We start from the raw sequence: 113,024 nt of genomic DNA on the forward strand, positions 1-113,024 counted from the left end.
CATTCCTGTCTGATGAGCGTCTTGAGGCAAGGCATGCGTGCGCAAGAGCTGCGGAGGATGGAGCCGCCTGCGCGCGTCACGGCCGCGGCGGAAGAGCCAGCGCGGTCGCGTCCGGTCACGGCTTCGCCTCGATCAGACCCGCCCAGGCCTCGGCCAGAATCCGCCCGCGGCGCTCGGCGCGGTCGGGCGTCGCGTCGCAGACCCGGCGCAGCACCGCCTCCAGAACCTCGCTTCCGCCTGCGGCGACCGCTTCCTCGCCCTTCCGACGGATCGCGGCCCGGTATGCCTTGGTGGCCGGGCCCGCGGGCTGCGTCTCGACGGCCGCGACGAGCGAGAGGAGCGCCGTCACGGCCGCATCGACCGCCGCGCCCTGTTCAGGCTGCAGGGGAGGGGCGGTACGCGCAGGCGAGGGGGCGGCGGGTGGGGCGGCAAGATGGCCGGTGGTGCGGGGACGCTTCATGGCGAGTTCTCCGGCCGGCACCCTGACGTCAAAGTCCGTGCCTCGCTCGACGACAAAGGTTGGTATCGAGGCGAACAGCGAGACTGGCCGAGACACCGGCAGATGCACGGCCCGCACGGGGCCGCCCCCCCGTCACGGAGCGCCGTCCGTGGGCGGTGCCGACCGATGACGATGAAGGCTGCCGAGGCTGCGCCGATCCCGGTTCGTGATCGAGCCCGGCCTCACCCTGGCGCGGCTCCGCCGCCCCCGCTTCGAGCGCGAGCGGACGCCTATGCGTCCTCGCTTGCGCCGTCCGGCTTGGCCGCGAGCGGCGGCTTGCCCGGCCGCGGTGCGTTGCGTCGCTTCGTGGGCGGCTTCTCGATCGTCGGCATGTTGGCCGCCGCGCGCTTCGCACGCTCGTTGAAGTCGGCCATCGACATGGTCGCCGAGCGACCGGTCGGATTCGATCCTGCCATGGTGGGCCTCTGTTCCGCTGCCCAAGGCACAGGATGATGCAGTGGGATCGTCCGTCGTGTGCGGGTCCCGGCGGCTTCGTCAGCCGCCGGAACGAGCGCTCTCCCGGAGACGCCGACCTGATCGCATCAGGTCGGCGGCTCTCGATCCTGGCTGCGACGCGCCTGTTTCGACGAAGCGGTTTCCCGTTCGTCGGAATGCGCTTTCGTGTCTCTCACAAAACTCCCGCCGCGCTTCCGTCGCCGGAGCGAGAGGCGTCGGTGACCGGGCGTTTCGTGAGGCACTCTCAGCTGGCCTTCAGGTTCTCTGCGGAGGCTTTGCCGCGGCGCTGGTCGACCACCACCTCGTAGGAGATTTTCTGCCCTTCCGCGAGGTCGCGAAGGCCGGCCTTCTCGACCGCCGAGATGTGCACGAACACGTCCTGACCGCCGTCGTCGGGCTGGATGAAGCCGAAGCCCTTGGTTCCGTTGAACCACTTCACCGTACCTGTTGCCATGGATGTACCTCCGTTGATGGTGATGCGCTTTAACCGATCCGGGGGCTCGCCGTCTCCTGAACAATTCGCCCAATCGTGCTCGTAGCCGAGCCTGCGCCGCCAAGCTGCAATTTCCTGCTCGTGGGACGGGTCTCGCAGCGCCTGCGTTGCCACGCCCGTGATGGCGCTCCGGAGAGGGTCCGCATGTACCTCCTGCGGGTAGACCAGGCAGGCCGTCGGGCCGATGGCGGTCCACACCGGCAGCGAGCCTTCGCGGGTGAACATGGCGACGGCCTCGACGGCCTCCCACCGATCGAGATCGTCAGGGCCGTACACCGCCCGGCACACGATGCGGGCGCGAAGAAAGGGATCGTCGGCGGCCGGGTCGGTCTCGAGGGAGAGCATCACGCCCGATCGGTCGGGCCTCAGTTCGTCCGGAAGCGCCCCGATCTTGCGCCACAGGCAGTACCATTGGGCGCAGGCCCGCGGGCGATCGCGGTAGATGCCGCAGGACGCGCCGGTGCTGTGCGCGCACAGGACGCCGGCCGGCTTGGCGAGGGCCTGCACCTCCAGAGCCTGGCAGCAGACGGTGCAGGAGCCGCAGGTGCGATCCGGGACGAGGGTCTGCGACATCCCGAACGCTTCAGGCCGCCGCCTCGGTGTCGGTCTCGTTCCTCGCCTCGCTCCGCGTCTCGGTCTCGGACTGCCGAGGCGTGTGGACCGGCAGAAACAGCGCGGCCAAACCATCCGCGACGCCCTGCAAGACGGGGTCGTGGGCCGAGCCGAACGCGCGGGGATGCAGAGCGGCGGAGGTGTCGAAGCGGACGGGCATGATGCTGGGGCTGGCCTGTCGGGATGCGAGGGGCAGCCGGTCAGGACCGCGGATCGATGTCAATGCGGCAGGGCGCGTCCGGTTCGGGCCGATCGTCGCCTGCCACACGCCGTGGCCCGTCAGGATGCCCGACCGGCCGGGTTTCAGCCCGGGGATCGCGCCGACCGCTGCAGCAACTCGATGATGGCGCCGTCCGGCCCCTTGATGAAAATCGTGCGCAGGCTGGGATTCACCTCGTTGATGCCGGAGATGATCTCGACCCCGTGTCGCTGGACGTGGGCATAGGCCTGCTCGATATCCTCGACGGCCAGACCGATATGCTCGATGCCCAGATGGGGCTGAGCCGAGGCGGGCGTCGTGCCCTCGGGCGCCTGCTCGATGAAGACGGTGAGGCCGCCGAGCTCGATCGTCACGCGGCTGACGCTGGGATCGCCGTCACGGCGGATCTCGCGGGCCTCGAAGAGAGCGACGTAGAACCGTGCCGCGGCGACGGCGTCGCGGCTGCGCAGGTGGACGTGATCGCAGCGGACCTTCATGGGCGAGGGTGTCCTTTCGTGCCGTTGGCTCGGCCCTCTTCAGCGCAGGGTCGAGCCCGCGCCGCAACCCCCGTGTTCCGCCCGGCCGCGATCGCTTCACGCGGCCGGTTCACTCGGCCAGTTCGCGCATGACCTCGATCAGGTCCGACTTGCCCTCGAAGCCGATGCCGGGCAGTTCGGGCATGACGATGTGGCCGTCCTCGACCCGCACCCCGTCCGGGAAGCCGCCATAGGGCTGGAACAGGTCCGGGTAGCTCTCGTTGCCGCCCAGACCGAGGCCGGCCGCGATGTTGAGCGACATCTGGTGGCCACCGTGCGGGATGCAGCGCTTGGGCGACCAGCCGAACTGGTGCAGCACGTCGAGGGTGCGCAGGTACTCGACCAGGCCGTAGGAGAGGGCGCAGTCGAATTGCAGCCAGTCCCGGTCCGGGCGCATGCCGCCGTAGCGCAGGAGGTTGCGTGCGTCCTGGTGCGAGAACAGGTTCTCGCCGGTCGCCATCGGGCCGGGATAGAACTCGGACAGGGCCGCCTGCAGCGCGTAGTCGAGCGGGTCGCCGACCTCCTCGTACCAGAACAGCGGGTATTGCCGCAGCATCTTGGCGTAGGCGATGCCCTGTTCCAGGCTGAAGCGGCCGTTCGCGTCCACCGCGAGCTGCGCCCGGGCGCCGATCTCCGTCAGCACCGCCTCGATGCGGCGCTGGTCCTCCGCGATCGGCGCGCCGCCGATCTTCATCTTCACGACGTTGTAGCCGCGATCGAGATAGCCGCGCATCTCGGCGCGCAGCTGGGTGTCGTCCTTGCCCGGATAGTAGTAGCCGCCGGCCGCGTAGACGAAGACGCGCGGGTCGGCCTCGCGTCCGCTGCGCTCGGCGAGCATCCGGAACAGCGGCTTGCCGGCGATCTTGGCGGTCGCGTCCCAGATCGCCATGTCGAGGGTGCCGACGGCCACCGAGCGCTCGCCGTGGCCGCCGGGCTTCTCGTTGGCCATCATCACGTCCCACAGCTTGTGCGGGTCGAGGTTGTCGCCGGTCGCGTCGAGGACGCGCCGGGGATCGGCCTCCAGGATGCGGTTCGCGAAGCGCTCGCGGATCAGGCCGCCCTGGCCGTAGCGGCCGTTCGAGTTGAAGCCGTAGCCGACCACGCGGCGGCCGTCGCGCTCCACGTCGGTGACGACGGCGACGAGGCTCGCGGTCATCTTCGAGAAGTCGATATAGGCGTTGCGGATGGGGGACGCGATCGGCTTGGTGACCTCGCGGACGTCGACGATGCGCATCGTGGCTCTCCTCGGGCGTGTCGGGTGGGTTCGAGCGGATGGGACGGGACCGGGCCGCCCCGAACGACGGCGCCGAAGGCTCGGACACCGCGCCGGCGCGGCCCTCACGGCTTCGTCCCTCTTCGGCGATCGGGCCCGACCGCCGAGGCGCAGGGCCCCTCTCGCGGGATCTTGCCGACACCCTAGGTCTGGACCGGCGGGTCCGGCCAATGCCATGTTCGGCTCACGCTATGCGCAAACGGCATCGGCATGGATCTCGACTGGCTCAAGGACTTCCTCGCCCTGGCGGAGCTGAAGACGTTCTCCCGGTCGGCCGAGGCCCGGAACGTGTCCCAGCCGGCATTCAGCCGCCGCATCCGCGCCCTGGAGGACTGGGTCGGCACGCCCCTGTTCCGGCGCGGGGCGCAGGGCGCCGCCCTGACGGCGGCCGGCGCGCATTTCCGGCCGGCCGCCGACGCGTTGGCGCGCGGCCTGGAGCGCGCCCGCCGCGGGGCCCGGGCGGTCGGCGACCGGGAGACGGTGACCTTGTCGCTGGCGGCGACGCACGCCCTCTCCTTCACTTTCTTCCCGCACTGGATCCGCGGCCTGATGCAGCTTCAGGCGCTCGGCGCGCTCAACCTCGTCTCGGACAGCATGGAGGCCTGCGAGGCCATCCTGCTCGCCGACGAGGTGCATTTCCTGCTCTGCCACGTCCATCCGGAGGCGCCGACGCGCTTCGAGGCGGACCGCTTCCCGAGTCTGCGCGTGGGGGACGACGTGCTCGTGCCGCTCTGCGCGCCCGACGCGGCCGGCCGGCCGATGTGGTCGCTGCCGGGAACGCCGGCGGCGCCGGTCCCCCACCTCGCCTACAGCCAGGCCTCCGGGCTCGGGCGCATCCTCGCCGCCTGCGGGGAGGGAGCGCGCACCCACATGGCGACGGGCCTGACCTCGCACCTGGCGGCGACGCTGATGACGATGGCGCGCGACGGGCACGGCATCGCCTGGCTGCCGCAGACCGTGGCGGCCGAGGACCGGGCCCGCGGCAGCCTCGTGCGCGCGGGTCCGGACGCGTTCGACATCCCGATCGAGATCAGGCTGTTCCGCTCCCTCGCATGCCGCAACCAGGCCGCCGACGCGCTCTGGGATCGGCTGGCCCGGTAGACCGGCCGGGACGCTCGGACCCCGAGCGTAGGACGCCGCCCTCAGGCAAAAGGGCCGCCCCGGCGGCGGCCCTCGTCGTCGCCCGCCTTGCTCAGGCGGCGCGCACGCCCGCCAGGAAGCGCTGCACCTCGGTGCCGAGATGCTCGGACTGGCGCGACAGCTCGGAGGCGGAGGCCAGCACCTGGGAGGCCGCCGCGCCGGTCTCCTCGGAGGCCCGCGCCACGCCCGCGATGTTGCCCGTCACCTCGGAGGTGCCCGTCGAGGCCTGGGCCACGTTGCGCACGATCTCCTGGGTCGCCGCACCCTGCTCCTCCACGGCCGCCGCGATCGTGGCCGCCACCCCGTTGATCTCGCGGACCCGGGCCATGATCGAGCCGATCGCGCCCACCGCCTCGCCGGTCGCGCCCTGGATCTGGGCGATCTGGTCGGAGATCTCGCCGGTGGCCCGCGCCGTCTGGCTCGCCAGTTCCTTCACCTCGCTGGCGACGACGGCAAAGCCCCGTCCGGCCTCGCCCGCGCGGGCCGCCTCGATCGTGGCGTTGAGCGCCAGCAGGTTGGTCTGGCTCGCGATGTTCGAGATCAGGCCGACCACGTCGCCGATCCGGCTCACCGCCCCGTTGAGGTCCTGGACCAGGCGGGCGGTCTGATCCGCCTCGCCGACGGCCCGCTGCGCGAGGTCCGACGAGCCCAGGACCTGCCGTCCGATCTCCTGCACGGAGACGCCGAGTTCCTCGGCGGCCGCCGCCACGGTGTTGACGTTGGTGGCCGCCTCCTCGGCCGCGGCGGCCACGGCGGTCGATTGCGAGGCCGTCTGCGAGGCCGTCGCCGTCATGGTCTGCGCGGTCGCCTGCAATTCGGCGGCGGAGGCCGACACCGTGCCGACGATGCCGCCGACCGCCTGCTCGAAGGCGTCGGCCATCTGGCGCATGCCGGCCTTGCGCTGCGCCTCGGCCGAGGCCCGTGCCTGCACGGTCTCCTCCTCCAGCCGCCGGGCCTGGATCATGTTCTCCTTGAAGACCTGGACCGCCTCCGCCATCGCGCCGACCTCGTCGCGCCGGCCGATGGCGGGAACCGCGATCCCGGTGTCGCCGGCCGCGAGCCGGCGCATGGCCGCCGTCATGCGCTCGAGCGGGCGGCTGATCGTCAGGACCAGCATCGCCACCGCGGCGGCGGCCAGGATCGCGGCGAAGGCGAGGAAGCCCACCATCTGCTGGCGGGCCCGCTCGTGGGCGGCCTGCGCCTCGGCGCCACTCGCGGCCGCGGCGGCGACCTCGATCTCCGCCAGCCGGTTCAGCGTCGCCGTGATGCCCCGGATCGCGTCCGACATCACCGTGTTGAAGTGCTCCTGCGCGGCGGCGGCCGCGCCGCGCTCGGCCTGGGCGAAGCCCTCGGCCTGCTGCTCGAGATAGGCGGCCCACTGGCGCTCGAAGGTCTGGAACAGATCGCGTGCGGCGGGCGACTCGACGAGGCCGACATAGCGCGCCTGCGCGGCCCGCAGCTCGGTCTGCCGCTGCTGGAGGGAGCTGAGGGCATCGGCCTTCTGCTGGGGCGTCTTGGCCGACAGGAACCGGCCGCCGTTGATCCGGATGCGCAGCGTCGCGGTCTGGACGTTTCCCAGCGCCTGCGTCGCGGGGAACCGCTGCGTGCGCAGTTCGGTGGCCGCCCGGTTGATCGTCTCCATCTGGACATAGGCCAGCGCGGCAAGACCACAGACGAGCGCGAGCATGATGGAGAAGCAAGCAATGAGCTTTGCTTTGAGAGAGAACGAACCCAGCATTATAGTGATACCCTCAGAGCACGACTGAAAACGCACGCGCTGACTATGCAATATAACTGTAATTGCAGAATCTGAGGTTAATCTTTTCGTAGTTCGATCGTCGGACCGGTGCATCGTCCGTCGCGCGAGGTGCCACGACGTCGATCGCCGACGAGATTCCCCGGGCGATCGCGCTCGGCCGCGGCCATCAGGCGGGCCCGCCCGCCTGCGCCCCGAGGCGGGCGTCCCACCCCAGCATCGCGAGGGCGGCCACCGCCTCCAGCTCGGCGCGCCCGACGCCGTCGCGGGCCAGGATCGACATGCCGCTCTGAACGGCCTGGGCGAAGCGGGCCAGCGCCCGCAGATCGGTCGAGGCCGGAATCTCCCCCTCCGCCACGGCGCGGGCGAGGCGCGCTTCGAGGCGCTCCAGGGTGACGCCGCGCGCCGCGCGCATCCGCTCGCCGAGATCCGCGTGGCCCGCGCCGCCGACGGAGAAGAGCGTCACCATGCAGCCGAGGGGCTGGTCGCCGAGCGAGCCCGTGAGGGCGGCGGCCGAGTCGCGGAGATAGGTCGAGACCGCCTCGCGCGCGGTCCCCGCGGCCCCGAATCCCCCCCAGACCGAGGCCTCGTAGCGCTCGGTGTAGTGGCGCAGGGCCTCCAGATAGAGCGCCTCCTTCGAGCCGAAGGCCGCGTAGAGGCTCGGCGAGCCGATCCCCATCGCCTGCGTGAGGTCGGCGATCGAGGTCGCCTCGTAGCCCTTCAGCCAGAACAGCCGCGTCGCCTGCGCCAGGGCCGCCTCGCGGTCGAAGGCCCGCGGCCGCCCGCGGCTGCGCGCCGTTTCCCCGGGGTCTCTCTCGGCCTCCGGTCCGCGTCCCGATTTCTGCATCGATCGATAGATCATCTTCTTGACCGCTCCCACCAACACGCCTAGCCATTTCTGTGTCGATCGCTACAAAAAAGGACGGACCATGCAGGATCTGGCTGGCAAGCGCGCCCTGGTCACGGGCGCCTCGCGCGGCATCGGCGCCGCCATCGCGCTGGCGCTGGCGGAGCGGGGGGCGGATGTGGCGATCACCTACGAACGGTCGGCCGACCGGGCGGCGGAGGTCGTGCGCAGCATCGAGGGGAGGGGCCGGCGCGGGCGCGCGATCCAGGCCGACAGCGCCGACGCGGCGGCGGTGACGCGCTCCGTGGCCGAGACGGTCGAGGGGCTCGGCGGCCTCGACATCCTCGTCAACAATGCCGGCATCGCCCGGGGCGGCACCGTCGAGAGCATGAGCCTGTCCGACATCGACGCGCTGCTGAACGTCAACGTGCGCTCGGTCGTGCTGGCCTCGCAGGCGGCCATCCCGCATCTCGGGGCGGGCGGGCGCATCGTCTCGATCGGCTCGTGCCTCGCCGAGCGCGTGCCCTTTCCGGGCGTGACGGTCTATTCGATGACGAAATCCGCGCTGCTGGCCTTCACCCGGGGGCTTGCCCGCGAACTCGGCCCCCGCGACATCACCGTGAACCTCGTCCAGCCGGGCGGGACCGACACCGACATGAACCCGGCCGAGGGCGCGCAGGCCGACGGCATCCGCAGCCTGACGGCGCTCGGCCGCTACGGCACGCCCGACGACGTGGCCGCGGCGGTCGCCTTCCTCGTCAGCCCCGCGGCGCGGCAGATCTCCGGCTCCGTCGTCACGGTCGATGGCGGCCTGAACGCCTGAGCGAAGCGGCGCCCCTCGCGGGAGCGCCGCCGCGCCTCATGCCGCGCGCACGGTGTCGAGGAAGCGCTGCACCTCGGCGGAGAGGTGCTCGGACTGGCGCGACAGCTCGGAGGCGGAGGCCAGCACCTGCGTGGCCGCCGCGCCGGTATCCTCCGAGGCCTGGGCCAGCCCGGTCATGTTCTGGGTGACCTCGCCCGTGCCGGTGGCGGCCTGGGAGACGTTGCGCACGATCTCCTGGGTGGCCGCGCCCTGCTCCTCCACCGCCGCGGCGATGGAGGCGGCCACGGCGTTGATCTCGCGGATGCGCAGGGTGATCGAGCCGATGGCGCTCACCGCCTGCCCCGTCACCCCCTGGATGCGGCCGATATGCCGGCCGATCTCCTCGGTGGCCCGGGCGGTCTGCGAGGCCAGTTCCTTGACCTCCGAGGCGACCACCGCGAAGCCGCGCCCCGCCTCGCCCGCGCGGGCCGCCTCGATGGTGGCGTTGAGCGCCAGCAGGTTGGTCTGGCCCGCGATGGTCGAGATCAGGCCGACCACGTCGCCGATCGTCACCACCGCCTGCGACAGCTCCTCGACCAGATGCGCCGTCTGGTCCGCCTCGCCCACGGCCGCCTGGGCCAGGCCGGCCGAGCCGGCGACCTGACGGCTGATCTCCGAGACGGAGACGCCGAGTTCCTCGGCCGCCGCGGCCACGGTGTTGACGTTGGAGGCGGCCTCCTCGGCGGCGGCGGCCACGGCGGTGGATTGCGAGGCCGTCTCGCCCGCCGTGGAGGTCATCTGCTGGGCCGTCGCCTGCAATTGCGTGGCCGAGGCGGAGACGCTGCCGACGATGCCGCCCACGGCCGCCTCGAAGCGGTCGGCCATCTGGCGCATGCCGGCCTTGCGCTGCTGCTCGGCCGAGGCGCGGGCCTGCGCGGTCTCCTCCTCCAGGGCGCGGGTGCGGATCAGGTTGTCCTTGAAGACCTGCACGGCCGCCGCCATCGCGCCGAGCTCGTCGCGCCGCCCGGTGCCGGGGACGACGAGTCCGGTCTGGCCGGTCGCGAGCAGGTTCATCGCCGCCGTCATCGCCTGCAGCGGGCGCGCGATCCGGAAGAAGCCGAAAGCCATGGCGCCGAGGGCGGCCAGACCCACGAGCACGAGGTCGAGCCAGGTGACGCCGCGCGCCCAGGCACTGGCCGCCTCGGCCGCGGCGGCGGCCTCGAGCGCGCCCTTGCGGTTCAGCTCGGCATCCTGGTTCAGGATGGCGCCGGCGCTCGTGAAGTTGTCGCGCACCTCCGTCTGGAACAGGTGGCGGGCCTCCGGGGCGCGGCCCTGCTCGACGAGGTTCGCCACCCGGTCGAACAGGCCGGTATTCGCCGTCCACTTCTCCCGGAAGGCGGCGAGGAGCGCGCGCTCCTCGGCGGAGCTGACCAGGGGCTCGTAGCGCCGCATCTGATCCTGCATCCGGGCGACCGCGGCATCGGTCTGCCGGCGCGCCGCGACCCGCTCCGCGTCGCTCTCGCTCAGGAGGAAGCCGAGGCGGGCGGTCCGCACGTCCGAGAAGGTGGCCTGCATCTGCCGGACGAGATCGAGCGAGGGCATCCAGTTCGTCGTGATGTCGGTGACCTTCGCCTCGACGGCCGCGGTACTCGTGAGGCCGGAGACGCCCTGCCCGACCGACAGGATGGCCATCACGCCGAACAGGCCGGTGAGGACGACTTTGATGGACGCGCGCATGGAACAACCCCGAGCCGCCTCGAGACGACGGATTGTCGGATGGATTAACAGATGATCGTTTTTCGAAACTTAATGCGCCCGCGAAACGTGCCGGAAAAGCGTAATCGCGCGGCCAGATGCTGCGTATTCGCGAAAAAACTTGCGCGATGACGCGCGGCAGACCCTGGGATTTCCGGCTTGTCTTGCATCCACCGGCGATGATCCTGACACGTCACCGATCGACGGTAGAAATTCGCGGTCTCATCCCGTCCGACCCGGACGATCTCAAGGCCTCCCGGCGCGAGGCGCCGTTCGGGCCGACGCCCGGCGCCCGCCTTCCGCAGGGCCGACGAAGAGCGGGGGAAAACCGGCCATGCCCCCACCGGGTTGGTCTTTGCGCGCGCTTTCGTGCTAAAGCCTTCGGAAATCCCTGACGGTCCTGCTCGGGGTTTTCTGCCGTTCCGCACTCGCTTGACTGCCGCGTCGGGACGCCGCGCGCCGCCGCGGGACCTCGTGCGGCGCGATCCTCATCGAAAGATTTTTCCATGAGCGACGACATCGACGCCAAGACCCGGGCCGCGGAGCGCGCGGAGCGGGCCGAACGCATGGCTCGTGAGGGTCAGCAGGCGATGGCCGAGCATCTGGCCGCCGTCAAAGCCGTGGACGAGCGCACCGTGCGCCTGCGGGCCCTGCGCCTGGCCAAGGAGGCCGAGGAGGCCGCCGAGAAGGCCGCCAACCCGCCCGCGCCCAAGCGCAGCCGCAAGAAGGCGACGGTCTGACCGCGATGGCCATCGACCGCACCCGCCGTCCGAGCGACCCGCGTCAGGCGGCCGAGGCCGCCTTCCGGGCGGTGACCACGAAGAAGGCCCCCGAGGCCGCGCCGGCCGCGCCGCGAGCCCCCCTCGTTCCGGGCGCCCGCGAGACCGTCTCCCTGCGCATCGACCGGGCCGTGCTGGAGCATTTCCAGAAGGACGGCCCCGGCTGGCAGGACCGGATCAACGCCGCGCTCAAGGCCGCGGCGGGGCTCTGAGCCGCCGATCGAAGACGCCGACCCGGGCCGGACCCGAGATGCGCGCGATGAGAGGGCCCTGGCCTCCGCCATGTCTCGTCCGTGCTCGGCGGGAAGGGGTGCCGTGAGCGGCGCCGCCGACCTGCTCGCGGGCGCCCTCGGCCTCAGCTCCGACGAGACCACGGCCCTTCTCCTCTCCCTGCGGATCGCCGCCGTGGCGACGCTGGCGAGCCTGCCGCCCGGCCTCCTCGTGGCCTGGCTGCTGGCACGGCGGCGCTTTCCCGGACACGCCCTGCTCGACGGGCTCGTGCACCTGCCGCTGATCCTGCCGCCGGTGGTGACGGGCTACCTGCTGCTCCTCGCCTTCGGCCGGCGCGGCCTGTTCGGGGCGTGGCTCGCCGAGATCGGCATCGTGTTCTCGTTCCGCTGGACCGGCGCGGCGCTCGCCTGCGCGGTGATGGGCTTCCCGCTGATGGTGCGGGCGATGCGCCTGTCGATCGAGGCGGTCGACCGCCGATTGGAACAGGCGGCGGAAACCCTGGGCGCGCCCCCGCCGCTGGTCTTTCTCGCCGTCACCCTGCCGCTGAGCCTGCCCGGAATCCTCGCGGGCGCGGTGCTCGCCTTCGCCAAGGCGATGGGCGAGTTCGGCGCGACGATCACCTTCGTCTCCAACATCCCCGGCGAGACCCAGACCCTGCCCTCGGCGATCTACACGCTGACCCAGGTGCCGGGCGGGGAGGCGGGGGCGCTGCGCCTCACCCTCATCTCGGTCGCGGTCTCGATGCTGGCGCTCCTCGCCTCCGAAGCGCTCGCCCGGCGCATGAGCCGACGGATCGGGGCGGAGAGGTGAGGGAGCCGGGGCGCCCCGTCCCCCCGGTCTCGGGGGCAGGCCTTCTCACGCGTAGGCGTAAGGCCCGCCCCGCTCGAGCGCCCGCCCATAGGCGGGCCGGGCGTGGATGCGGGCGAGCCAGTCCTTGAGGCGGGGGCCGGCGCCGGTGCCGCGGGCGGAAAAGGCTTCGAGCGGAAAGCTCATCATGATGTCGGCGGCGCTGAAGTCCGCTCCGCAGAAATACGGGCGCCTGGCCAGTTCCGCCTCCCAATACGCGGCGTGGCGGCGCAATTCCGGATCGACGAAGCCGGCCGTGACCCGGGCGGCGACGGCGCGCACCAGGGGGCGCAGCAGGGCGGGGCTGCCGGGCGCGAGCCGCGAGAACACCAGCTTCAGCAGCAGCGGCGGCATGGCCGAGCCCTCGGCGTAGTGCAGGAAGTAGGTGTAGCGCAGGGCCTCCGGCGTGTCCGGCGGCGGCACCAGGGCGCCGCCCGCCCGCGTCGTCAGGAATTCCACGATGGCGCCGGTCTCGGCGATCACCTGCCCGTCCGCCTCGACGACCGGCGACTTGCCCAGCGGATGCACGGCCCTGAGTTCGCGCGGCGCCAGCATCGTGTCGGGGTCGCGGGCGTAGCGCTTCACCGTGTAGGCGAGCCCCAGCTCTTCGAGGAGCCACAGCACCCGCTGCGAGCGGCTGTTCTCCAGATGGTGGACGGTGATCATCGGGACTCCCTTGCGGCCTCGCGCCGACAACGCGGCGGGCGGCGCATCGGGCCCGCGACTTGTGTCCGCCTCTGCTTTTCTGCCAAGCCGCCCCCCGCAAGCCGCCTCGCCCCCTCGAGCGGGACGAACCTCCCGGACCGACGCGCCATGACGATCGAGATCGACGTTTCGCTCCGCCGGGGCGCCTTCGCCCTGGAGGTCGCTTTCTGCGCCGGGGCCGGGCTCACGGCCCTGTTCGGGCGCTCCGGCTCGGGCAAGACCACGGTGATCGACCTGATCGCCGGGCTCGCGCGGCCCGAACGCGGGCGCATCGCGATCGAGGGCACGGTGCTGCTCGACACGCAGCGCGGCATCCGCGTGCCGGTGCATCGGCGCCGGATCGGCTGCGTCTTCCAGGAGGCGCGGCTGATGCCCCATCTCAGCGTGCGCCAGAACCTGCGCTTCGGCCGCTTCTTCACGCGCGGAACGGGTGGGCCGGACCTCGACGCGGTGGCCGATCTTCTCGGCATCGCCCCGCTCATGGAGCGGCGCCCGGCCGGCCTCTCGGGGGGCGAGCGGCAGCGGGTGGCGATCGGCCGGGCGCTGCTGGCGCGTCCGCGCCTGCTCCTCATGGACGAGCCGCTCTCGGCGCTGGACGAGGCCCGCAAGCGCGAGATTCTGCCCTATATCGAGCGGCTGCGCGACGAGGCGGGGCTGCCCATCGTCTATGTCAGCCATTCCGTGGCGGAGGTGGCCCGTCTCGCCTCCACCGTGGTGGTGCTGGAGGGCGGGCGCGTCGCGGCGAGCGGCCCGGTCGACGCCGTGCTGCGCCGGCCCGAGCTGATCCCCGACGGGGCGGAAGCCGGAAGCGTGCTGGCACTCCGCGTGGAGGGCCACGATCCGGCGGCCGGCCTGACCCGGCTCGCCGGCGGCGAAGGGGACGCGCTGCGGCTCGACGTGCCGCTCCTGGCCCTGCCGCCGGGCCGCCGGCTGAACCTGCGCATCCCCGCCCGCGACGTGCTGCTGGCCACCGAGCCGCCGCGGGCCCTGAGCGCGCGCAACGTGCTGGCCGGCCGGATCGCGCGCCTCGCGGAGGAGGGGCCGGCCTGCCTCGTCGAGGTGGCCTGCGGCGAGGCGATCCTCGCCGCCCGCCTCACCCGCGCCTCCGCCCGCGATCTCGGGCTCGCGGTCGGCCGGCCTGTCTACGCCATCGTGAAGAGCGTCGCGCTGGATGCGGGCACCGCGGCCGGGGAGGGGCGGATCGAGATCTGAGGAGGCCGGCCGGCGGCGTCCGGTGCAGCCGCGCCACGCCCGCGCCCGAAACGACGCGGCCGGGTCCGGCCCGCTCCGCTCCTCGCTTGACCTTTGTCCCGCGCGGCCCCGACGGTGGCGCCGAAACCGGACGGAACCCGGACACATGGCTCTTCTGCAGCGTCTTCTCTCCTACGCCTCCTCGGCCTTCGGCCTGCCGGCCCCGGCCGAGCCCATGCCCGACGGCAGCGAGGAGCATCTCGCGGCGACCGCGCTCCTCGTCCACGTCGCCCGCGCCGACGGCCTGCTCGACGCGGCCGAGACCGCGCGGCTGGTGCGCCTCGTGCGCGGCCGCTACGCCGCCAGCGACGCGGAGGCGGAAGGATTGATCGAGCGGGCCGCCGCCTTCGACGCGCAGACCCGCGACATGACGAGCCTCGTCGAGCAGATCGGCGGCGACGGCGCGCCCGGCGAGCGGGAGCGGCTGCTGGCCATGGCCTGGGCCGTGGCGGGGGCGGACGGCGCGGTGCACGAATTCGAGGAGGCGCTGGTCTGGCGCCTGGGCAAGCTGCTCGGCTTCGACGAGGCGGCGATCGACGCCGCCCGGGTCCGGGGCGCCCGCGAGGCGGCGAGCCCCGCCGGCGCATGACGTTCCGCTGCGCGGAAAGGCCGGGGCTTCGAGAGGGCGCGCCCTGTCGCGGGTCCGGGGCGCAGCCCTGGAGGAAGACCGGGGTTGCGCCCCGGCGCCCCGCCGAAGGGACGATCCCTTCGGCATCCCGCGTGCTCTCATGATCGTCAGCCTCACCGTGATCCTGCTCGCGCAGCTCGCGGGCGAAGTCGCCGCGCGGGCCGCCGGCCTGCCCGTCCCGGGCCCGGTGATCGGCATGGCGCTGCTGCTCGTCTTCCTCGTGGTGCGCGACCGCGCCCGGCCGGTCTCGAACCGCTGGCTGCCGCCGCCGCTGGTCGATGGCGGCTTGGAGGACGCCTCCAAGGGGCTGCTCGCGCATCTCTCGATCATGTTCGTGCCGGCGGGCGTCGGCATCATCGGCCGGCTCGACGTGCTGGCGAGCCGCGGGCTGGCGCTCGCGCTCGTGCTCGTGCTCTCGGTCACCCTGACGCTGGCGGCGACCGTGCTGACCTTCGTCGCGGTCTCGCGGATCATGGACCGGCGGTGAGCGGCGACTTCGCGCTCTGGGTCTACCTGACCCACACGCCGCTGCTGTGGCTGACGGTGACGCTGCTCGCCTACGCGGTGGCCGACCGGCTGTTCCAGGCGGCGGGCCGCCACCCGGCCGCCAACCCGGTAATCCATTCGATCTGGATGATCGGCCTGCTGCTGACGCTGACGGGCACGCCCTATCCGGCTTACTTTCAGGGCGCGCAGTTCGTGCACTTCCTGCTCGGGCCGGCCACGGTGGCGCTGGCGGTGCCCCTCTACGAGCGGCGCGCGACGGTGATGCGCGCGCTCCTGCCCATGCTCGCCGCCCTCCTCGTCGGCTGCGTCACCGCGATGGCCTCGGCGCTGGCCTTCGCCACGCTCGCCGGCATCCCCTACGAGGTGATGCTGGCCATGGCCCCGAAATCGGTGACCACGGGCGTGGCCATGGGCATCGTCGAGGCGCTCGGCGGCGATCCCACGCTGGCCGCCGTGCTGGTGATGCTCACCGGCATGGCCGGCGCGGTCATCGTCACGCCGCTGATGCGCCTGCTGCGCGTCGAGGACATGCGCGCCCGCGGCTTCGCGGCGGGGCTGGCCGCCCACGGGCTCGGCACCGCCCGCGCCTTCCAAGTCAGCGAGGTCGCCGGCACCTTCGCCGGCATCGCCATGGGGCTGAATGCGTTCCTGACCGCGATTCTGGTGCCGGTGGCGGTGAGTTTTCTGCGGTAGGGCAGGGCCGGCTTCGCCCGAAGGTTCTGTCGGAAGGGCCGTCACGCATCCGCTTTGCCGGGCGGATCCGTTCGATCGTCCGGCACGGCCGGCTCCGCACCGAACGGACGATTGACGATGGACAGTACCTCGCCGGCCACGAAGACGCGGTTTCGCTGGTAGCCGGTTCGCTCGCGCAGGATGTTGACCGCGACGAGTTGGTCGACCGCTCGGCCCGCCTGCGCGAAGGTGACATCGAGCAAGTGCCCGAGGCGCTTCACCGACAGCACCGGATGGTTCACCAAGAGGTCGAGCGCTCGTGTCGAGGCCGCATTGCTGCGAAACCTTCGCCGGCCGAGCCATTCCCGCCGGAGTCGGTCGAGCGCATCGCGGGTGCGCATGAGTTCATCGACGGTTCCGACGATGGCGTCGGAGAGAAAGCCGACCATCTCGGCCCATTCGAGCCGTTGCTGCGCGCGTTTCAGGGCGGCGTAATAGTGCTCCCTGTGTGCATCGATATAGGGCGAGAGGTAGAGCGGAACGGCGCCGTCCGCCGCCATCATGAGGGGCAGAAGCAGGCGCCCCACGCGCCCGTTGCCGTCGCGGAACGGGTGAACGGCCTCGAAATGGGCGTGCGCCACGGCCATCCGCGTGATCAGGTTCTGGTGAACCGCCTGCAGACCCTCGTTGCGCAGGTAGTCCACCGTGTCGAGCAGGCAGGCGCGAACGCGATCGGGCGGGGGTGGATTCCATGTTGAGTAGGCGATGTCGCCGCGCCCGCCGATCCAGATCACCGCCTGCCGCAGCTCGCCGGGAACGTCCTCGTACGCATGATCCGATTCCATCACAGCGGCGTGGAGGCGCTGGATCATGGCGAGGTCGAAGAGGGCGGGGCCGCGGGCCCGTGCCTCGGGAACGAGCCGGTCGAGAAGGACGGCGTAGTCCCGCACCTGCTTCGCCTGCGCGCGCGCATTCGCATCCTCGGTCTCTTCCACCGCGAGGATCTCATCGAGGGTGCTGCTGGTGCCCTCAATGGCGGCCGAGCTGACCGCCTCCTGCCGCTTCAGGATACGGCTGATCTGAAAGTGGTCCTCCATCCCCTCGGCCAGTGCCTGCACCCGCCCGAGTGCTTCGCTCGCCCGGCTGAGCCGGGGCAGCACCTCCATCAGGGGGATGCCGTTCTCCGGCGGCGGCGCCTGGACGACGCCGTAATGGCTGCCGTATGGCGGCGGGAGGCGGACCAGGCGTTCCCTCACCGCATGTACGAGATGATCGCGTTTCACGCGAGAAAACCCAAAGTCGGAGCGGCAGCGAGCCAGCCATACTTTGGTTTTCTCACGAAAAACATAACGAGCTTGCGAGTGCCGTGCCTTGTGATGGCTTTTGCAGGCGTGGCCTCCCGGTAGTCCCAAGTCCGGCAGCCAGGACCTCGGGTCTGTCCGCATCGGCGATGAACCCGACGCATCGCCGGTCGGCCCCTCGAACGGCGGGGTCGCCGAGCATCCGACCCGGGCGGTGTTGCACCGCCGCAGCCCGCGCTGTACGAGCAGGGGCAATCGCTCGGACCCGGTGAAAGCCCGGGTGGCTCTTCCGGCCGCCGATCCGCCGGACCACGCATTCGTGACGCCTTCCTTCCTCCGCGCATCCATCGCGGGGACGCGTCCCTCTGCGGAATCTGTCTCCATGTCATCGATATCGACGACCGCCCGCGGGCGGTTCGCAGCCACTTGGTTCGGCTCGCCCCGAGCCGACATCCTCTCCGGCATCGTCGTGGCGCTCGCCCTGATCCCGGAGGCCATCGGCTTCTCGGTGATCGCCGGGGTCGATCCGAAGGTCGGCCTCTACGCCTCCGTGGTCATCGCCTGCACCATCGCCTTCGCGGGCGGGCGCCCGGCCATGATCTCGGCCGCCACCGCCGCCACGGCGGTCGTGATGGTCGATCTCGTGCGCGACCACGGCGTCCCGTATCTCTTCGCCGCCACCATCCTGATGGGCGTTCTGCAGATCCTGGCCGGGCTCGCCCGGCTCGGGCGGCTGATGCGCTTCGTCTCGCGCTCGGTGATGACGGGCTTCGTCAATGCGCTGGCGATCCTGATCTTCCTGGCGCAGTGGCCCGAACTCAGCGGCGTGACCCCGGCCACCTACGCCCTGATCGCGCTCGGGCTCGCCATCATCTACGGCTTCCCAAGAATCACCCGCGCCGTGCCGTCCCCGCTGGTGGCCATCGCGGTGCTGACCGCGCTCACCGCCGTCCTCGGTCTCGACGTGCGCACGGTCGCGCATCTGGGCGCCCTGCCCAGCGCCCTGCCGAGCTTCGCCCTGCCCGACGTGCCGCTGACCTTCGAAACCCTGCGCATCATCCTGCCCTATTCGGTGACCCTCGCCGCGGTCGGCCTCCTGGAGAGCCTGCTCACTGCGCAGATCGTCGACGACATGACGGATACCGGCAGCTCCAAGAACCGCGAATGCGTGGGCCAGGGGCTCGCCAACATGAGCTCGGCCGTGTTCGGCGGCATGGGCGGCTGCGCCATGATCGGCCAGTCGGTCATCAACGTCTCGTCCGGCGCCCGCGGCCGGCTCTCGACCCTGGTGGCGGGCGTCTTCCTGCTGGTGCTGCTGGTCCTGCTGCAGGATCTCCTCAGCCTCGTGCCCGTGGCGGCGCTGACGGCGGTGATGATCATGGTCTCGCTCAACACCTTCTCCTGGCGCTCGCTGCGGGAGTTGCGCAGCAACCCGCTGCCCTCCTCGGTGGTGATGCTCGCCACCGTGGCGGTCGTCGTCGCCACCCGCGACCTCGCCATCGGCGTGCTGACCGGCGTGCTGCTCTCGGGCGTGTTCTTCGCCGGCAAGGTCTCGCGGATGAGCCGGGTCGTCTCGGAGCTGTCGGCGGACGGGCGCACCCGCACCTACCGGGTCTCGGGCCAGGTGTTCTTCGCCTCCGCCGGCACCTTCGCCGAGAGCTTCGATGCGCGCGAGCCCATCGAGCGCCTCGTGATCGACGTGCACGCGGCCCATTTCTGGGACATCTCGGCGGTGGACGCCCTCGACCGCGTGGTGATGAAGGCCCGCGCCGCCGGCCGGACCGTGGAGGTGATCGGCCTCAACGAGGCCAGCGCCACCCTGGTCGAGCGCTTCGGCCGGCACGACAAGGCGGAGGCCTCGCTGCCCGTGCATTGACGGGCACGGTGACGGAGAGGACCGGCCGGCACCTTCCGCGCCCGGACTGGTTGTGCAGTGCAGCGGAAACTCGGTAGTGTCGGCCGGGGACAGGCCGGCGCATCGCGGCGGGACCCCGACGATGGCCCGTTGCTCCGCGAGGCGCCGTGTTTCCCTTCGACCCCTCCCGTCAGGCCCGGCGCCTCGTGCGCAAGAGCCTCGCCCGCACCACGCGGCAGGTCACGCGCTCCGTCGACGCCGCCGGCAAGGCCGTGACCCGCTCGACCGAGAAGGCGATCCGGGAGACGAAGAAGGCGACGGTCCGGACCGTGAAGCGGACGGTCCGCCACACCGAGCGGGTGGTCGCGGCCGCCTTCGCCCCGCAGGGGTCCGAGGTCGTGCGCAAGCCGCCCGGCCAGTTCGTGACGGTCGATTCCCTGCCCGTGCACGTCATCGTGCGCGGCCGGGGGCGGCCGGTGGTGCTCGTTCACGGCAACGGCACCATGGCCGAGGATTTCGCGATCTGCGGCCTGATCGACCGGCTGGCGACGCGCTACCGGGTCGTCGCGATCGACCGGCCCGGCTTCGGCTACACGGCCCGCCCCCGCCACCGGGTCTGGACGGCCCAGGCCCAGGCCGCGCTCCTGCACCGGGTGCTGGACCAGCTCTCCGTCGAGCGCCCCCTCGTGGTCGGGCATTCCTGGGGCACGATCGTCGCCCTGGCGCTCGCGGCCGAGGGGCGGCGGCCCTTGCGCGGGCTTGTGCTGCTGTCGGGCTCCTACTTCCCGGGACGCCGCAGCGACGCGGCCATGCTCGCACCGCTGGCGATGCCGGGGATCGGCGACGCGGCGCGGGCGATGGTGCCGGCGAAGCTGAGCGCGTCGCTCACCGAACAGTCGTTCCGACAGGTGTTCTGGCCCCAACCCGTGCCGGCCCGCTTCAAGGCGCGCTTCCCGATCGAGATCGCCGCGGCCGCGACGCAAGCCCGCGCCGTCGCGGAAGACGCCGCCTCGATGAACGCCGCCGTCACCGCGCTCGAGCGTCGTTACGCGGGCCTGACGCTGCCGGTCTCCATCCTGGCCGGCGATGCGGACGCCATCGTCAAGTCGAGCGACCACTCGGTGCGGCTGCACACGACGATCCCCGGAAGCACCCTCCGGCTCCTGCCCGGCATTGGCCACATGACGCACTACGCCGCGCGGCTGAAGGTCGAGCGCGCGATCGACGATCTGATGAAGCTGCGCTGAGCCAGGGCTTCCCCTCCGGCTCCGCACCCGCCCGGATCGATCGCAATCGGTCGGGACGGGCGCCCGCCTATCCCCCCGCCGCCAAAGCCTGCGCCAGCGCCACGAAGCCGGCGACCGGAATCTCCTCCGCCCGCGCCGTCTCCAGTAGCCCGGCGGCGGCGAGCAGGCGGGCGGGGTCGGGGGTGGCGGCCTTCAGGCTCTGGCGCAGCATCTTGCGGCGCTGGCCGAAGGCGGCGCGGGTCACCCGCTCCAGATCCGCGATCCGGCAGGGCAGGGGCTCGGGGCGCGGGCGCAGGTGGACGATGCTGGAGGTGACCTTCGGCGGCGGCACGAAGGCGGAGGGTGCCACGTCGAACAGGATGGTCGCCTGCGTGCGCCAGCCGCACAGGACGCCGAGCCGGCCGTAATTGGCCCGGTCCGACTCGTCGGCGACGATGCGCTCGGCGACCTCGCGCTGGAACATCAGGGTCGCCGAGTCCCACCAGGGCGGCCAGCGGTCGTCGCGGGTCTCGGCGCCGAGCCAGCCGGTGAGCAGCACGGTGGCGACGTTGTAGGGGAGGTTGGCCACGATCCGCACCGGCCCGTCGCCGACAAGGGGCCGCGGATCGAAGCCGACCGCGTCGGCGTCGATCACGTCGAGCCGGCCGGGGTAGTGGGCGGCGATCTCGGCCAGAGCGGGCAGGGCGCGCGGATCGCGCTCGATGGCCACCACGCGCCGGGCGCCCGCGGCCAGCAGCGCCCGGGTCAGCCCGCCGGGGCCGGGGCCGACCTCCACCACGGTGACGCCGTCGAGCGCGCCGGCCGCGCGGGCGATGCGGCCGGTGAGGTTGAGGTCGAACAGGAAATTTTGGCCGAGCGCCTTCTTCGGCTCCAGCCCGTGGCGCCGCACCACCTCGCGCAAGGGCGGCAGGCCGTCGGCGCTCAACGCTTCGGTGTTCATCGGCGAAGAGGCTCAGGCGCGGACGGGGAAGGGCGTGACGGTGGCGGCCGGGCGCTGTGCAAGGCGGTGCGCCAGCCGCAGGGCCGCGATCAGGCTGTCGGGCTTGGCGACCCCCTTGCCGGCGATGTCGAAGGCGGTGCCGTGATCGGGCGAGGTGCGCACGAAGGGCAGCCCCAGGGTGACGTTCACGCCCTCGTCGAAGGCGAGCGTCTTGATCGGGATCAGCGCCTGATCGTGGGTGGGGGTCAGCGCCACGTCGTAGGTCGCCCGCGCCCGCTCGTGGAACAGGGTGTCGGCGGGCAGCGGCCCGCGGATGTCGATGCCCTCGCTGCGCAGGGCCGCGACGGCAGGGGCCAGCACGTCGCGATCCTCGGTGCCCATGGTGCCGGACTCGCCCGCATGGGGGTTGAGGCCCGACAGGACGAGGCGGGGGTCGTCGAGGCCGAACCGGGCGCGCAGGTCGGCGTGGACGATGCGGGCGGTGCGCTCGACCAATCCTTGCGTCAGCAGATCCGGCACGCGGCGCAGGGCGACGTGGATCGTCACCGGCACCACGGCGAGCGTGTCGCTCCACAGCAGCATCACCGGCAGCGGCGGCTCCCGGCCCTCCTTGGCCGCGAGCGCGGCCAGGAACTCGGTATGGCCGGGATGGGCGAAACCGACCCGGGTCAGCACGAACTTGGCGATGGGATTGGTCACCACGGCCGAGGCCGCGCCGGAGCGCACCAGATCGACGGCGGCGGTGATCGATTCCACGATCGCGCCCGCATTCGCCGAATCCGGCGCGCCGGGCGTCGCGCTCACCCTGGCCCCGCTCGGCAGCGGCAGGACGGGCAGCGCCCGGGGAAACACCGCGCAGGCATCCTCGGTCTCGACCTCGGCCACGGGCACCGACAGGCCGAGCCGGTGGGCGGTCCGCTCCAGGAAATCGGGATCGCCGACGAGCTGGAAGGGCGGCACGCCCCGCTCGGCGCGCAGGCGCCAGGCGGCGAGCGCGATCTCCGGCCCGATCCCGGAAGGGTCGCCGAGGGTGAGCGCGAGGGGTCTGTCGTCACAAGCCATGGCCGGACTTATACAGCCTTTGCGGCGATGTCCGAGGCCGCGCGCGCGGGCGCGGGCCGCCGGCCCGGCCGCCTACCGCGTCGGCTCCGGATAGCGCGTGCCGTCCACGACGGCGTCGAGGGGAACCCGGCTCCAGTCGAAGCCGGCCGGCGGCTCCGCGCGCTTGCGGCACAGGATCTCGCTGTGCCCGTACATCTCGGTGATGGGCGAGAAGCGCAGGCCGGGCCGGGCGGCGGCGGTGAAGTAGCCGGCGATCGGGCTGCTCATGCCCTTCTCGATCAGCTCGAAGCCGAGCGCGTCGTTGAACAGGGCGCGCAGGCCCATGTCCGAGAACTGGAAGAAATTCCACGGCCGCTCGTGGGAGCGGAAGGAGAAGTGCGTCTCGACGAAGACGTGGCCGCCGACCTTCAGAAGCCGGCCGATCTCGACCGCCGCCAGCCAGGGCATGGCGAGGTGCTCGAACACCGCCGAGGAGAAGATCAGGTCGAAGCGCTCGTCCTGCCCGAAATAGCTGGAGAGCCGGTGGGCGTCGCCGACCACGTCGACGTTCTCGCCGGCGTAGAAGTCGAAGCCGACATATTCCGCCCGGGAAAAGCGGTGGCGGAAATTGGCGCCGGTGACGTTGCGCGAGCCGACCTCCAGCACGCGCAGGCCCGGCCGGTCGAAGCGCTCGGACAGGGTGTCGATCCAGGCGCCGTGGGCCAGATCCCGCGGCGGAGCGATCCGATCCCGGCGGAGGGAGAAGGGGAGCGTCGCCAGGGCGCCGTAGGCGCGGGCGAGCGTGCCGGCCGCGCGCCTCAGCATCTCAGCGCACCGTGGCGATGCCGTCGGCGGTGGTCGAGGTGCTGACGTTCTGGCGCAGGTCCGCCTCGCCCAGCGTCTTCAGCTCCAGCCGCAGCAGGACGGTCTGGTTGCGCTCGCGCACGCCGATCGCGGTGGCGATGGGCGAGACGATGTAGTTGAGCGAGACCGTGGTGCACTCGTCCTGATACCCGCCGCCGAGGCTCATGCCCGAGAGATAGGCCCGGCCCGGATTGCTGTAGACCGGCGCGAGGCCGACCGGGTTGGCGAGGTAGGCGGTGTAGTAGTCCGCGAAGGTGTCGCGGGTGTCGAGGTAGTGGGTGAGATCGACGAGCGCCGAGCCGGTGACGAACCAGTTCGGGGTGATGCGGTAGGTGGCCGAGGCCGTCACGCCCTCGCGGCGGTGGGCGAAGCCCAGCGCCGGCTGCGCCTCGTAGAAGGAGTAGAACAGCGAGGTCTCGAGCGGCAGGAACGGCGCGAAGCGCGCGGTCACGCCGGCCTCGAACCGGTTCACGGCCAGATCGCGCTGGTCGAAGCGGGCGCGGGCGATGAAGCTGATGTTCTGGTTGGGCGAGAGCTGGAAGCGGCTCACGAAGTCCGAGCGGCGGTTCTCCAGGCCGGAATCGAGGCCGACATTGGCCAGATCCCCGCGGCGGAACGAGTTCACGCCCGCGACTTGGATCGACTCGCCGAACATCACGTTCGCGTACCAGCCGGTCGGGGTCACGACGGAGTATTGCGCACCGAGATTGGCCCGCACGCCGCCCTCGACCCGGTCGTAGCCCGAGAACTTGTCCCACTCGAAGAGCGAGGTGTCGTCGAAGACGAGGCTCTGCGCGTCCTCGTTGGGCAGGCGGCCGATCCGGGTCTCGGAGGGCCGGGCGATCACCTGGGCGATGGGCTCCAGGGTATGGACGCCGAGCGCGCCGAAATCGGCGACGAAGGGGTAGCGGTAATCGATGCCGACCGCCGGCATGACGCGGCCGGAGAAGCCGTCATCGACCGTGGTGATGTTGTTCACCAGCGCGTTCTGGAAGCCGGACAGGCTCGGGTTCACGAAGAAGGCGTCGGTGCGCAGGTAGGTGAAGGGCGTGAAGACCTGGCCGAGATCATCGATGAAGCTGCGCCGCCAGGAGACCTGGGCCGAGAGGCGGGTGTTGGTGCCCCCGAGGCCCCGCACGATGCAGCGTTCCCGCACGAAGGTGGTGCAGGTCTCGTAGAGCGGGTAGCTGATCCCGTTCACGCTCGGGGCGAACAGGTAGCTGCCCGTGCGCGGGATGCCCTGGAAGTCGGTGGCCTCGCGGGTGAGGCTGGTGACGTTGGCCTCGAAGCGCACCTCGCCGCCGAGCGGCTTGGGCCCGTCGATGCGCTTGTCGTAGTCGATCACCGGCAGGACGACGGGCTGCTCCTTCTGCCAGTCGAAGCTCGACAGGGCCTTGAAGTAGTAGCCGCGCATCTCGAACCAGGAGCGGTCGCCCTGGCCGACGAGGTAGGCGCTCGACACCGCCTCGCGGAAGTAATCCGTGGTGATGTTCTGGTTGCGGATGCGGTAATTGTCGAGGAACCACTTGTCGGTGACGCCGACGAGGTCCCAGCCGGTGCGCCAGTTCTCGTTGATGTAGAAGCGCCCGCGCGATTCGATCGAGCCGCGGAAGTCGCGGTCGGCCGCACCCAGCGGCCCCGGCAGGAAGGCCGAGGGCGTCGACTGGAAGATGCCCGACAGGCGCAGGTTGTACGACCCGTTGTCGATCCGCTGGCGGAACTCGGCCTGTCCCAGCACGCCCTGGCGCGAGACGAAGGCGGGCGAGATCGTCAGGTCGTAGCTCGGGTCGAGGTTGATGAAGTACGGCGTCGCCACGCCGGTGCCGATCGCCGTCGAGGTGATGAAGCGCGGCGTCAGGAAGCCGGTCTTGCGCTTCACCGTCGGGTCGGCGGACTCGAAATAGGGGAGGTAGGCGACCGGGATGCCGCCGAGTTCGAGGGTCGAATCCTCGTAGGTGATGGTGTGGGTCTGGTTGTTGTGGACGATCTTGGACGCCTTGATCTGCCAGAGCGGCGGCGTCGTCGGGTTGTCCTTGCAGGGCTCGCAGGCGGTGTAGGTGGCGTAGTCGAAGCTCGACTGCTCGCCCGCGATCCGCTCCGCCCGCGGGGCGGAGATGCGGGTGCGCACGGTCTCGCCCTTCATCTGGACGGTCTGCTGGATGCGCAGCGCGTCGACGAAGCCGTTCTTGAAGTCGTCGGTCAGCTCCATCCGCTCGCCGGTGACCAGCGCCCCGGTCTCGTCGGTCAGGCGCACGTTGCCCTCGGCGAAGACGCGGCTGGTGCCCCGGTCGTAGCGCACCCGGTCGGCCTGGAGCGTGCGGGCGCCGTAATGCAGCTCGGCATTGCCGCGCGCGGTCACGGTGTTGCGGTCGTTGTCGTAGATCAGCTCGTCGGCTTCCACGAGCAGGCGCTGGCCGGGCTTCTCGCCCTTGCCGCCTCCGGCGAGCTTCTCGAGTCCGGCCTGGGCATGGGCACGCTGCGCGGTCAGCCCGAAGGCTGCCGTGAGCAGAGCGGCCATCGAGACCGTGATCGCGATGTCGGCGACCTTACGCAACGCGTCCCTCGAACCCTGTGCAGCCCCCTGCACGACGACACGGCCCGGCACCGCGCTTCCCCGGAAGACCCTGCATCAGCCGTCCTCCTGGTAGAGAAGCGTGAGCGTACCGAGCAAGCTCCCTACCACGGCGGGGAACCACGCCGCCACTGTCGGCGCGACCATGCCGGACGCGCCCAGGCCCTCCATGACCTGCCGCGCGACGTAGAGCACGAAGCCTGCCGCCACCCCGCCGAGCACCAGCTTGCCGACCCCACCAAAGCGGAAGAATCTTAAGGAAACCGTTGCCGCCACGAGGACCATCGCGAGGTAGAGCAGGGGCGTTGCCAGCAATACATCGTACTGGAGCCGGTAGCGCGTGGCATCCAGCCCAGCCCGCTCGTGGCGCGCGATCGTCTGTGGAAGTTGCCAGAAGGGCACAGATTCCGGGGGCGTGAAGCGCTGGCGGATCTGGCTCGGGTCGAGGGTGGAGGCCACGAGGTAGATCTCGTGGCTCTCGGGCGGCTGATCGCGTGTGAGAACGCGCACATCCTGGAATTCCCACCAGCCGTCGTGCAGGATTCCGCGCGCCGCCTCGACCTGGGCGGAGAAGACGCCCGCCTCGTCGAACAGGAAGGCGGTGACGCCGGCCAGCGTGGTGGTGCCCTCGATCGCCGTCTCGGCGCGGATGATCGCCTGCCCGTCGACGGAGCGCTGGCGCAGCCAGAGGTCCTTGCCGGTGCCGGCCTTGGTGGCCTTGGCGAAGATCTTCGCCTCGATCTCGCTGGAGCGCTGCTTGAGCGCGGCCGAGAGGGGATTGTAGGCGCCGATGGTCAGCGCGCCGATGGCCAGCGCGACGAAGGCGCCGGGCTGGAGGAACTGCCAGGCCGAGATGCCGGCGGCGCGCGCCACCACGAGTTCGAGCTTGCGCGAGAGCTGGAGCAGGGCGGCCATGGAGCCGAACAGCACCGCGAACGGCAGCACGCTCTCGGCCACCGCGGGCGTGCGGTAGAGGGCGAGCCGGGCCATCAGCCCCGTCGAGGCCCCCTCCGATTCGCCCGCGCGGCGCAGGAGCTCGACGAAGTCGAGGGTGTAGACCAGCGCGAAGACCGTGAGGAACACGCCGAGGATCGTGCGCACGAAGCGCCACGCGAAGTAGCGGCCGAGGGTGGCGCCGATGAGCATGATCGCTCCCTCAGGCCCGCCCGGCCTGCGGCCGGCGCCGCAGGGCGGCGGCCAGCGCCCGCCCCGGCCGGCCGAGCCGCTCGCCGAGCGCCCGGGTGCGGGCGCCGCCGAAGATCATGAGGCAGGAGAGCGCGATCGCGCCCAGCGGCGCGCCGTAGATCGCCGCCACGGCCCCGGGGCTGCGCACGGCGGCGCTGCTGGCGGCAAAGCCGGCGATGCGCAGGGCGATGACGCCGACCACGGCACCGGCCACGGCGAAACCCCGGCCCTGGCGGGTGGTGCGCGGATCGCCCAGCGCGGCAAACGCGATGAAGGCGAGCGCCAGCGGGTAGAGCCAGGCCGAGAGCCGGTCGTGGAGTTCGGCCCGGAAGCGGCCCTTCTGCAGGCGGTAATAGCCCTCGCTCGTGTCGGGGAAGAGCAGGGCCGCCGTCGAGCGCTCGCGCGGCTTGTAGATCGTCTCGGAATCCGGGGGCGTGAAGGCGGCCAGATCGACGGCGTAGCGCTCGTAGCTCACGATCGAGGAATCGCGGCTGTCCTTCTGCTGGCGGTGGATGCTGCCCTTCTCCAGAACGAGGTAGGTCTGCCCCTCGACCTCGCTGACGCGGCCGCGCTCGGCCAGGTAGACCACGGCCTTGCCCGGCTCGCGCTTGTCCTGGATGAACAGCCCCTGGAGCGAGCCGTCGGGCCCGCGCTCGCGGAAATGGAAGGTGATGCCGCTGTCGAGCGCCGTGAACTGCCCCTCCTTGACGACGTTGGCGACGAAGTCGCCGCGCACGCGGGTCAGCACGTCGCGCAGCTCCTGGAAGGAGGAGGGCATGACCTGGATCGTCAGGAAGGCGACCACGACGCTGATGGCGAAGGCCAGCGTCACGAAGGGCCGCAGCAGCTGGCGCGGCGGCATGCCCGCGGCCGACATCACGATGAGTTCGGAATCGCCGTTCAGCTTGTTCAGCGCGTAGACGCAGGCGATGAACAGCGCGACCGGGGCGATCACCGTGATCAGGGTCGGCAGCGACAGGCCGGTGATGAACAGGAAGACGAGGAGCGTCTGCCCCTTGGCCGTGACGAGGTCGAGTTCGCGCAGGGCCTGCGTCACCCAGATCGTGCCCGTGAGCCCGATCAGGCAGGTGAGGAAGGCCCCGAGCGCGATCCTGAATATGTAGCGCTCGATCTGCGTCATCCGCGCCTTCCGAATCCCCGAACCCCTTCCTCGCCATCCGTGCCGGCGCCGCGCATTCTCGCCGGTCGCGGCGTTCAGGCCAAGCTGTCCCGAATGCCGAGGGTTCTGGCTCAGAGCGTCTCGGGGCGCCCGGATTGAGGCCGTTTCGCGGCGCGGCCGGCGCGGCCGGCGGACCGCGCGCGGGGGGACGCTTCCGGCCCGGCCCGCCGGGGGATGCGGCATCGACAGATCAGGCCGAAGGCGTACGACGCCGGATGACCAGCAACAAAAACCCTTTGTCCGTCACCGCGGCCGATCATCATTTCGTTTGACTGTTGCGAAAATCAAAACCGCACGGATCGACTGCATTTCCGGGTTTTATTGATTGGAAAAACGCGAACTCTATATCATAAGTTTCTAGAGAGCCGATCGGGCCAAGATACGGGGGGAGAGATGCGGAAGAGAGGGGCCACTCTGCGCGCCTTCACGGCGTGTTTGAGCATCGCGGCGAGCGCGACCGCGGCCTATGCCGCCCCGGCGACGCGCCCCGGCGAGCAGGTCGGCCTCACCGCCGGTTATCCCCTGCCGACCGGCGTGGTCATCGCGGTCGACACCTTCACCGTCGGTCGCGCCGACCGGCCGAACGCGCCGGACGCGATGGGCAACATCCCGTTCCTGATCTGGGCCTCGCCCTACAAGCTCTTCGGCGCACAGATCCAGCCGGTCGTCTCGTTCCCGACCGTGTTCGTCAACACCCGCAACCCGACGCCGCTGCCCAACCGCGACGTCAGCGTGATGTACAACCCGCTGATCGCCAGCATCCTGGCCTGGAATCTCGGGAACGGCTTCGGCGTCTCCTACCTGCTCGGCGCCTACCTTCCGTTCGGCGACCGCGGCTCGCTCGGGCTCGGCCTCGCGGGCACGCCGATCCAGCCGCAACTGGCCTCGACGACCATCCGCCAGACCTTCTCGGCCACCTATGTCGGCTACGGCAGCTACAACATCAGCGCCTCGCTCTCCCACGGGCTCACCGTGGACCCGCGCGCCCGCTTCGGCGGCCCGGTCGGGCAGGCACTCGGGCCGATCGGCCAGGCGGACGGACTCAACCTCGACCTGACGCTGGTCAAGAAGTTCGGCAAGTTCGAGATCGGCCCGATCGCCTACGGCTCCCTCGACCTCGCGGTGGACCGCAGCGATCCGCTCTACCGGAACTACCAGAAGACCGGGCAACTCGCGGTCGGCGGCCTCGTCGGCTACAACTTCGACCGCTTCATCGTGCAGGCCTACGTCGCCCGCGACGTGGTCGCCCGCCAGACGCGCACCCGCACCGGGCAGTTGCAGGACAACGAGGAGACCCGCGGCTGGTTTCGCCTCGTCCTGCCGCTCTACGCGCCGAACATGGGCCCGACGGCGCAGGCCGCGCCCCGCCCGCTCGTGGCGAAGGACTGAGCGCAAGGCGCGAACGCGCCGCGGCTCCGGGGCCACCGCGCGAAGCCGCAGGAGCGGCTTGCCGGCGCGCGGAGCGTGAGCCCCGGAACGCATCGAGCGAAGCGGACAGCCCAAGGAACCGGGCAAGGAACCGGGACCGTCCGCGCAGACGGGCGCCGGCGAGCGAGGCCCGCCGGAAGCCAGGATCATCGCCTTCGAGCGCCGGCCCCGGCTGCGGCCCGTCCCCGCGTTGCGTTCTGCGCCTCAGCGGCTACACAGGTTCGCCGGTTTTCGCGCGGCGCGCGGAGGGTCGGCGGCAGACGGGTTGAGAGCGAAGAACAGCATGGCCGGTGGGATCGAAATCGCCTTTGAACCGCTGTCGTCGCGCGGTGGCGGGGGCGACCTCGTGGTGTTCGCGGGCGACGATCTCGCGCTCTCGGGCGCGGCGTCCGAAGCCCTGGGACGGGCCGGCGCCGAGCTGGTGGCCCGGGCCGCGGCGAGCGAGCGCTTCAAGGGCAAGGCGCAGTCGGCGCTGAGCCTGCCGGCCCCGGAGGGCGTCGAGGCCGAGCGGCTGGTGGTGATCGGGCTCGGCTCCGAGAAGGACCGGGCCAAGCTCGACTGGACGCTGCTCGGCGGCTTCACCGCGGGCAAGGTCGGCGGGCGCACCGCCCGGGTCCTGCTCGACTGGCCGGGATTGTCCGGCAGCGCCCGGGACGTGGCCGACTTCACGCTGGGCGCGCGCCTGCGCAGCTACCGCTTCGACCGCTACAAGACCAAGAAGAAGGACGAGGACGAGGCCGGCGCCGCCCTGACCCTGCGGGTCGCCGACCCTGCCGCGGCGCAGGCCGCCGCGCGGGACGCCGCCGCGGTGGCCGAGGGCGTGACCCTCGCCCGCACCCTCGTCAACGAGCCGCCGAACGTGCTCTACCCGGAGGAATATGCCCGCCGGGTCTCCGAACTCGCGAGCCTCGGCGTCGAGGTCGAGATCCTCGACGTGGCGCGCATGCGCGAGATCGGCATGGGCGCCCTGCTCGCGGTGGCCCAAGGGTCGGCCCGCGAGCCGCGGGTGGCGATCATGCGCTGGAACGGGGCGGACGACGCCGCCGAGCCGCCGCTCGCGCTGATCGGCAAGGGCGTGGTGTTCGATTCCGGCGGCGTCTCGATCAAGTCGGCCGGCGGCATGGAGGACATGAAGGGCGACATGGGCGGCTCGGCCGCCGTGGTCGGCGCCCTGCACGCGCTCGCCTCCCGCAAGGCCAAGGCGAACGTCGTCGGCGCCATCGGCATCGTCGAGAACATGCCCGACGGCAACGCCTACCGCCCCTCCGACATCGTCACCTCGCTCTCGGGGCAAACCATCGAGGTCATCAACACCGACGCGGAAGGCCGCCTCGTGCTGGCCGACGTGCTCTGGCACGTGCAGGCGACCTACAAGCCCAAGGCCATGATCGATCTGGCCACGCTCACCGGCGCGATCATCGTGGCGCTGGGCCAGGACATCGCCGGCCTGTTCTCCAACGACGACGACCTGTCCGCCAAGATCACCGCGGCGGGCGAGGCGGCGGGCGAGCGGGTGTGGCGGATGCCGCTGATCCCGGCCTTCGACAAGGCGATCGAGTCGAAGTTCGCCGACATGAAGAACACCGGCGGGCGCCACGGCGGCGCGGCGACGGCGGCGGCCTTCCTCAAGCGCTACGTCAACGACGTGCCCTGGGCCCATCTCGACATCGCCGGCGTGGCCATGGCCTCCACCCCCTCCGAGATCAACCGGAGCTGGGGCGCGGGCTGGGGCGTGCGCCTGCTCGACCGGCTCGTGCGCGACCATTACGAGCGGTGAGCCGCGCCGGAGCGCTCTCCGCGGGGGCGGAAGAGCGGGCGACGGCGCGGGGCGGCTGGTCCGTCGCCGCGGCGCCGCTCCTCGCGGCGCTGACCGCCCTGTTCGCCGTCTTCCTCACCGGCTTCGATCAACGCAGCGCGATGCCGCCGGAGGTGGCGGCGCGGTTCTACGGCTTCTTCCTCGACCGCTACCCGCTCTTCGCCTTCGCCCTCGTCTACGGGCTCGCCCGCATCCTCGCCGCGGCGCTGGCACCGAGCCCCGCCTCGGTGCCGCGGCGGCTGATCGGGGCCGTGATCGGCCTCGCGCTGCTACTGGGGGTGAGCCTGCACCCGACCTTCGGCGGGATGGTGCTGCGCGCCGGCTTCGGCACGGGCAGCGGCGCCTTCCTCAACGGCACGCCGATGACGCTGGCCTACGCAATGGGCGCCGCCGCCGCCGCGGGCGTGTTCGGGCTCGCCCTCGGGCTCGGCGTCCTTCTGACCGGCCGGGCGCCCGCGCCGCCGGCACGCAGCCGGCTGCGCGGCGCGGGGCGCGCGCTCCTGAACGGTCTCGCCGCCTTCCTCGCCCTGTGGTTCGCCGCGGCGGTGATCGGGCTGGCCCGCGATGCCGGGTTCGGCCCCTGGCCGCGGAGGTTGCTCGATGCCCGCGACCTCGTCGTCGCCGCGGCCCTGCTGACGGTCGCCGCCCTGCCGCACATGCTCCTCGTGGCCGCGCGCCGGCCGGCGCTGACGCTGCGCGGCCAACGTCACGCCCGCCCGGGACCGGCCGGGGGCGCGGCTTGATCGAACCGGTCGTAACCGCTTAAGCCTCGGCGGAGCCGGCCCGAAGCCGGTCGCCAAGCGCCCGCCGCGACGGGCAGGGAGGATCCAGGATGGTGCAGGACCGGAGCGCGGAGCGCCCTTGGCTGGCTGCCTATCCGCCCGGAATACCGCCCGCGATCGACGCGAACGCGCTCGGCACCGTGATCGACCTGTTCGACCGCAGCGTGCTGCGCTTCGCCGAGCGCCCGGCGATCACCTGCTTCGGCGCCACCCTGCGCTACCGGGAGGTCGGCGCCGCGGCCCAGGCGGTGGCGGCCTGGCTCGCCGCCAACGGCTTCGGCAAGAGGACGGAACCGGGCGCCGACGGCCTCGGCGACCGGGTGGCGGTGATGATGCCCAACGTCCCGGCCTGCCCCGTCGCGCTGCTGGGCGTGCTGGTGGCCGGCTGCACGGTCGTCAACGTCAACCCGCTCTACACCCCGCGGGAACTGGCCGCGCAGATCAACGATTCCGGCGCCCGCGTCCTGTTCGTGCTCGAGAACTTCGCCCACACGGTCGAGCGGGCCCTGCCGGACATGCCGAGCCTGGAGCGCATCGTCGTGGCCGGGCCCGGCGACTTGCTCGGGCTGAAGGGACGGGTCGTGGATCTCGTCTCGCGCCGGGTGAAGCGGGCGGTGCCGCCCTACGCCCTGCCGGCGACGAGCACCTTGCGCTTCGAGGCGGTGCTGCGGGCCGGGCGCGGCCTGAAGCGCCCGGCCGTCGCGGTCGAGCCCGGCGACATCGCCTTCCTGCAATATACCGGCGGCACCACGGGCATCGCCAAGGCGGCGATGCTGACCCACCGCAACATCATGGCCAATGTCGAGCAGAGTCGGCTCTGGTTCCGCGGCGATGACGACGGGGGCGGCCAGCAGGTGGCGGTGACGGCGCTGCCGCTCTACCACATCTTCGCGCTGACGGCCTGCTTCCTGTTCTTCTTCCGGATGGGCGGCTGCTGCCTGCTGATCCCGAACCCGCGCGACATCGACGGCTTCGTGAAGACGCTCGCCCGCACCCGCTTCACGAACTTCGCCGGCGTGAACACGCTGTTCAACGCGCTCAACAACCACCCGAAGATCGGCACGGTCGATTTCTCGAAGGTCGAGTACGTGGTGGGCGGCGGCATGGCGGTGCAGTCGGCGGTGGCCGCCCGCTGGAAGGCGATCACCGGCCAGACCATCCTCGAAGGCTACGGCCTCTCGGAAACCTCGCCCGTGGTGAGCGTGAACCCGCTCGGCCTCAAGGACTGGACCGGGACGATCGGCTTTCCCCTGCCGTCGACCGAGGTGACGATCCGGGCCGAGGACGGCACGGTGCTGCCCTTCGGCGTGCCGGGCGAACTCTGCGTGCGCGGCCCCCAGGTCATGGCCGGCTACTGGAACCGCCCCGAGGAGACGCGGGCGGCCACGACCGCCGACGGCTTCTTCCGCACCGGCGACGTGGCCGTGATGACGCCGGACGGGCAGATCCGCATCGTCGACCGGATGAAGGACATGATCCTCGTCTCCGGCTTCAACGTCTACCCGAACGAGGTCGAGGACGTGCTCGCCGCCCATCCGGCGGTGCTCGAATGCGCCGTGGTCGGCGCGCCCTGCGGCGAGAGCGGCGAGATGGTGGTCGCCCACGTGGTGCTGCGCGACGCCTCGGTCGAGCCGGACGCGCTGCGGGCGCATGCCCGCGCGAGCCTGACCGGCTACAAGGTGCCCCGCCGGATCGTGATCCAGGACAGCCTGCCCAAGACCAATGTCGGCAAGGTGCTGCGCCGGGCGCTGCGGGAGACCGGGGCCAGCGCCGGCTGAGCGCTCAGCCCCGGCCGCATGCGCCGACGACCCGGTCGACCCGCAGCATCGGGCGGTCGTCCTCGCCGGGGATCAGGCGTCCCAGGACGGCGAGGCAGCGCCGCTCGTCCCAGGCCTTCGCGATCGCGGCGCGGGCGTCCGGGTCGCCGATCATCGGCGGCGGCGGGCTGCGGCCGTCGCGGTCGGCGTAGAGCAGGGTCTGCCGCTCGGCCTGCCCCCGCGCGCCGGGCACGAACAGGCCCCGGCCGGGGCAGGGCAGGCGGAGGCAGCGGATGCCGGTCTCGCCGACATGCAGCAGCCCGGCCTCGGCGCGGGGTCCGTTGGCGACGAGCGGCGGCGGGGCCTCCTGCGCACGGGCGTGGCCGGCCATCAGGCCGACCGTGAGGAGCCCCGCCGCGGGAAGGCCTTCAACGATTCGCCAAGCCATTGCGCCGCCGGGTCTCCCGGATCTCGTCCTTGCTCGCGAGCATCTTGTCGCGCAGCGATGTGAGCCCCTGACGGACCTCCTCCCATTCCTTCGGGAAGGCCGTCTTGGAGGTGAGAGGGTTGTCGTGCGCCGCGTCCCAGGCGAGCGCCGCATCGATCCGGGCCACCGCCGCATCGACATCGCCGAAAGCGTAGGTGTTGACCGGGCGTCCGACGCTCTCCGAGAGCGCGGTGAACAGCACCCGGTCGTTGGCGCCCGCCGGCGGCTTGGTCGCGGCGAGATGGAAGCGGTAGCGCAGCTGGCCGACATAGAACCACATCACCGCCTCGTCCGCCCGGTCCGGCCGGCCGAGCAGCTGCGCCGCGACGCGGTAGAGTTCGGCCGGGTGAAGCGTCTCGGCGCGCGCGAGGCTCTCGTCGGGCGGCGGCGCGGCCGTCCCGGACGGGGAGGCGAACGCCGTCGCGCCGAGCACCAGCAGCGCCGTGGCGGCCAGCGACGCTCCGACGCCCCGCCGGGGCAGATGGACCGGCATCCGCACTCCCTTCCCGAATCTCCGTGGCCTCCAGCCTAACCGCGCGCCGCCCGGATGGACAATCCGGGCGCGGGCGGCGCCGGCGCGGCCTCGCGCAGGATATCGGAAGTGTCGCTTAACCCTCTGTGGAAGCTTGCGAACCTGCGCACGATCGACCTCGCTGCGAGGACGCTTGCAGGCCTCGCAGGGGCTGCGTCAGGCAGAAAACTGCGCCCGGCCGAAGCGGATTTCCGGGCTATTGTGCAGTGCGGAACCGTGCCCGCCAGCGATCATTGCCCCCGATGTGGTCCTTCCGGCGAAGGGATCTCGGGCGACGCGGGGGCCTCGTCCGGCTCGCGTCCTTTGCCGGCAGGATCGGCCGCGAAAGGGTATCGATGGCGCAAGCCCACGCATTCTTCGACGAGCTGATCGGCTGGATCGTGCAGTGGCCCTGGTGGGTTGCGAGCCCGATCCTGATCGCCGGCTGCTGCGCGCTGGTGCTGCCCCTGCACGGGGTGGCCTACCGCTTCGCGCAGAGGGCGGTGAGCGGGAAGAGCCTGTTCTGGCGCTCGCTGGTCGCCCGCACCCGGGGGCCGAGCCGGCTCGCGCTGCTGGTCGTGACCCTGGCGCTCGCGGTCTCGACCGCGCCCCTCACCTGGCAGATCCGGCTCGTCCTCAATCAGGTCCTGCTCGTCGCCTTCGTGACGCTGGCGGGCTGGACCTGCGCCACGGCGATCCACATCGCCACGGTGATCTACCTGCGCCGGTTCAAGCTCGACGCGGAAGACAACCTGCTCGCCCGCAAGCACTTCACGCAGATGCGCATCCTGGAGCGGGCGGCGCTGACGCTGGTGGCGCTCGTCACCACGGCCATCGCGCTGATGACCTTCGAGCCCGTGCGGCAATACGGGGTGAGCCTGCTCGCCTCGGCGGGCGCCGCCGGCCTGATCCTGGGCCTGGCGATGCAGCCGGTGCTCTCCAACCTCGTGGCGGGCATCCAGATCGCCATCACCCAGCCGATCCGGATCGAGGACGCGGTCATCGTCGAGAACGAGTGGGGCTGGGTCGAGGAGATCACCGCGACCTACGTGGTCGTGCGCCTGTGGGACTGGCGCCGCCTCGTGCTGCCCCTGACCTACTTCATCCAGAAGCCGTTCCAGAACTGGACCCGGGAGGGCGCCTCGCTGATCGGCTCGGTCTTCCTCTACGTCGATCACAGGGCCCCGATCGAGGCGATGCGGCAGGAGTTGCAGCGGATCGCGGGAGCGTCCCGGCTCTGGGACGGCAACGTGGTCAACCTACAGGTCTCGGATGCGCGGGAGGGCGTGATCGAATTGCGGATGCTGGTGAGCGCCCGCAACGCGCCCCAGACCTGGGACCTGCGCTGCGAGGTGCGCGAGAAGATGATCGGCTTCCTGCAGACGGAGCACCCCTCCGCCCTGCCGCGGCAGCGGGCTGAATGGGTCGATCCCGACCCGTCCTATCCCGACCGCCAGATCACGCCCAGGGCCGGCAACGAGGCGGGCCCGCGCGGCGAGCGCCCGGCCCGGGGCGATCCCCGCGCCGCGGCGGCCTGAACGAACGAGGGGCCCGGTGCGGTCGATACCGCACCGGGCCCCCTTTCTTTCGCCTTGCGGGGAAGTCCCGCTCAGCAGCTCGCGTGGCCGCACTGGCGGATGTCGGAGATGGTCTTGCGCATCGGCTCGACGCCGACGGCACCGGGCAGGATCTCGTCGCCGATCACGAAGGCGGGCGTGCCCGACAGGCTGAGCTTGTCGCCCAGCCCCACGTTCTCGCTGAGCGCGGCCTTCACCTCCGGCCCCTGGGCGTCCTTCTTCAGGCGCTCGACATCGGCGCCGAATTCCTTGGCCACGGCGATCGCCCGCTCGCCGTTGATGCGGCCCTTCGTCTCCAGAAGCTTGGCGTGGTAGTCGAACATCTTCTCGGGCTTGAGCTGCAGCTTGGCCGCCAGCGCGATCCGGCTCGCCTCCAGCGACTCGGCGCCGAGCACGGGGAAGTCCTTGAGCACCACGCGCAGCTTCGGATCGGACTTGATCAGGGTCTGCACGTCCGTGAAGGCCTTGCGGCAGTAGCCGCAATTGTAATCGAAGAACTCGACCACGGTGACGTCGCCGTTCGGGTTGCCGGCGACGATGCCGTGCGGCGAGTTCACCAGCGCCTCGCGGGAATCCTTGAGGGCGGCGGCCTGGGCCAGCTTCTGCGTCTCCTGGGCCCGGCGCTCGCCCTCGGCGATCGCCTCCTGGAGCACGTCCGGATTCTTCACGAGGTAGTCCTTGACGATCCCCTCAATGGCCTTGCGCTGGGCGTCGGTGAAGGGGGCGGCCTCTTCCGCACGGGCGCCCGCGGCCGCGCCGAGTGCGAGAGAGCCGGCGAGGGCGAGGGCGGAAACGGAGCGGAGGAGCTGCATCGATACCTCGAACGTGAAGGACGGGAACGGATCCTGAGGCCGGCCCCGGGACCGGGAGTATGGCACGGGGCGCCCGGCGCGCCGATGCGACTCATGCCGACGGCGCGCCGCGGGTTCGACCGGCCTTGTGCCGGGGGGCTGCGACGTTTTCGCGGCGTGCTGGGGCCGATGCAACCGATCATCATCAAACGCGGCCGTTGGCGGCGCGGAATTATAGATTTGCTAAATGCTTGGCCCCAAATTCTGCATACACGCGAAAGGGCCGGGATCGCGCGTGATCCCGGCTCCAGCGGAAGGCCGGCCGCGACGACGGCCGCCATCGCCCGTGCACCGGGGGAACGCGGGAGGATCGCTTTCGGGCGATCGTCCGGAAGAAGGGGCGCAACGTGATCGTCGTGGTGAGCGATCGTCCGGACCGGAGCAAGGCCCTCGTCGATGCCGTGCTCTCGGTCGCCGAGTGCCGCGTCGTGGGCACCGGCGAGACCTGGGACCGGATCGGCGATTTCCGCGGCGTGATCGCCGACGTCACCCTGGGCCGGCCCGAGGCGAAGCGATGCCTGCGCCTGCTCGCGACCCGGCCGGCGCGCGCCCGCACGCCGCTGATCTGCCTGACCCGCGGCAGCGGACACACCGCCTTCACCGAGGCCCGCAATCTCGGCGCCACCCTGTGCCTGTCGGCCCTGGCCGAGCCGCGCATGGTGGTGGGCTCGCTCGTGCGCGAGGTCTGGCCCGACAAGTCGGTGGCCGACCTCGTGGTGACCCGCGAGGCCGAGCGGGCGGGCACCCTGATGACGCGCCTGTTCGAATCGGCCCAGACCGGCACGGTCGACATGCCGAGCGTGGAGCAGGGCATCGCCCCGGTGCTCGACGCGATCCACGAGGGCGGCCTCACCCGCTGGCTCGACGAGGTCTGGACGCATGACGACGTGACCTTCCAGCACTGCCTGCTGGTCTCCGGCACGGCCGCCGCCTTCGCCCAGGGCCTCGGTCTCTCCACCGCCGACAAGCAACTCCTGACCCGCGCCGCCCTGGTGCACGACGTGGGCAAGTCGCGCATCCCCCACGCCATCCTGAACAAGCCCGGCCGGCTCGACGACGACGAGCGGGCGGTGATGCAGACCCACGCGCCGCTGGGTCACGAGATCCTGAGCGCGTCGGGCGGCTGCGATCCCATCACCCTGGCCGTGGCGCGGCACCACCACGAGATGCTCGACGGCTCGGGCTATCCGGACAAGCTCTGCGCCGACGCGATCGGCGATCCCGTGCGGCTGCTGACGATCTGCGACATCTACGCCGCCCTGATCGAGCGGCGGCCCTACAAGGCGCCGATGACGACCCGCGACGCGCTCTCGATCCTGTCGGGCATGGACGGCAAGCTCGAGGGCGGTCTCGTCCAGGCCTTCGGCCGGGTGGTTCAGGGCACGCCCTGAGGCGCACGCCGCGCGGACGGGTATCCTCGGGAGGGCGCGGGCGGGACGCGGCGATTGAGCGGAAGGCCGGCAGGGTCTACCAGCAGCCGGATTCCGCCTCTGCCGCAGGAGTCCCGCTTGAGCACCGACCCCGCCCTCTCGCGCCGCGCGCAAGGCGTGGCGCCCTTCCTGGCGATGGACGTGATGGCCGCGGCCGGCGCCCGCGAGCGGCGCGGGGAGGGCGTCGTCCACATGGAGGTCGGGCAGCCCTCGGCGCCCGCGCCCCGGGCGGTGATCGCGGCGGCGCAGGCCGCGCTCGCCGACGGGCGCATTCCCTACACGGAGGCGCTCGGGCTCCCCGCCCTGCGCGAGCGCATCGCCCGGCACTACGCCGAGACCTACCGCGTGCGCCTCTCTCCCGAGCGGGTGGTGGTGACGACGGGCTCCTCGGCGGGCTTCGTGCTGGCCTTCCTCGCCCTGTTCGATGCGGGCGCGCGGGTCGGCGTGCCGCGCCCGGGCTATCCGGCCTATGACGGCATCCTGCGCGCCCTCGACCTGATCCCGCAGCCGCTGACCCTGCGGGCCGAGGACCGCTACGCCCCGACCCCCGCGTTGGTGCGCGCGGTCCACGCCGCGGAACAGCTCTCGGGGCTGCTGGTGATGAGCCCGGCCAACCCCTCGGGCACGGTGATCGAGCCCGCCCGCCTCGCCGAACTCTGCGACACGGCCCGGGCGCTCTCCCTGCCCTTCGTCTCCGACGAGATCTATCACGGCCTCAGCTACGGCGTGCCGACGGCGACCGCCCTGCAATTCGATGCGCAGGCCGTCGTCATCAACTCCTTCTCGAAGTTCTACTGCATGACGGGCTGGCGGGTCGGCTGGATGGTGGTGCCGGACGGGCTCGTGCGCGGAATCGAGCGGCTGGCGCAGAACCTCTACATCTCGGCGCCCTACCTCTCGCAGGTGGCCGCGCTGGCCGCCTTCGACACGCTCGACGAGATCGCCGCGATCCGCGACGGCTACGCGCAAAACCGCGCCCTGCTCCTCGACGCGCTGCCCGGGCTGGGTTTCACCGACATCCACCCGGTGGACGGCGCCTTCTATCTCTACGCCGACATCGCCCGGCACACGGACGACGCCGGCGCCTTCTGCCGGCGCATGCTCGACGAGGCGGGCGTGGCGGCCACCCCCGGCCTCGACTTCGACCCGGTGGAGGGCGGCCACCACATCCGCTTCTCCTTCGCCGGCTCGAACGCGGATTGCGCCGAGGCGGTGGCGCGGCTGAAGGGCTGGCTGCGCTGAGGGCGGGCCCGATCGCGGTGTCCATCGCGGTTCGCGGAAGTGCGCCGTGGGCTGATGCGGCATCCGTTTGACCGCCTCGGCTTTGACCTCGAATCGTCATCGCGAGCGCAAGCGAAGCGATCCAGTCGTGCGGCCTCTCCGGATCGTGCGGAGCGCTGGATGGCGTCGGCTTCGCCTTGCCATGACGATCCGAGGCGATCGCGTGGAAGCAGTCTGACGCGTCCCGCTCGGAGACCGATGACGGATCTCTGCGAGCAGAGCCCCCTCATCCCGAGGCGCCGGAGCCTCGAAGGAGCGCCGCCAGCCGGGCGCGATCCCTAGCGCTCTCCTGCAAGGCCGCCAGCGCATCAGCTCAGGACGCGGGCTGATACGGTTCTTCGTTTGATCGCTTCGGCCTCTTCGTTCGTCCTTGCGAGGCTCAGCGAAAGCAATCCAGGGCTCCGCACTGTCCGGAGGGGTCGCGCTCTGGGTCGCTTCGGCTCCGCCTCGCGATGACGGAGCGGGGCAAGGACCGAGGCGATCAAACGGAGACGATATGAGAGCCGGGAGACCATGCAAAGCGGGGCCCGGCCGAGCCGGACCCCGCTTCGATGTCATGGGGTAGGTGCCGATGCGGCACCCGGGTTCAACGCGCGGGGCCGCGAGGCCCGCGGCCGCCTCAATCTCCCGCCAGGGCCGCCTTGGTGCGCGACCACCAGCCGGCCCGCTTCGGGCGGTTCGGATCGGGGGGCGTCAGGACCACGGCGACGGGTTCCGGCGCCGGCTCGGCGGTCGCCTCTAAGGCCGTCTCGGCCTGGATCGGCTCGGCCTCCGGCGCGGGCACGACCGGCGGCGGCTCGGCGGCGGCGCCGTTGTCGGCCGCCACGGAGACCGTGGTCACGTCGTCGTTGCTCACCGGCTCCTCGGGCCCGACCGGGAGGGTGTCGGAGGCGGTCTCCTCCGGATGCGCCTCCGCACCGGCCTCATCCGCCTCGTTCCCCTCGCCGTCGGCCTCGTGGCGGCCGTTGCGCTCGGGCCGGCCGCGACCGCGCCCACCCCGGCGCCCGCGGCGGCGGCGGCGGTTGCCCTCCGCATCGTCCCCGTTGGCATCCCCGTTCGCGTCGGCACTCGCGTCCTGAGCCTCGCCCGCCTCGGAGGCGGTCTCGTCGCGCGGGGCGCTCGCCTCGACGGCCTCTTCGGCGGTCTCGGTCTCGCCGGCTTCGTCCCCGTCCTCGGCATCGGAGCCGTCCTCGGCCCCGTCCTCGCCGCCCGCGCGGGCCTCGCCCTCACCGGAGGAACGCCCGCCGCGGCGGCGGCGACGGCGGCGACGGCGGCCACCGGATTCGTCGTTGCCCTCGGAGGCCGGACGCTCCTCGGCCGCGCTCTCGACCTCGGGCCCGGTCTCGACCTCGCTCTCGGCCTCCTCGGCCTCGATGACGTCGTCCTCGAACTCCTCGGCCTCGTAGACCGGCGAGATCGCCACCGCGCGCACGCCCGTCACCGGGCCCTCGTGCTTCACCGCCGGCTCGCCGCGTTCGAGCTGGAAGGCGGAGGTCGCCACGAGCCGGTCGTCGGCGGAGACCGTGATCGTGACCGAGAAGCGCTGCTCGAGATCGAAGAGATGCGCCCGCTTCTGGTTGAGGATGTAGAGCGCCGTCTCGGTGCGGGTGCGCAGCACGACGTTGTGGCTCGCCGACTTGAGCAACCCCTCCTCGATCGAGCGCAGGATGTGCAGCGCCACCGAGGAGGTCGCCCGCACGAAGCCCGAGCCGCCGCAATGGGCGCAGGGGATCGAGGAGGATTCGAGCACGCCGGTGCGGATGCGCTGGCGGCTCATCTCCAGGAGGCCGAAGGGCGAGATCCGCCCGACCTGGATGCGCGCCCGGTCGTTCTTGAGCGCCTCGTTGAGGCGCTTCTCCACCGCCCGGTTGTTGCGCTTCTCCTCCATGTCGATGAAGTCGATCACGACGAGGCCGGCCAGATCGCGCAGGCGCACCTGGCGGGCGACCTCTTCGGCCGCTTCGAGGTTCGTCTTGAGCGCGGTGTCCTCGATGTCGTGCTCGCGAGTGGCGCGGCCGGAGTTCACGTCGATCGAGACCAGAGCCTCGGTCGGGTTGATGACGAGGTAGCCGCCCGAGCGCAGGGCCACGTGGGTCGAGAACATCGCGTCGAGCTGCTGCTCGACGCCGTAGCGGGCGAAGATCGGCGTCGGATCGCGGTAGGGCTTCACGACCTTGGACTGGCCGGGCATCAGCATCCGCATGAAGTCCTTGGCCTCGCGGTAGGCGTCCTCGCCGGAGACCAGAACCTCGTCGAGATCCTTGTTGTAGAGGTCGCGGATCGCCCGCTTGATCAGCGAGCCCTCCTCGTAGACGAGCGCCGGGGCGGTCGAGGACAGCGTCAGCTCGCGCACGCTCTCCCACAGGCGCATCAGGTACTCGAAGTCGCGCTTGATCTCGGGCTTGGTGCGCGAGGCGCCGGCCGTGCGCAGGATGATGCCCATCCCGTCCGGCACGTCGAGGTCGGCCACCACTTCCTTGAGGCGCTTGCGGTCGGCCGCGCTCGTGATCTTGCGCGAGATGCCGCCGCCCCGGCCGGTATTGGGCATCAGCACCGAGTAGCGGCCGGCCAGCGACAGGTAGGTGGTGAGCGCCGCACCCTTGGTGCCGCGCTCTTCCTTGACGACCTGAACGAGAATGATCTGGCGGCGCTTGATCACCTCCTGGATCTTGTAGTGGCGACGATAGGCGCGCGGGCGCTCGGGAATCTCGGCGAGCGCGTCGCCCGAGCCGCCGACCTGGGCCACCCGCGGTTCGCCGTCCTCGGATTCCTCGTCCTCTTCCTCGTCGTCATCCTCGGACTCGTCGTCGTCGGAATCCTCGTCCTCATCCTCCGAATCGTCGTCGTCGGACTCGTCATCCTCCGCATCGTCGTCCTCGTCGGAATCCTCGTCCGTCGCCTCGGCCTCGGAGAGCGGGGCGCTGGCGGCGACGGGCTGCGGCTCGACCGTCTCCGCCTCTGCGGGCGAAGACTCGGCGGGCGAAGACTCGGCGGAAGCGGGCTCGGCAGGCTCGGGCGCCTCCGCGGCCGCGACGGGCGGATTGGGAGCCTCGGAGATCGCGGCGATGTCGGAGGGCTCGACCGTGGCGGCGTCCGGCGCGGGAGCCTCGGCGGATGCGCCGGGCTCCAGGGCCGTCTCGGGCAGGCTCGCGGAGGCGTCGCCGCCGGTCTCGACGGTCGCGCCCTCGGTGTCGCCGGCCTCACCCTCGCTCCGGCCCTCGATCAGCGCGGCGCGCACGGCCTCGATGGCCTCCGGCGCGGGCGCGTCCGCAGCTTGACCCTCACCCGGGATGGCGTTCTCGGCGGAGACCGATCCCTCGACGGCCTCCTCGGCCGGGTCCTGCGACTTGACGGTGTCGTCGCTCCGGGCGCCGCGGGCCTCGGCCCGGCGCCCGCGCGAGCGGCGGCCCCGCGGCGGACGGCGCTCCTCGCGCTCGCGGTGCTCCTCCTCCTCGCGCGCCTCGGCCTCGATCAGCGCGAGGCGGTCGGCCATCGGGATCTGGTAGTAGTCCGGGTGGATCTCGTTGAAGGCGAGGAAGCCGTGGCGGTTGCCGCCATACTCGACGAAGGCCGCCTGGAGCGAGGGCTCCACGCGGGTGACCTTGGCGAGATAGATGTTGCCCCTCAGAGGCCGGCGGTTGGCCGCCTCGAAATCGAATTCCTCGACCCGGGAACCCTGGACCGTGACGACCCGGGTCTCCTCCGGGTGCATCGCGTCGATGAGCATCTTGTTGTTGGCCATGACGAACTTTCGTTCATGGCGGCCGACGTCGTTCTCCTCACGCATGCGCCGCGTCGTCCCGGCGGGGCCTCACCCGGCCCCGAGGCCGGAGGAAAGAGGACGCGCGCGGGCCTCGTCGCCGAGGATGCGGATGGTGCGGGGAGGGGATTGCCGTCAACCGCCTTGACGCGCCGGGATTCGGCGCTTTGGGGGTTGAACAGGGCCGGGGCGACGAGAGGGGCGGGGCGACGCGAAAACCGCGCGCCTTCGGCACGAGCAGCGGCAACCGATGCTGTGCGTCCTCCCATCCTGATCCGGCCTCGCGAAGATGGTGGGCCGGTGAAAGCGGCCCGTGCAGATTTCATAGGCGCGGCGCCCCCGTACGATCGGAAGGCCGCGAATGCCGTGACACCCGCCCGGATGCCGGGAGGCGCCGACTGACGCTGCCAATTCGAGCGAGGTGGGCGCCGACATGCCCCGGGCGCGCCCGAGGGCCGCCGAAGCGCCAACTCGGGAATGGGGTCGATATCATTACAGAGTGTCGCGGGAGAATTGCAAGGGTTCCCTGTGAACGCCCTCGACGCTTCGTCACGCGCGCCGGGCCGGCGCGCTTCGCATCGGGCGGCTGAACCGGAGGGCGCGCCGCGCGCTTGAAGGAGAAGAAGACCGCCGGAACGGCCCGGCCGGCAGGGGAGGGCTTCGCGATGTCGTTTCCCGAAACATCGCTCGCATCGGTCGCGACGGAAGGGCGCCAAGCCCGCTACCGCGGCGATCCGGCGACCGCCAACCCTTACCCCGAGGGCTCCGAGGACCACGCCGTCTGGAAGCGGGCCTGGGAGACCCCCGACGGGGAGGCGGCCGAACGCGAGGCGCCCGACGGCCGCGCCTGACGCGCCGGCCGAGCGGACATCCCATCCGCGGCCGCGGGCGGTGTCACCCCCGCACCACAGCGGGACCAGGACCGGCGGTCGCGCGGTGAGGAACGGTTAACCATCCCGCTCGTATCCCGTATCGGAGGCTCCCGGAAACTTGGCCGACCGATGCAGCCACGCGCCCGCCTGCTCCGTACCGGATACGTCGCCCTCGTTCTCGCGGGCGGCGCGATGCTGCCCGCGGCCCCCGCGCCGGCCCAGGACGGGGCCGCGGTGGCGATCGCCGCCGAGGTCGCGGCGCGGGACGGCACGACCCGGCTCACCCTCACCCTGTCCAAGGCGGTCGAAGCCCGCGCCGTCCTGATGGAGCGGCCCGACCGGGCGGTGATCGACCTGCCCGAGGTCAATTTCCAGATCCCTCAGGAGATGGGCCGCGAGTCCGGGCGCAAGCGCGAGACGGCGCGGGGGGATCTGATCGCCTCGTTCCGCTACGGGCTGTTCGCGCCGGGCCGCTCGCGCATCGTGGTCGATCTCGCCGGCCCCGCCGTGGTCGGCGCCATCGAGACGACGACGACCCGCGAGGGCGCGGTGCTGCTCTCCATTCCCTTCCGCAAGGTCGATCGCGACAGCTTCCGCAAGGCGGCGGTGGCGGGTGATCCGAGCCCGGCCGCCTCCGCCAAGACGGCCCCCAAAATCGGGTCGATGACTGAGGCCGCCGACACGCGCCCGCTCATCGTCATCGATGCCGGGCACGGGGGCACCGATCCCGGCGCCATCGCCGCCACGGGGGTGTTCGAGAAGGACATCGTGTTCGGCTTTGCCCAATCCTTCGCCGAACGCCTGGAGCAGACCGGCCGCTACCGCCTGCTGATGACCCGCGACCGGGACGTGTTCGTGCCGCTGGCCGAGCGCGTGCGCATCGCCCGCGACGCCAAGGCCGATCTGTTCGTCTCGATCCACGCCGACTCGATCTCCGCCGCGCCGCAGGTGAAGGGCGCCACGATCTACACGGGCTCCGAGAAGGCGACCGACGGCGAATCGGCCCGGCTGGCCGAGCGCGAGAACCGGGCCGACGCCGCCGCCGGCACGGATTCGGGCGAGGCGCCGGCGGACGTGGCCGACATCCTCCAGGAACTCACCCTGCGCGAGACCCGCGGCTTCTCGGCGGGCTTTGCCGGCCGCCTGATGGGCCAGCTCTCGCCGGTGATGGAGATGAGCGCCAAGCCTCACCGCGAGGCGGGCTTCAAGGTGCTGCGCTCCCCCGACGTGCCCTCCGTGCTGATCGAACTCGGCTACCTCTCGAGCAAGAGCGATCTGGAGAAGCTGCAATCGGAGGAATGGCGCATGCGGGTGACCGGATCGATGGCCAAGGCCGTGGACCTGTTCTTCTCCGGCCGGGCCACGCTCTCCCGGCCCGCGCCGGTGCCGCCGCGCAAGGCCGCGGCCATCGCCCCAGTTTCACCATAGAGCCGGTGTCGATACGGGGCTCGACGAGCCCCCCCGTCCGCTTGAACGAAAAGCGCGGCCGCGCGGGGCCTCACCGGAGCCCGCGGCAGGCCCTCGCCGCGGTGGCTTCTTGCCGATAAGGCTCCCTGCCGAGCCCATCGGTGCGCAGCGGACGAGCGACGGAACGGACCCCGGATGCGTTTCATCCTGCGATTCTTCGCCTTCCTGTTCTCGGCCGGTGCGGTGGTGTTCTGCATCGCCGCCGCGGTCGGCGCGTTCTTCTACTGGAAGTACAGCCAGGACCTGCCGGACCACGCCGCGCTCGCCAATTACGAGCCGCCGGTGATGACCCGCGTCCACGCCTCCGACGGCTCGCTGCTGGCCGAGTACGCCCACGAGCGGCGCCTCTACCTGCCGATCCAGGCGATGCCCAAGATCGTGGTCGCCGCCTTCCTCTCGGCCGAGGACAAGAACTTCTACAAGCACGGCGGCATCGATCCCGAGGGCATCGTGCGCGCGATCCTGACCAACGCCCAGTCCGGCAAGAAGCAGGGCGCCTCGACGATCACGCAGCAGGTCGCCAAGAACTTCCTGCTCTCCAACGAGCAGACCTACGACCGCAAGATCAAGGAGGCGCTGATCGCCCTGCGGATCGAGGCGGCCTACTCGAAGGACAAGATCCTCGAACTCTACCTCAACGAGATCTTTTTGGGGACGATCGTCCCGGGCCGCAACCTCCACGGCGTCGCGGCGGCGGCCTTGGACTACTTCGGAAAATCCGTCCACGAGCTGACCATCAACGAGGCGGCCTATCTCGCCGCCCTGCCGAAGGGTCCCAACAACTACCACCCCTACCGCAAGACCCAGGCGGCGCTCTCGCGGCGCAACGAGATCATCGGCCTGATGGCCCAGAACGGCTACATCACCGCCGAGGAAGGCACGGAGGCCAAGAAGCTGCCGCTCGGCGTCAACCCGCGCGTCGCCTTCCCGAACGCGGCCAACGCCAACTACTTCACGGAAGAGGTCCGCCGCGAGATCTCCGAGCGCTACGGCCAGACCAAGCTCTACGAGGGCGGCCTCTCCGTGCGCGCCACCCTCGATCCGAAGATGCAGGCCTGGGCGCGTAAGTCCCTCATCGACGGGCTCGTGCGCTACGATCAGGCCCGCGGCTGGCGCGGGGCCGAGCACCGGGTCGATCTCACCGGCCGCGACTGGGGGCTCGCCGTCTCCGAGATGCCGGCGCTGGGCGACATCGCCCCCTGGCGGCTCGCGGTGGTGCTGAACACCAATGGCGGCGTGGCGCAGATCGGCCTCCAGCCCCGGCGTGAGGCCTCCGGCGCGGTCTCGAAGGAGCGCGAGACCGGCGCGATCCCGGCGGAGGGCGTGAAGTGGACCGGCCGCGCCGTCGCCACCGCGGTCAAGCCCGGCGACGTGGTCTATGTCGAGTCGATCGATGCCGGAAAGGGCACCTACCGCCTGCGCCAGAAGCCGGAGGTGTCGGGCGCCATCGTCGCGATGGACCCCTATACGGGCCGCGTCCACGCCATGGTCGGCGGCTTCTCCTACGAGGAATCCGAGTTCAACCGCGCGACGCAGGCGATGCGCCAGCCCGGCTCGTCGTTCAAGCCGATCGTCTACTCGGCGGCGCTCGACAACGGCTACACCCCCTCCTCGGTGGTGCAGGATTCGCCGATCACCATCGAGGCCGGCCCCGGCCAGGAGGCGTGGTCGCCCTCGAACTACGACGGCAAGGCCGGCGGCCCGCACACCCTGCGCTACGGCATCGAGCACTCGAAGAACCTGATGACGGTGCGGCTGGCCAAGGACATCGGCATGCCGCTGATCGCCGAGTATTCCCGCCGCTTCGGCGTCTACGACGACCTGCTGCCCGTGCTGCCGATGTCGCTCGGTGCCGGCGAGACCACGGTGATGCGCATGGTCACCGCCTACTCGATGCTCGCCAACGGGGGCCGGCGCATCCGCCCGACCCTGATCGACCGCATCCAGGACCGGGTCGGCGAGACGATCTACCGGCACGACAACCGCAAATGCGTCGGCTGCGACGCGGAGAAGTGGTCGGGCCAGGACGAGCCCAAGCTCGTGGACGAATCCGAGCAGGTGCTCGACCCGCTCACCGCCTACCAGATGGTCTCAATCATGGAGGGCGTGGTCCAGCGCGGCACCGCGACGATCCTCAAGCAGGTCGGCAAGCCGCTGGCCGGCAAGACCGGCACGACGAACGACGCCAAGGATGCGTGGTTCGTGGGCTTCTCGCCCGATCTCGCGGTCGGCGTCTATCTCGGCTTCGACAAGCCGCGCTCGCTCGGCGACCGGGCGACCGGCGGCGGGCTGGCCGCGCCCATCGCCCTCGACTTCCTGAAGGTCGCGCTCAAGGACAAGCCGCCCACGCCCTTCCGCGTGCCGCCGGGGATCAAGCTGATCCGCGTCAACGTGGCCTCCGGCACCCGCGCCGGCTCGGGCGAGGGCGGGGGCACCATCCTGGAGGCGTTCAAGCCCGGCACCGCCCCGCCGGACGCCTACGTCGCCCCGTCCGCCCCCGCCGCGGTGCCGGCCGATGCCGGCGCCGCCGCCCAGGCCGGCGGGGTCTACTGACGGAACCGACCCGACCCGGCGAAACGGAGCCGCCCCCACCCGGGCGGCTCTTTTCGTTTCGAGGCCCTAAATTGGTGGATCGTATCCAACGACGCCGATCTTCGGCGGCGGCCGCATCATGAAGAAGGACGTTTTATTTTCGCGGCCAAAAACGCCCGATCATTCCTTTGACGAAAGATATTCCCGCGGCGATGATTTGCAACGGCGAGGCGATATCGCGGGAAGACTGCGGATGTCCGCCCCTTGCTTCCGATCATCTTCCTCGAAGACGAGCGACGTGCCGCCATGCCTGTCCGGACCGAACCTGCCGCGCCCGAGCCGATCCGCTTCGCCTACTGGGTGCCCAACGTCTCGGGTGGCCTCGTCATCAGCAAGATCGAGCAGCGCACGAGCTGGGACGCGGACTATAACCGCAAGCTCGCGCAGATCGCGGAACAGGCCGGGTTCGACTACGCGCTGACCCAGATCCGCTTCACCGCCGGCTACGGCGCCGAGTACCAGCACGAATCGGTCGCCTTCAGCCACGCGCTGGCCGCCGCCACGACCCGGCTGACGGTGATCGCCGCGATCCTGCCCGGCCCCTGGAACCCGACCCTGGCCGCCAAGCAGATCGCCACGATCTCCGGGCTCACGCAGGGGCGGATCGCGGTCAACATCGTCTCGGGTTGGTTCTCCGGCGAGTTCCGGGCCATCGGCGAGCCCTGGCTCGACCACGACGAGCGCTACCGCCGCTCGGAAGAGTTCATCCGCTCCTTGCGCGGGATCTGGACGCAGGACGCCTTCAGCTTCCGCGGCGATTTCTACCGCTACACGGACTACACCCTGAAGCCGAAGCCGGGGCCGCGCCTGCCGGAGATCTTCCAGGGCGGCTCCTCGCGCGCCGCCCGCGACATGGCCGCCCGCGTCTCCGACTGGTACTTCACCAACGGCAACACGCCCGACGGCGTGCGGGCGCAGGTCGAGGATCTGCGCGCCAAGGCGCAGGCGAACGGCCATTCCGTGAAAGTCGGCGTCAACGCCTTCGTCATCGCCCGCGAGACGGAGGAGGAGGCCCGCGCCGTCCTCCGGGAGATCATCGAGAACGCCGACCCGGACGCGGTGAAGGCCTTCGGCCACGAGGTGAAGAACGCCGGCAAGGCCTCGCCCGAAGGCGAGGGCAACTGGGCGAAGTCCAGCTTCGAGGATCTCGTCCAGTACAACGACGGCTTCAAGACGGGGCTGATCGGCACGCCGGACCAGATCGCCGAGCGCATCCTCGCCCTCAAGGATGCCGGCGCCGATCTCGCCCTGCTCGCCTTCCTGCACTTCCAGGAGGAGGTGCAGTCCTTCGGCGAGCAGGTGATCCCGCGGGTCCGCGCCCTGGAAGCCGCAAGAGCCGAGCGCGCGGAGGCCGCGTAAATCCCTCCCCCCTCTGCGGGGGAGGGTGCCTGCGGAGCAGGCGGGTGAGGGGAGCGACGGTGCCGCAGGTGGCGCACGCCGTCCGCTGCTGCGACCGATCCGGCGACGGGGTTTCCCCCTCTCCCGACCCCCTCTCCGGGGGCTACCCTCCCCCGCAGAGGGGGGAGGGTTTTTTCCCGCGCCTTTTCCTCACGACCGGAGACCGCTCCATGACCATCGCCGTCAGCCCCACCACGGCCGAGGCCGGCAGCCGGCCGCAGGGCGTGCCGGGGCCCGCGCGCCCCGCGACCCCGGCCCACGTCGTCCGCGACGATGCCGAGGCGATCCGCGTCGCCCACGAACTGGCAAACGAATTCCGCGCGGGCGCGTCCGAGCGCGACCGCACCAACGCCCGCCCGCTCGCCGAACTCGATGCCTTCTCCCAGAGCGGCCTGTGGTCGATCAACGTGCCGCGGGCCCATGGCGGGCCGGAGGTTTCCTACAAGACGCTGGCGCAGGTGATCGCGATCATCGCCGCGGCCGACCCGTCGATCGCGCAGATCGCCCAGAACCATCTCGGCATCGTTGCGGCGATCCGCACGGTGTCCGACCCCGAGCAGCAGGCGCTTCTCTTCGAGCAAGTCCTGAAGGGCACCCGCTTCGGAAACGCCTTCTCGGAGCGCGGCACCCAGCGCGCCGCCGAGTTCGAGACCCGCTTCACCGATCACGGCGATCACGTCGTCGTGCGCGGCCAGAAGTTCTATTCCTCGGGCGCGCTCCTCGCCCATCTCGTGCCGATCGTCGCCCTCGATGCGCAGGGCCGGGCCTGGTACGCCATCGCCGAGCGCGATGCGCCGGGCCTGACCGTGATCGACGACTGGTCGGCCTTCGGGCAGCGGGGCACGGCGAGCGGCACCGTCCTCATCGCGGACGTGCGGGTCGAAAAGAGCCACCTCGTGCCGGGCTACCGCGCCTACGAGGCGCCGCGGGCGGACGGCGCCATCTTCCAGATCATCCAGGCCGCGGTCGATGCCGGGATCGGCCGCGAGGCGTTGGCCGACACCATCGACTTCGTGCGCGAGCGGGCGCGCCCCTGGATCGACAGCGGCGGGGAGCGCGCCTCCGACGACCCCTACACCATCCGCGCCATCGGCGACCTGACGATCCGCCAGCACGCGGCGGAAGCCCTGCTCGACCGGGCGGGGCTGGCGATCGACGCGGCGGTGGCCAACCCGACGGCCGAAAGCGTGGCTGCGGCCCAGATCGCGACCGCGGAAGCCAAGGTGCTCACCACCGAGGTCGCGCTGGCCGCCGCCAACACCCTGTTCGAACTCTCCGGCACCCGCTCGACGCTGGCCGAGCACAACCTCGACCGCCACTGGCGCAACGCCCGCACCCACACCCTTCACGACCCCGTGCGCTGGAAATACGCGATCATCGGCAACCACGCCCTCAACGGGGTGAACCCACCGCTCCACGCATGGAGCTGAGGCGTCCTGCGCCCTTGCGAGCGCAGCCAAGCCTTCCAGGGCCTTGTCAGATCCGGATGGGTCGCGCTCCTGGATCGCTTCGGCTTCGCCTCGCGATGACGGTGCGGGCCACCCTCTGCGTCCTTGCGCGGCGAAGCCGACGCCATCCAGCGGCGCGACGGAATGCGGCTGTGCGGCGCGGCCCGCACGCGCCGGCAGCCTTGCCCTGACGGTGGGAGAAGCCCTGGCGCCTCACGCGCAAGAATCTTCCCCCAAAGCCGTCATCACCGCCGCAAAAATCCGGTCCGGCCGGAAGGGCGTGGCGGTGAGCCGGGCGCCGGTGGCGTCGCGGATGGCGTTGGCCAACGCGGCGGCGACCGGGTTGAAGGGCGCCTCGCTCATCGACTTGGCGCCGAGCGGCCCGACCTGATCGTGGGTGTCGGCGAACAGCACCTCGGTCTCCGGCACGGCGGCGCAGGCCAGGATGGGGTAGCCGCGCAAGGACTGCGTGACCACGCGGCCGTCGCCATCCACGATTACCTCTTCGGAGAGGGCGGCGCCGAGCGCCTGGGCGACGCCGCCCTCGATCTGGCCGCGGCACTGCATCGGGTTGATCACGGTGCCCGCATCCGCCGCGTGGACGCTTCTGAGGATGCGGACCTCGCCGCTGCGCGGGTGGACGCCCACGCGAAACGCCTGGACGTTGAAGGAGACCGAGCGCGGGCTGCCCTCGGCCCGGCCCGCCGCCGCGATCGGCCCGAGATCCGCGAGCGGCACCGGCCCGGCGGGGGTCTCGACCCGATCCGCCGCGAGCCGGCAGGCGGCCGGATCGGCGCCCGTGCGCGCCGCGGCCGCGGAGAGGATCGCCTGCGCGAGGGCCTGCGCCGCCCGCAACACGGCCTGCCCGCCGACCACCGTGCCGGTGCTGCCGTAGGCGCCGGTATCGTGCGCGACCTGATCGGTGTCGGCGCCGACGATCCGCACCCGCTCCGGCGCGGTGCCGAGCGCGCTCGCGGCGATCTGGCGCTGGACCGTCGCGGTGCCGTTGCCGAACTCCGCGGTGCCGACGCGCGCGGTGTAGCGGCCGTCGGGCTCCAGAAGCAGGCGGGCGTCGGAGACGTGGCCGCGGGGCGGGATCGTGTCGATCATCGCCATGGCCATGCCGGTGCCGACCCGCCAGTCCGGCCCCGGCGGGGCTTGCCCCGCATCGGCCTTCATCGCCGCCTCCACGCCATTGAGGCACTGGTCGAGGCCGTAGGAACCGATCCTGACGTCGTGCGGCTCCAGGCTCTTGGAGACCATCGGCTCGCCCGGCCGGATCGCGTTGCGGCGGCGCAGCGCGTAGGGGTCGAGGCCGACCATCCGCGCCAGTTCGTCGAGGGCGGATTCCATGGCGAAGACGGTCTGGCTCAGGCCGTAGCCGCGATACGCCCCGGCCGGCAGGGTGTGGGTGTAGACGGCGTAGCCGTCGACCCGCTTGTTCGGGCAGGTATAGGCGGCCAGCACCTCGTTGCAGCCGTGATGGATCACCCCGCCGGCATGGTTGCCGTAGGCGCCGGTGTTCGAGAGCACGTCCAGCGCCATCGCCGTCAGCCGCCCGTCGCGGGTGGCGCCGAGCCGCACCCGGACCCGCATGGGATGGCGGGTGGTGGTGCCGATGAACTGCTCCTGGCGCGTCAGCTCCCACTTCACCGGGCGGCCGAGCCGCAGCACGGCCAGCGCCACGAGATCCTCGGTCAGCATCTCCTGCTTGCCGCCGAAGCCGCCGCCGACCCGGCCGCAGGAGACCCGCACCCAGTCGCGGGGCAGATCGAACAGGGCGCAGAGCGCGTCGCGGGTCAGGAAGGGCACCTGCGTGGAGCTGCGCAGATTCAGGCGCCCGTCCGCGTCGATCTGGCCGAGGCAGCCATGGGTCTCCAGATGGACGTGCTGGACCCGCTGCGAATGGTACGTACCTTCGTAGACGTGGTGGGCCTGCGCGAGGCCCGCGGCCACGTCGCCGACCTCGCCGTGGACCTCGGCGGCGAGGTTCGGATGGGCGTGGAGCGGGGGCGCGTCCTCGCCGGGCCGGTCGGCGCCGTCATGGACGAGGGGCGCGTCCGGGCCGAGCGCCAGATCCGGGTCGGTGACGGCGGGCCGAACCGCGTAGGTGACGACGAGCGCGGCGCAGCCGGCTTCCGCCGCCGCCTCGCTCTCGGCCACCACCGCCGCCACCCGCTGACCGACGAAGCGGACGACGGAATCGAGGATCCGCGTGTCGGCGGCGTCGTCCCGCGGGTCCTCGTGGCGGCCGGTGGAGAAGCGGCGGCCCGGCACATCGGCATGGGTGAACACCGCCACCACGCCGGGCAGGGCGAGCGCCGCCGCCCGGTCGACGGCGACGATGCGGGCATGCGGGTGGGGCGAGCGCAGCACCTTGAGGTGGAGCAGGCCCTCCACCGGCGTGTCGAAGGTGAAGCGGGCGCGCCCGCTCACGGTCTCGGCGGCGGCCGGTGCCGGCAGGTTGCGCCCGACCGGATCGCCCTCGGCCCCCGCATCGACATGGGTGACTCCGGCCACCGCGTCGCGGATCGCCCGGTAGCCGGTGCAGCGGCAGAGATTGCCTTTCAGCGCCGTCCCGAGATCCTGACGCTGGCCCGCGTCGAGGGCGGCCGCGGTCATGATCATGCCGGGCGTGCAGAAGCCGCACTGAAAGCCCTGCGCGGCCAGGAACGCCGCCTGCATCGGATGGAATTCTCCCGGCACGCCCTCTCCCGGCGCGCAGGGGCCGGACAATCCCTCGATGGTGGTGAGGCTGCGCCCCTCCGCCCGAAAGGCGGGCATGAGGCAGGAATGGACCGGTTCGCCGTCGAGATGGACGGTGCAGGCGCCGCAATCGCCCGCATCGCAGCCCTTCTTGACCCCGAACCAGCCGAGATCGCGCAACAGCGTGCGCAGGCACTGGCCCGGCCGGGCCAGTGCCTCCTGGGTCAGGCCGTTGACGGTGAGCCTCACGCAGTGCCCTCCCCGGCGAGTTCGCCGCGGATCGCGCGGGAGAGTTCCCGCGTCATGTGGCGGCGCCAGGCCGGCGCCCCGTGCACGTCGTCGTAGATCGCGTCCTCGGGGATGTGATGATCGAGGGCGGCGCGCAGTTCGCCGTCGTCCGGCAGGGCCGGGAAGGCGATCCGCAGCGGTCGGCGGACGGAGGCCGTGACCGTGAGCGCGAAGGCGTCGCCTGCGTCGAGCGTGCCGATGACGAGTGCGCCCGAGCGCCCGCCCGGCGTGAGCGACACCCGCCGGACGGCCGCGCGGCGGGTCAGGGCCCGTGCGGGGAGAGTGATGCTTCGAAGAAGCTCGCCCGGGCGCAGGGCCGTCGCCTGCGGGCCCTCCACGAAGTCGAGGACGCCGAGGCGCCGCTCGCCGTTCTCGGGCGTCCAGAGGGTGCAGATTCCGTCCAGGGCGGCGGTGAGCGCGATCATCGGCCCTGCGGGCAGCGCGAGGCAGAGGTTGCCGCCGACGGTGGCGACGTTGCCGATCTTGAACGAGCCGAGCAGCGCCCGGCAGCAGGGGCCGATCAGCCCCGCCGCGCTCCAGGCGGCGGGCGGTTCGAAGCGATCGAGCCCGGCGAGGGTGCAGGTCGCGGCGATCGTAAGGCCGTCCTCCGTCGCCGTCAGCGGCGGCCAGCCGAGGCCGGCGAGGTCGATCAGCCGGTGCAGGCTGGGTTGCGGCTCGGAGAACAGCCAGGTGCCGCCGCCGAGCCACGCATCGCCCGGCCGCCAGGAGGGCAGTTCGGCGCGCGCGCCGGGCCGGAGGACCGCATCGACCGTGTTGAGATCCATCGCCCTTCCGCCAGCGCCCCTTGTCCCGGGGGCTCAGCAAGGAGCCTGCCAGCGGGGCTGGGAGTGGGCAAGGGTGGATCGCGGTGAGGCGGAATCGCCGGCACCTCAAGGCGACATGATCCCATTCGGCCTCATCCTGAGGCACCGCTGCGCGCCGCCACCTGAGGATCAGGGCGCGAGGGGGGTGTCCGAAGCCGACTCGGCCCGGCCGCTCGGCGAAACGCCGTCATCCCGCCGCGGGCGGCCGGACCCGACAAGGGCAGGCCGAAGCGGCCGACACTCGGGCTGAGCGCGTTCGTGGTCCAGCGCGGATCGTGCGGGCGCGGGCGCTCGGAGGGCGGAAGCTGCTGGATGAGTTGCCGGTAGCGCACCGACGCCTCGTCATTTGGGAAGGCCTGCGCACGGGCGGCGCCAGCCGCCGTCAGGCCGGTCAAAGCGAGAGCAACGAGGATCGAAAAACGGGACATGGACGAGAACTTCGTTCCGACCGGGACCGGCCAAGGGAAGGTTCGACGAAACCGATCGCTCCGAGGTGGACACCCGGACCGCGATCCGCAATCCGGGTGCCTCCCTTCAGGAAAACCTCAGGTCCGCCGCTGGGCCGCGCCCTCCCGCTCGGCCCAGCCGTCGAGCACCTTGTCGAGGGTGAGCGGGTAGTCGCGGATGCGCAGGCCCGTGGCGTTGTAGACGGCATTCGCCAGAGCCGCCCCGGCGCCGCAGATGCTGACTTCGCCGAGGCCCTTGCTCTTGAGCGGGTTCGCCTTGTCGTCGAGTTCGGGCAGGAACACCGCGTCGATGGCCGGCACGTCGGCATGGGCGGGCACGTGATACTCGGCCAGATCGTGGTTCACGAAGTAGCCGTAGCGGGTGTCGGTCTCGGCCGCCTCCATCAGGGCGGCGCCGATGCCGAAGATCATGCCGCCGAGCGCCTGCGAGCGGGCGGTCTTCTGATTGAGGATGCGCCCGCCGGTGAACACGCCGAGCATCCGCCGCAGCCGGATCTCGCCGGTGTCGATATCCACGCCGACCTCGGCGAAATGCGCGCCGAAGGAGTGCTGCGAGTATTGCTCCTTCATCGCGCCGGGCTTGATCTCGCCCTTGGCCTCGACGCCCTGCGCGCCGGCCAGGTCCGTCAGCGCCTCCGAGCGGTTGCCGGAGGTGACGCGCCCTTCCGAGAACACGGCGCCCTCGGGCGTCATGCCGGCCGATTGCAGCAGCGACTGCCGGAGGTTGTCGCAGGCGACGTACAGCGCCGAGCCGGCCGAGCCCGCGCCGAACGAGCCGCCGGAGCCGGCGGCCTTGGGATAGGCGGTGTCGCCGATCTCGACGCGGATGCGCTCGATCGGCAGGCCCATCATCTCGCCCGCGATCTGGGCCAGGATGGTGTAGGTGCCGGTGCCGATATCGGTCATCGCCATCCGCACGGTCAGCGTGCCGTCGGGGTTGAGGCGCACGCTGGCCTGCGAGGGCATCAGCGGGTTGAGGCGGGAGGCCGCCGCCATGCCCATCCCGACGAGCCACTGCCCGTCGCGGGTGGCGCCGGTCGCGCCGCGCTTGTCCCAGCCGAAGCGCCGGGCGCCCTCGCGCATGCACGCGACGAGCTGGCGGGTGGAGAAGGGCACCTTCTTCTCCGGGTCCTGCTCCGGCTCGTTGCGGATGCGCAGCTCGATCGGGTCGATCTTCAGCTGCTCGGCCAACTCGTCCATGGCGCATTCGAAGGCGAGCTGGCCGACCGCCTCGCCCGGCGCCCGCATGGCGGAGGCGATGGGCACGTTGAGGTTGGCGAGGCGGTGCCGGGTCAGGCGGTTCTGCGCCGCGTAGAGCGAGCGGGTGACCACCGCCGAGGTTTCGTAGAACACGTCGCCCGGCGCGGTGGCCGACCAGGATTCGTGGGCGATGGCCGAGAGCCGGCCGGTCTCGTCGGCGCCCAGGCGAATGCGCTGGATCGTATCGGTGCGGTGGGTCGCGACGTGGAATTCCTGCTGGCGGGTCAGCGCGACCTTCACCGGGCGCTTGAGGCTCTTCGAGGCGAGCGCCGCGAGCGTCGCCTCGGGCTGCGGCTGGAGCTTCGAGCCGAAGCCGCCGCCGATATAGTGCGAGACCAGCCGCACGTTCTCGGGCTTGAGCTTCAAGACCGAGGCGAGCGAGGTCTGGCCGCGGTTGAGCATCTGGTTGGCGGTGTAGAGCGTCACCCGCTCGCCGTCCGGCCCCGCCTCCCACGAGGCGATGGTGGCGTGCGGCTCCATCTGCGCGTGGATCTGCACGGGCGTGGCGTATTCCACGTCGAGCTTGACGGGAGCGCCGGCGAAGGCGCCGTCGAAGTCGCCGAGCTTCGAATCGGGCGGCGTCTGCGCCGGCTTCGGCTCGACGGCGTTCGGCCGGGCCGCCTTCAGCGAGGCCTCGGGTTTCTCGCCATCGTACTCGGCCCGAACGAGGGCGGCCGCCGCGCGGGCCTGCTCGAAGCTCTGCGCGACGACGAAGGCGATGGGCTGGCCGTGGAAGCGGATCTCGGTGCCCTGCAATTGGGGGTAGACCTGCTCCTTCTTCTCGCCCTGCTCCGGCACGTTCTCGTGGGTCATCACGAGAAGGACGCCCGGCGCCCGCTTGGCCGCGGAGACGTCGAGGCTGCGGATGCGGCCCCTCGCGATGCCGGCCTCGACGAGGAAGCCGTAGGCGGGGTTCTTGAGGTCGCGGGTCTCGTAGGCGTAGGGCGCGCGGCCCGTGACCTTGAGACGCCCGTCGATGCGGTCGATGGGGCGGCCGACGAGCCCCTCCGCCTTGCCGTCGAGGGGCGTCGCGCCGATCGGCTGGTTCATGTCCATGGATCGAAAATCCTCAGGCGCGAAGGGCTTCGGCGACGGTGGCGCGCAAGGTCCGGCGGGTGAGCGGGATCTTGAAGTCGTTGGAGCCCTGGCCGCGGGCGCCCTCCAGCACCCGCTCGGACGCGGCATCGGCCGAGCCGGTCTCGACCAGCGCGGCCTCCGCCGCCTCGACCCGCCAGGGCTTGTGGGCGAGGCCACCGAAGGCGAGCTTGGCCAGTCTCGGCCGGCCGCCCTCGCCCTTGGCGATGATCGCGGCGACCGAGACCGTGGCGAAGGCGTAGGACGCGCGGTCGCGGACCTTGCGGTAGAGGTGCACGCCCTCGACGGGCTTCGGCAGCGCCACGGCGGTGATGAGTTCGCCGGGCTTGAGATCGGTCTCGATCTGCGGCGTGTCGCCGGGCAGGCGGTGGAACGCGGCGATCGGGATCGTTCGCGTGGCGCCCTTGGGGTCCACCGTCTCCACCGTCGCGTCGAGAACGCGCATCGCCACGTTCATGTCGGAGGGGTTGGTGGCGATGCAGGACTCGCTCGCCCCCAGCACCGCCATGATGCGGTTGAACCCGCCGATGGCCGCGCAGCCCGAGCCCGGCTCGCGTTTGTTGCAGGGCTTGGTCGTGTCGTAGAAGTAGTAGCAGCGGGTCCGCTGCAGCAGGTTGCCGGCGGTCGTCGCCTTGTTGCGCAACTGGCCCGAGGCGCCCGCGAGCAGGGCCTTGCCCAGCACCGCGTAGTCCTTGCGCACCCGCGGATGCGCGGCGAGATCCGAGTTGCGCACCAGCGCGCCGATGCGCAGGCCGCCGTCCTGCGTGTCGGTCACCTCGGCCAGCGGCAGGCGGTTGACGTCGATCAGGGTCGCGGGCGTCTCGATCTGAAGCTTCATCAGGTCGAGCAGGTTGGTGCCGCCGGCGATGAAGCGGGCGCCGGGCCGCTCGGCGGCAAGGCGCGCCGCGTCCTGAACCGTGGCGGGACGCTCATAGGCGAAAGCCTTCATGGGGTTCGCCTCCTCAGATCTTGGTGCTGGCGTCGCGGATCGCCGCGACGATGTTGGGATAGGCCGAGCAACGGCAGATGTTGCCGCTCATCCGCTCGCGGATTTCCGGGTCGGTGAGCGAGGCCTTCTGCGTGATGTCGTCCGTCACATGGCTCGGCCATCCAGCCTCGAGCTCCGAAAGCATGCCGGCGGCCGAGCAGATCTGGCCCGGCGTGCAGTAGCCGCACTGGTAGCCGTCATGGTGCAGGAAGGCGGCCTGCAGCGGATGGAGCGTGTCCCCGTCCGCCAGCCCCTCGATGGTGGTGACGCTGTCGCCCTCGTGCATCACCGCGAGGCTGAGGCAGGCATTGATGCGCCGGCCGTTGACCAGCACCGTGCAGGCGCCGCACTGGCCGTGATCGCAGCCCTTCTTCGAGCCGGTGAGGTCGAGATGCTCGCGCAGGGCGTCGAGCAGCGTCGTGCGGGTGTCGAGGGTGAGGGCGTGCCGCTGCCCGTTGATCGTGAGCGAGACCGGCATGGTCTGCGGCTGCGGATCGACCGCCGCCGGGGCGGCCTGCGCCCGGCCCTGAAGGGAGGAACCGAGCGTCGCCAGGGCGGCGCACGTGCCCATCACCGTGCGGCGCGTCGGGTCGAAGCGTCGGTCTCTCGTCGAATGGTCGCTCATCAGGCCTGCCGTCCCGCGCATCCGGACCGGCCGCGCGGGACGCGGCCAGTCTGGAATGGATCGAAAACTGACAGGCGAACGCGAGAGGCGTTGAGGTTGATCCTAACGCGCCCCGCGCCCCTATGGCGCAGCGGGACGGATCATTCGTGTAGGATGGGACGGTCTCCGGTTCGGTCCGTCATCGCGAAGCGAAGCCGAAGCGGTCCAGGAGCGCGACCTCCCCCGGAAGACGCTGCTTGCGCCCCATCACGCGGGTGGAACCGTTTCGGTCTCCCGGAAAGGTCTGTGAGGCGATGGACATGACGCGCGACCCGGCCCCCGCGGAGCCGTCCCGGAAGCCGCTGCTGGAGCGCCTGTTCGCGCTGGAGGCGCACGGGACCACCGTGCGCACCGAGCTGCTCGCCGGGCTGACCACCTTTCTCACCATGGCCTACATCGTCTTCGTCAATCCGAGCATCCTGGCCGATGCCGGCATGCCGAAGGGCTCGGTCTTCGTCGCGACCTGCCTCATCGCGGCGCTCGGCTCGGGGGTGATGGCGCTCGCAGCGAACTGGCCGGTGGCGCTCGCCCCGGGGATGGGGCTCAACGCGTACTTCGCCTACGTCGTCGTCCAGGGCATGGGCTACACTTGGCAGGCGGCGCTCGGCGCGGTGTTCATCTCCGGCCTCTGCTTTCTCGTCGTGACCCTGACGGGCCTGCGCGCGATCATCGTGGCGGGCATCCCGCGCTCCATGCGCATCGCGCTCACCGTCGGCATCGGCCTGTTCCTGGCGATCATCGCCCTCAAGAACGCCGGCGTGGTGGCGGCCAGCCCCGCCACCTTCGTGACGCTCGGCGACCTGCGCCAACCGGGCACGGTGCTGGCCGCCCTCGGCTTCCTGATGGTGGCGGTGCTCTCGGCGCGGCGGGTGCGGGCGGCGCTGCTCCTCACCATCCTGACGGTCACGGGCCTGAGCTTCGTCTTCGCCGGCAACGCCTTCCAGGGGATCGTCTCGGCCCCGCCCTCGATCCTGCCGACCTTGTTCGCCCTCGACATCCCCGGCGCGCTCACCGGGGGGCTCCTCAACGTCATCCTCGTGCTGTTCCTGGTCGAATTGTTCGACGCCACCGGCACGCTGATGGCGGTGGCGGGCCGCGCCGGGCTCCTGCCGGAGACGGGCCGCGCGCCCCGGCTCGACCGGGCCCTGATGGCCGATTCCGCGGCGATCTTCACCGGCTCGCTGCTGGGCACTTCGAGCACCACCGCCTATCTCGAGAGCGCCGCCGGGGTGGAGGAGGGCGGGCGCACCGGGCTCACCGCCGCCACCGTCGCCGTGCTGTTCCTGGCCTGCCTGTTCTTCGCGCCGCTGGCCGGCTCGGTGCCGGCCTATGCCACGGCGCCGGCCCTGTTCTACGTCGCCTGCCTGATGCTGCGCGAGCTGACCGCGCTGGACTGGGACGACGTCACCGAGGTGATCCCGGCCTGCGTCACCGCGCTCCTGATGCCCTTCACCTACTCCATCGCCAACGGCGTCGCCTTCGGCTTCATCACCTACGCGGTGCTCAAAGCCCTGAGCGGCCGCGCCCGCGAGGTGAAGCCGGTGGTGTGGGTGATCGCCGCCGTGTTCCTGTTCAAGTTCGTCGAGAGCGGCGGGGCGCACTGATCGAAGACAGTTTCGGCAGGGGACGAAAAGAAGATTTGCGCCGACGGCAGCACGATCCGTCAATGAATCCGCCGCAGGCTGTCCGCTTCCACGAGCGCCGCGTCCGGACGAGTCGGGCCATGTTCAAGCGCACCGCCATCGCGATCCTCCTCGGCCTGTGCGGCTTCGCGCTCGGCATCGCCCTGGCGCGGGTGACGGACGAGGAGGGCCCTGTCGCCGCGGTCGAGGCCCCGCCGCCGGCCCTGCGCCATTCCAGCCAGCTGCGCCCGCCCCCGGAACCGCCCCCCGCCCCGCGCAAGGCCGCGGCGGAGGCGCCGCGCTCAAGCCGCTGAGAGCTCCGCCGCCGCTGAGCGCTCCGCCGTCGCTGAGCGCTCCGCCGCGGACCCCTCCGCCAAGTCCCCGAGGCCGCCATGCGCCTCGGCGAGGATCGCGTAGGAGGCGCGCCGCGCCCCGTGGTCGTGCAGCGCGCTCGCCACCATCACCTCGTCGGCGCCGGTCTCCGCCGCCAGCGCCTCGAGACCGGCGCGGATCGTCTCCCGCGAGCCCACGAGCGAGCGCGCCAGCATCCGCGAGGCCTGGGCCTTCTCCGCCGGGCTCCACGCACGCTCGATGTCGTCGATGGGCGGGGGCAGGAGGCCGCGGGTGCCGCGCACCAGCCGGGCGAATTGCTGCTGCGGCGTGGTGAACAGGCGGCGCGCCTGCGCGTCCGTCTCCGCCGCCACGACGTTGATGCCGACCATGGCGTAGGGCTTCCGAAGCTGCTCGGAAGGGCGGAAGCGGGCGCGGTAGGCCGCCAGCGCCGGCAGCAGCGCGTCGGGGGCGAAGTGGGAGGCGAAGGCGTAGGGCAGGCCGAGCATGCCGGCGAGTTCCGCCCCGAACAGGCTCGAACCCAGGATCCAGAGCGGAACCCGCGAGCCCGCGCCGGGCACCGCCTGCACCCGCTGGCCCGCCTGCACCGGCCCGAGCAGGGCCTGAAGCTCCAGCACGTCCTGGGGGAAGCGCTCGGCCGACTCGTAGTCGCGGCGCAGTGCCCGCAAGGTCGGCCCGTCCGTCCCCGGCGCCCGGCCGAGGCCGAGATCGATCCGGCCGGGATGAAGGGCCTCCAGCGTGCCGAACTGCTCGGCGATCACCAGCGGCGCGTGGTTGGGCAGCATGACGCCGCCCGCGCCGAGCCGGATGCGCCGCGTGCCCGCGGCGATGTGGGCGATCACCACCGCGGTGGCGGCGCTGGCGATGCCGGTCATGTTGTGGTGCTCGGCGAGCCAGAACCGGCGGTAGCCGAGGCCTTCCGCGTGCCGGGCGAGATCGAGGCTGTTGGCGAGCGCCTGCCCCGGCGTGGCGCCCTCGGGAACGGGGGCGAGATCGAGGACGGAGAGGGGAGGCAGGGAGGAGGACATGGTCACGCTGCGCCGTGGAGGCGCACCTTCTCGCGCGCCGTCGCCGGCGCCGGGTCTGATCGCCCCCTCCCAGCCGCGAGATCGTGTGCGGAGGGCCGTCCCGCAAGGGTCGGCGAAAGCCGCGCAGGCACCCCGGACGCAGGCCGGGCGGGGCCGAAGGCGGGCGCACCGACGATTTCTGAGCCGGAGAAAGAAGGGGCTTGCGCGGCGGGGGGAAGCCGTCCTAGCCTGTGCTCATGGCGCTTCACGGCGCCGTCCTGAGAAAGGAGGTCGGCCATGAGACATCACGGCATTTCCGTCTCCCCCACGCGTACCGCCGAAGCGGACCAGGACACGCCACCCAACCAGAACCGGCAGGGATAGTGGCTCTCTAGAGACGCTGCGTCCGGTCGAGTTCCCCCGCCGCTCCGAGGGCGGGGCAGCAGCTCCCGGATCGCGCGCGAGAGTGTGGCCCCTGCAGAAAAGGCCCGTCGGCGAGAGCCGACGGGCCTTTTTCGCGTCGCGGGGCGTTCAGCGCTCCTTGGTCTTCGTGGTGCGCGAATCCTGCGTCTGATTGCCGTCCGAGCCGGCGCTGGTGCCCGGATTGGAGGAGTTGGGCGCCGAGCCGGCCTTGTCGCCGGACTTCATCTTGTCGGCTTCCCGGGCGGGCGAGGCGCTGTTCTCCGGCGTCGCGGAGGTGCCCGTCGAGCCGCCCTGCGCCAGGGCCGGACCCGCCAGCGAAGCCGCCAGAACGGCCGCAACGATCATCGAGGTTCGCATCCGCTTCTCCATCGTGAGGATGGGAGCAAAACCGTCGCGTGAGAGCGATGTTCAGGTTAGAAACCGAAGTTTTCGAACTGAAATTCTTAGATTGATGCCAGAATACCAGCTTGTCTTGTCGCGTTGCTCTTCTATCCCGCATTCGGGCGCAGGGTCGTCCTGCCGTCCGTCATTTCATCATGCGCCCGCCGGGACTTCGGCGATGACTTCGGCGATTTCCTCGTGCCGGGATCGGATACGCATCCGCACGCGGGCGTTGCTCCGGCCGTCGCGGCGCAAGGCTTGCACGAGCGGGGCCGACCTCTCCTCGGAGACCGGCGCTGGATGCCTCTCTTCCATTTCGAGCTGTGCCGGAACGGCCGGAGCATCGGCCCGGCGGAAACGCGCGATTGCCCCGATTGCGGCATGGCCTTCCGCGCGGCCCGCGAGATGATCCGCAGCTTGCGCGAAACCGACACCCTCCCCGAGGGCGCCCGCCACCACACCCTCAGGGTCAGCTACGTCGATCACTCGACGCTGTTCGACCTGCCCTTCGACTTAGGGATCTGACGGGCGCCGCGCGGACGGCTCCGTTCGGCGCGTGCGGACGGCGACGCCTCATATCGTCTCCGTTTGATCGCCTCGGCCTTCGCCCCGCTCCGTCATCGCGAGGTGGAGCCGAAGCGACCCAGAGCGCGACCTGTCCGGACAGTGCGGAGCCCTGGATTGCTTTCGCTGAGCCTCGCAAGGACGAAGGAAGTGACCGAAGCGATCGAGCGGAAACCGGATCAGCCCTTCCAGTTCTTCAGCGCGGCGAAGGGGCTGGCGGAGGGGTCCGGGGGCGGGGGGTTGAGCACCGGCTCGACCTGGGCCACCGCGTCCTCGCGGGAATGGGCGCCCCCTTGAGGCAGCTTGCCGCCGGCCGCGTCCCGGTGGCCGCCGCCGCGGAAGGCGCGGGCGCCGTCGAGCGCCGTGCCGTCGATGGAGCGGAACGAGAGCGTGCCCGCCCGCTGCACGTTGACCACCCGCTTGGCCCGGCCCGCCTCCATCACCTGATCGGAGACCCGCTGGAAGGTGCCGGAATCGAGGCCGAAGGAGAGCAGCGTGCCGTCCGAGAGGCGGTGGAACAGCGCGTCGGAGCGGGCGAGCGCCCGGGCGAGGCGCTGGCGCGCGGTGAGGGTCCTGTCGTCGCCGGGCTCGTCCGTGAGCAGGGCATCGACGAGGCCGGCGCGCAGTTCGCCCGAGCGGCGCTCCAGCTCGGCCGGCGTGGCGCCCGCCCGCAACAGGCCGGCGGCGGCCAGGAGCAGGTCGGAGACGAAGCGGTCGTGCCAGGGGTGGCTCGCCGGCACCAGCGTGCTCACGCTGTCCCAGAACATCTCGTCCAGGGCGAGACCGCCCGCGAAGGCCGGCTCGCCCTTCTTCCAGAGGTCGAGCGCCTCGATCGCCTCGATCAGGGTGGCGAGGTCGGCCGCCGCGCTCGCGCCGGGTGCCGCGGCCTCGGGCGCGTAGAGGGCGCGCTGCTCGTGCGTCATCCGAGTGGCGCAATGCGCCTCGTCGATGAGCACGAACACCTCCGGGTCGGCCAGATCCGCCCGCAGCAGCCCCTCGCGCTCCGGATCGGCCGCGACCTCCAGGTTCTGGCGCCGCAACTGGTCGATGGAAGAGGCGTGGTGGTCGAGCACGACGAGGCGGTGGCGCGCGTCCTCGGCCCGGCCGCGGTTCATCGTGGCGAAGCGGCGCAGGAAGGCGATGGTCGGCTCCTCCAGCCCGAGATCGGTCATCAGCAGGGTCTCGGGCGCAGCGACCGCGCGCAGGCGCTTCAGCTCGTCCTCCACCACCGGGCCGACATCGGAATAGCGGGCGACGTGCACGACCCGCGACACGGGCGCGAAGGCGGCCGCCACGGTCGAGGCGCCGTAGCCGTCGAGGTCGTGATGGGTGATCTGCGTGAGAATCATCGGCAGGAATGTCGGCTCGGGGCTGGACAGGAGACGCGCGGGACGCGAGACGGCGGGCGCCGCTCGCGCGGCGATTGGGACGACGGGAGGGCGCGCCCTCCCGCGACGGGTCGCGAGCCGGCGGCCGTTCGGATCGAAGACCCGGCGGGAGGTCCCTCGCAAAATGCCCGCGGCGCCGTCGGAGCCCAAGAACGTCGGGGGCGAAGAAGTGGCACGCGGGCGATCGAACGATCGGCGCGCCCCTCTTACGCCGGCCGGGTGCGGAACGTCCACGGGCGTTCGGCGCCGCCCGGGCCGTCAGGGGAGGCGTGAGGGCACGCGCACCGACCCGGAGAGGCGGGCGGAACGACCGTGAAGGCCGGGCAAACCGGCAACCTTAACGCCCGGTTCAGGCGTTGAGATCCTATCTGAAACCGTTCCAGGGACGAGTACCGGCGAGGGCATGACGCATCCGACCGATCTTTCGAACCGCGATGCGGGCGAGGGGAGCCTCAACCGGCGCGACCTGATCCGGGGCGCCGCGGCCGGGGCCGCCCTGTCCGTGCTGCCGGGAGGCGCGCGCGCCCAGCAGCCCGCGCCGGCCCTGCCCGCGGCCGGCGCGCCCTTCTCCGACGCCACCGTGCCCGACCTCGCCCGGGCGCTCGGCAACCGCCCGTTCGCGGCGCTGCCCACCAACGACGTGCCGGACGCGCTGAAGAACCTGTCGCGGGAGGCCTACGAGGCGATCCGCATCCGCCCGGGCAGCCTGCTCTGGGGCGGCGAGCCGCACGGCTTCGCCGTCGAGCCCCTGCTGCGCGGCTTCTACTACACCGACCGGGTGGCCCTGTTCCTCGTCGAGGACGGCGTGGTGCGCCCCGTCGCCTACGACCGGGCGAGCTACGAGGGCGGCTCCGAGGCGGGCGAGGCGGCACTGCCCGAGACCGCCCGCGAACCGGGATTCTCCGGCATCCGCATCCGCGCCCGCTTCGGCGAGAGCCACCAGGATTTCGCGATCATCCAGGGCGCCTGCTTCTTCCGGCTGGTGGGGCAGGGCCAGGAATTCGGCGTCGACGGCCGCGCCCTGATGCTGCGCCCGGCCGATCCGCGCGGCGAGGAATTCCCCCGCTGGCGCGCCCTGTTCGTGGAGCGCCCGCGCGAGCCCGGCGGTCCCCTGGTGGTCCACGCCCTGATCGATTCCGACTCGCTCGCCGCGAGCCTGCGCATGGAGCTGCGCCCCGGCGAGACCGCGACGGCGGCGATCACCGCGACCCTGGTCACCCGCAAGGCGATCGATCACCTGGGCCTGAGCGGCATGCAGGCGCCGTTCCTGTTCGGCCCGCACGACCGCCGCGGCGCCGACGACGCACGGGCCGCGGCCTACGCCGCGGGCGGGCTGCAGATCCGCAACGGCGGCGGCGAGACGATCTGGCGCCCGGTGCGCAACCCCGAGACGCTCCAGATCTCGAGCTTCATCGACAACCATCCCCAGGGCTTCGGCCTGATCCAGCGCGACCTCTCGCCCGCGACCTTCGAGGACGACCTCCGGCGCTGGGAACGCTGCCCCTCGCTCTGGATCGAGCCCGGCGCCTCCGCGGGCGCCGAGGGCCTGTGGGGGGAGGGCGCCGTCACCCTCCTGGAGATCCCGAGCGACGCCGAGGTCAACGAGAACGTCATCGCCTATTGGCGCCCCAAGGCGAGCCTGCCCGCGGGCCAGGAGATCCGCCTCGACTACCGCCAGAACTGGGGCCGGGAGCCCGCGCCGGGGCCCTACGCGCGGGTCTCCTCCACCCGCAGCGGGCGCGGCACGGTCAATCCCCGCCGCCTGTTCCTCGTCGATTTCACGGGCGACGCGCTGTTCACGCCCGAGGGCGCCCTGGTGCCCCTCGACACCGTGCTGATCGCGAGCCCGGGCCGGATCGTGGAGGGCGCGACCCGCTGGATCGCCAAGCCCCAGGCCCGCACCGTGCGCGTCGCCTTCGAGCTCGATCCGGGCAGCGAGAAGGCCTGCGAGCTGCGCCTTGCCCTCAAGACCGGGGGGCGGCAGATCACGGAAACGTGGCTGTACCGCTGGACGCCGTGACTCCCTCGCCCTCCGGAGCGCCGATGACCGACACCGCCGAGATCGATCCGCGCCCCGCCCCGGCGGCGGAACCGGGTGCCCCGGAGCACCCCGGAGCGATCTCCCCTGCCATGCCGCCGCGGGCGCCGCTCGCCATGCCGGTGCAGGACCTGCGCCGGGCCATGCCCGCGGCCCGCCGCGGGGGCGGGGGGCCGCTCGCCGCGCGCCTGTTCGTGTTCGGGGGCGCGGCCGCGCTCACCGCCTACGGCGCGTGGGAGATGTACGAGGTGATCTCGGTCTCCGGCGGCGCCACCTGGCTCCAGTACGTGCTGCTCGTGCTGTTCGTGCTGAACTTCTCCTGGATCGCGCTCGCCTTCACCGCCGCGCTCCTGGGCTTTGCCGCCCTGCTCCGGGGCGGGCGCGAAACGCCGCTCCCGGCCACGCTGACCGGGCGCACCGCCATCGTCATGCCGGTCTACAACGAGGGCAGCGCCCGGGTCTTCGCCGGGCTCCAGGCGATGCACGAGGCCGTCGAGGCGACGGGCCTCGGGCGCCACTTCGACTGGTTCGTGCTCTCCGATTCCACGCAGGCCGACGCCTGGATCGCCGAGGAGCGCGCCTTCCTCCGCCTGCGCGAGGAGCTCGGGCCGCACGCCCGCCTCTACTACCGGCACCGCGAGAAGAACCATCACCGCAAGGCCGGCAACATCGCCGACTTCGTCACCGGCTGGGGCGCATCTTACGACCACATGCTGGTGCTCGACGCCGACAGCCTGCTCACCGGCGCCTGCATCGTGCGCCTCGCCGCCGCCATGGAGGCCGATCCGAACGCGGGCATCGTCCAGAGCCTGCCGCTCATCATCAACCGCAACACCCTGTTCGCCCGCCTCCAGCAATTCGCCGCGCGCATCTACGGGCCGGTGATCGCCACCGGCCTCTCGGTCTGGTCGGGGCGCGACGGCAATTACTGGGGCCACAACGCCATCATCCGGATGCAGGCCTTCGCCGAGGCCGCCGGCCTGCCCGACCTCAAGGGCCGCCCGCCCTTCGGCGGCCACATCCTCAGCCACGACTTCGTCGAGGCGGCGCTGATCCGGCGCGCCGGCTGGGGCGTGACCATGCTGCCGCAGCTGGAGGGCTCCTACGAGGAGAGCCCGCCCTCGCTGATCGATCTGGCCGTGCGCGACCGGCGCTGGGCGCAGGGCAACCTCCAGCACGCCCGCGTCATCGGCGCGGCGGGTCTGGCGGCCGCCTCGCGCCAGCACTTCGCCACGGGCATCGCCGGCTACGTCGCCTCGCCGCTCTGGCTCGCCCAGCTCGTGATCGGCATCATCATCGTGCTCCAGACCGCCTGGGTGCGCCCGGAATACTTCTCCGCCGAGTTCGGCCTCTACCCGGTCTGGCCGCGCTTCGATCCCGTGCGCGCGCTCCAGCTCTTCGCGCTCACCATGGGCATCCTGCTCGCCCCGAAGTTTCTGGGACTCGTCCTCGCGCTTCTCGATTCCGGGACGCGCCGGGCCTGCGGCGGGGCCGGGCGGCTGACGCTGTCCTTCCTCATCGAGATCCTGCTCTCGGCGCTGATCGCGCCGATCGCGATGGTGGTGCAGTCGGGTTCGGTCTTCCAGATCCTGGCCGGGCGCGACACCGGCTGGAACCCGCAGCGGCGCGACGACGGCTCGATTCCCGTCTCCGACATCGTGCGCCGCCACCGCTGGCACACGGGGCTCGGGCTCGTCACGGGCATCGCGGCATTCGCCATCGCCACCTCCCTGTTCCTGTGGATGTCGCCGACGATCCTCGGTCTCGTGCTGGCGATCCCGCTCTCCTGGGCCAGCGGCCAGCTCGCGCTGGGCCTCGCCCTGAAGGCCCGCGGCCTGCTGGTGACCCCCGAGGAGCAGGCTCCGCCGGTCATCGCGCTGCGCGCGGGCGAACTCGCCCGCCGCAACGCCGCCCGCGGCTTCGACGACGCGGACGCGCTCCAGGCCCTCCAGGCCGACGCCGCGCTGGCCCAGGCCCACGCGGCGATGCTGCCTCCGCACACGCCCCGTCCCCGCGGACGAATCGACCCCGACCACGCGCTGGCGCGTGCCAAGATCGTGGAGGCCGAGACCCTTCCGGAGGCGCAGGCCTGGCTCGGCCCGAAGGAGCGCTTCGCGCTCCTCCACGACCGCGCCCTCCTCGACCAGCTCACCCGCCTGCGCGCGGCCTGAGCCCGGCCTGTGGGTCCCCGGCGGGACCTACAGCGAGCGTTGACGCCCATCCCCACGGGGCCATAGACAGGAGCGAGCCGCGCCGACCCCGCTCTCCGGGCCGGCGCGGCCCGGGAAGGGTGGCCGAGTGGTTTAAGGCAGCGGTCTTGAAAACCGCCGTGGGGGCAACTCCACCGTGGGTTCGAATCCCACCCCTTCCGCCAATGATTTTAGATACTTACGCTGGGCCGACCCCTTCCGGGCATTCCGGCACCGCTTTCGATGTGCCGACATTCGTGCCAAGCGGGCTGAATCGGTGCGCCGTGCGCCTCGGGTCCGTGGGGTTTGACCGGCCGTTGGACGCCGCGCGCCGCCTTAGGGACGGCCCATCGCATGAGTTGTCCGTAGCCCAAACCGAGCGGCTCGCCTCGATCGGGCGGACAGGGGTGCCGGAGAGGCCTCAACGGGTTCCGCGACGAAGGGTTTCACCAGCGCGCCTTGCGTGACGGGCAGCTTCCCCCACCTCATCCGATCGATGTCCTCCGACGATCTGACTGGATCATTCATGGCTGGCCTCAAGGACAAGCGCGGCTTCATCGACAAGGACCGCCTCGATCTCAGCGAGCGCAAAGCGGTCGAGTTCTGGATGAAGCGCTGGGGCGTCACGCAGGACCAGCTCATCGCAGCGCATCGAAAGGTCGGCCGCATGACCAAGGACATCGCGGCCGAGCTGGGCAAGAAGCGCTAGGGAGAGCGAGCACGATCCAGAGCGCTTTCCGACGACGTGGACGCCGGTGCGGCGAAGGAAAGCGCGTTGAAACAAGGACCTGGAGACGGCGGCCTGATGCGATCGGGTCGGATACGGCTCTCGGTGGGGCGCTCCCCGGCTCCTCTCGTTGGAGGAAAATGCGTTCGGGCGGGAACCTTGGCCTAGGACGATCACCTATCCAGCCTGCCTGGGACGGCCATACGCTCCCAAGGAGACGGTGATGAAGAAGACCACGCTCGCGCTGGCAATCCTGCTCGGAGGCTTGGCGGCCGGCACCGCATCGGCAGCCCCGATGGCACCCGCCGGCATCCAGGCCGAAAGCAACGTCACGCAGGCCCGCATGTCCCACCACGAGCGGCGGATGATGCACCGGCACATGATGCGGAAGCGGATGATGCACCGGCACCATCACCGGGGGATGCGTCACCGGATGTGACGCGGCGCATGCGATGGAGGGGAGGGCGCCGACCATGCCCTCCCGCTTCGAAAGCCGCGTGCCGCGGTGAAACGCGACGGCTCGGAATGCCCCCTCTGCCGGCCCCGGCCGCAGCGTCCACGCTCGCAGGACGCCGCGGCGATCGCGGCATCGGCGACCGATCCGGCTCGATCCCTGCGGCCCGGGCGGGGCAAGCGGGCATCGTCCTGGATCCGCCATCCCCGGCGATGGGCTAAGATGCGGGACATGACGACCGACCCGTTCCTCACCGGCTTCGACCTTCGCGACATCGATGCCGACGGCATGCGGATCCGTGCCGCCGTCGCTGGCTCGGGGCCGCCGCTCCTCCTGCTGCACGGCCATCCGCAGACGCACGCGACCTGGCACGCGGTCGCCCCGGCCCTGGCCGAGCGGTTCAGCGTGGTGGCGATGGACCTGCGCGGCTACGGCGATTCCGAGAAGCCGGAGGGCGGTGCGCACCACGCCCACTATTCCAAGCGCGCCATGGCCGCCGACGCGGTCGCGGTGATGCGGCGCCTCGGCCACGCGCGCTTCGCCGTGGTCGGGCACGACCGGGGCGGGCGCGTGGCGCATCGCATGGCGCTGGACCATCCCGACGCGCTCACCCGGCTCGCCCTGTTCGACATCGCGCCGACCGCCACGATGTACGCGCGCACCGACAAGGCCTTCGCCACGGCCTATTTCTGGTGGTTCTTCCTGATCCAGCCCGCGCCCTTGCCGGAGCGCCTGATCGGCGCCGATCCGGAATTCTTCCTGCGCACCCATGTCGACGGGCAGTCGAAGACGCCGGGCAGCCCGAGCCCCGAACTCTTCGCCGAGTACCTGCGGGTCTACCGGGATCCCGCGACCCGCCACGCCATCTGCGAGGATTACCGGGCGGCCGCGACCATCGACCTGGAGCACGACGCGGCCGATGCCGACCGGCGCATCGCGGTGCCGCTCCTGGCGCTCTGGGGCGCGAAGGGCACGGTGGGGCGGAGCTACGACGTGCTGGAGACCTGGCGCGAGAAGGCCACGGACGTCTCCGGCCACGCGCTCGATTGCGGCCACACCCTGCAGGAGGAGCGGCCGGACCTCGTGCTCGCCGCCCTGCAGGAATTTCTGGGCTGAGGTTTTTGGGCCAAGAGCTTCTGGGCCGAGCCCGATGAGGCTCCGCCGGACACGCGGCCGGCCCCGGCACGCCGTGCCCGCTGGGTCCGGCCCCGGCGAGGGATCCTCTCGAGCGGACGGACGGTTGCGCCCGCACGGAAGCATGGCAGCCTTCGGAGACGGATCGACGATGGGAGCGCAGGAGGGCAGGGGGCTGGCCGTGGTCACGGGCGGCTCCAGCGGCATCGGCCGTGAGCTGGCCAAGCTGTTCGCGGCCGACGGCTACGATCTTCTGATCGCCGCCCGCAGCGAGCGCATCGAGGCGGTGGCCGACGGGATGCGCGCGGCCGGGTCGTCCGTCCAGGCCTGTCGCACCGATCTGTCGACGCCGGAGGGGGTCGAGGCGCTGCAGGCCGCGATCCTGGCCGCCGGGCGACCGGTGGAGGCGATCGCCATCAATGCCGGCGTCGGGCTCGGCGGTCCCTTCACGGAAAACCGCTGGGAGGACGAACGCGACCTCATGCGGATCAACGTCGTCGAGACCGTGCATCTGGCCAAGTGCGTCGTGCCCGGCATGGTCGCCAGAGGAAGCGGGCGCGTCCTGTTCACCGCCTCGATCTCGGGCACCACCCCGGTGCCGTTCGAAGCCGTCTACGGCGCCTCCAAGGCCTTCGTCCTCTCCTTTGCCCAGGCGCTGCGCAACGAAGTGCGCGACACCGGCGTCACGGTCACGGCGCTGCTGCCGGGCCAGACCGAGACCGACTTCTTCCACCGTGCGGGCATGGACGACACCCGCATCGGCGCCGGCCCGAAGAGCGATCCGGCCGAGGTGGCCAGGGCCGGCTACGAGGCGATGATGGCCGGCCGGGAGAAGGTCGTCGCCGGCAGCGCCGCGACGCGTTTCGAGGCCGCGGTGCTGAACCGCGTCCTGCCCGACGCCGCGAAGGCGGAGCGCCACAGGACGATGTCGGAGCCGGGCGGGGCGGCCGTAGCCCGGGGCGCTCGGAGGGCCGACCGGACAGCGCCGAGCGCATCCCGGCCACCAGGCGAGCGCCCCCCTCGGCGACCGGCACGATCGTTCGCCCGGTCGCTGTGCCGACCGCGCGAGTTTCAGCATAGGATATCCCTGTCCCGGCGATCGATGCCCGAACGGCATCGATCCATTCAGCGATTGACTTGGACCTGCATCATTATGCAGCCCTAGGATCGTTCTCGCGTCAGGTCGCCCCCGTCTCCCTCGGGACGAAACAAGCCGACCGGCGCCCGCTGCGGCCCGAACCGCACGGTCCCACACGGAGGGAAATCGCTCATGAGTGCCGCTCTGGCCATGACGGCGGCGAAGGCGAGCCGCGTCCGGCTCGTCATCGTCACGATGCTGTTCATCGCAACCACGATCAACTACGCCGACCGGGCCACGCTCTCGATCGCCGGACCGGCTCTGGCCAAGGATCTCGGCCTGGACGCGGTGTCGATGGGCTACGTGTTCTCGGCCTTCGCGTGGTCCTACGTGCTGGCCCAGCTGCCCGGCGGCTGGCTGCTCGACCGCTACGGCGCCAAGTGGGTCTATGCCGGGGCCGTCTTCCTGTGGTCGCTGTTCACCCTGTTCCAGGGCGCGGTCGGCTTCTTCACCGGCTTCACCGCGGTCGCCGTCCTGTTTGCGCTGCGCTTCTGCGTCGGCCTTGCCGAGGCGCCGGTCTTCCCGGCCAATGCCCGCATCACCGCCGCGTGGTTCCCGACCGCCGAGCGCGGCACGGCCTCCGCCTTCTTCAACTCGGCCCAGTACTTCGCGACGGTGCTGTTCGCGCCGCTGATGGGCTGGGTGGTCCACACCTTCGGCTGGGAGCACGTCTTCACCCTGATGGGCGTGATCGGCATCGCCTTCGCCCTGCTCTGGGTCCAGGTCATCCACGGCCCGAAGGAGCATCCCTCGATCAACCAGGGCGAACTCGACCATATCGAGCAGGGCGGCGCCCTCCTCGACATGGAGGGCCGCACCGGGGCCACGACGGCGAGCAACGGCTGGCACACGATCCGCCAACTGCTCGCCAACCGCATGCTGCTCGGCATCTATGTCGGCCAGTACTGCATCACCACGCTGACCTACTTCTTCCTCACGTGGTTCCCGGTCTACCTCGTCAAGGAGCGCGGGCTCTCGATCCTGCAGGCGGGCTTCGCCGCCGTGCTGCCGGCGCTCTGCGGCTTCGTCGGCGGCATCCTCGGCGGCTGGCTCTCCGACCTGCTGCTGAAGCGCGGCTATTCCCTGACCGCGGCGCGCAAGATCCCGATCGTCTCCGGCATGCTGCTCTCGATGACGATCATCGGCTGCAACTACGTGCAGACGGACGCGCTCGTGGTCGGGCTGATGGCGCTCGCCTTCTTCGGCAAGGGGATCGGGGCGCTGGGCTGGGCGGTCGTGTCCGACACCTCGCCGAAGACGAGCGGCGGGCTCTCGGGCGGCCTGTTCAACACCTTCGGCAACACCGCCGGCATCACCACGCCGATCGTGATCGGCTACATCGTCCAGGCGACGGGCTCGTTCAACGGCGCGCTGGTCTTCGTCGGGCTGAACGCGCTGGTGGCGGTGCTCTGCTACCTCGTGATCGTCGGCGAGATCCGGCGGGTCGAGCTGCGCTGACCCCGACCCGCGCTCCCGAGCCCTCGCACGCGGTCGCGGCTCCTGTCGCGTCCGCGTTTCGTTATGATGGCCCATGCTCGACTTCAGCCAGCTCCGCTGCTTTGCCGCCGTCGCGGAAGAACTGCATTTCGGCCGGGCCGCGGCGCGGCTGAACATGACGCAGCCGCCGCTCTCGCGTCAGATCCAGGTGCTGGAGCGCATCCTCGACGTGCAATTGCTGGAGCGCTCCAGCCGCTCCGTCCGGCTGACCGCGGCCGGGCGCAGCTTCCTGCCGGAGGCGCAGCGCATCCTGCGGCTCGCCGAGACCGCGACCCACGTGACGCGACAGGTCGCGGCGGGCCGCGCCGGGGTGCTCAAGATCGGCTTCACCGCGGCCTCGGCCTACGATTTCCTGCCCCGCCTCGTCATCGCCTGCCGCGAGACCCTGCCCGAGGTCACGCTGTCCCTGCGTGAGATGGTTTCGCGCGACCAGATCGAGGAACTGCTCGCCGGCCGGATTGACGCGGCGCTGATCCGCCCGCCCGTCACCCATCCGGACCTCGTCTGCGCGCGGGCGCTGGCCGAACCGCTCGTCGTCGCCGTGCCGGCCGGGCATCCGCTGAGCCGGCGCGAGACGCTGACCGTGCGCGACCTGCACGAGATGCCGTTCATCGCCTACGCCCCGCACGAGGCGCGCTACTTCCACGACCTCACCATCGGCCTGCTCGGCGAGGCCGGCGTGCAGCCGCAGGTGTTGCAGCAGCTCACGCAGATCCACTCGATCCTCGCCCTGGTCCGCGCCGGCCTGGGCCTCGCCCTGGTGCCGGCGGCGGCCGAGCGCCTGCGCTTCGAGGGCGTCGTGTTCCAGCCGCTGGCGATGCTGCGACCCCGCCCGGTCGAACTGCTTCTGGCGTGGCGCCGCGACCGGGACGATCCGCTGATCGGGCAGGTGGTGGGTTTGCTCGACGGGCTGCGGTAGAATTGAAGCCGATAGACTTGACCGTGCGGATGGCTGCTTGCGACCCCGAGCAGGCCTTCGGAAGGTCTGCTTGCCGGCGGTCTAATCGGCCCTGAACGGCCGGGACTGGCCGAAAGCCGCCTGTCCGCTTCGAAAAAGGGACCGCCGCAAAAGCGGACAGGCGCCTTCCGACCAATGTCGGGCATACTGAAAATTGCGAGGACTCGCCATAAGCTGCTGATGCGGATGATTGTGCGCCTTCGAGGCGTTCTTAGGCCACTACGCCTTTCTGCCAAAGTAATGCTGGGTTTCGCGGAGGCTGTTCCGCAGTGCCCGAAAATCCTCTCGTGCGGCCATCACCCGCTGCTATGCGGTGCGCTCATATGGTAAGCAACTGCGTAGAGAAATGGATGACGCGCTCTTGCAAGGCAGGTCGCGCCTGGAGCTCGAGATAGAGTCCCCGGTGGGCTTCAAATATCACGACTGGGAGATGATGAACGAGATGCGCATTGAGATCTGCGGCTCGATCGCCTCAGGCAAAACAACGCTGGCGGCTCGCTTAGCTCCAGCGGTTGCGGGCCGTCCGGTCCTCGAGAATTTCCGCGCGAATCCCTTTTGGAACCGGTTTTACAAGGAGCCGCAGCTCTTTCGTCCAGAGAAGGACGTCTGTTTTTTGGCCCAGCACACCGGGGAAATAAAAGCAGCGGGCAAAGGAAACCTTGTGTGCGACTATGCTGCAATACAAGATATTGCCTATGCGGAGCTTGCAAGAGATGTTAATCATTCGTTAATGATGCGAGCAGTCTATCAGCAGTTATACCAGGTGTTGCCGCCGCCCGTGCTGATTGTGCATCTTACGTGCGAGGTCAATGAGCTGCTCCGTCGTATCCGGCGACGTGGGCGGCCAGAAGAACAGCGCATCGACTCAGCATATCTCAAAAGCCTCGAAGAAGCATTGTCCGAATTGCTCGGCGAATCATCGCTCCTCCATTCAGGAGTGAAAATCTTCCCGGTGAGGAGCGATGAGGTCGATTTTGCCAATCAGGACGCGCAGGCAGGGCAACTTTGCACAAAAATCCATCAAATCATCTCCGAGCTAACGCAGCAAGCGCAAGCGCTTAACTAGCTCAAAACCCCAAACAACTGAGTAGCTAACTTCTTCGAATACAGTAAGCTTAGGCGACACCGACTCCAGCGAATGAAGTCGGTTAACGCCTAACGAGGCAAAGTGCACAAGGGAGAAGCCAGCAACCTCCATCATTTCGACTTGCGCAGCCAAGGGAAGAATGAAGGAAGGAAGCTTGAGACTGTGCCTACCAGACACGACAAACTCGGCGCTGTGCTGGGCGGCCGGACTCCGGAACCGATGGCTCCATTCGAACGATGGCGTCGTGAAGATTAGCTTGCCACCGAGGATAAGTACGCGATTCGCCTCTTTCCAGAAAGACGGCGTATTGTACGGATCGCCGAGGCTAGAAACAACGGTAGCGTAGCTCTCATCGTTCGCAGAAAGATCTTGCGCAGGACACACCGTCGTGCTTGCACCTTCACTGCACCACCGCCGGGAATGGGCGAGCATCTCTGGCGATGCATCGGTGATCTGTAAGCCGTCCAGCGAGTAACCTCTGGAATGCAGCAAGGACGCGACTGCGGAATCACCTGCTCCGACCTCTATCACTGGAGTTTTCCCCCACGGCTCCGGGAAACGCTCCGCGATGTAGAGTCTGCTCAAGCGATTGAAGTTGAAGCAGGTAGGGTGAGCTCCGCGATCGTAGTACTCGCGCGCTATAAGGTCATAACTTGCATAATCGCCTTTAGAGGCTGATGTTGCACCATCTTTGATAGCGCTGATTGTGGATACCATGGCATTACCTCGCGAAAATATCGAGCTGAGGCACCTTCACGCGGGCGTTTTCAAGGCGCTTGAGCGATTTGACGAGGCCCCTGTTTTCCGCAAATTTCTGGACCAATTTGTCTATATCATTAAAGGCTGAGTCTGATACATCCACGATATGCTCCCGATCTGGCAAGATCCCTCGAGTTTTGCCGTCAATATACAAGAGTCCGACCGGAACATTACCGGCGTCCTTTAGTACAAAAGCCCATAACAAATCTTTTTCGCTCGATGTATCTTCTGCCTCGATAAGTGTCATACCCCATAGCTCGACTAGATCCTGTACCGAAAGCGCCCCGACAGATTTGCAACTTTTCTGAAGGCGCCAAGCCTTCCCCATGATGCCGCGCCGTATTGAGAATAGACGTCCTGCTCCCCCTCTTCCGCATCCTGTGTAATCAACGAGCTGCCTCAGGCTGTGGGCGAAAACGATGTCAGGCACATGGATGGTGAATCGCAGCGCCTTGAAGACTTTTTCTTCTAAAATAGGCTTTGATGGAGTTCCGCGTTCCGCAATGAGATGCGCCCTCAGGTCGACGATTACGTTGCGGAACTGCTCTAGCAGGTGAGTATTGTGTACCCAAGTTTGATGTGACTCTGGAATTTTGCGAATAAGTGTTTTCACATCTTCGATAGTAACCTTAGCCCCCTCGCTGAGCTTGATTTCAAATCCGAGAATTGAGATCTGGCTCGTGCGTCTATAGATGTAATTCAAGAGGACCTCTATCTGGGGTGCTTTCAGTACCATGCGCACCAGTAACAAGGCTGCGATCGGCCATGCGAGCGCGGTAGCTGCGGAAGAGAGCATTGACCAGACATTAGACGACTTATCTTCTGCATCCTTGCTTGCCGTCTTCGGCGTAGTAGCAGCGACCGTGGGTGTGGCGGTTCCTCCGCTCACCTGGGGAGGCTGCAGCGGAGTTGGGGTCGCATTTGCTGGCGCAGACTTCGCGTCAGGTGACGCCTGCGTAGGTTGCATCGGGGCTTGGGGCGCCCCCGCCGTACCGGATAGCGTCGGCTTCGCATCGTTGGTCGCTTGCGCAGAGTCCAGCGCAAAGAAGCGCGTCGCAAATGAGGCGACGAACACGCCGGCTGCGGAGGTGAGGAAGACCCCCATCATCATCCATAGGAGCCAGACCCTCGCACGACGCACGTCCAATCGCATATGGCGCCCCAAACCGCTTCTATTCGCCGCTCTCTAATTCGGTTGGAGCATACACAAAAGCCGGGTCAATTGGGGTTGGTCAGGCATGCCGGTGGTCGTCAGCCGCTGCGCGGTCTGGGGAGAAGGCGCCCACCTCTTGCTCCATCCCTCTGAGTGTCATCCGCATTGACCTTCGCGGCGCAAATTCCGCGCACACCTCGGTGGCGCACAGCTCGCCAGCAGTAGACGTCGCCGGCGACGGTTCCGGCGAGCGCCGCCAGCAAACAAATGCCCAAGCGCCAGGCCGATGCCGCCGCGGGCCACGTGGACGGCAGGGTGGCGTAAAGCCCGTCCGCATCGAGACAGCCAGGCACAGCAGGAAGGCAGGCATCGCGAAGACCCTCCACGAGCAACATCGCCATGACGAGCGTGATGACCGTCGAGACCCAATCGAAGGGGAAGGCCGGGATAGCGGCGGCGGAGGCTCAAACAGCCTGACGGCCGTGTCGGTCAGCATGAAGACCGTCATCGCAGACGCCATGGCAGGGCACAGCTCACAGCTGCAGATGCGGCCCTTCTCGACGGCTGCCGGCGCAGGGAAGCCGTCAGTACCCGGACAGCAGAGCCGCACTGGTCCGCGTCAAAGTCTTCTCCTGCTGGATGAGGGGATCTATCGATACGTAAGGTCGGAGGTCTGGTGTTGGCGCGTTTCAGACCCAATGCCTACGCTACCTTGACGTCCGCTTCCGCGATGCGGCCGTGAGCCGCTGTACGGCGGCAATGGAGCGCAAAGCCGAACGTCGGCTATCAGGCGTTACCCCAATGACAGCTCACCACCCGCAGCAACCTTCCATGCGCTCAGCCTGAATAAAATGCGATCTCCGCACAACCCAGCACGATCGATGCACATTCTGCATCGATCGATCCACTCTTCGGCTTGGACCGGCATCGCTTCCGCGGCCTAGAACGGGGGCAGAGACGGCGCGACGAACGCCGCCACCGACCGGGAGAACGCCATGACGCCCGAGACGCTCACCTCCTCACGCGGTCTCTCGCGCACGCCGACCGTGACCGAGATGCGGGTCGTGCCGGTCGCCGGCCGCGACGCGATGCTGCTGAACCTCTCCGGCGCGCACGGCCCGTTCTTCACCCGCAACCTCGTGGTGCTGACCGATTCGACCGGCGCGACGGGGCTCGGCGAGGTCCCCGGCGGCGAGGGCATCCGCCGCACGCTGGAGGATGCCCGCGACCTCGTGGTCGGACGGCCGATCGGCGCGTGGCAGGCGGTGCTCAACGCCATGCGCACCCGCTTTGCCGACCGCGACGCGGGCGGGCGCGGCCTGCAGACCTTCGACCTGCGCATCACCATCCACGCGGTCACGGCGGTCGAATCCGCCTTCCTCGACCTGCTCGGCCAGTGCCTCGACGTTCCGGTGGCGGCCCTGCTCGGCGAGGGCCAGCAGCGCGAGGCGGTCGAGATGCTGGGCTACCTCTTCTACGTCGGCGACCGCCGCCGCACCGATCTGCCCTACCGCGCGCCGCAAGGACGCGACGGCTGGTTCCGCCTGCGCGACGAGGAGGCGATGACCCCAGAGGCCGTCGCCCGGCTCGCAGAGGCCGCCTACGAGCGCTACGGCTTCAACGACTTCAAGCTGAAGGGCGGCGTGCTCTCCGGCGAGGAGGAGATCGCCGCCGTCACCGCGATCCACGAGCGCTTTCCGAAGGCCCGCGTCACGCTCGATCCGAACGGCGCGTGGTCGCTGCAAGAGGCAATCCGGCTGTGCAAGGGCCGCGGCGACGTGCTCGCCTATGCCGAGGACCCCTGCGGGGCCGAGGACGGCTTTTCCGGCCGCGAGATCATGGCCGAGTTCCGCCGCGCCACGGGCCTGCCGACCGCCACCAACATGATCGCCACCGATTGGCGCCAGATGAACCACGCGATCCAGCTCGGCTCGGTCGACATCCCGCTCGCCGATCCGCATTTCTGGACCATGGCCGGCTCGGTGCGCGTCGCCCAGCTCTGCCGCGACCACGGCCTGACCTGGGGCTCGCACTCGAACAACCACTTCGACGTGTCGCTCGCGATGTTCACCCACGTCGCGGCGGCCGCCCCCGGCCGGGTGACGGCGATCGACACGCACTGGATCTGGCAGGACGGCCAGCGCCTGACCCGTGAGCCGCTGGCAATCCGCGGCGGGCTGGTGCGGGTGCCCGACCGCCCGGGGCTCGGTATCGAGATCGACTGGGCCGAGGTCGAAGCGGCCCACCGCCTCTACCAGGATCACGGGCTCGGCGCGCGCGACGACGCGGCGGCGATGCAGTTCCTGATCCCGAACTGGACCTTCGACAACAAGCGCCCCTGCCTCGTCCGCTAGACCATCGTGCCGGACATCGTATCCGGCACGATGGTCCAGCCTCTTGTTTCGCATCGTCTTTTTCCGAAAGCCGGCGGCCACCTTTCGGGACGATGCTCGAGCGCCCCCCGGCCCGGCGGCTCCCGCTCCGCGTGACGACGCGCCCTCTCTCGACGAAACCGCGCCCCCTTCGTCGGACGGCGCCTTGAGGAGATCTTTTCGATGGACATCCTGACGAACCGCTTCAAGGCCGCCCTCGCGCAAGGGCGCCAGCAGATCGGGCTGTGGTGCAGCCTCGCCAGCCCGATCTCGACCGAGATCGTCGCCGGCTCCGGCTTCGACTGGCTGCTCCTCGACATGGAGCATTCGGCCAACGACCTGCGCGACATCTACGGTCAGCTCCAGGCCATGGGGGAGGGCAGCGCCAGCGCCATGGTGCGGGTGCCGAGCGACGAGCCGATCACGATCAAGCGCATCCTCGACACCGGCGCGCAGTCGCTGATGATCCCCAACATCGACGACGCCGATCAGGCCCGCCGTGCGGTGGCCGCGACGCGCTACGCGCCGCAGGGCATCCGCGGCTTCTCGCAGGCCCCGCGCGCCGCCCGCTTCGGCCGCATCCCGGACTACCACGCGCGCTGCGCGGACGAGATCTTCGTCGCCGTGCAGATCGAGTCGCGCCGCGCGCTCGACAACATGGAGGAGATCGCGGCCGTCGAGGGCGTCGACGGCGTGTTCATCGGCCCCGGCGATCTCTCGACCAGCCTCGGCTTCCTCGGCCAGCAGAACCACCCGGAGGTGGTGGCGGTCATCGAGGATGCGATCGCCCGCATCCGCCGGGCCGGCAAGCATGCGGGCATCCTCACGGCCAACGAGGAGCTGGCGCAGCGCTACATCGCCGCCGGCACCCGCTTCACCGCGGTCGGATCGGATATGGGGCTGCTCGCGCGCAGCTCCGAGGCGCTGGCCGCGCGCTTCCGCTAGAGCTGCGCACGATCACCTTGGATCGGGGCGCAGCTCTAGGTCATTGTTATATCGCGCTCTTTTTCGCCGAACCGGTATCCACTTCGGCGGCGAGCGCTCTAGAGCGCGGCCGGCCCGAAGACGGCATCGGCCCGCCCGCTCGAGGCTCCTGCCTTGCCGAGCCCTCCTTCGACGAACCGGCGGCCCCGTCGCCGGAGGGCGCGCGGACCCCGCCTGACTCGAAAAAAACGGAGACGGACATGAACGTCGGCTTCATCGGCCTCGGCATCATGGGCGCGCCCATGGCCGGCCATCTCATCGCGGGCGGCCACGCGCTGTTCCTCAAGACGCGGCGCGCCGTGCCCGAGGCCCTGGTCGCGGCCGGCGGCACGCCCTGCGCCACGGCGGCCGAGGTGGCCGAGCGGGCGGACGTGATCGTGCTGATGCTGCCCGACACGGACGATGTCGAGGCCGTGCTGTTCGGCCCCGAGGGCGTCGCCGAGGGCCTGCGCCCGGGCCGGACCGTGATCGACATGAGCTCGATCTCGCCGATCGCGACCCGGGGCTTTGCCGAGCGGATCGAGGCCGCGGGCTGCGACTATCTCGACGCGCCGGTCTCCGGCGGCGAGGTCGGCGCCCGCAACGCCGCGCTCTCGATCATGGTCGGCGGCCGGGCCGAAGCGTTCGAGCGGGTCCGGCCGCTGTTCGACCGGATGGGCAAGACGGTGACCCATGTCGGCGAGGCCGGTGCGGGTCAGGTCGCCAAGGTCGCCAACCAGATCATCGTGGCGCTCACCATCGAGGCGGTGGCCGAGGGGCTGCTCTTCGCCTCCAAGGCCGGGGCCGACCCGGCCAAGGTCCGGCAGGCGATCACCGGCGGGCTGGCCACCTCGCGCATCCTGGAGCTTCACGGCGAGCGGATGATCAAGCGGACCTTCGATCCCGGCTTCCGCATCAAGCTGCATCAGAAGGATCTCAACCTGGCGCTCGAAGGCGCCCGCAGCCTCGGTCTCAGCCTCCCGGCCACGGCCCTGGCGCAGCAGCTGTTCTCCGCCTGCGTCGCCAACGGCGGCGAGGGCTGGGATCACTCCGCGATGGTCCGCGCCCTGGAGATCATGGCCGACCATCCGGTGGCCGAGGCCTGAGCCGAGGGCCGGCCGGCCTCCCGCCCGCGGAGCGCTCCGGACACGCTCCGCAAGGCGGTCGCGCGAAGCGATCGCCTTGTCTTTCCCACGCGGATTCGGGCTTTTGGGGTCGGGCGGCGACGGAAAGCCGGCGTGTTTCCCTAGGCCGGCAGGACCACCACCTTCGTCTTGACCGGCGTGCGGGCGTAGAGGTGGATCATGTCCTGGCTGAGCAGGCCGACGCAGCCGCTCGTGATGCCCGAGCCGATCGATTCGGGATCGCTGCTGGCGTAGATCGTGTAGAGCGTATAGGCGCCGTTCTGGTAGAGATGGAGCGTGCGGGCGCCGAGGGGGTTGTCGAGGCCGCCGGGCATTCCGCGGGCGTATTTGGCCGCCTCGGGCTGGCGCCGGATCATCTCCTTGGGCGGGGTCCAGGTCGCCCATTCGGACTTGCGCCCGACATAGGCGTCGCCGCTCCACAGGAACCCGTCGCGGCCGACATTGGCGCCGTAGCGGGTCGCGGCCCCGCCGTCCTCGATGCGGTAGACGTAGAAGTTGCGGGGATCGACGACGATCGTGCCGGGCGCTTCCTTGGTCTCGTAACGGACCGTGCGGCGATAATACTTCGGATTGACCTTGCGGACATCGACCGCGGGAATCGGGAATTTCTCCTCCGGCATCGGTCCGTAGATCGTCGCGGCCTCGGCGAGCAGCAGGCCGTCGGAGGTGGCGCAGCCGCCCAGCCCCAGTCCCAGCGTACCGGCCCCGGCGGCCGATCCGATCAGGAACGACCGGCGGCTGAGCAGGGCGGATTCATGCCTCGCGGATTCATACCTCCCGCCGGCATCGGCGCTCCGACCGTCCATCGTCATGATCCCGGACTTTCCCTCGCCTGCGGCCCGACGCGCCGGGCCGCACCCGCCGAGCGTACTGCCAAGCTGCGATTCGCGCTACCCGCCTCGGGCGGGGCCAAGCTCGGCCCCCTTGCGCCGCCTCCCCCGGCTCCGAAAGCCGCCGGTCCGGTCGGTGGCGCGGATCGCGCGAGGCACGTCGCGGCGAGCCAAGGGAGTGTCGCTGCCGTGGCAGCGGGAAGGGGTTCGAGCCGCGATAGTCCTGGGGCCAGATACGGCTCGGGAGGTCCCCATGCTCGATGTGACGCCCACTCCGCTGCAGCGGCTGCTGCGCGAGCGCCGCCCCGGCTACACCCTCGCGGCCCCCTTTTACCTCAGCCCCGACGTGTTCGAGGCCGACATGGAGATCATCTTCGGCCGGCACTGGATCTATGTCGGCGTCGAACCCGACGTGCCGGAGGCCGGCGATGTGATGGTCGTCGACATCGGCAAGACCTCGGTCGCGATCGTGCGCGACGACGACGACGCGATCCGCGCCTTCCACAACGTCTGCCGCCACCGCGGCGCCCGGCTCGTCCACGACGAGAAGTCCACGGTCGGCAACCTCGTCTGCCGCTACCATTCCTGGACCTACGACCTCACCGGCAACCTGATCCACGCCGAGCATATGGGCCCGGACTTCAAGAAGAGCTGCCACGGCCTCAAGCCCGTGCATGTCCGCTCGCTGGCCGGCCTGCTCTTCATCTGCCTCGCCGACCAGCCGCCCACCGATTTCGACGAGATGGCAGCCAAGCTCGGGCCCTATATCGAGCCGCACAACGTGCGCGACACCAAGGTCGCCTTCCAGAAGGACATCATCGAGCCCGGCAACTGGAAGCTCACGATGGAGAACAACCGCGAGTGCTACCATTGCGGGGCCAACCATCCCGAGCTGACCGTGCCGCTCTTCGCCTACGGCTTCGGCTTCGCGCCCGAAGAGATGGACGAGCACGACCGGGCCCAGGCCGAGCGCTACGGCTGCCTGCTCAAGACCCGCCACGGCGAGTGGGAGGCCGAAGGCCTGCCGTCGCGCGAGATCGACGAGCTCGACACCATGGTCACGGGCTTCCGCACCGAGCGGCTGCCGCTGGACGGGGAGGGCGAGTCCCACACCCTCGACACCAAGGCCGCCTGCAAGCGGCTGCTGGGCAACCTCACCAGCGCCAAGGCCGGCGGCCTCTCGGTCTGGACCCAGCCGAATTCCTGGCACCATTTCCTGGGTGACCACATCGTCACCTTCTCGGTGCTGCCGCTCGATGCCGAGCGCTCGCTCCTGCGCACCAAGTGGCTCGTGCACAAGGACGCGGTCGAGGGCGTCGATTACGATCTGGCCAACCTCACCGGCGTCTGGGAGGCCACCAACGATCAGGACAGCGAACTCGTCGGCATCTGCCAGCAGGGCGTTTCGAGCCCGGCCTACGAGCCCGGCCCCTACTCGCCGCACACCGAGATGCTCGTGGAGAAGTTCTGCAACTGGTATGTCGGCCGCATGGCCGCGCATCTGGGGCGCTGAGCCATGGCGCCGGCCTCCTCCGAACCGGCCGCCCGGCGGCTGGCGGCCTCCGCGCCCTGGGATGCGGAGGCCGACGACAGGCTGGTCTGCCTCGCCGTGCGCGACGAGACGCACGACGTGAAGACCTTCGTGCTGGGCCCCCGTGAGCCGCGGCTCTTCGCCTACGCCCCGGGCCAGTTCCTGACGTTCTCGTTCGAGATCGGCGGCGAGACCATCCACCGCTGCTACACGGTCTCCTCGGCCCCGACCCGGCCGCACGCGGTCGCGTTCACGGTCAAGCGCGTGCCCGGCGGCCCGGTCTCGAACTGGCTGCACGACACGCTCAAGCCCGGCGACACCGTCCGCGCGCTCGGGCCGATGGGCGAGTTCTCCTGCTTCCAGCATCCGGCGGAAAAGTACCTGCTGCTGTCGGGCGGCAGCGGCGTCACGCCGATGATGTCGATGGCGCGCAGCTTCCACGATCTGGGCGAGGCCCGCGACGTGGCCTTCGTCCACTCCGCCCGCTCGCCCGCCGACATCGTCTTCCGGGGTGAGCTGGAGACGATGGCCCGGCTCGATCCCGCCTTCCGCTTCCACGCGGTCTGCGAGACCGATTCACCGAACGAGACCTGGGCGGGTCCGAAGGGTCGGCTCTCGCTCGACACCCTGCGCCAGGCGGTGCCGGACTTCCTCGAGCGCGAAGTCTTCGTCTGCGGCCCCAAGCCCTACATGGACGCGGTGCAGGCCATGCTGCGGCAAGCCGGCTTCGACATGGCCCGCTACCATGATGAGAGCTTCGACTTCGGCGCGTTGCCGGAGGCGGAGCAGGAGGCTGCGGCGGAAGCCGAGAAGGCCCTCGACGCCGAGGCTGCGCCCGCGGGCGGCGTGCGCACCTTCCGGGTGGAGTTCGCCAAGACCCGGCGCGTGCTCGAATGCCCCGAGAACGAGACGGTGCTCGACGCCGCCCGCAAGGCCGGCATCCGCCTGCCCTCGTCCTGCGCCAAGGGCCTGTGCGGCACCTGCAAGTCGAAGCTCACATCGGGCACCGTCGCCATGACGCATGCCGGCGGCATCCGCCAGCGCGAGATCGATGCCGGCATGGCGCTGCTCTGCTGCTCGAAGCCGACGAGCGACCTCGTCGTCGAGCGCTGAGCGCCGCCTCTCCTAAACCCCCAAAAAATCGCCTTCGGGAGTCGTCCCGTGATCGCCAATGCCGACGCGCTGCTGAAGCCGCTCACCATCAAGGGCCTCACCATCCGCAACCGGGTGATGTCCACGAGCCACGCCCCCGGCTACGGCCGGGACGGCAAGCCCCAGGAGCGCTACCAGCTCTACCACGCCGAGAAGGCCAAGGGCGGCATCGGGCTGACCATGTTCGGCGGCTCGTCGTCGGTGGCCGTCGACAGCCCCGCCGCGCCCTGGAACCAGATCTCGGTCGCCGACGATTCGGTGATCCCGTTCTTCCAGCAATTCTCCGACCGGGTGCACGCCCACGGCGGCAAGCTGATGATTCAGCTCACCCATATGGGCCGGCGCACCAAGTGGGACACCGAGCACTGGCTCCCCACCGTCTCGCCCTCGCCCCGGCGCGAGCCCGCTTCCCGCACGGTTCCGAAGGAGATCGAGGCGGAGGACATCGCCCGGATCGTCAAGAGCTTTGCTCAGGCCGCGCGCCGCTGCCGCGAGGGCGGGCTCGACGGCTGCGAGGTCTCGGCCGCCCACGGCCACCTGATCGACCAGTTCTGGTCGCCCAGCGTCAACCAGCGCACCGACAAGTATGGCGGCAGCCTGGAGAACCGGATGCGCTTCGGCATCGAGGTGCTGGAGGCGATGCGGGCGGAAGCGGGCGACGACTACGTCATCGGCATCCGCATGTCCGGCGACGAGATGATCGCCGACGGCCTCAGCCAGGAGGATTGCCTGACGATCGCCAGCGAGTACGCCCGGCGCGGGCTCGTGGACTTCCTCAACATCCTCGGGGGGCAAGCGCGCGACCACATCGCCCACGCGATCTCGCTGCCGAACATGTCCTTCCCCGTGGCGCCGTTCCTGTTCCTGCCGAGCGCGATCAAGCGCGAGGTCGACGTGCCGGTGTTCCACGCCCAGCGCGTCACCGATCTCGCCACCGCGGCGCGTGCGGTCGCGGAAGGGCATGTCGACATGGTGGCGATGACCCGCGCCCACATCGCCGACCCGCATCTCGTGAAGAAGCTCTCCGAGGGCCGGGCCGACGACATCCGGCAATGCGTCGGTGCCGGCTACTGCATCGACCGGATCTATGTCGGCGGCGACGCGCTCTGCATCCAGAACGCCGCCACCGGCCGCGAGGCGACCATGCCGCACGAGATCCGCAGGGCGGATGTGCGCCGCCGGGTCGTGGTGATCGGCGCCGGCCCCGGCGGCCTGGAGGCGGCCCGCGTCTGCGCCGAGCGGGGCCACGCGGTGGTGCTGTTCGAGAAGAGCGGGCAAGCCGGTGGCCAGATCGGCATCGCGGCGAAAGCCGGCTGGCGCGAGGCGATGTCGGGCATCACCCGCTGGCTGGTGGCCCAGGTGACCAAGCTCGGCGTCGATCTGCGCCTCAACACCGAGGCGACCGAGGCCGCGATCCGCGCCGAGAAGCCCGATGTCGTCATCGTCGCCACCGGCGGCACGCCGTTCCGCGGCCACGCCAAGGGCGCCGCGCAGCACGCGGTGACGACCGCGGAGGTGCTGACCGGCGCGGTCGAGCCCACCGGCTCGGTCCTGCTCTACGACGAGATGGGCGGGCACAACGCCGCGTCGGTGGCCGAGCAACTGGCCAAGCGCGGCTGCCTCGTGGAGATCGCCACCCACGACCGCATGGTCGCGGAGGAGGTCGGCACTACCAACCAGCCGATCCACCTGCGCGAACTGTACAAGCTCGGCGTGGTGATGACGCCGAACATGGAGCTGATCGAGATCTATCCGGAGGGCAACCGCTTCGTCGCGGCTCTGCGCAACACCATGACCGACGCCGAGGAGGAGCGCCTCGTCGACCGCATCGTCGTCGATCACGGCACGCTGCCCGTCGATGCGCTCTACCACGGCTTGAAGGCGACCTCCGTCAACCGGGGCCAGACCGACCAGGACGCGCTGATCCGCGGCGAGCCGCAGCCCTACGACCTGTCGAAGGGCTACGCGCTCTACCGCATCGGCGACGCGGTGGCCGGCCGCAACATCCACGCGGCGATCTACGACGCCTTGAGGCTGTGCAAGGACATCTGAGGCCCTGACCGCACCGCGCTTCCCTCCCCTCTCCGCGGGGGAGGGTGGCCCCCGAAGGGGGTCGGGAGAGGGGAGCGACGTTTCCAGAGCGTTCGCGGCGCGCGCGGCCAAGCGGCACCGTCGCTCCCCTCTCCCGCCTGCTCCGCAGGCATCCTCCCCCGCAGAGGGGGAGGGTTTTTCGCGGCGATGAACCAGGCCCACCGTCATGACCAGCCTCATGCCCCTGACCACGGTGTTTCCCGGCCTCGTCTGGCTGATGGCGGCGCTCGCCCTCGTCCAGGGCCTGCGCCGCGCCGCGCTGTGGCGGGTCGGGGCGGCAGCCCCCGTGGCGTGGCTCGACGGCCTCGCCAAGCTGCCCCGGCGCTACCTCGTCGATGTCCACCACGTCGTGGCGCGCGATCCTTACGCCTCGCGCATGCACGCGGTCGTGGCCGGCGGCCTGCTCGCGGCCTCGATCCTCACCGCGCTGGCGATCCTGCCGCCGCTGGCCGGTTTCCGGCCCTACTGGTTCCTCGTGGCGCTGGCCTTCGGCGTGACCGCAATCGGCTCGCTGCTGGTGGGCGCCCGGCGCTACCCGCAGAAGCAGAAGCGCCTCTCCTCCGGCCGCTTCCAGATCCTGCCCTTCCTGCTCGTCGCCTACGCCGTCGGCGGGACGATCACCGCGCTCATCCTCGCGCTCGGCGGCGGCGGCCTGTTCGGCTCCGTCGCGCTGGCGCTCGCCGCGGCGGGCGGCCTCGGCCTTGCCTTCGAGGTGCGCCACGGCCCGATGCGCCACGCCGCGGCCGGCGCGCTCCACCTCGTCGCCCATCCCCGGCCCGGCCGGTTCGAGGGCCGCCCCGACACCGCGCTCCAGCCCCTCGACCTCGACGCGCCCCGGCTCGGCTCGGAGATGCCCGCCGACTTCACCTGGAACCGGCTTCTCTCCTACGACGCCTGCGTCAGCTGCGGGCGCTGCGAGACCGCCTGCCCGGCCTTCGCCGCCGGCCAGCCGCTGAACCCCAAAAAACTCATTCAGGATCTCGTCGCCGGTCTCTCTCCGGCCGAGCCGGCCTATGCCGGCAATCCCTATCCCGGCGGCCGGGCGGGGCAAGGCGAGCGCGGGGCTTTGGCCCGGCTGATCGGGCCGGATGCGCGCATCCACCCCGACACGTTGTGGTCCTGCACCACCTGCCGCGCCTGCGTCGAGGAATGCCCGATGATGATCGAGCACGTCGATGCCGTGGTCTCCTTACGCCGGCACGAGACGCTGGAGCGCGGGGCGCTGCCCGAGAAGGCCGTCGTCCCGGTGACGGAGCTGCGTCAGTCCGGCGATCCCGGCGGGCGCCCGCTGAGCGCCCGCACCGATTTCGCCGCCGGCGTCGAGCTGCCGCGCATCGCCGATCGGGGCGGGGTCGATGTCCTGCTCTGGCTCGGCGAGGGCGCCTACGACCTGCGCTACGGCCGCTCGCTCCGCGCCCTCGTGCGGCTCCTGCGCGAGGCGGGCGTCGATTTCGCGGTGCTGGGGGCGGAGGAGCGCGACACCGGCGATCTCGCCCGCCGGCTCGGCGACGAGGCGACCTTCCAGGCGCTGGCGCGGGAGAACATCGCGACGCTGGCGAAGTACCGCTTCGCGCGGATCGTCACCGCCGACCCGCACGCGCTGCACGCGCTGCGCAACGAGTACCCGGCGCTCGGTGGGCGCTACACGGTCGTGCACCACACCGCCCTCCTGCTGGAGCTGATCCGGGCGGGCAAGCTGACACCCGGTCGCCTGCCCGACCTCTCGGTGACCTATCACGACCCCTGCTACCTCGCCCGCTACAACGGGGAGACCGAGGCGCCCCGCGCGGTGCTCGACGCGATCGGCGTCACCCGAAGCGAGATGACCCGGTCCGGGCGCCGGGCGATGTGCTGCGGCGGCGGCGGCGGCGCGCCGGTGAGCGACGTGCCGGGCGAGCGCCGCATCCCCGACATCCGCATGGCCCAGGCCGCCGAGACGGGGGCCGGCATCGTGGCGGTGGCCTGCCCCTCCTGCACGGCGATGCTGGAGGGCGTCACCGGCCGCAAGGCGGAGATCCGCGACGTGGCCGAACTCCTGCTCCAGGCGGTGGAGGCGGGCCGATGAGCCGCCCGCGCCGCGACCCGCGGGCCGAGCGGGCGGCCCACTTCCTGGCCGGCGAGGGCCCCCGCCCGCGCTACGACCGCACCCGCCGCGCGGCCGGGTCCGGCCGGCCCCGCCGCGACCCGCGGGCCGAGCGCGAGGCGCAGCGCATCGGGGGCCTTGCGCGGGCGCGCTACGACCTCAGCCAGATCAGCCGCCCCGTCGGCGAGGCCGTCACCGCCGCACCCCGGACCGCGCCCGCGGCCGAGGCGCCGAAGACGCTCGTCGTCGAGGCGCCCGCCTTCCTCGTCGCGGTGGTGCCGGACGCCCCCGGCGGCCGCCTCTCGGGCCACGACCGGCAGGTGCTCGGTGCGGCGCGCGCGCTCGCCGGACGCGAGGGCGCCGTCGCGGTCATCGTGGAAGGGGTGTGCGAGGGTCTTGGTGCCGCGGGCGCCGACCGGATGCTCCGGCTCGAGCCCGCAGAGGGCTACGACCCGGCGGCCCGCGCCGCCCGCATCGAGGCCGCGCTCGCGGATCTCGGGGCGCGCCACGTCCTGTTCCCGGAATCGCTCGACGGGGGCGATCTCGCCCGCCGCGTCGCGGTGGGGCTGGGAGAGGCGCTGTTCACCAATGCCGAGGCGGTGGCCGCCAAGGGTCTCGTCCGCCCGGCCCGGGGGCGCCGGGTCGAACAGAGTCTGGCCCCGCCCCGCCTCGCCACCGTGGCGCCGGATGCGGTGGCCGACTATGCCGGCCCTCCGCGGGAGGCGCGCGCCGTGCTCTTCGAGGGTTCTGCGCCGACGGAACCTGCCAAAAGCATCCTCTCGGCCACGCGTATCCCGGCCGACCCCGCGACCGTGCCGCTCGCGCTCGCCGAATTCGTGGTGGCGGCCGGCAACGGTCTTTCCGATCTCGACACCTTCCGCCAGGTGGTGAGCGCGCTTCACGCGACGCCGGGCGCCAGCCGCGTGCTGTGCGATGCCGGGCTGATGCCGCGCCACGCCCAGGTCGGCGCCTCGGGCACGGTGCTCGCGGCGACCTGCTACTTCGCGCTCGGCATCTCCGGGGCGCCGCAGCATCTCCAGGGTGTGGCCGGCTGCGAGCACGTGGTGGCGGTCAACACCGATCTGCACGCGGCGATGATCGAGCGGGCGGGCTTGGCCGTGGTGCAGGACGCCCAGGCCGTGATGCCGGCCCTGCTGCGGCTGCTTGCCGAAGAGACGGCCGAGAAGCCCGCCGGGGAGGGGACGGCGCCATGAGAATCGCGGTCCTTCTCTCCGCCGGGCTGCATCCCGTCTCCGGGGCGCCCGTTCTGCCGCGGGTCGAGGCGCAGGCGATCCGGATGGCCGCCGGGCTCGGCGAGGCCGTCGGCCTGCATGCCGGGCCGGATGCCGCCGCCCTCGCCGAGGCTTTGGGCCAGGGGCTGGCCCGCATCGAGCATGTCGGGACCGCGGCCGGCGACGACCCGGTGCCGGCACTCGCCGCGCGGCTCGCCGAGACCGCCCCCGACCTGATCCTGGCCGGGCGGCGCAGCCAGGGCGGCGAGGAGAGCGGCCTCGTGCCCTACGCGCTCGCCCGCGCCCTCGCGATACCCCTGGTGCCCGACGTGGTCGCGGCGGCGCGCGAGGCTGACGGGAGCCTGCGCCTCGATCAGAGCCTCGGGCGCGGCGCCCTGCGCCGGGTTTCGGTGCGCGGGCCGGTCGTCGTCACCTGCCACCCGGACGCGCCCGCCCCGCTGGCCTACGCCTTCGGCCGGGCTCGCCGCGGCAGCGTCGCGACGCTCGCCGCAGCGCCGGCCGCGATCGCGTCTCCCGCCGTCGCGGTCGAGGAGCGGCCCTATCGCCGCCGGCCGAAGATCGTGAAGGGCGCGCCCGCGGGCGGCTCGGCGGCGGAGCGGCTGAAGGCGGCCACCGGCGAGGGCGGCTCGGCCGCGAGCGGCCGGCTCCTGATCCAGCCCGATCCCGAGGAGGCCGCCCGGGAAATCCTGGCCTATCTCCGGCAGATCGGCGTGCTGGCTGCGGCCGGAGCCGCACAACCGAAGCCCTGAGAAGGACGGCCCCCATGCCCCTGAGCCCGGACGACCTGCTGACCCGGCTGCGCGAGCGCGGCATCGCCTACAAGCTCACCGAGCACGAAGCCGTCCTCACCGTCGAGGCGATGATGGCGATCTGCGGCGACATCGCCGGCGCCCACACCAAGAACCTGTTCCTGCGCGACGGGAAGAAGACCTACTTCCTCCTCACGCTCCGGCACGACGCCAGGGTCGATCTGAAGGCGTTCCGCGCCGTGCTCGGCGCGCGCGGCGGCCTGTCCTTCGCGAGCCCGGATGCCCTGCGCGAGATCCTCGGCGTCGAGAGCGGGGCCGTATCGCCGCTCGCGGCGCTCAACGCCGCGCCGGGCAGCGTGCGGGTGTTCCTTCAGGACAGCCTGCTGGAGGCGACGCGGATCAACATCCACCCGCTCGTCAGCACGCGCACCCTCTCGCTCGTTCCGGCCGACCTCGTGGCGGTTCTGCGGGCCGAGGGGCATGAGCCCGCCACCGTCGCCCTGCCGGAGAGCGCGGCAGCCTGACGGTCCTCAGGCGCGCTGAAGGGCCATCGGGAAGGCGAAGGCCATGAACAGCGGCTCGCTGGCCTTCGCCTCGACCGGGGCCGGCTCGATGCGGGAGCGCAGACCCGGCAGCGCGGCCCGGCTCAGACCGATATCGGCCAGAGCCGCATCGCTGAGGTCCATCAGAGCCTCTTCGTTCGCCCGAGCGCGGAGCTGGGCGCGAACACTTTCGAAAACCTTGCCGAACATGAGATGAGCCTCGATCGCGCCGTCGTTGATCATGACGAGGACGGCCCGCGTCTGAACTCATATGATCCTTCTTCTGTCGTCGGAGGAGCGCGGAAGCTTGAGAGCAGACTTGCTCCATGCGCATGCATTGAGCAAGAAAGCCCGAAATTTAGCGAGTTGCTCACTTATTTTGCATGAAGCGGCTGGCTCAAGCGCGTGTTGCCGGCGGCGAGCCGCACCGGCCGGAGACCGGAAGCCATGCGAAAAACCCCTCTTCCGGGGCCGGAAGAGGGGTTGCGGGATCGGTGGCGTGCCGGTGTGATCGGGAAAGGGCCGGCACGGGTCCGATCGGCGCTTCGTGCAGCGGAGAGGCTCGGCGCGAGCCTCTCCGACGCGTGCCGGCTTCCCACCCGGGGCGCGGGGCCTCAGCAGGCGGCGACGTTGACGGCGAGCCCCCCGAGCGAGGTTTCCTTGTACTTGGCCTGCATGTCGTGGCCGGTCTGGCGCATGGTCTCGATCACCTCGTCGAGGCTCACCCGGTGCTGGCCGTCGCCGCGCAGCGACAGCGAGGCCGCCACCACCGCCTTGTTGGCGCCGAAGGCGTTGCGCTCGATGCAGGGCACCTGGACGAGGCCGGCGATCGGGTCGCAGGTCATGCCGAGATGGTGCTCCATGGCGATCTCGGCGGCGTTCTCGATCTGGAAGGCCGAGCCGCCGAGCGCGGCGGTCAGCCCCGCCGCGGCCATGGCGGCGGCCGAGCCGACCTCGCCCTGGCAGCCGACCTCCGCCCCCGAGATCGAGGCGCGGGCCTTGATCAGCCCGCCGATGGCGGCGGCGGTGAGCAGGAACTCGCGCCCGCGCTCGTCGCTCCAATCGGGGCAGAAGTCGCGGGTGTAGCGCAAAACCGCCGGCACGATGCCGGCCGCGCCGTTGGTCGGCGCCGTCACCACCCGGCCGCCCGAGGCGTTCTCCTCGTTGACGGCCAGCGCGTAGAGGCTGATCCAGTCCATGATCTCGTGGGCCGGGCGGCTGTTGGCGAGTTTCGTCGCCTCCAGCGACTCGTAGAGCCGCTTGGCGCGCCGCCGCACCCGCAGGCCGCCGGGCAACTCGCCGTCCATGCGCAGGCCGCGCTCGATGCAGGCGAACATCGCGTCGCGGATCGCGTCGAGGCCGGCGTCGATGGCTTCGCGCGGGCGCAGGGTCAACTCGTTGGCGAGCTGGATCTGCGGGATCGTCAGCCCGGTGCGCAGCGTCAGGTCGAGGAGTTCGCGCCCGCTACCGAAGGCGAGCGGGGGCGGCTCCGCCCCCGCATCCCCGGTGGACGCCGCCTCGGCCTCCGCCGCGGTGACGACGAAGCCGCCGCCGACCGAGTAGAAGATCTGATCTTCGAGGAGCGCATCCCCGGCATCGTAGGCGCGAAAGCGCATGCCGTTGGTGTGCAGCGGCAGGATGTCCTTGAAGTTGAAGACGAGATCGCGCTCGGGCTCGAAATGGACGCCCGGAATGCCGAGATCGCCGGTGCGGCGCAGTTCGTCGGCGAGCGGCGCGGTCCGGTCGGGATCGATGGTGGCGGGCGCGTGGCCCATGAGCCCGAGCAGGATCGCCGTGTCGGTGCCGTGGCCGCGGCCGGTCCAGGCGAGCGAGCCGTAGATTTCGGCGCTCACCCGGGCGACGCCGCCGCGGGCGAGCAGCGTCTCGCGGAACCGGCGCGCGGCGACCATCGGCCCGACGGTGTGGGAGCTCGACGGACCGATCCCGATCTTGAACAGATCGAAGGTGCTGATCATCGGGTCCGTTGCTCTCTCAAAAAGGCGCCTCGCCCTCACGCAGATGCAAGTTCGGGGGAAGCGCGCGTCAGACAGGGTGCCGGGGCCGCGCGGGGGCCATCGGCGACGAGATGGGCTCGCCGCCGGCCCGCATCAATGCGCGGCGGATCCTTCGACCCCGAAGACGGCCTCGTTGAGGAAGCCGTGGACGTAGGTCGAGAAGGAGCGCCAGCACTCGACGCGGTAGAGCGGCGCAGTGCTCGCCCGGATCAGCACGATCTCGGACTTGCCGAGCAGGGTGCGGGTGGCGCTGCCCGGCGGGAAGGCCGTCTCGGACAGGTCGAGCGGGCAGCCGGCATTGAGGACGGCCGCCGCCTGCGCCCCCGCGACGTCGATGCCGACATTGCGGTGCGAGACGTCGACCAGGGAGTGCGGCAGCCCGGCGAGCGCCTCGTGGATGCGGCCCTGGAGCAGGTCGGCATCGGCCTCGGAACCGCCGACGAGCCACTCGTCGGGCCCGAGCCGGGCGAGCCAGACCTCGCCGTTGGTGCCGACGGTGTTGATCGGCGCGTCGAGCGCGAGCCCACCGACCTTCGGCGCGGGGCCGGCACCGAGCCGCGCCCGCAGGGAGAAGCGCGCCTCGGCGCCCGCGGGCCGGACCGACACGCCCGAACCGGAGGCGGCGGGGCGGGGCAGGGCGCCGAGCGGCAGGGCGCGGGCGGCGCGGTAGCGGGTCTCAAGCATTGATGCGCTCCCCCTGGACGTCGAAGAAGACCGGTTCGCAGACGGTGACGCGGGTGAACCCGTCCGGCGTGGTGACGTGGAGATGGCCCCCCATCCGCGCGCGCCCGCCCTCGACCAGGGCCAGCGCGATGGAGCGGCCGCAATTGGCGCTCCAGTAGCTCGACGTGACGTGGCCGAGCATGCGCATCGGGATCGGCTGGCCCGTGTCGGCGACGATCTGCGCGCCCTCGTCGAGCACGAGTTTGGGATCGTCGGTCATCAGGCCGACGAGCTGCTTGCGGCCCGAGGCGACCACGTCGGGGCGCGCCAGGGAGCGCTTGCCGACGAAGTCCCCCTTGGCCTTCGGGATCATCCCGGCCATGCCGACATCGTCCGGGGTCACCGTGCCGTCGGTCTCCTGGCCGACGATGATGTAGCCCTTCTCGGCGCGCAGCACGTGCATCGTCTCGGTGCCGTAGGGCGTGATGCCGTGGGCCCGGCCCGCCTCGAACACCGCCTCCCAGACCGCGCGGGCGTGGTCGGCGGGCACGTTGATCTCGAAGCCGAGTTCACCGGTGAACGACACCCGGAACAGCCGGGTCGGCACGCCGCAGATCGTGCCCGTGCGCATCGCCATGTGCGGGAAGGCTTCCGGCGACAGGTCGATGCCATCGACCAAGGGCGCGATCACGGCCCGGGCCTTCGGGCCCTGGAGCGCGATCACCGCCCATTGCTCGGTGGTCGAGGTCAGGAACACCTCGAGTTCCGGCCACTCGGTCTGGAGGTAGTCCTCCATGTGGCCGAGCACGCGCGCCGCACCGCCCGTGGTGGTGGTGACGTGGAAGCATTCGTCCGAGACGCGAGCGACGACGCCGTCGTCGAGGATGTAGCCGTCCTCCTTCAGCATCAGCCCGTAGCGGCAGCGCCCGGGAGCGAGCTTGGTCCAGGGGTTGATGTAGAGGCGGTTCATGAACTCGGCCGCATCGCGACCGACGATCTCGATCTTGCCCAGCGTCGAGGCGTCGAAGATGCCGACCCCCTCGCGCACCGCCCGGCACTCGCGGGCCACCGCGGCGTGCAGGTCCTCGCCGGCCTTCGGGAAGTACCAAGCACGCCGCCACAGGGCCACGTTCTCGAACAGGGCGCCGTGGGCCTCGGCCCATTCGTGGATCGGCGTGGTGCGGATCGGATCGAACAGCGCGTGGCGGGCGGGGCCCACCAGCGCGCCGAAGGTCACCGGCGTGTAGGGCGGCCGGAAGGTGGTGGTGCCGACCGCCGGCAGGGCCTTGTCGAGCTGCCCGGCGACGATGCCGAGCGCGTTCATGTTCGAGGTCTTGCCCTGGTCGGTCGCCATGCCCGTCGTGGTGTAGCGCTTGACGTGCTCGATCGACTGGAAGCCCTCGCGCACCGCGAGCTTGATGTCCTTGGCGGTGACGTCGTTCTGGTAGTCGACGAAGGCGCGGACCTTGGTCGGGTCGGCATCCGTCGGCATGATCCGCACTGGCTGGAAACCGGTCAGCGTCGCCGTCGCCTTGAAGTCCTGCCGCGCGTCCGAGCCCGCCGCAGCGGCGCCGGCGGCAAAGCCGTCGGCGAGGCAGGCGGCGAGGTCGTAGGTGCCGCGGGCGGCACCCGCCGAGCGCTCTCCTTGAGCCGAGAGGTTCGGCACGAAGGCGTCGATGGCATCGTCGTAGCGGAGCTTGCCGCGGGACTGCGAGAACAGGTGCACGGCGGGCGTCCAGCCGCCGGACATGCCGACGCAGTCGCAAGCGAGAATGCGACGGCCGCCGCACCGGCCGTCGCTCCCGACAGGCGCCACGATGAGACCCGTGACGCGCTTTCGGCCCTTCGACCCGACCACGGTGTGGCCGGTCAACACTTCGGCCCCGGCAGCGCGCAGTTGCGCCAGCTCCGGGCCGCAATCCGCTTCCAGGCGCAGATCGACGAGGGTGACGTCGAGGCCGGCGGCCCGCGCATCGAGCGCGGCCCGGTAGGCGGAGGCGCCGCTGGTGGCGAAGACGAGCCGGCGGCCCGGCGCCACGCCGTAGCGGTTGAGGAAGACCCGCACGCTCTCGGCGAGCAGGATGCCCGGCCGGTCGTTGTCGGCGAAGACGAGCGGGCGCTCGTGCGAGCCGCCGGCGAGCACCACCTGCTCGGCGCGCACCTGCCACAGGCGCTCGCGGGGCGCCTGGCCCGCGGCGGAGGTGAGGTGGTCGGTGACGCGCTCGGTCATCGCCACGTGGTTGTGGTTGTAGTAGCCGAAGGCGGTGGTGCGGGAGAGCAGGATCACGTTCTCGCAGGCGTCGAGTTCGGCCAGCGTCTCTTCGAGCCAGGTCGCCGTGGAGCGTCCGTCGATCTCAGAGGTCGTGTCGTGCAGGAGCGTGCCGCCGGGCTCCGCGCCCTCGTCGGCGAGGATCACCCGCTTGCCGGTGCGCGCCGCGGCGAGCGCGGCGGCGAGACCCGCCGGGCCGGCGCCGACGATCAGCACGTCGCAATGGGCGTGACGGTTGGCGTAGCGGTCGGGATCGGCCTGGGTCGGGGCCTTGCCGAGACCGGCGGCGGCGCGGATGAAGGGCTCGTAGACCCGATCCCAGAACTTCCGGGGCCACATGAAGGTCTTGTAGTAGAAGCCCGCCACGAAGACCGGCGACAAGAGATCGTTGACCGCGCCGACGTCGAAGTCGAGCGAGGGCCAGTGGTTCTGCGAGGTCGTGCGCAGACCCGAGCGGGCCTCGACCACCGAGGCGCGGTTGTTCGGGTCGATCCGGCCGGGCCCGCGATCGACCGAGAGCAGCGCGCTCGGCTCGTCGGGGCCGTGGCTCAGGATGCCGCGGGGCCGGTGATACTTGAATGAGCGCCCGACGAGATGGATGCCGTTGGCCAGCAGCGCCGAGGCGACGGTGTCGCCGGCGTAGCCGTGGACCGGCTTGCCGTTGAATTCGAAGACGATGGGGCGGCTGCGGTCGACGCGTCCGCCGCGGGACAATCTGAACGGCTGTGCCATCTCACGCCCTCGTCTCGCTCGGGGTTGCGGAAGTGGGTTTTGCGCCCATCGGATAGGTCTCGATGAAGCGGTCGCTGATCGTGTCGCGCAGCGCGTTGAACCAGCGTCCGCAGCCGTGGATGTGGCACCAGCGCTCGGCATGCACGCCCTTGGGGTTGGCGCGCACGAACAGGTGCTCGCTCCAGGCGCCGTCATCGACGCTCATCGGGTCGGTGGGCCGCGCGATATGGGCTTGGCCGCCGCACCGGAACTCGGTCTCGGGCCGTTTGCCGCAATGGGGGCAGTCGATCAGCAGCATGGATTGGGCTCCGGATCAGTGCGCGACGGCCGCGGCGGCGGCTTCGTCGATGAGGCGCCCGGTGCGGAACCGGTCGAGGGTGAAGGGCGCGTTGATCGCGTGCGGCGTTCCGGTCGCGAGCGTGTGGGCGAAGACGTGGCCCGAGCCCGGCGTCGCCTTGAAGCCGCCGGTGCCCCAGCCGCAATTGACGAACAGGTTCTGAACCGGGGTCTTGCCGATGATCGGCGAGCGGTCCGGCGTCACGTCGACGATGCCGCCCCAGGAGCGCAGCATCCGCATCCGGGTAAATTGCGGAAAGAGTTCGCAGATCGCGTCCAGCGTGTGGGTGGTGATGTGGAGGCCGCCCTGCTGGCTGTAGGAGGTGTACTGGTCGGTGCCCGCACCGATCACCAGTTCGCCCTTGTCGGATTGCGACAGGTAGGCGTGGACCGCGTTCGACATCACCACGCAGGGGAAGCATGGCTTGACCGGCTCGGAGACCAGCGCCTGGAGCGGGTAGCTCTCCAGCGGCATCGACACGCCGGCCATCGCCATCAGGGTCGAGGTGTGGCCCGCGGCGACCACGCCGATCCGGCCAGCGCCGATGAAGCCGCGGCTCGTCTCGACACCGACCGCCGCGCCGGAGGCATCGCGGCGGATGCCGGTGACCTCACAGTTCTGGATGATGTCGACGCCGCGGTCGTCGGCGCCGCGGGCGTAACCCCAGGCCACCGCGTCGTGGCGGGCGGTGCCGGCCCGGCGCTGGAGCGCGCCGCCGAGCACGGGGTAGCGAAGGCTCCCCGAGATATCGAGCGGCGGGCAGAATTCCTTGCACTCTTCCTTCGAGAGCCACTCGTTGTCGATGCCGTTGAGGCGGTTGGCGTAGACGTGGCGCTTGAAGCTCTGAACGTCGTGGATGTTGTGCGCGAGCATCAGCACGCCGCGCTGGGAAAACATGATGTTGTAGTTCAGCTCCTGGGACAGCCCCTCCCAGAGCTTGAGCGCGTGCTCGTACATCGCCGCGCTCTCGTCGTAGAGGTAATTCGAGCGGATGATCGTGGTGTTGCGGCCGGTATTGCCGCCGCCGATCCAGCCCTTCTCCAGCACCGCCACGTTGGTGATGCCGTGCACGGTGGCGAGATAATAGGCGGTGGCTAGCCCGTGCCCGCCGCCGCCGACGATGACGACGTCGTAACGGGGCTTGGGCTCGGGGGCGCGCCACTGGCGGCCCCAGCCCGTATGGCCCCGTAGGGATTCGGAGAGCAGCGACGTGAGGGAGAAGCGGCGCATCGGTCGACCTCGCGGTGTTGAGCGATCATGGTCCGCCCGCCGCGGGTGGGCTTGATCGCTGGCGACCGCGAGTTTGGGATTTCCGACTTCGCGTCCCGGTCGCGCCCGGTTCCGCCGCCGGCAGGATGCGTGTGCAATGCAAGGCTCTGCCACATCGGGCTTTTGTCCCGCCTCGACTGAGTTCGCGCGGCGCCGTTCTCGGCAATGCAGCGACGGGCGGGCGCTCGAACGAGAATTATTCTATTGCCTTCGGCCGACGATCGGAGATTAAGTTCCGGTGTGGGCGTCGCCTCCGCGGACGCGCCGCGTTCGGTCTGCGATGCCGGTTTCGATTGAAGTCGAGCCCCTCCGGCACCGGAACGGCGCGGCACGTGAATTGCCCACCAAGCCGCGGCACAGGCCGGCAAACGGTGGTCGGGATGGACATGTTGGCAACGGTCACGGAAACGTGTCCGGCAATCACGGTGACGGCGAGCGAGCCGGTCGCCGGCAAGGCGCTCTCCGTCGGCTTCATGCTCGTCGAGCGCTTCTCGATGATCGCCTTCTCCTCGGCGATCGAGCCGCTGCGGCTGGCCAACCGCGCGGCCGGGCGCGACCTCTACCGCTTCTCGCTGTGGTCGGAGGACGGGACCAAGTGCACCGCCTCGAACGGGGTCGAGGTCAGGGTCTCGGGCCGGTTCGCCGAGGTGCAGGATTTCGACATCCTCGTCGTGTGCGGCGGCATCGACATCCACCGGCCGAACCACCGCGCCCTGCACGCGGCCCTGCGCCGGGCCAGCGTCCGCGGCAGCGCGATCGGGGCGGTCTGCACGGGGACCTACGTTCTGGCCAAGGCCGGCCTCCTCGACGGCTACCGGGCGACGATCCACTGGGAGAACCTGCCGGGCCTCGTCTCGGAGCACGAGGGGCTGGAGATCGGCTCGGACCTGTTCGAGATCGACCGCAACCGCTTCACCTGCGCGGGCGGGACCGCGGCGGCCGACATGATGCTGTCGCTGATCGTGCGCGACCACGGCCCGGACGTGGCCTCCTACGTCGCCGACCAGCTCATCCACCACCGCATCCGCGAATCGGGCGAGCGCCAGCGGATGGACCTGCGCATGCGCCTCGGGGTCGCGCATCCCAAGCTGCTGAAGGTGGTGGGGCTGATGGAATCCTCGCTGGCCGAGCCGCTCGGCAGTCAGGAACTCGCCGAGGCGGTCCACCTCTCGACCCGCCAGTTGGAGCGCCTGTTCCTGAAATATCTCGGCCGCTCACCGGCCAAGCACTACCTGCGCATCCGCCTGGAGCACGCCCGCCACCTGATCCGGCAGACGGCGATGCCGCTGCTCTCGGTGGCGATGGAATGCGGCTTCACCTCGGCCTCGCACTTCTCGAAGGCCTATCTCGACTGCTTCGGCCAACCGCCGAGCGCGGAGCGGAAGCTGGTGCAGGCGCGCGCCTGCGCCTGACCTTCCCGGCCGGCAGGATCGGGAGCGCGCAAGGGAACGGAGGGCGATCCGTCCTCGCGCCTCTCATCCCGGGGTGCCGCATCAGCGGCTTGGAGGGATGCTCCGGATCCCGCGCGATCCTTCGAGGCTCCGCTTCACTCCTCGGGATGAGGGGGTGAATGGGGTGACCGCGCTCGGACGGGCTTTTGCAGATTCGATCGAACGAGGCGGCGGTTCGCAGCGCCTCCCGCCATCGCGAGCGTCAGCGAAGCGATCCGGCCGCGCGCCGAGGACCGGCCTCGAATGATTAGAAATAATAGCCGATGTTCATAATGAAACGCGACTTCCAGCGGTTCTCGCCGCCCTGGGCGAGGCCGTTGTTGAATTCGCCCACCCCGACATAGGGGTCGTTCCGGCCGATCGCGGCTTCGGTGTAGATGATGAGGTTCGGATCGGCCGTCAGGGTCCAGGCGCCGCCTAGTGTCACGCGCTCGCTGGCCCGGAAGCTGGCCTTGTCCTTGTAGAAGGCGCTGTAGCCGACGAAGGGCACCACCGTGAACGGGCCGATCGGATCGGGCACCTTGTAGGTCACCTCGGCGGAGACGAAGTTGCCTCGCGCCGCGAGGTTGTAGGAGAAGTCGAAGCCGCCGACCGTGACGAGGTCGTTGCGGAAGGGGTTCTTGGGGTCGATGTCCTGGCGGACATAGATCGCCTTGAAGCCCCAGGGACCGTAGGTGCCCAGGGCGTGCAGGCCCTCAAGCTGCTTGGTGCCGGTCTGCCGGGTGTCGAAGTTGTAGATGTCCGAGTGCCAGATCGAGGCGCCGAAGGCCAGCGAGGCGGTGTCGTTCTTGAGCACGAAGTACTCGACCCGGCCGATGAACATGTTCTGTTCGGCGTTGCTGGTGCCGTTCGTCACGTAGGAGTCGGCGCGGACGATGTTCGTCGAGTAGCGCGCGCTGTCGAGGCTGAGGCCGAAGGCGTTGGGATTGGCGCCGGGATAGAAGCCGACCTGATAGTTGAAGTCCGGCTCGACATGGGAGAACTTGACGCCGAAATTATAGACTTCCTCCAAGCCCATGGTGAAGCCCAGCGTTTCGAGGAAGCTCGTTCCGAAATACGGGGTCAAGCCGAAGGGCGACTGGTTGAGGCCGACGGTGATGCTGTCCTCGGGCGTGAACTTGTAGCCGACATAGGCCCACATCGGGAAGTGGACCTCGCCCGGATTGCCGCGGTAGCCGCTGCGCGGTCCGTAGATCGAGCTGCCGCCGTAGAACCGGTACTGGGCCGAGCCGAAGATCGTCGAGGAATCGTAGGTCGCCTTGAGGGCGAGCGTGTCGAAGTCGAAATTCTCACGCGCCTTGCGGACGCCGCCGCGGCTGGCATCGTCGAAGCGCCAGTCGTAGCGGGCGCGGATGGCGCCCCCGAAGGTGAAGGTGCCGTCGCTGACCTTGCTCTTGGGCGGCGCAAGATCGAAATCGTAGCGGGGGTCGGGGACCGCGACCGGCTGCTCACGGTTGACCTGACTGGGCTCGGCATTCACCTCGACCGGGCCCTGCGCCTGGGCTCGGGCCGCCGGACACAGCACCACCCCTGCGGCACATGCCACGAGGGCAGCCGCCAAACCGTTCGCCGTCATGTCTTTCAACCCCGTTACTGAGTTTCCAAGCCGCAGCCCGGGTCTCGTCCCGTTTATTTTCTTGATTGTTCGCCTTTTTACTTGAGCCAACCATCGACCGTCGCACGGTTCTGCGCGATCCACTTCCCGGCGGTCTCCTCGGGCTTGGCGCCCTTCTCCTCGTTCTGCGCCATCACGGCTTCCTCGTCCTTGATGGAGAGCTTGAACTTTTGAAGGATGGCGTAGACCTCGGGCATGTCGTCCTTGAGCCCCTTGCGGGCCAGCGTGTTCACGCTCTCGGACTCACCGAAGCTCTTCTTGGGGTCGGCGAGGTATTTCAGCTCGTAGCGAGCGAACATCCAGTGCGGCGTCCAGGCGGTGACGACGATGTCCTTCTTCTGCCGCACCGCATCCTTCAGGGCGCTGGTCATGGTGGCGTCGCTGCCGTCGACCAGCTTGACCGTGAGCCCGTAGGCCTTGATCGCCGCCTCGGAACTCTTCATGACGCCGGCGCCGGGATCGATGCCGATCACCTTGCCGTCGACCTCGGAGGCCTTGGTCGCGAGATCCTCGATCGCGTTCAGCGACGAGTAGGCGGGCACCGCCCAGCCGATCCGCGCGCCCGTGACGTTCGGGCCGATCAGTTCGAGGCGGTTCTTCAGTTTCTCGTAATAGGCGCCCTGCGTGACGGGCAGCCAGGCCGCGACGCTCGCATCCGCGTCCCCCGTCGCCACCGCCTGCCACATGGCGGCGGCGGCGAGCGGGATCGTCTTCACTTGGTAGCCCTTCTCCTCCAGCACCTGCTTGAGGATGTTGGTGGCGACCACGGCGTCGGCCCATTCCACGTAGGCGAGCCGCACCTGCTTGCTCGCCGCCTCCGCGGGCGTCTGGACCATCGCGAGGCAGAGCATCACCCCAAGCATCGGCGCGCGCATGGACGGGACCTTTCAGGATAAGTTCGAAGATGAGGGCCGATCTCGAGGCGCCGGCCTCGTATTCGAGCGCCGATCACCTTCACATATTAACATAGGTTATTTTATTGACCGAGTAGGCGCAAGCGGTTTTCACCGCTTACGCCGGGATGTTCTCTCAGGAAGCGCCGTGCGGGCGGGCGCGGGCGGCGAGCGCCTGCGTGGAACGGTCGAGGATGACCGCCACGATCACGATGCCGATGCCCGCCTCGAACCCGGCGCCGGCCTCCAGGCGCTGGATCGACTGCCAGACCGCCCGGCCGAGGCCGCCGGCCCCGATCATCGCGGCGATGACCACCATGGAGAGGGCGAGCATCATGGTCTGGTTCACGCCGGCCATGATGGTCGGCAGCGCCAGCGGCAGCTGGACCTTGACCAGCTTCTGGCTCGCCGAACTCCCGAAGGCGTCCGAGGCCTCGACGAGTTCGGAGGGCACGTTGCGGATGCCGAGTGCGGTGAGCCGGATCACCGGCGGCACGGAGAAGACGATGGTGGCAAAGCAGGCCGAGACCGCGCCGAGCCCGAAGAAGGGGAGGGCCGGGATCAGGTAGACGAAGCTCGGCAGCGTCTGCATCATGTCGAGCACCGGCGAGAAGGTCCGCCAAGCCCGCCGGCTCAGGGCGAACCAGATCCCGACCGGGATGCCGATCACCAGCGCCGCCAGCGTCGCCAGGATGACGAGCACCAGGGTCTCGACCGTCGCCTGCCACAGACGCAGGTTCCAGAGGAATAGCAGTCCCGCGAGGGTCAGGAGCCCGACCTTGCGGCCGCCGATCTTGTAGGTGACGAGCGCGGCCACCGCGATCGCCAGCCAGGGCGGCACCGCCACGAGACCGTTGGTCAGCGTCTCGATCCAGTCGGAGACGGTGCGGCTGACGGCGCGGGTCAGCCAAGAGCCATGTTCGGTGAGCCAGTCGAGGGCGTCGTCGCTGAGCGTGTCGAGGGGAAATTTGGGGACGTTCCAGTCCATCGATCCGCTCCTGCCGGTTTGGATTGTGACGAGGGGAGGCCGTCCTGCGGCCCCTGCGCACCCGGACGCGCGGCCAGGGCACGCACGACGTCCCGGCTCGTGATCGGGCCGATCAGGCGCCCGTCCGGGGCGACGACCGCGACGATGTCCTCGGCGGCGATCCGGCCGAGGACCGCATCGAGGCGGGTTCCCGCCTCCACGGTGCCGGGATCGAGATCGAGCAGGCCGGTGAGCGCGTCGCCGGGGCGGGCGGCGGCGAGCCGGTCGGCGCGGACGCGGCCGACGAAGCGGCCGTCGCCGTCGGCCACGAGCCACGCCTCGGCGCCGCCCTGCGCGGTCCGGACCCGTGCCTCGGCCACGGTCTGGCTCGGCGCCAGGACGATGGCGGCCCGATCCGCGACGTGCTCGGCCCGGATCACCGCGGCGAGGTCGATATGCTCCACGAAGCGGCGGACATACTCGGTCGCCGGGCGGGCCACGACCTCCTCGGGCTGGCCGATCTGCACCACCTCGCCGTCCTTCATCAGGACGATGCGGCCGCCGAGCGCCACGGCCTCGTCGAGGTCGTGCGAGACGAAGACGATGGTCTTCTTGAGCTTGCGCTGCAATTCGCGCAGCTCCGCCTGCATGTCGCGGCGGATGAGCGGGTCGAGGGCGCTGAAGGCCTCGTCCATCAGGAGGATGTCGGCATCTGCCGCCAGCGCCCGCGCGAGGCCCGCCCGCTGCTGCATGCCGCCGGACAATTCATGCGGATACTTGCTCTCCCAGCCTTTCAGCCCGACGAGCTCGATCGCCTGCATCGCGCATTCGGTGCGCTGCCGGACCGGAACGTTCCTGATCTCCAGGCCGAAGCCCACATTCGCCAGGATGGTGCGGTTGGGCAGAAGCGCGAAGTGCTGGAACACCATGCCGAAGGTCTTCTGGCGGAACGCCAGCAGATCCTTGCGGCCGAGCCGCGTCACGTCCACGTCGTCGACGAGGATGCGGCCGCAGGTCGGCTCGACGAGGCGGTTCATGCAGCGCAGGAGCGTCGACTTGCCCGAGCCGGAGAGCCCCATGAGGATCAGGATCTCGCCCTCGTGGACTTCGAAGGAGATGTTGCACAACCCGACGACGGCACCGCAGGCCTCGGCCACCTCGGCCTTGCGCTTTCCCTGAGAAATCAGATCGACGGCCTCGACGGGGTTGGCGCCGAAGATCTTGCTGACGCTCTCTAAGGTAATGCGGCCCATGTGCGTCCAACCTCTTCGGAGTAGCGCATTCCGCCAATCGCAGCTCGGCGCCCGCGGCTCTGCATGCCTTTATCTAGGATGATCAAAAGCTAGTCGCGGCGGCCCCTGCGGCTTGCCCCGCGGCGACGTTTTCTGCCCGGAAGCCGACATAGGTGGAATTTTAAGATCAGAAATTGATGTTGCGTCGCAGCAATGCTGACGATTTGCTCAAAAAGAGTCAATATTATGCATTGCCTGAGGGAATGCTGAGCATGACCGCCCAGCCCTCCGCAACAGAGGCGTAGGAATTTAGACTGTCGGAGCCTTGGTGCAGCGGCGCCGAGGACCGATCGACCTTGCCCCTTCACGAGCCGCGCGCAACGCCCGGCCGCGGAGGTCTCCTACCCTGCCGAGACCGGGGCCGCGAGCGTTTCGTGTCGCGACGCTCGGCCGATCGAACCGCGCCGGGACCGATCCCCGAGGCTCGGACGAACAATTGGCCGACCAAGCGGGTTGAACCCGCACAGGAAACGCAAAGAAGGAAGACGCCATGCGTATCACGACGATCATCGCGACCGCGGCCCTCGCCCTCTCGGTGTCCGGCCCGGCCTGGGCGCAGGGCGCGCCCGGCGGCAACGGCTCGGGCGGGAACGTGACGGGTGGATCGACCACCAGTTCCTCGGCCGCCGACACGCAGAAGCGCGGGGCGACCACCGGCTCCACCGTCACGACCCAGCCGTCGAGCCCCGGCGCCGGCGGGGCGATGGCGCCCGGCAACTCCATGGCGCCGGGCGCCCCCGCCGCGGGAACCGGAGGCGCGGGCGCCCGCTGAACCCGACAAAGAGAGTCGGACCGGACGCGGGGTCGGGAGCGGGGTGCCGCTCCCGGCCCTTTCCTTTGCGAAGGAACAGGGCCGCATCGCCCGGTCCAGCCCGGGACCAATCCCTCCGGGAGGAGGGCGGCTCGGGGCGGATCAGCCCGTCCGGGCGAGGCCGGCCGCCGCGGCCATGAAGGGCTGCACCAGCACGCGCCGTCCCCGGAGGTCGTGCACGCTGACGTGCCAGTCCGACCAGTCCTCCCGGTCGGCGAGGCTGTCCATCACCGCCCGCGCCACTTCGTCCGCCCGCCGCGGCAGGCGCTCGGGAACCCGGATATCCTTGCCCCGAGCGTCGAACACGCACTCGTACCCGTTCGTCGCGTGGAAGCGGTAGCGTGCCATCTGCGCCCATCCCTCCTGACCGAATCGGTAAAGGCGCTTGTTCGCCTTTCGTTCCCATATGGGGACAGGCGGTGGATAAGTGCAATGCGACACACGGCATCGCAGGGACTTATACGGTCTGCGTTCGATCGCTTCGGTCTCTTTCGTCGTCCTTGCGAGGCTCAGCGAAAGCAATCCAGGGCTCCGCACTCTCCGGACAGGTCGCGCCCTGGGTCGCTTCGGCTCCGCCTCGCGATGACGGAGCGGGGCAAAAGCCGAGGCGATCAAACGGAGACGATATTACCCCCCACTTCCGTTGAAACCTTGCCTGGGGACAAGCGTCTCGCACGAAGCCCGCTCGCCGTCGGCGCGGGAGCCTGTCGTGAGGCGCCGGGACCGCCCAGCGCGATCCCGGCCGCTCCCCGCGGCAGCCCGGCGGCGCGCGCACGCCGGCCTCGTGTCAGCCCGCGCCGTAGCCGCCCTTCGCGTTGTCGCTCGACCGGTCCGGCGATTGCCGATCGTATCCGCCCGTATGGGGGCCGGGCTTGTCGGCTTCCGCCGAGGCCGGTCCGGTCGGCCCGAGATCCGGCAGCGCGTCGGGCTCGGGTCCCTCCTTGCGGCCCTCGCCGAGCGGGCGGCCGGGCGGCTGCGAGCCGATCGCCTCTCTGTCCGTTTCCGCGCCTGCCATCGTGAACCTCCTTGGCGTTCTCTGGAGTAAGGCGCCGGCCCGCCCGAAGTTTCCCCGACATCGCCGTTGGAAGCGCATTGCGGCGTCGGGCCAACGGAAACGGGCCGGCTCCGGGAGGGAGCCGGCCCGTCACGGCCGCCGGGGAGGGAGGCGGCTCAGCGCAGGAGCTGCAGGATGCCCTGCTGCGACTGGTTGGCCAGCGACAGCGCCGAGATCGCCAGCGAGTTGCGGGTCGAGAGCGCCTGGGAGTTGGCCGCCTCCTCGTTGAGGTCGGCGCTCGTCAGGTTGGCCGCACCCGTATCGAGCACGGTGACGATCTGCTTGGTGAAGTCCTGCCGGTTCTGCACCACCGCGAGGTTGGCGCCGAGCGCCGCCGCCCGCGACTGGAGCTGGCTGCCGGCGCTGTTGATCTGATCGACGATCTTCTTGATGGCGCTGCTCTCCTGGAAGTTGGTCTGGCCCACCGCCGAGAGGCCGAGGCTGGCCGCGCTGGTGGCGCTGCCCTGGACCTTGAGGGAGGAGGTGCCCTTCTCGTTGAAGTTGATCGTCAGGTTGTCGCCCGAGAGCAGGTTCACGCCGTTGAACCCGGCATCCGAGGCGAGCTGATCCATCTGCTTGAGCAGGTCGTTGTAGGTCTGCACGAGGTTGTTGCGGGCGCTCAATCCGTCGCCGCCGAGATTGGCCGTGGCGCTGCCGGTGGTGAATGGATTACCGGTGCCGGTCGCGACGATCGACAGGTTCTGGGCGCCGACATCGTTGGCGGTGGTGATCGAGATCTTGCCCGTCAGCGAGTCGATCGTGGCCTGGGCGTTGGCCGGGGCGAGCGCCTCGTTGAGCTGGGCCAGCGTCGAGACCTGGCCCGGCGCGGTCCCGAAGGTGATGGTGGCTGTGTTCATGCCCGCCCCGCTGCCGACCTGGACGGTGATCGACTTGCCGGCCAGCGCGCTCTGCGAGGACGGCGCGCCGGACCCCGCCGCGAAGTCGGTCGCGGTGAAGCCGAGATGCGCGACCTTCCCGGTGGCGGTCGAGCCGTCCCCGAGTTGCACCGCGGTCCGCGAATCGGCCGCGGTGAAGCTGAACTTGTTGGTCGCCGCGTCGTAGCTCGCCGTCACCGCGCCGTTGGTGGCCGCGCCGACCTTCTGGACCAGCGAGCCGATCGTGTCCGTCGCCGTGAGGTTCACGGTCTGGCCGTTGACCGAGAAGCTGTCGCCGCCCCGGAAGCCGAGGGTCGAGACCAGCGTGGTCTGGCCCGGATCGAAGGTCCCGGCGACCGAGGCTTCCGTGCTGGCGAGCCCCAGCGTGTTGTGCTCCGAGCCCTTGATCGTGAAGGCGAAGCCGTCGGCACTCCCCGTGAAGGTCAGCTTGGTGCCGGCCGTGTCCTTGCCCGCGGTCACGCCGGTCGTCGCGCTCTTGGCGTTGATGGTCGCGATCGCCTGATCGAGCGTGGCCGAGGCCGCGATCTCGATCGCGGTGCCGTTCACGGTCACGGTCTGCGCCGCGCCCTGGTTGTTGTTGATCTGCTGGGTGATGCCCGAGAAGCCGCTGGAGGCGGCGTTGCTCGATTGCACGGTGAAGGCCGAGCCGTCGACCTTGCCGGTGAGCCGGATCTTGCCCGCGTTGTCGGGATCGACGCCGGCGCTGACGCCGGTGGCCGCAGGGCCGGTGTTGGCGTTGTTGATCGCCGTGATCACCGCCGCCTGACTCGCGCCGGCCGCGATGGCGATGTCCTTGCCGTTGATCGTCAGCGTCTGGGCGCTGGGCGCCACGCCGTTCTCCACGGTCTGCTTGCTGGTCGAGAAGCCGAGCGTGTTGTTCGCGCCGCCCTGCACCGTGAAGGCCGCACCCGAGCTCGCCCCCTTGAGCACGATCTTGCCGTCCGCCGAACTCGAGGCGGTGACGCCGGTGGCCGACGACTGATCGTTGATCGCCTTGAGGGCGCCGGCCAGCACCGAGGCCGCACTGTCGCCGGCGTTTCCGCCGCTGATGGTGATGCTGGTCGTACTGGTGGTACCGGGGCTCCCGAGGGTCAGCGTCTGGGTCTTGGCCTCCGTTCGGGCCGCGGTCAGCGCCGTCGCCGAGAACCCCGCGCCGGTGCCGGTGATGCTCAGCGCGTCGCCGTTGCTCTTGCCGGTGATCTTGATCTTGTTCGTCGCGTCGATCGCGGCCGTGATCCCGGCCGCGCTGCCCGCGGTGTTGATCTTCGAGATCGCCGTCTCGAGCGTGTCGTTCGCGGCGAGGCTGACCGAGATGTTCGTCGTCGTGCTGCCCGTGGAGGCGATCGCGATCGTCACGGCGGCGCTCGTCGGCGTGTAGGCGTCACCCGTCACCGTGCCGGCGACCGCATTGGCCGGGCCGGTGAAGGCGCTGGCGCCGGTCGCCGCGGCGGGCGTCCCCGTCGGCGTGTAGGCGCCGCTGACGGTCGCCGCGAGGCTGGTGCTCGTCGGCGTCGCCGAGAAGCCGCTGGAGGCCGGGTTGGAGGAGGCCACGGTGAAGGCCGAGCCGTCGGACTTGCCGGTGAGCAGCAGGCGGGTGGCGTCGGCGGGATCCTTGGCAGCGCTCACGCCGGTGGTGCCGGTCTGGCGGTTGATCGCCGCGACGGCGTCGTCGATGGAGCCGCCGCCCGCGATGGTGATCTGCGTGCCGCCGATCGTCAGCGTCTGGCTCGCCGCCGCGGCGCCGTTGGCCGTCGTCGTCGGAGCCGAGGCGAAGCCGAGGCTGTTGCCGGCCTCACCGGTGACCGTGAAGTTCGAGCCGTCGGCCTTGCCCGTCAGCACGAGCCTCTGGCTGCCACTCACGGTCTCGAGGCCGGCGGTGACGCCGGTCGCGGTGGTCCTGGCATTGATCGCGTCGAGGGCGGCCTTCGTCACGTCGGCCGCGCTCGCTCCGGCACTCCCGCCCTTGATCTCGATCGCCTCGGTGCCGATCGTCAGCGTCTGGACGGCCGCCGGGATGTTGCCGCTCGATGGCGTGCCGGTGCCCGTGGTGAAGCCGGTTTCCGTCGCCTCCTGCGCCGTGGTCTTGACCGAGAAGGCGGAGCCGTCGGTCTTGCCGGTCAAGGAGAGCTTGCCGCCGTCGTTCCTGGCCGTGATCCCGAGGCTGTTGAGCCCGTCGTTGAGCTTGGTCACGGCGGCGTCGACGGTGTCGCCGATCGCCAGACTGATGCTGGTGGTGGTCGTGCTCGTCGGGCTGGTCGCGTAGGTCACCTCGATCGTCGCGGCCGAGGTGAGCGTCGTGAAGGCGCCCCCCGTCGCCGTGCCGGCGACGGCGTTGGCCGGGGCCGAGAAGGTCGAAGCGCCCGTCGCCTGGGCGAGGGTCGGCGTCGTCGCGGTGAAGGGGGTGCCGCGCATCGTCGCCGGGGCGGCGGTCGGCTTGTAATCGACGCTGCCGGCCACCGTCGCCGGCACCGCGGCGCTCGGCTGACCGTTGGTGAGGGTGCCGACCGCCTTGTCGGAGACCGCCGCGGTCGGGCCGGTCGAGAGCAGGTTGGCGGCGGTCGCCCCCGCGAGCCCCGTCGAGACCGAGGCGGCCTTGGAGGTGAAGGCGCTGGTGGCCGCGAGCGCCTGCTGGGCCGTCGACTTGAGCTGGCTCGTGAGATTCTGGAGCTTGGACAGGCCGGTATTGGCGGCCTGGATGGTCTGGACGCCGTTCGAGATCCCGTCGAGCAGCGAGGACAGCTCGGTCGAGCGCGCCGACAGGTTGCTGGCGGTGAAGAAGTTGATCGGGTTGTCGAGCGCCGAGTTGACCTTCTTGCCGGTCGAGAGCCGGCTCTGCGTCGTCGCGAGCAGGCTCGCCGTATCTTGAAGCGAGAGCAGGTTCTGCCGCGTCGCGGCCGAGAGCGTGATGCTGGAAGACATGGAGCGGCTCGATCCCTCATGGCGCCGGGGCGTCGGCGATGAGAGCCATCAGGCGCGAACGGAATTGACGAGCCTCTAAATAAACCAGCCGCGCTTCGGCGTATTGGTCTCATATCATCTCATTTATGTTCGTATTCGTCTCAGAGTTATATTATGTATCACTGTATATCATAGAGGTCTCATTGCGTCTCACGGCGAGCTTTCCCTGCAGTTTTTGCCGATTGCCGCCCTCGGAGCGCTCGGGCAGACCGGAAGCGGGCGGAAGACCGGCCCACTCCCGCCCCAGCCCTCCGGGACCGCTCCCCGGACGGGATGCTCGCAAAATTTGACACGGCGGCT

General features: G+C 70.6%; 92 protein-coding genes, 1 tRNA gene and 1 other annotated feature. Of the genes, 48 read left to right on the forward strand and 45 right to left on the reverse strand.

Annotation, left to right across the window (positions count from 1 at the left end; translation table 11 throughout):
• Window positions 1-115: 115 nt before the first annotated feature.
• From ACPCJR_RS05575 to ACPCJR_RS05600, 6 genes are all read right to left on the reverse strand, one after another.
• On the reverse strand, window positions 116-460 hold the full coding sequence (locus ACPCJR_RS05575; RefSeq protein WP_391511578.1) for a hypothetical protein: 345 nt from the start codon (window positions 458-460) through the stop codon (window positions 116-118).
• Window positions 461-729: 269 nt separating this feature from the next.
• Window positions 730-873 (reverse strand): hypothetical protein, encoded by a 144-nt coding sequence (locus tag ACPCJR_RS05580; RefSeq protein ID WP_391511577.1) that lies wholly within the window; start codon window positions 871-873, stop codon window positions 730-732.
• A 326-nt stretch (window positions 874-1,199) separates the two neighbouring features.
• The gene (locus tag ACPCJR_RS05585) at window positions 1,200-1,409 is read right to left on the reverse strand and encodes a cold-shock protein (RefSeq protein WP_110352022.1); all 210 of its coding nucleotides are present in this window, start codon (window positions 1,407-1,409) and stop codon (window positions 1,200-1,202) included.
• A 622-nt stretch (window positions 1,410-2,031) separates the two neighbouring features.
• Window positions 2,032-2,220 carry a hypothetical protein gene (locus tag ACPCJR_RS05590; RefSeq protein WP_391511576.1) on the reverse strand — a complete coding sequence of 63 codons (189 nt, stop codon included), beginning with the start codon at window positions 2,218-2,220 and terminating at the stop codon, window positions 2,032-2,034.
• 143 nt (window positions 2,221-2,363) lie between these two features.
• Window positions 2,364-2,756, reverse strand: a complete 393-nt coding sequence (locus ACPCJR_RS05595; protein ID WP_391511575.1) for a VOC family protein — start codon at window positions 2,754-2,756, stop codon at window positions 2,364-2,366.
• Between the two features lie 109 nt (window positions 2,757-2,865).
• On the reverse strand, window positions 2,866-4,029 hold the full coding sequence (locus tag ACPCJR_RS05600; RefSeq protein ID WP_391511574.1) for a mandelate racemase/muconate lactonizing enzyme family protein: 1,164 nt from the start codon (window positions 4,027-4,029) through the stop codon (window positions 2,866-2,868).
• A gap of 249 nt (window positions 4,030-4,278) precedes the next feature.
• On the opposite strand from ACPCJR_RS05600, the gene ACPCJR_RS05605 reads away from it, so the two are divergent.
• The gene (locus ACPCJR_RS05605; RefSeq protein ID WP_391511573.1) at window positions 4,279-5,169 is read left to right on the forward strand and encodes a LysR family transcriptional regulator; all 891 of its coding nucleotides are present in this window, start codon (window positions 4,279-4,281) and stop codon (window positions 5,167-5,169) included.
• A 91-nt stretch (window positions 5,170-5,260) separates the two neighbouring features.
• Here the strand turns inward: ACPCJR_RS05605 and ACPCJR_RS05610 are convergent, their stop codons facing one another.
• A complete protein-coding gene (locus ACPCJR_RS05610; RefSeq protein ID WP_391511572.1) occupies window positions 5,261-6,946 on the reverse strand; it encodes a methyl-accepting chemotaxis protein in 1,686 nt (561 codons plus the stop codon).
• Window positions 6,947-7,133: 187 nt separating this feature from the next.
• A complete protein-coding gene (locus ACPCJR_RS05615; RefSeq protein ID WP_391511661.1) occupies window positions 7,134-7,811 on the reverse strand; it encodes a TetR/AcrR family transcriptional regulator in 678 nt (225 codons plus the stop codon).
• 82 nt (window positions 7,812-7,893) lie between these two features.
• On the opposite strand from ACPCJR_RS05615, the gene ACPCJR_RS05620 reads away from it, so the two are divergent.
• Complete coding sequence (locus ACPCJR_RS05620) at window positions 7,894-8,634, forward strand: SDR family oxidoreductase (RefSeq protein ID WP_391511571.1); 741 nt, start codon at window positions 7,894-7,896, stop codon at window positions 8,632-8,634.
• A 36-nt stretch (window positions 8,635-8,670) separates the two neighbouring features.
• Here the strand turns inward: ACPCJR_RS05620 and ACPCJR_RS05625 are convergent, their stop codons facing one another.
• Window positions 8,671-10,350, reverse strand: coding sequence for a methyl-accepting chemotaxis protein (locus ACPCJR_RS05625; RefSeq protein WP_391511570.1), 1,680 nt, complete (start codon window positions 10,348-10,350; stop codon window positions 8,671-8,673).
• 524 nt (window positions 10,351-10,874) lie between these two features.
• On the opposite strand from ACPCJR_RS05625, the gene ACPCJR_RS05630 reads away from it, so the two are divergent.
• The 3 genes from ACPCJR_RS05630 to modB all read left to right on the forward strand — a co-directional run bounded on the left by ACPCJR_RS05630 (window position 10,875) and on the right by modB (window position 12,188).
• Complete coding sequence (locus ACPCJR_RS05630; RefSeq protein ID WP_110351905.1) at window positions 10,875-11,108, forward strand: hypothetical protein; 234 nt, start codon at window positions 10,875-10,877, stop codon at window positions 11,106-11,108.
• Window positions 11,109-11,113: 5 nt separating this feature from the next.
• Window positions 11,114-11,359 carry a BrnA antitoxin family protein gene (locus ACPCJR_RS05635; protein WP_331286795.1) on the forward strand — a complete coding sequence of 82 codons (246 nt, stop codon included), beginning with the start codon at window positions 11,114-11,116 and terminating at the stop codon, window positions 11,357-11,359.
• Window positions 11,360-11,429: 70 nt separating this feature from the next.
• Window positions 11,430-12,188: a molybdate ABC transporter permease subunit gene (gene modB / locus ACPCJR_RS05640; RefSeq protein ID WP_391511569.1), complete on the forward strand. Its 759-nt coding sequence runs from the start codon at window positions 11,430-11,432 to the stop codon at window positions 12,186-12,188.
• 45 nt (window positions 12,189-12,233) lie between these two features.
• Here the strand turns inward: modB and ACPCJR_RS05645 are convergent, their stop codons facing one another.
• Window positions 12,234-12,890, reverse strand: coding sequence for a glutathione S-transferase (locus ACPCJR_RS05645; RefSeq protein ID WP_391511568.1), 657 nt, complete (start codon window positions 12,888-12,890; stop codon window positions 12,234-12,236).
• Window positions 12,891-13,037: 147 nt separating this feature from the next.
• Between ACPCJR_RS05645 and modC the strand changes: the two genes are divergently transcribed.
• From modC to ACPCJR_RS05665, 4 genes are all read left to right on the forward strand, one after another.
• Window positions 13,038-14,141, forward strand: a complete 1,104-nt coding sequence (gene modC / locus ACPCJR_RS05650) for a molybdenum ABC transporter ATP-binding protein (RefSeq protein ID WP_391511567.1) — start codon at window positions 13,038-13,040, stop codon at window positions 14,139-14,141.
• A 145-nt stretch (window positions 14,142-14,286) separates the two neighbouring features.
• Window positions 14,287-14,769: a TerB family tellurite resistance protein gene (locus tag ACPCJR_RS05655; protein ID WP_391511566.1), complete on the forward strand. Its 483-nt coding sequence runs from the start codon at window positions 14,287-14,289 to the stop codon at window positions 14,767-14,769.
• A gap of 139 nt (window positions 14,770-14,908) precedes the next feature.
• Window positions 14,909-15,295: a CidA/LrgA family protein gene (locus tag ACPCJR_RS05660; RefSeq protein WP_391511565.1), complete on the forward strand. Its 387-nt coding sequence runs from the start codon at window positions 14,909-14,911 to the stop codon at window positions 15,293-15,295.
• Complete coding sequence (locus ACPCJR_RS05665; protein WP_391511564.1) at window positions 15,292-16,008, forward strand: LrgB family protein; 717 nt, start codon at window positions 15,292-15,294, stop codon at window positions 16,006-16,008. Before ACPCJR_RS05660 ends, ACPCJR_RS05665 begins: the two co-directional genes overlap by 4 nt.
• Window positions 16,009-16,049: 41 nt before the next feature.
• On the opposite strand, the gene ACPCJR_RS05670 is transcribed toward ACPCJR_RS05665, so the two are convergent.
• On the reverse strand, window positions 16,050-17,672 hold the full coding sequence (locus ACPCJR_RS05670; protein WP_391511563.1) for a Fic family protein: 1,623 nt from the start codon (window positions 17,670-17,672) through the stop codon (window positions 16,050-16,052).
• Window positions 17,547-17,602: a sequence feature (sul1 is cis-regulatory element that is thought to sense ions involved in sulfur or methionine metabolism; They are found in Alphaproteobacteria), on the forward strand. It overlaps the preceding gene by 56 nt.
• Here ACPCJR_RS05670 and ACPCJR_RS05675 point away from each other — a divergent pair.
• Together ACPCJR_RS05675 and ACPCJR_RS05680 are read left to right on the forward strand one after the other, a co-directional pair.
• Complete coding sequence (locus tag ACPCJR_RS05675) at window positions 17,671-19,164, forward strand: SulP family inorganic anion transporter (RefSeq protein WP_391511562.1); 1,494 nt, start codon at window positions 17,671-17,673, stop codon at window positions 19,162-19,164. The two genes, ACPCJR_RS05670 and ACPCJR_RS05675, sit on opposite strands and share 2 nt — an antisense overlap.
• 146 nt (window positions 19,165-19,310) lie before the next feature.
• On the forward strand, window positions 19,311-20,390 hold the full coding sequence (locus tag ACPCJR_RS05680; RefSeq protein ID WP_391511561.1) for an alpha/beta fold hydrolase: 1,080 nt from the start codon (window positions 19,311-19,313) through the stop codon (window positions 20,388-20,390).
• Between the two features lie 67 nt (window positions 20,391-20,457).
• Here the strand turns inward: ACPCJR_RS05680 and rsmA are convergent, their stop codons facing one another.
• From rsmA to lptF, 6 genes are all read right to left on the reverse strand, one after another.
• Window positions 20,458-21,330: a 16S rRNA (adenine(1518)-N(6)/adenine(1519)-N(6))-dimethyltransferase RsmA gene (gene rsmA, locus ACPCJR_RS05685; RefSeq protein ID WP_391511560.1), complete on the reverse strand. Its 873-nt coding sequence runs from the start codon at window positions 21,328-21,330 to the stop codon at window positions 20,458-20,460.
• Between the two features lie 12 nt (window positions 21,331-21,342).
• Window positions 21,343-22,392: a 4-hydroxythreonine-4-phosphate dehydrogenase PdxA gene (gene pdxA, locus ACPCJR_RS05690; protein WP_391511559.1), complete on the reverse strand. Its 1,050-nt coding sequence runs from the start codon at window positions 22,390-22,392 to the stop codon at window positions 21,343-21,345.
• A 72-nt stretch (window positions 22,393-22,464) separates the two neighbouring features.
• Window positions 22,465-23,196 carry a class I SAM-dependent methyltransferase gene (locus ACPCJR_RS05695; protein ID WP_391511558.1) on the reverse strand — a complete coding sequence of 244 codons (732 nt, stop codon included), beginning with the start codon at window positions 23,194-23,196 and terminating at the stop codon, window positions 22,465-22,467.
• 1 nt (window position 23,197) lies between these two features.
• On the reverse strand, window positions 23,198-25,789 hold the full coding sequence (locus tag ACPCJR_RS05700) for an LPS-assembly protein LptD (protein WP_391511557.1): 2,592 nt from the start codon (window positions 25,787-25,789) through the stop codon (window positions 23,198-23,200).
• Window positions 25,790-25,864: 75 nt separating this feature from the next.
• A complete protein-coding gene (lptG, locus tag ACPCJR_RS05705) occupies window positions 25,865-26,953 on the reverse strand; it encodes an LPS export ABC transporter permease LptG (RefSeq protein WP_391511556.1) in 1,089 nt (362 codons plus the stop codon).
• A 10-nt stretch (window positions 26,954-26,963) separates the two neighbouring features.
• Window positions 26,964-28,133 (reverse strand): LPS export ABC transporter permease LptF, encoded by a 1,170-nt coding sequence (lptF, locus tag ACPCJR_RS05710; RefSeq protein ID WP_391511555.1) that lies wholly within the window; start codon window positions 28,131-28,133, stop codon window positions 26,964-26,966.
• 432 nt (window positions 28,134-28,565) lie between these two features.
• Here lptF and ACPCJR_RS05715 point away from each other — a divergent pair, with 432 nt between their 5' ends.
• The 4 genes from ACPCJR_RS05715 to ACPCJR_RS05730 all read left to right on the forward strand — a co-directional run bounded on the left by ACPCJR_RS05715 (window position 28,566) and on the right by ACPCJR_RS05730 (window position 33,976).
• A complete protein-coding gene (locus ACPCJR_RS05715) occupies window positions 28,566-29,561 on the forward strand; it encodes a transporter (protein WP_391511554.1) in 996 nt (331 codons plus the stop codon).
• Between the two features lie 322 nt (window positions 29,562-29,883).
• Window positions 29,884-31,377 (forward strand): leucyl aminopeptidase, encoded by a 1,494-nt coding sequence (locus ACPCJR_RS05720; protein WP_391511553.1) that lies wholly within the window; start codon window positions 29,884-29,886, stop codon window positions 31,375-31,377.
• Entirely contained in the window at window positions 31,374-32,159 is a 786-nt protein-coding gene (locus ACPCJR_RS05725; protein ID WP_391511552.1) for a hypothetical protein, read from the forward strand. Before ACPCJR_RS05720 ends, ACPCJR_RS05725 begins: the two co-directional genes overlap by 4 nt.
• Before the next feature lie 89 nt (window positions 32,160-32,248).
• Window positions 32,249-33,976: an AMP-binding protein gene (locus ACPCJR_RS05730; protein ID WP_391511551.1), complete on the forward strand. Its 1,728-nt coding sequence runs from the start codon at window positions 32,249-32,251 to the stop codon at window positions 33,974-33,976.
• Window positions 33,977-33,980: 4 nt separating this feature from the next.
• On the opposite strand, the gene ACPCJR_RS05735 is transcribed toward ACPCJR_RS05730, so the two are convergent.
• A complete protein-coding gene (locus ACPCJR_RS05735; RefSeq protein WP_391511550.1) occupies window positions 33,981-34,403 on the reverse strand; it encodes a hypothetical protein in 423 nt (140 codons plus the stop codon).
• Window positions 34,384-34,935, reverse strand: coding sequence for a hypothetical protein (locus ACPCJR_RS05740; RefSeq protein ID WP_391511549.1), 552 nt, complete (start codon window positions 34,933-34,935; stop codon window positions 34,384-34,386). Before ACPCJR_RS05740 ends, ACPCJR_RS05735 begins: the two co-directional genes overlap by 20 nt.
• A gap of 374 nt (window positions 34,936-35,309) precedes the next feature.
• Here ACPCJR_RS05740 and ACPCJR_RS05745 point away from each other — a divergent pair, with 374 nt between their 5' ends.
• Window positions 35,310-36,491 carry a mechanosensitive ion channel family protein gene (locus ACPCJR_RS05745; protein WP_391511548.1) on the forward strand — a complete coding sequence of 394 codons (1,182 nt, stop codon included), beginning with the start codon at window positions 35,310-35,312 and terminating at the stop codon, window positions 36,489-36,491.
• Window positions 36,492-36,562: 71 nt separating this feature from the next.
• On the opposite strand, the gene ACPCJR_RS05750 is transcribed toward ACPCJR_RS05745, so the two are convergent.
• Entirely contained in the window at window positions 36,563-37,342 is a 780-nt protein-coding gene (locus ACPCJR_RS05750; protein ID WP_110351927.1) for a DsbA family protein, read from the reverse strand.
• A 386-nt stretch (window positions 37,343-37,728) separates the two neighbouring features.
• On the opposite strand from ACPCJR_RS05750, the gene ACPCJR_RS05755 reads away from it, so the two are divergent.
• Both ACPCJR_RS05755 and ACPCJR_RS05760 read left to right on the forward strand, forming a co-directional pair.
• Window positions 37,729-38,772 carry an HD-GYP domain-containing protein gene (locus ACPCJR_RS05755; RefSeq protein ID WP_391511547.1) on the forward strand — a complete coding sequence of 348 codons (1,044 nt, stop codon included), beginning with the start codon at window positions 37,729-37,731 and terminating at the stop codon, window positions 38,770-38,772.
• Window positions 38,773-38,889: 117 nt separating this feature from the next.
• The gene (locus tag ACPCJR_RS05760) at window positions 38,890-40,053 is read left to right on the forward strand and encodes a pyridoxal phosphate-dependent aminotransferase (protein WP_391511546.1); all 1,164 of its coding nucleotides are present in this window, start codon (window positions 38,890-38,892) and stop codon (window positions 40,051-40,053) included.
• A gap of 658 nt (window positions 40,054-40,711) precedes the next feature.
• Here the strand turns inward: ACPCJR_RS05760 and ACPCJR_RS05765 are convergent.
• Window positions 40,712-43,834 carry an Rne/Rng family ribonuclease gene (locus tag ACPCJR_RS05765; RefSeq protein ID WP_391511545.1) on the reverse strand — a complete coding sequence of 1,041 codons (3,123 nt, stop codon included), beginning with the start codon at window positions 43,832-43,834 and terminating at the stop codon, window positions 40,712-40,714.
• A gap of 683 nt (window positions 43,835-44,517) precedes the next feature.
• Between ACPCJR_RS05765 and ACPCJR_RS05770 the strand changes: the two genes are divergently transcribed.
• The 5 genes from ACPCJR_RS05770 to ACPCJR_RS05790 all read left to right on the forward strand — a co-directional run bounded on the left by ACPCJR_RS05770 (window position 44,518) and on the right by ACPCJR_RS05790 (window position 51,611).
• Window positions 44,518-44,703: a hypothetical protein gene (locus ACPCJR_RS05770; RefSeq protein ID WP_391511544.1), complete on the forward strand. Its 186-nt coding sequence runs from the start codon at window positions 44,518-44,520 to the stop codon at window positions 44,701-44,703.
• Window positions 44,704-44,853: 150 nt separating this feature from the next.
• Window positions 44,854-46,152: an N-acetylmuramoyl-L-alanine amidase gene (locus ACPCJR_RS05775; RefSeq protein WP_391511543.1), complete on the forward strand. Its 1,299-nt coding sequence runs from the start codon at window positions 44,854-44,856 to the stop codon at window positions 46,150-46,152.
• A 174-nt stretch (window positions 46,153-46,326) separates the two neighbouring features.
• Window positions 46,327-48,744, forward strand: a complete 2,418-nt coding sequence (locus ACPCJR_RS05780) for a penicillin-binding protein 1A (RefSeq protein ID WP_391511542.1) — start codon at window positions 46,327-46,329, stop codon at window positions 48,742-48,744.
• Window positions 48,745-49,029: 285 nt separating this feature from the next.
• Window positions 49,030-50,142 carry a dimethylsulfone monooxygenase SfnG gene (sfnG, locus tag ACPCJR_RS05785; RefSeq protein ID WP_391511541.1) on the forward strand — a complete coding sequence of 371 codons (1,113 nt, stop codon included), beginning with the start codon at window positions 49,030-49,032 and terminating at the stop codon, window positions 50,140-50,142.
• Window positions 50,143-50,351: 209 nt separating this feature from the next.
• A complete protein-coding gene (locus tag ACPCJR_RS05790) occupies window positions 50,352-51,611 on the forward strand; it encodes an SfnB family sulfur acquisition oxidoreductase (protein ID WP_391511540.1) in 1,260 nt (419 codons plus the stop codon).
• Window positions 51,612-51,842: 231 nt separating this feature from the next.
• Here the strand turns inward: ACPCJR_RS05790 and ACPCJR_RS05795 are convergent, their stop codons facing one another.
• From ACPCJR_RS05795 to paoA, 5 genes are all read right to left on the reverse strand, one after another.
• Window positions 51,843-54,584 (reverse strand): molybdopterin-dependent oxidoreductase, encoded by a 2,742-nt coding sequence (locus tag ACPCJR_RS05795; RefSeq protein WP_391511539.1) that lies wholly within the window; start codon window positions 54,582-54,584, stop codon window positions 51,843-51,845.
• A complete protein-coding gene (locus ACPCJR_RS05800; RefSeq protein WP_391511538.1) occupies window positions 54,581-55,408 on the reverse strand; it encodes an FAD binding domain-containing protein in 828 nt (275 codons plus the stop codon). The genes ACPCJR_RS05795 and ACPCJR_RS05800 overlap by 4 nt, the downstream gene beginning before the upstream one ends.
• 584 nt (window positions 55,409-55,992) lie before the next feature.
• Window positions 55,993-58,230, reverse strand: coding sequence for a molybdopterin cofactor-binding domain-containing protein (locus ACPCJR_RS05805; RefSeq protein WP_391511537.1), 2,238 nt, complete (start codon window positions 58,228-58,230; stop codon window positions 55,993-55,995).
• A gap of 13 nt (window positions 58,231-58,243) precedes the next feature.
• On the reverse strand, window positions 58,244-59,218 hold the full coding sequence (locus ACPCJR_RS05810; protein ID WP_391511536.1) for an FAD binding domain-containing protein: 975 nt from the start codon (window positions 59,216-59,218) through the stop codon (window positions 58,244-58,246).
• A gap of 13 nt (window positions 59,219-59,231) precedes the next feature.
• The gene (paoA, locus tag ACPCJR_RS05815) at window positions 59,232-59,882 is read right to left on the reverse strand and encodes an aldehyde dehydrogenase iron-sulfur subunit PaoA (RefSeq protein WP_391511535.1); all 651 of its coding nucleotides are present in this window, start codon (window positions 59,880-59,882) and stop codon (window positions 59,232-59,234) included.
• 293 nt (window positions 59,883-60,175) lie between these two features.
• On the opposite strand from paoA, the gene ACPCJR_RS05820 reads away from it, so the two are divergent.
• Entirely contained in the window at window positions 60,176-61,525 is a 1,350-nt protein-coding gene (locus ACPCJR_RS05820; RefSeq protein WP_391511534.1) for an NCS2 family permease, read from the forward strand.
• A gap of 119 nt (window positions 61,526-61,644) precedes the next feature.
• Window positions 61,645-61,857 (forward strand): hypothetical protein, encoded by a 213-nt coding sequence (locus ACPCJR_RS05825; RefSeq protein WP_391511533.1) that lies wholly within the window; start codon window positions 61,645-61,647, stop codon window positions 61,855-61,857.
• Here ACPCJR_RS05825 and ACPCJR_RS05830 read toward each other — a convergent pair.
• On the reverse strand, window positions 61,846-62,922 hold the full coding sequence (locus ACPCJR_RS05830) for an LLM class flavin-dependent oxidoreductase (RefSeq protein WP_391511532.1): 1,077 nt from the start codon (window positions 62,920-62,922) through the stop codon (window positions 61,846-61,848). The two genes, ACPCJR_RS05825 and ACPCJR_RS05830, sit on opposite strands and share 12 nt — an antisense overlap.
• A 510-nt stretch (window positions 62,923-63,432) precedes the next feature.
• Complete coding sequence (locus ACPCJR_RS05835; RefSeq protein ID WP_391516794.1) at window positions 63,433-63,669, reverse strand: hypothetical protein; 237 nt, start codon at window positions 63,667-63,669, stop codon at window positions 63,433-63,435.
• Window positions 63,670-64,005: 336 nt separating this feature from the next.
• Between ACPCJR_RS05835 and ACPCJR_RS05840 the strand changes: the two genes are divergently transcribed.
• Complete coding sequence (locus ACPCJR_RS05840; protein WP_110351944.1) at window positions 64,006-64,230, forward strand: hypothetical protein; 225 nt, start codon at window positions 64,006-64,008, stop codon at window positions 64,228-64,230.
• A gap of 218 nt (window positions 64,231-64,448) precedes the next feature.
• On the opposite strand, the gene ACPCJR_RS05845 is transcribed toward ACPCJR_RS05840, so the two are convergent.
• Window positions 64,449-65,618: a dimethylmenaquinone methyltransferase gene (locus ACPCJR_RS05845; protein ID WP_391511530.1), complete on the reverse strand. Its 1,170-nt coding sequence runs from the start codon at window positions 65,616-65,618 to the stop codon at window positions 64,449-64,451.
• 442 nt (window positions 65,619-66,060) lie between these two features.
• On the opposite strand from ACPCJR_RS05845, the gene ACPCJR_RS05850 reads away from it, so the two are divergent.
• From ACPCJR_RS05850 to ACPCJR_RS05895, 10 genes are all read left to right on the forward strand, one after another.
• Window positions 66,061-67,677: a glucan biosynthesis protein D gene (locus tag ACPCJR_RS05850; protein WP_391511529.1), complete on the forward strand. Its 1,617-nt coding sequence runs from the start codon at window positions 66,061-66,063 to the stop codon at window positions 67,675-67,677.
• A 23-nt stretch (window positions 67,678-67,700) separates the two neighbouring features.
• Complete coding sequence (gene mdoH, locus ACPCJR_RS05855; RefSeq protein ID WP_391511528.1) at window positions 67,701-69,866, forward strand: glucans biosynthesis glucosyltransferase MdoH; 2,166 nt, start codon at window positions 67,701-67,703, stop codon at window positions 69,864-69,866.
• Window positions 69,867-69,979: 113 nt separating this feature from the next.
• Window positions 69,980-70,069 (forward strand) — tRNA-Ser (locus tag ACPCJR_RS05860).
• A 341-nt stretch (window positions 70,070-70,410) separates the two neighbouring features.
• Entirely contained in the window at window positions 70,411-70,593 is a 183-nt protein-coding gene (locus tag ACPCJR_RS05865; protein ID WP_048430974.1) for a DUF3606 domain-containing protein, read from the forward strand.
• A gap of 241 nt (window positions 70,594-70,834) precedes the next feature.
• Window positions 70,835-71,050 carry a hypothetical protein gene (locus tag ACPCJR_RS05870; RefSeq protein WP_391511527.1) on the forward strand — a complete coding sequence of 72 codons (216 nt, stop codon included), beginning with the start codon at window positions 70,835-70,837 and terminating at the stop codon, window positions 71,048-71,050.
• A gap of 246 nt (window positions 71,051-71,296) precedes the next feature.
• Complete coding sequence (locus ACPCJR_RS05875; protein ID WP_391511526.1) at window positions 71,297-72,181, forward strand: alpha/beta fold hydrolase; 885 nt, start codon at window positions 71,297-71,299, stop codon at window positions 72,179-72,181.
• Window positions 72,182-72,350: 169 nt separating this feature from the next.
• Window positions 72,351-73,364, forward strand: a complete 1,014-nt coding sequence (locus ACPCJR_RS05880; protein ID WP_391511525.1) for an SDR family NAD(P)-dependent oxidoreductase — start codon at window positions 72,351-72,353, stop codon at window positions 73,362-73,364.
• Between the two features lie 105 nt (window positions 73,365-73,469).
• Window positions 73,470-74,795 carry an MFS transporter gene (locus ACPCJR_RS05885; protein WP_391511523.1) on the forward strand — a complete coding sequence of 442 codons (1,326 nt, stop codon included), beginning with the start codon at window positions 73,470-73,472 and terminating at the stop codon, window positions 74,793-74,795.
• Between the two features lie 73 nt (window positions 74,796-74,868).
• A complete protein-coding gene (locus ACPCJR_RS05890) occupies window positions 74,869-75,753 on the forward strand; it encodes a LysR substrate-binding domain-containing protein (RefSeq protein WP_391511522.1) in 885 nt (294 codons plus the stop codon).
• A 385-nt stretch (window positions 75,754-76,138) separates the two neighbouring features.
• Entirely contained in the window at window positions 76,139-76,858 is a 720-nt protein-coding gene (locus tag ACPCJR_RS05895; protein WP_391511521.1) for a deoxynucleoside kinase, read from the forward strand.
• On the opposite strand, the gene ACPCJR_RS05900 is transcribed toward ACPCJR_RS05895, so the two are convergent.
• Window positions 76,829-77,596 carry a class I SAM-dependent methyltransferase gene (locus tag ACPCJR_RS05900; RefSeq protein WP_391511520.1) on the reverse strand — a complete coding sequence of 256 codons (768 nt, stop codon included), beginning with the start codon at window positions 77,594-77,596 and terminating at the stop codon, window positions 76,829-76,831. The genes ACPCJR_RS05895 and ACPCJR_RS05900 overlap by 30 nt on opposite strands.
• 4 nt (window positions 77,597-77,600) lie before the next feature.
• Window positions 77,601-78,749, reverse strand: a complete 1,149-nt coding sequence (locus ACPCJR_RS05905; protein ID WP_391511519.1) for a hypothetical protein — start codon at window positions 78,747-78,749, stop codon at window positions 77,601-77,603.
• 1,037 nt (window positions 78,750-79,786) lie between these two features.
• On the opposite strand from ACPCJR_RS05905, the gene gudD reads away from it, so the two are divergent.
• The 3 genes from gudD (at window position 79,787) to ACPCJR_RS05920 (ending at window position 83,232) form a co-directional block, all read left to right on the forward strand.
• On the forward strand, window positions 79,787-81,145 hold the full coding sequence (gene gudD, locus ACPCJR_RS05910; protein ID WP_391511518.1) for a glucarate dehydratase: 1,359 nt from the start codon (window positions 79,787-79,789) through the stop codon (window positions 81,143-81,145).
• A gap of 201 nt (window positions 81,146-81,346) precedes the next feature.
• On the forward strand, window positions 81,347-82,108 hold the full coding sequence (locus ACPCJR_RS05915; RefSeq protein ID WP_391511517.1) for an HpcH/HpaI aldolase family protein: 762 nt from the start codon (window positions 81,347-81,349) through the stop codon (window positions 82,106-82,108).
• Between the two features lie 239 nt (window positions 82,109-82,347).
• The gene (locus ACPCJR_RS05920) at window positions 82,348-83,232 is read left to right on the forward strand and encodes a 2-hydroxy-3-oxopropionate reductase (protein ID WP_391511516.1); all 885 of its coding nucleotides are present in this window, start codon (window positions 82,348-82,350) and stop codon (window positions 83,230-83,232) included.
• A gap of 140 nt (window positions 83,233-83,372) precedes the next feature.
• Here the strand turns inward: ACPCJR_RS05920 and ACPCJR_RS05925 are convergent, their stop codons facing one another.
• On the reverse strand, window positions 83,373-84,083 hold the full coding sequence (locus tag ACPCJR_RS05925) for a L,D-transpeptidase (RefSeq protein ID WP_391511515.1): 711 nt from the start codon (window positions 84,081-84,083) through the stop codon (window positions 83,373-83,375).
• Between the two features lie 271 nt (window positions 84,084-84,354).
• On the opposite strand from ACPCJR_RS05925, the gene ACPCJR_RS05930 reads away from it, so the two are divergent.
• From ACPCJR_RS05930 to ACPCJR_RS05960, 7 genes are all read left to right on the forward strand, one after another.
• Window positions 84,355-85,614: an aromatic ring-hydroxylating oxygenase subunit alpha gene (locus ACPCJR_RS05930; protein WP_391511514.1), complete on the forward strand. Its 1,260-nt coding sequence runs from the start codon at window positions 84,355-84,357 to the stop codon at window positions 85,612-85,614.
• A 3-nt stretch (window positions 85,615-85,617) separates the two neighbouring features.
• Entirely contained in the window at window positions 85,618-86,745 is a 1,128-nt protein-coding gene (locus ACPCJR_RS05935) for a 2Fe-2S iron-sulfur cluster-binding protein (protein ID WP_391511513.1), read from the forward strand.
• A 48-nt stretch (window positions 86,746-86,793) separates the two neighbouring features.
• Window positions 86,794-88,836 (forward strand): FAD-dependent oxidoreductase, encoded by a 2,043-nt coding sequence (locus ACPCJR_RS05940; RefSeq protein ID WP_391511512.1) that lies wholly within the window; start codon window positions 86,794-86,796, stop codon window positions 88,834-88,836.
• Window positions 88,837-89,041: 205 nt separating this feature from the next.
• The gene (locus ACPCJR_RS05945; RefSeq protein ID WP_391511511.1) at window positions 89,042-90,940 is read left to right on the forward strand and encodes a DUF3483 domain-containing protein; all 1,899 of its coding nucleotides are present in this window, start codon (window positions 89,042-89,044) and stop codon (window positions 90,938-90,940) included.
• Window positions 90,937-92,172: an electron transfer flavoprotein subunit alpha/FixB family protein gene (locus ACPCJR_RS05950; RefSeq protein ID WP_391511510.1), complete on the forward strand. Its 1,236-nt coding sequence runs from the start codon at window positions 90,937-90,939 to the stop codon at window positions 92,170-92,172. The genes ACPCJR_RS05945 and ACPCJR_RS05950 overlap by 4 nt, the downstream gene beginning before the upstream one ends.
• A complete protein-coding gene (locus ACPCJR_RS05955) occupies window positions 92,169-92,960 on the forward strand; it encodes an electron transfer flavoprotein subunit beta (protein WP_391511509.1) in 792 nt (263 codons plus the stop codon). The genes ACPCJR_RS05950 and ACPCJR_RS05955 overlap by 4 nt, the downstream gene beginning before the upstream one ends.
• Before the next feature lie 14 nt (window positions 92,961-92,974).
• Window positions 92,975-93,484 carry a prolyl-tRNA synthetase associated domain-containing protein gene (locus ACPCJR_RS05960; protein WP_391511508.1) on the forward strand — a complete coding sequence of 170 codons (510 nt, stop codon included), beginning with the start codon at window positions 92,975-92,977 and terminating at the stop codon, window positions 93,482-93,484.
• A gap of 6 nt (window positions 93,485-93,490) precedes the next feature.
• Here the strand turns inward: ACPCJR_RS05960 and ACPCJR_RS05965 are convergent, their stop codons facing one another.
• The 6 genes from ACPCJR_RS05965 to ACPCJR_RS05990 all read right to left on the reverse strand — a co-directional run bounded on the left by ACPCJR_RS05965 (window position 93,491) and on the right by ACPCJR_RS05990 (window position 100,748).
• Window positions 93,491-93,745 carry a DUF1127 domain-containing protein gene (locus ACPCJR_RS05965; RefSeq protein ID WP_391516795.1) on the reverse strand — a complete coding sequence of 85 codons (255 nt, stop codon included), beginning with the start codon at window positions 93,743-93,745 and terminating at the stop codon, window positions 93,491-93,493.
• 371 nt (window positions 93,746-94,116) lie between these two features.
• A complete protein-coding gene (locus tag ACPCJR_RS05970) occupies window positions 94,117-95,478 on the reverse strand; it encodes an L-serine ammonia-lyase (protein ID WP_391511507.1) in 1,362 nt (453 codons plus the stop codon).
• Between the two features lie 132 nt (window positions 95,479-95,610).
• Window positions 95,611-96,201 carry a sarcosine oxidase subunit gamma gene (locus ACPCJR_RS05975; RefSeq protein ID WP_391511506.1) on the reverse strand — a complete coding sequence of 197 codons (591 nt, stop codon included), beginning with the start codon at window positions 96,199-96,201 and terminating at the stop codon, window positions 95,611-95,613.
• Window positions 96,194-99,181 carry a sarcosine oxidase subunit alpha family protein gene (locus ACPCJR_RS05980; RefSeq protein WP_391511505.1) on the reverse strand — a complete coding sequence of 996 codons (2,988 nt, stop codon included), beginning with the start codon at window positions 99,179-99,181 and terminating at the stop codon, window positions 96,194-96,196. The genes ACPCJR_RS05975 and ACPCJR_RS05980 overlap by 8 nt, the downstream gene beginning before the upstream one ends.
• Window position 99,182: 1 nt before the next feature.
• Window positions 99,183-99,479 (reverse strand): sarcosine oxidase subunit delta, encoded by a 297-nt coding sequence (locus ACPCJR_RS05985; protein WP_391511503.1) that lies wholly within the window; start codon window positions 99,477-99,479, stop codon window positions 99,183-99,185.
• Window positions 99,480-99,494: 15 nt separating this feature from the next.
• Window positions 99,495-100,748 (reverse strand): sarcosine oxidase subunit beta family protein, encoded by a 1,254-nt coding sequence (locus ACPCJR_RS05990; RefSeq protein ID WP_391511502.1) that lies wholly within the window; start codon window positions 100,746-100,748, stop codon window positions 99,495-99,497.
• 512 nt (window positions 100,749-101,260) lie between these two features.
• Between ACPCJR_RS05990 and ACPCJR_RS05995 the strand changes: the two genes are divergently transcribed.
• Window positions 101,261-102,199: a GlxA family transcriptional regulator gene (locus tag ACPCJR_RS05995; RefSeq protein ID WP_391511660.1), complete on the forward strand. Its 939-nt coding sequence runs from the start codon at window positions 101,261-101,263 to the stop codon at window positions 102,197-102,199.
• A 286-nt stretch (window positions 102,200-102,485) separates the two neighbouring features.
• Here the strand turns inward: ACPCJR_RS05995 and ACPCJR_RS06000 are convergent, their stop codons facing one another.
• The 4 genes from ACPCJR_RS06000 to ACPCJR_RS06015 form a co-directional block, all read right to left on the reverse strand.
• Entirely contained in the window at window positions 102,486-103,814 is a 1,329-nt protein-coding gene (locus ACPCJR_RS06000) for a hypothetical protein (RefSeq protein WP_391511501.1), read from the reverse strand.
• Between the two features lie 77 nt (window positions 103,815-103,891).
• Window positions 103,892-104,728: a glycine betaine ABC transporter substrate-binding protein gene (locus ACPCJR_RS06005; protein ID WP_391511500.1), complete on the reverse strand. Its 837-nt coding sequence runs from the start codon at window positions 104,726-104,728 to the stop codon at window positions 103,892-103,894.
• Window positions 104,729-104,882: 154 nt separating this feature from the next.
• Window positions 104,883-105,734, reverse strand: coding sequence for an ABC transporter permease (locus ACPCJR_RS06010; protein WP_391511499.1), 852 nt, complete (start codon window positions 105,732-105,734; stop codon window positions 104,883-104,885).
• Complete coding sequence (locus ACPCJR_RS06015) at window positions 105,650-106,966, reverse strand: quaternary amine ABC transporter ATP-binding protein (RefSeq protein WP_391511498.1); 1,317 nt, start codon at window positions 106,964-106,966, stop codon at window positions 105,650-105,652. The genes ACPCJR_RS06010 and ACPCJR_RS06015 overlap by 85 nt, the downstream gene beginning before the upstream one ends.
• Before the next feature lie 529 nt (window positions 106,967-107,495).
• Here ACPCJR_RS06015 and ACPCJR_RS06020 point away from each other — a divergent pair.
• Entirely contained in the window at window positions 107,496-107,777 is a 282-nt protein-coding gene (locus ACPCJR_RS06020; RefSeq protein WP_391511497.1) for a hypothetical protein, read from the forward strand.
• A gap of 141 nt (window positions 107,778-107,918) precedes the next feature.
• Here the strand turns inward: ACPCJR_RS06020 and ACPCJR_RS06025 are convergent, their stop codons facing one another.
• The 3 genes from ACPCJR_RS06025 to ACPCJR_RS06035 form a co-directional block, all read right to left on the reverse strand.
• Entirely contained in the window at window positions 107,919-108,164 is a 246-nt protein-coding gene (locus tag ACPCJR_RS06025) for a DUF6894 family protein (protein ID WP_391511496.1), read from the reverse strand.
• A gap of 439 nt (window positions 108,165-108,603) precedes the next feature.
• On the reverse strand, window positions 108,604-108,831 hold the full coding sequence (locus tag ACPCJR_RS06030) for a hypothetical protein (protein WP_391511495.1): 228 nt from the start codon (window positions 108,829-108,831) through the stop codon (window positions 108,604-108,606).
• Between the two features lie 155 nt (window positions 108,832-108,986).
• Window positions 108,987-112,685 carry a flagellin hook IN motif-containing protein gene (locus tag ACPCJR_RS06035; RefSeq protein WP_391511494.1) on the reverse strand — a complete coding sequence of 1,233 codons (3,699 nt, stop codon included), beginning with the start codon at window positions 112,683-112,685 and terminating at the stop codon, window positions 108,987-108,989.
• Between the last annotated feature and the right edge of the window lie 339 nt (window positions 112,686-113,024).

Origin of the sequence: Methylobacterium sp. NPDC097929 (assembly GCF_049543375.1) — a bacterium.
Classification (GTDB): Bacteria; Pseudomonadota; Alphaproteobacteria; order Rhizobiales; family Beijerinckiaceae; genus Methylobacterium.

Bases quoted from the DNA above. Each gene is read 5' to 3' on its own strand.
- ACPCJR_RS05575 (WP_391511578.1), bottom strand. From the start codon at position 460: ATGAAGCGTCCCCGCACCACCGGCCATCTTGCCGCCCCACCCGCCGCC.
- ACPCJR_RS05580 (WP_391511577.1), bottom strand. From the start codon at position 873: ATGGCCGACTTCAACGAGCGTGCGAAGCGCGCGGCGGCCAACATGCCG.
- ACPCJR_RS05585 (WP_110352022.1), bottom strand. From the start codon at position 1,409: ATGGCAACAGGTACGGTGAAGTGGTTCAACGGAACCAAGGGCTTCGGC.
- ACPCJR_RS05590 (WP_391511576.1), bottom strand. From the start codon at position 2,220: ATGCCCGTCCGCTTCGACACCTCCGCCGCTCTGCATCCCCGCGCGTTC.
- ACPCJR_RS05595 (WP_391511575.1), bottom strand. From the start codon at position 2,756: ATGAAGGTCCGCTGCGATCACGTCCACCTGCGCAGCCGCGACGCCGTC.
- ACPCJR_RS05600 (WP_391511574.1), bottom strand. From the start codon at position 4,029: ATGCGCATCGTCGACGTCCGCGAGGTCACCAAGCCGATCGCGTCCCCC.
- ACPCJR_RS05605 (WP_391511573.1), top strand. From the start codon at position 4,279: ATGGATCTCGACTGGCTCAAGGACTTCCTCGCCCTGGCGGAGCTGAAG.
- ACPCJR_RS05610 (WP_391511572.1), bottom strand. From the start codon at position 6,946: ATGCTGGGTTCGTTCTCTCTCAAAGCAAAGCTCATTGCTTGCTTCTCC.
- ACPCJR_RS05615 (WP_391511661.1), bottom strand. From the start codon at position 7,811: ATGCAGAAATCGGGACGCGGACCGGAGGCCGAGAGAGACCCCGGGGAA.
- ACPCJR_RS05620 (WP_391511571.1), top strand. From the start codon at position 7,894: ATGCAGGATCTGGCTGGCAAGCGCGCCCTGGTCACGGGCGCCTCGCGC.
- ACPCJR_RS05625 (WP_391511570.1), bottom strand. From the start codon at position 10,350: ATGCGCGCGTCCATCAAAGTCGTCCTCACCGGCCTGTTCGGCGTGATG.
- ACPCJR_RS05630 (WP_110351905.1), top strand. From the start codon at position 10,875: ATGAGCGACGACATCGACGCCAAGACCCGGGCCGCGGAGCGCGCGGAG.
- ACPCJR_RS05635 (WP_331286795.1), top strand. From the start codon at position 11,114: ATGGCCATCGACCGCACCCGCCGTCCGAGCGACCCGCGTCAGGCGGCC.
- modB (WP_391511569.1), top strand. From the start codon at position 11,430: ATGTCTCGTCCGTGCTCGGCGGGAAGGGGTGCCGTGAGCGGCGCCGCC.
- ACPCJR_RS05645 (WP_391511568.1), bottom strand. From the start codon at position 12,890: ATGATCACCGTCCACCATCTGGAGAACAGCCGCTCGCAGCGGGTGCTG.
- modC (WP_391511567.1), top strand. From the start codon at position 13,038: ATGACGATCGAGATCGACGTTTCGCTCCGCCGGGGCGCCTTCGCCCTG.
- ACPCJR_RS05655 (WP_391511566.1), top strand. From the start codon at position 14,287: ATGGCTCTTCTGCAGCGTCTTCTCTCCTACGCCTCCTCGGCCTTCGGC.
- ACPCJR_RS05660 (WP_391511565.1), top strand. From the start codon at position 14,909: ATGATCGTCAGCCTCACCGTGATCCTGCTCGCGCAGCTCGCGGGCGAA.
- ACPCJR_RS05675 (WP_391511562.1), top strand. From the start codon at position 17,671: ATGTCATCGATATCGACGACCGCCCGCGGGCGGTTCGCAGCCACTTGG.
- ACPCJR_RS05670 (WP_391511563.1), bottom strand. From the start codon at position 17,672: ATGGAGACAGATTCCGCAGAGGGACGCGTCCCCGCGATGGATGCGCGG.
- rsmA (WP_391511560.1), bottom strand. From the start codon at position 21,330: ATGAACACCGAAGCGTTGAGCGCCGACGGCCTGCCGCCCTTGCGCGAG.
- pdxA (WP_391511559.1), bottom strand. From the start codon at position 22,392: ATGGCTTGTGACGACAGACCCCTCGCGCTCACCCTCGGCGACCCTTCC.
- ACPCJR_RS05695 (WP_391511558.1), bottom strand. From the start codon at position 23,196: ATGCTGAGGCGCGCGGCCGGCACGCTCGCCCGCGCCTACGGCGCCCTG.
- lptG (WP_391511556.1), bottom strand. From the start codon at position 26,953: ATGCTCATCGGCGCCACCCTCGGCCGCTACTTCGCGTGGCGCTTCGTG.
- lptF (WP_391511555.1), bottom strand. From the start codon at position 28,133: ATGACGCAGATCGAGCGCTACATATTCAGGATCGCGCTCGGGGCCTTC.
- ACPCJR_RS05715 (WP_391511554.1), top strand. From the start codon at position 28,566: ATGCGGAAGAGAGGGGCCACTCTGCGCGCCTTCACGGCGTGTTTGAGC.
- ACPCJR_RS05720 (WP_391511553.1), top strand. From the start codon at position 29,884: ATGGCCGGTGGGATCGAAATCGCCTTTGAACCGCTGTCGTCGCGCGGT.
- ACPCJR_RS05730 (WP_391511551.1), top strand. From the start codon at position 32,249: ATGGTGCAGGACCGGAGCGCGGAGCGCCCTTGGCTGGCTGCCTATCCG.
- ACPCJR_RS05735 (WP_391511550.1), bottom strand. From the start codon at position 34,403: ATGGCTTGGCGAATCGTTGAAGGCCTTCCCGCGGCGGGGCTCCTCACG.
- ACPCJR_RS05740 (WP_391511549.1), bottom strand. From the start codon at position 34,935: ATGCCGGTCCATCTGCCCCGGCGGGGCGTCGGAGCGTCGCTGGCCGCC.
- ACPCJR_RS05745 (WP_391511548.1), top strand. From the start codon at position 35,310: ATGGCGCAAGCCCACGCATTCTTCGACGAGCTGATCGGCTGGATCGTG.
- ACPCJR_RS05750 (WP_110351927.1), bottom strand. From the start codon at position 37,342: ATGCAGCTCCTCCGCTCCGTTTCCGCCCTCGCCCTCGCCGGCTCTCTC.
- ACPCJR_RS05765 (WP_391511545.1), bottom strand. From the start codon at position 43,834: ATGGCCAACAACAAGATGCTCATCGACGCGATGCACCCGGAGGAGACC.
- ACPCJR_RS05770 (WP_391511544.1), top strand. From the start codon at position 44,518: ATGTCGTTTCCCGAAACATCGCTCGCATCGGTCGCGACGGAAGGGCGC.
- ACPCJR_RS05775 (WP_391511543.1), top strand. From the start codon at position 44,854: ATGCAGCCACGCGCCCGCCTGCTCCGTACCGGATACGTCGCCCTCGTT.
- ACPCJR_RS05780 (WP_391511542.1), top strand. From the start codon at position 46,327: ATGCGTTTCATCCTGCGATTCTTCGCCTTCCTGTTCTCGGCCGGTGCG.
- sfnG (WP_391511541.1), top strand. From the start codon at position 49,030: ATGCCTGTCCGGACCGAACCTGCCGCGCCCGAGCCGATCCGCTTCGCC.
- ACPCJR_RS05790 (WP_391511540.1), top strand. From the start codon at position 50,352: ATGACCATCGCCGTCAGCCCCACCACGGCCGAGGCCGGCAGCCGGCCG.
- ACPCJR_RS05800 (WP_391511538.1), bottom strand. From the start codon at position 55,408: ATGGATCTCAACACGGTCGATGCGGTCCTCCGGCCCGGCGCGCGCGCC.
- ACPCJR_RS05805 (WP_391511537.1), bottom strand. From the start codon at position 58,230: ATGGACATGAACCAGCCGATCGGCGCGACGCCCCTCGACGGCAAGGCG.
- ACPCJR_RS05810 (WP_391511536.1), bottom strand. From the start codon at position 59,218: ATGAAGGCTTTCGCCTATGAGCGTCCCGCCACGGTTCAGGACGCGGCG.
- paoA (WP_391511535.1), bottom strand. From the start codon at position 59,882: ATGAGCGACCATTCGACGAGAGACCGACGCTTCGACCCGACGCGCCGC.
- ACPCJR_RS05820 (WP_391511534.1), top strand. From the start codon at position 60,176: ATGGACATGACGCGCGACCCGGCCCCCGCGGAGCCGTCCCGGAAGCCG.
- ACPCJR_RS05825 (WP_391511533.1), top strand. From the start codon at position 61,645: ATGTTCAAGCGCACCGCCATCGCGATCCTCCTCGGCCTGTGCGGCTTC.
- ACPCJR_RS05830 (WP_391511532.1), bottom strand. From the start codon at position 62,922: ATGTCCTCCTCCCTGCCTCCCCTCTCCGTCCTCGATCTCGCCCCCGTT.
- ACPCJR_RS05835 (WP_391516794.1), bottom strand. From the start codon at position 63,669: ATGATCGTTGCGGCCGTTCTGGCGGCTTCGCTGGCGGGTCCGGCCCTG.
- ACPCJR_RS05840 (WP_110351944.1), top strand. From the start codon at position 64,006: ATGCCTCTCTTCCATTTCGAGCTGTGCCGGAACGGCCGGAGCATCGGC.
- ACPCJR_RS05845 (WP_391511530.1), bottom strand. From the start codon at position 65,618: ATGATTCTCACGCAGATCACCCATCACGACCTCGACGGCTACGGCGCC.
- ACPCJR_RS05850 (WP_391511529.1), top strand. From the start codon at position 66,061: ATGACGCATCCGACCGATCTTTCGAACCGCGATGCGGGCGAGGGGAGC.
- mdoH (WP_391511528.1), top strand. From the start codon at position 67,701: ATGACCGACACCGCCGAGATCGATCCGCGCCCCGCCCCGGCGGCGGAA.
- ACPCJR_RS05865 (WP_048430974.1), top strand. From the start codon at position 70,411: ATGGCTGGCCTCAAGGACAAGCGCGGCTTCATCGACAAGGACCGCCTC.
- ACPCJR_RS05870 (WP_391511527.1), top strand. From the start codon at position 70,835: ATGAAGAAGACCACGCTCGCGCTGGCAATCCTGCTCGGAGGCTTGGCG.
- ACPCJR_RS05875 (WP_391511526.1), top strand. From the start codon at position 71,297: ATGACGACCGACCCGTTCCTCACCGGCTTCGACCTTCGCGACATCGAT.
- ACPCJR_RS05880 (WP_391511525.1), top strand. From the start codon at position 72,351: ATGGGAGCGCAGGAGGGCAGGGGGCTGGCCGTGGTCACGGGCGGCTCC.
- ACPCJR_RS05885 (WP_391511523.1), top strand. From the start codon at position 73,470: ATGAGTGCCGCTCTGGCCATGACGGCGGCGAAGGCGAGCCGCGTCCGG.
- ACPCJR_RS05890 (WP_391511522.1), top strand. From the start codon at position 74,869: ATGCTCGACTTCAGCCAGCTCCGCTGCTTTGCCGCCGTCGCGGAAGAA.
- ACPCJR_RS05895 (WP_391511521.1), top strand. From the start codon at position 76,139: ATGGATGACGCGCTCTTGCAAGGCAGGTCGCGCCTGGAGCTCGAGATA.
- ACPCJR_RS05900 (WP_391511520.1), bottom strand. From the start codon at position 77,596: ATGGTATCCACAATCAGCGCTATCAAAGATGGTGCAACATCAGCCTCT.
- ACPCJR_RS05905 (WP_391511519.1), bottom strand. From the start codon at position 78,749: ATGATGATGGGGGTCTTCCTCACCTCCGCAGCCGGCGTGTTCGTCGCC.
- gudD (WP_391511518.1), top strand. From the start codon at position 79,787: ATGACGCCCGAGACGCTCACCTCCTCACGCGGTCTCTCGCGCACGCCG.
- ACPCJR_RS05915 (WP_391511517.1), top strand. From the start codon at position 81,347: ATGGACATCCTGACGAACCGCTTCAAGGCCGCCCTCGCGCAAGGGCGC.
- ACPCJR_RS05920 (WP_391511516.1), top strand. From the start codon at position 82,348: ATGAACGTCGGCTTCATCGGCCTCGGCATCATGGGCGCGCCCATGGCC.
- ACPCJR_RS05925 (WP_391511515.1), bottom strand. From the start codon at position 84,083: ATGACGATGGACGGTCGGAGCGCCGATGCCGGCGGGAGGTATGAATCC.
- ACPCJR_RS05930 (WP_391511514.1), top strand. From the start codon at position 84,355: ATGCTCGATGTGACGCCCACTCCGCTGCAGCGGCTGCTGCGCGAGCGC.
- ACPCJR_RS05935 (WP_391511513.1), top strand. From the start codon at position 85,618: ATGGCGCCGGCCTCCTCCGAACCGGCCGCCCGGCGGCTGGCGGCCTCC.
- ACPCJR_RS05945 (WP_391511511.1), top strand. From the start codon at position 89,042: ATGACCAGCCTCATGCCCCTGACCACGGTGTTTCCCGGCCTCGTCTGG.
- ACPCJR_RS05950 (WP_391511510.1), top strand. From the start codon at position 90,937: ATGAGCCGCCCGCGCCGCGACCCGCGGGCCGAGCGGGCGGCCCACTTC.
- ACPCJR_RS05955 (WP_391511509.1), top strand. From the start codon at position 92,169: ATGAGAATCGCGGTCCTTCTCTCCGCCGGGCTGCATCCCGTCTCCGGG.
- ACPCJR_RS05960 (WP_391511508.1), top strand. From the start codon at position 92,975: ATGCCCCTGAGCCCGGACGACCTGCTGACCCGGCTGCGCGAGCGCGGC.
- ACPCJR_RS05965 (WP_391516795.1), bottom strand. From the start codon at position 93,745: ATGATCAACGACGGCGCGATCGAGGCTCATCTCATGTTCGGCAAGGTT.
- ACPCJR_RS05970 (WP_391511507.1), bottom strand. From the start codon at position 95,478: ATGATCAGCACCTTCGATCTGTTCAAGATCGGGATCGGTCCGTCGAGC.
- ACPCJR_RS05975 (WP_391511506.1), bottom strand. From the start codon at position 96,201: ATGCTTGAGACCCGCTACCGCGCCGCCCGCGCCCTGCCGCTCGGCGCC.
- ACPCJR_RS05980 (WP_391511505.1), bottom strand. From the start codon at position 99,181: ATGGCACAGCCGTTCAGATTGTCCCGCGGCGGACGCGTCGACCGCAGC.
- ACPCJR_RS05985 (WP_391511503.1), bottom strand. From the start codon at position 99,479: ATGCTGCTGATCGACTGCCCCCATTGCGGCAAACGGCCCGAGACCGAG.
- ACPCJR_RS05990 (WP_391511502.1), bottom strand. From the start codon at position 100,748: ATGCGCCGCTTCTCCCTCACGTCGCTGCTCTCCGAATCCCTACGGGGC.
- ACPCJR_RS05995 (WP_391511660.1), top strand. From the start codon at position 101,261: ATGCTCGTCGAGCGCTTCTCGATGATCGCCTTCTCCTCGGCGATCGAG.
- ACPCJR_RS06000 (WP_391511501.1), bottom strand. From the start codon at position 103,814: ATGACGGCGAACGGTTTGGCGGCTGCCCTCGTGGCATGTGCCGCAGGG.
- ACPCJR_RS06005 (WP_391511500.1), bottom strand. From the start codon at position 104,728: ATGCGCGCGCCGATGCTTGGGGTGATGCTCTGCCTCGCGATGGTCCAG.
- ACPCJR_RS06010 (WP_391511499.1), bottom strand. From the start codon at position 105,734: ATGGACTGGAACGTCCCCAAATTTCCCCTCGACACGCTCAGCGACGAC.
- ACPCJR_RS06015 (WP_391511498.1), bottom strand. From the start codon at position 106,966: ATGGGCCGCATTACCTTAGAGAGCGTCAGCAAGATCTTCGGCGCCAAC.
- ACPCJR_RS06020 (WP_391511497.1), top strand. From the start codon at position 107,496: ATGCGTATCACGACGATCATCGCGACCGCGGCCCTCGCCCTCTCGGTG.
- ACPCJR_RS06025 (WP_391511496.1), bottom strand. From the start codon at position 108,164: ATGGCACGCTACCGCTTCCACGCGACGAACGGGTACGAGTGCGTGTTC.
- ACPCJR_RS06030 (WP_391511495.1), bottom strand. From the start codon at position 108,831: ATGGCAGGCGCGGAAACGGACAGAGAGGCGATCGGCTCGCAGCCGCCC.
- ACPCJR_RS06035 (WP_391511494.1), bottom strand. From the start codon at position 112,685: ATGTCTTCCAGCATCACGCTCTCGGCCGCGACGCGGCAGAACCTGCTC.